Source organism: Paraburkholderia sp. RAU6.4a (assembly GCF_050435625.1).
GTDB lineage: Bacteria > Pseudomonadota > Gammaproteobacteria > Burkholderiales > Burkholderiaceae > Paraburkholderia > Paraburkholderia tuberum.
The window spans coordinates 1382803-1497373 of record NZ_JBNDKQ010000002.1 but is presented as its reverse complement, the minus strand read 5'-3'; the positions used below and the strand labels follow the sequence as shown (position 1 = coordinate 1497373).

Below are 114571 nucleotides of genomic sequence, written 5' to 3'. Positions count from 1 at the left end.
CTGCAGGGCAGCATCGCGATATCGCAGCAGCAGGCGCAACGGCTGCAGACCGATCTCGACGTCGCCCGCACGCAGCAGGCGAAGGTCGACGACCGGCAGCGGCAGACGCGCGACGAGGCGCTCGCGCTGCGCGCGGAGCGCGACAACGCGCAGGCGCAATTGCGTCAGCTTCAGAGCGCGGTCACGCGCTTGCAGCAGCAGACGGAAGCGGGTTTGCCTGCGTCGAAGTAACGGCGGCGCTCATTGCGCGAATTGTTCCGGGATTTCGGTGACGCGACGCTGCGATATGTGGTTCATCCACTCGGTGCTATTTGCCGGCAGATTGTTCGACACGGTGGAGCGCGGCAGCGGCGCGACGTCGCGCAAAGACATCATGGCGAACGTCGTTACATCAGCGTATCCGTCTTCGCCGAACCGGGTACGAACGCGCGCTTCATGCGATGGGTCATTCGCGGCATGGCGATTTACCGGAAGCGGATGCGTTTGCACGCGAAGCGCACGACGTGGAGGCGACGAGCGAATCGCGTCACGCGGGGTGGGCGCATGTCGCGTGGCGGTGCGCTGAGGCAAAGCCACGATGCGCGCGGGTGCGGCGGCGGCCACGTCGACAGGTAATGGCGGAAGCACAGGCGCCGGTGTGACGGCCTCCGCAATCACCGGTGCCTCGGGACTCGCAACCAGATGCTGCGCACGACGCTTTTCTACCGGCGCCGGCGCATCACGACGGGGCATCAGAGCTTGCGCCGATTTCAGCATGTCGGAGGCCATATGCCGCGGCGCCAGAGGCTGATCGACGATCCACCACGCCAGCACCGCGACGCAGCCGATTACGCCGGCACTCGCCGCGACCGTTCGCCGACGCCGCACAGTGCGCCGCTGCGCGATTCGCGGCGAGCGGGCCTTGAGCGCGATTCGCATTGGACCCTGAGGCACCTTCCGTTGCATAGCGGGATGCGCCGCCGTCGCGGTATTCGACGGTTCCCCGGCAGGCTGCGTGGCGTTCGCGACGGGCGTCTCTGCCGGCCGCTTCATGTCAGTTAGCACGCCGGTCAGCACGCCGTCGATCGACACCCACTGCCCATACGACAGCAACTGCTGATCTCTGACGCACACGGTGCGCAGCAGCGCGGCATACAGCGAATCGAGCCCGGTTCGCCAGGACAGCAACGCCCAGTCGCGGCCGAACGGTTCGGGCAGGTGGTCGAGCGTACGGAAAGGGGGAAGCGCGAATGCGCCTTCAATCAGGATGAGCGGCGTGCTGGTCATCGGTTTCTTCCGGTGTCTCGGACAGTCACACCGGTGCGGCAGTGACGGAATCTGTAGGGGGCCGATGAAGCCATCGGCAACAGAAAATCATGCCTCGAAACTACGTCGTCCACCGTTCAGATGACTCCGAAAACAGGAACACCGCCGGCGCGCGCCGTCCCCGCGACGCCATGCGCTTCACTACACACTCAACCGCGGCGTTCAAGCCTTCAACCGGTACACGTAGCGCAACGCGGTGATATCCACGCCGCCCATCTGATCGGGCTCCGCGCCGACCAACTGCCAGCCGTGTCGCTCGTAAAAGCCGATCGCCGCCGTATTGCCCTCGAGCACGTACAGATACAGCTGTGCCTCGCCTTGCGCGCGCGTCCAGTCTACGGCTGCGTGCATCAGTGTTTTGCCGACGCCGATGCCCTGATAACCGGGCAGCGCATGCAGGTTGTCGAGCAGCACGCCCCACGCGGACTCGGGCTGGCGCTCGACACACACGAAGCCGGCCGGCTCGCCGGCCAACTCGGCGATCAGCACGATGCGGCGCTCGCCGCCCGGCGCGCCGAGACGTGCTTCCCAATAGGCGGCGCGTTCGCGCGTGACTTCGCCGTCGAGGAACGCGTCGGGCAACAGACCGCGATAGGTCGCCTGCCAACTGGCGCTGTGGATCGACGCAATCAGCGCGGCGTCCTCGAGCGTGGCGGGGCGCAGGGAAAGAGCAGGGGTGGTTCGCATCGGCGTAATCGACTGAATGGCCTCGCGCGGACAGTCTGCGGCCGCCCGCGGGTGTCGCGCGTAAGCAAACTGTATGCGTTTCGCGTCGACCCTATCAGCAGTAACATTACGTGGCATCAGCCCGGCATCGAGCTCAGCGTTTACCCTGATATCGAATGAACGCCGTGAGCAGCAGAATGCGACGCCCCCGGGCGCGCTTGCTTATACGTGTGTGTCCGCCTGCGGCATCCGCTTGCCAAACGCAGTGGATCGTTCCAACTGCCCGCTCGTCACCGTCCGCGTCGATCCGTCCGACAGGGCGACGGGCTTATCCGAGAGTGTCATGTCTACAGCGACCCACGCCGCTTCCACCACCCAAGAATCCAAGGTCAAGACAGTGTTCCGCGTTGTCAGCGGCAACTTTCTTGAAATGTACGACTTCATGGTCTATGGCTACTACGCTTCCGCGATCGCCAAGACCTACTTTCCTGGCGGCAGCGATTTCGCATCGCTGATGCTGTCGCTGTCCGTGTTCGGCGCGGGCTTCCTGATGCGTCCGCTCGGCGCGATCGTGCTCGGCGCCTACATCGACCATCACGGCCGTCGCAAAGGCCTGATCCTCACACTGAGCCTGATGGCGCTCGGCACGCTGACGGTCGCGACGATACCGGGCTACGCGACCATCGGGCTCGTGGCGCCCGTGCTGGTGCTGCTCGGCCGGCTGCTGCAAGGCTTCTCCGCCGGCGCTGAGCTCGGCGGCGTGTCGGTGTATCTGTCGGAGATCGCGACGAAGGGCAACAAGGGCTTCTATTGCTCGTGGCAGTCGGGCAGCCAGCAGGTCGCGGTGGTATTCGCCGCGCTGATCGGCGTGGGGCTCAACAAGATTCTGCCCGCCGACCAGATGTTCGCGTGGGGCTGGCGCGTGCCGTTCCTGATCGGCTGTCTGATCGTGCCGTTCCTGTTCATCATCCGCCGCTCGCTGCAGGAAACCGAGGAGTTCACGGCGCGCAAGCATCGTCCGAGCGTGGGCGAGATCCTGAAGTCGATGCTCGCGAACTACCCGATCGTGCTGGGCGGCATGGGCATGGTCGTCATGACGACCGTGTCGTTCTACATGATCACCGCTTACACGCCGACCTTCGGCAGGGAAGTGCTGAAGCTGTCGGCGATCGACGCGCTCGTCGTCACCGTCTGCGTCGGTATCTCGAATCTGATCTGGCTGCCGTTGTCCGGCGCGTTGTCGGACCGCGTCGGCCGCCGTCCGGTGCTGCTCGCGTTCACGATCCTGACGATCCTCACCGCGTATCCGGCGCTGCAATGGCTCGTCGCCGAACCGTCGTTCGCGCGTCTGCTCGCCGTGCAGCTATGGTTGTCGTTCCTGTACGGCTGCTACAACGGCGCGATGGTCGTCGCGCTGACCGAAGTGATGCCGGTCGAAGTGCGTACCGCTGGCTTCTCGCTCGCGTACAGTCTCGCGACGACGATCGGCGGCTTCACGCCGGCCATCGCCACGCTGCTGATCCACGTGACCAGCAACAAGGCGGCGCCGGGCCTGGTCCTCGGCGTGGCGGCAATCTGCGGTCTGCTCGCGACGCTGTTCCTGTATCGCACGCCGGAGTCACGCAATCAGTATCGGGCGGCCTGACGGTTCACTTCGTGTTCTGAAAACAAAAGACCCCGCGCTAGCGGGGTCTTTTGTTTGCGGCGCGTGGTCTGTGGCTACCCGTGCCGCAATTCGTTAGCGACCACCTCGACGACTTCATCCCACGCGCCCGGCCGCGGCTGACGCACGAGCGTCGCGCCGGGATACCACGGGCTGGGCGTGTCGCCGTCGAACCAGCGCCAGTCGGCGGCGCACGGCAGCATCAGCCACAGCGGCTTGCGCAGCGCGCCCGCGAGGTGCGCGATCGACGTGTCGATCGACACCACCGCGTCGAGCCGCTCGACGATCGCCGCGGTATCCGCGAAGTCGCCGATGCGGTGGTCGAAGCGATGGATCGCGGCCGCGCGCGGATGCGCGTCGAGCGCCGCGCGGTCGTCCTCGGACAGATCGGGCTGCAACACGATCCAGTCGATGCCATCCAGTGCAAACAGCGGCTCCAGCGCGGCGAGCGGCATCGTGCGGGTTTCGTTGCGCTGGATGCGCCCCGACCATGCGAGCCCGATCTTGCGCTTCGCCTGACCGCCGAGCGAGCCGCGCCATTTGCGGCCATAGGCCGGCGGCACGCTCAGATAGGGCGTGCGCGCGTCAATCGTGTCGTAGCGCGTGCCGAGCGCTAGCGGCAGGCTCAAGAGCGGAATCTGCAGATCGGCGGCGGGGCGCGGCTGGCCCTGCGCGATCAGCGAGACGCGCCACGTCTTCGCGACGGGCGCGAAGAGCGGCACCAACTGCGGCTGCACTTCGAGCACGACGCGCGCGGCGCGTTGCGCTGCGAGCGGTACGAAGCGCACGAACTGCAGCGTGTCGCCGAAACCCTGTTCGGCATGGATCAGCAGCGTGTATTTTTCGATCGACTCGCCGTGCCAGCGCGGCAACGTCTGGATCACCGGTTGCGCGACGGTTTGCAAGCGCCATTCGTATTCGGGCAGCCCGCGCTCGAAGTCGCGCATCGCGAGCCACGCGAGCGCACGGTTCATATGCGCGGACGCGAGATCCGGGCGCAGCCGCAACGCCTGATCGAGCGCGCGCACCGCGGCCGCGTGCGCGCCGAGCGCCTGGTGCGCGGTGCCGAGCGCAAGCCACGCGAGCGCGAATTGCGGATCGAGCCCGACCGCGCGCTCCAGATACGGCAGCGCCTGTTCGGCACGGCCGAGCGCCGCGAGCGCGTTGCCCATGCCATAGATCGCGGGCGGCAGGTTCGGCTGCAGACGCAGCGCCGCTTCAAATGACGCGACTGCCCGCGCATGGCGGCCGGTCGCATCGAACGTATTCGCGAGATTGAAGTGCGCAGCGACGAAGCGCGGCTCGGCGGCGAGCGCGGCCTCGAAGCAGGGCACCGCCTCGTTCGGTCGATCGAGCGCGTTCAGCGACATGCCCATGTTGTTCAGCGCGCCCGCGTGACCGGGGCGCAGCTCGAGCGCGCGCCGGAACGACGCGATCGCGTCCGCGTGACGGCCGAGCGCGTGCAGCGCATTGCCGAGATTGTTGTGCGACGACGCGTCGTTCGGCTGCAGGCGCAGCGAACGTTCGAACGCATCGGCGGCGTCTTCGTGACGGCCTTGCGACGCGTACGCGTTGCCGAGGTTGTAGTGCGCCATCGGGAAGGTCGGCGCGAGCGTCAGCGCGTTGCGGAACTGCTCGATCGCGGCGTCGATCTGGCCGAGCGCCTTCAGCGCATTGCCGAGGTTCAGCTGCAGCGCCGCGTCTTCGGGGCGCAGATCGACCGCGCGCCGCACCAGCGCCGCGGCTTCGGCGTGCTGGCCCTGCTGGTGGCGCAGCACGCCGAGCAGATGCAGCGCGTCGACGTGGCTGGGGTCGTGGTCGAGCGTGGCGCGGTAGCCGCGTTCGGCGTCGTCGAGGCGGCCGTCACGATGCGCCGCGAACGCGCGGTCAAATACAGGTTGCATGACGGGGAGGGCATTTGGATCAATCAGACTGAGGGCGCATTTTCCCATACTTGCGCAAGCGGCCTGGATTTGCGCGGAGCGTGAGTTCATGGGCAACGACGGATGGACCCCCCGCGCGACCCGTCTTGCCGACGCGCGATTGATGCAGCGCACCCGTGTGCGCAAGAGCGGCGGCGTACACTAGAACGCATTGTTGCCTCCGGAGTTCCGCATGGACGCTGCCGCCTACGACGCGTCGCCGGTGCTGATCGTCGGGGCCGGTCCCACCGGACTTGCCGCAGCGATGAGTCTCGCGCGCGCCCACGTCCCCGTGCGCCTGATCGACAAGGCGCCGCAGCCGAACCCTTACTCGCGCGCGATCGGCATTCAGGCACGTACGCTCGAACTGCTCGAGCAGCATCGGCTGGTCGAACCGTTTCTCGAGCTCGGCCATCGCGCGCGCGTGGCGAATCTGTTTTCGAACGGCATGCGGCTTGCGCAGCTCGATTTCGACCCGTTGCACACGCGCTATCCCTATCTGCTGTTTCTCGACCAGTCGGTGACCGAGCGGCTCCTGACCGAGCATCTGGCGACGCTCGGCGTGAAGGTCGAGCGCGGCGTCGAGCTCGTGGCGTTCATGCAAGGCTCCGCGAGCGTTCAGGCGACCTTGCGCCGCGCGGACGGCCGCACGGAAGCCATGCGCCCGTCATATCTGATCGCGGCCGATGGCGCGCACAGTTCGATTCGCCATCGCCTCGACCTGAACTTCGAGGGCAAGACCTTCGACCAGACCTTTCTGCTTGCCGACCTGCATGCCGAAACCGACTGGCCCGACGACGAGTTCCATATCTTCGCGTCGGGCGACGGTCTCGTCGCCCTGTTTCCGATGGGCCACGGCCGCCATCGTCTGATCGCCGATCATGCGGTCGAGCCGTCGGACAGCGCCGCGCCGCCGGCCCCCGCGGTGCTCGGCGAGCCGCCGCTGGAGCGGGCGCCGGCGCCGTCGCTCGAACAATGCAAGGCGCTGATCGCGCGACGCGTGCGCGAGCGCGTCGACGTGTCGGATCTGGCGTGGTCGGCGTACTTCCACGTGAACAGCCGGATGGTCGATCGGCTGCGCGTGGGCCGCATCTTCCTCGCCGGCGATGCCGCGCACGTACACAGCCCCGCGGCCGCGCAAGGCATGAACACCGGCATCCAGGAAGCGCTCAATCTCGGCTGGAAGCTCGCGCGCGTGATCGGCGGCGCGGCGCCGGATCGTCTGCTCGACACGTATCACGCCGAGCGACATCCGATCGAGCGCGAGGTGCTGCGGCAGACCGGTTTCATCACGCAGATGGCCGAGGCCGATCACGGACCGATGAAGCTGCTGCGCGAGCGCGTGATGCCGGTGCTGGCCACGCTCGGTCCGCTGCGCGATGCCGCACGCGCGACGATCAGCGAGCTGTCGATCCAGTACCGGCGCAGTCCGCTGACGCTCGAACGCGTGCTCGACGGCGGCCCGCGCGCGGGCGAGCGCGCACCCGATGCGCTCGTGCACGTCGTCGACGGTCCGCTGGGACGCGCGCCGGGCGTCGGCTGCATTTTCGATCTGCACGATCCGGCGTTCTTCTCGCTGTTTCTGCTGTTGCCGCCGCTGCCCGTCGATGGCACGCCGCTCGATCCCGCCGCGAAACATGCACCGCCGCCGGACCCCGAAGTAGAAAAGCTCGCCGCCGAGGTCGAGCGGCTGCTGCCGAACGCGGTGCGGATCTGGCGCGTCACCGATACGAGCGGCGACGGCGGCCCGGCGTTGTCCGAATCGTATGGGCGCACGCGGCCGTCGTTTTATCTGGTGCGGCCCGACGGCTACATCAGCGCGCGCGGACGCACCGGCTCGGACCTGCACGGTCTCGTACGGCACTGCGAAGCGTGGTTTACGGTTGGGGGAGAGATATCGGAACAGGCGACGTTGTGATTGGCGCCGCCCGTTGCGTGGCATGGGCACGCACGCGGCAGCGGATCGCGCCACCGCGCCTGGTTGATTGGGGAAACCGCCCGAGCCTAAGCCGCCGGCGCCTGGGCCGGCGCCGGCGTCAACTTCTCGCGATACCTGACGATCGCCTCGCGCGTGAAGTCCGATAGCGCGATGTCATACGTGTCCGGCGCTTCGTCGAGCGTCGCGAGCAGCGCGCGCCGCATGCGCGGCTCCCAGAAGCGGCGGATGTGTTCGGCGACGCCGGTCAGCGCTTCCTCGTGGTCGGGCATCGACTCGAAGAAGTCGCCGATCCGGTTCGCCATGTCGATCAGATTCCGATTGTCCATGGCTCGCCTCACTTGCCCGCGGTGACGGCCGCGGCCGCATTGGCCAGCTCGCGCTGCTTCAGCAGTTCGAGCTGTTCGCTATTGAAGCGCGAATAGTCCTTCTGCCATTGCGACGGCTGCTCGACCGGCATCACCTGCACCGCGGTCACCTTGTATTCGGGGCAGTTGGTCGCCCAGTCGGAGCTGTCGGTCGTGATCACGTTCGCGCCCGATTCGGGGAAGTGGAACGTGGTATAGACGACGCCCGGCTGCATCCGCTCCGTCACCTTCGCGCGCAACACGGTCTGCCCCGCGCGCGATTCGATGCCGACCCAGTCGCCGGTTTTGATGCCGCGTTCCTCGGCATCGTGCGGATGCAGTTCGAGCCGGTCTTCGTCATGCCAGCGCGAGTTCTCGGTGCGGCGCGTCTGCGCGCCGACGTTGTACTGCGACAGAATGCGCCCGGTCGTCAGCAGCAACGGATATTTGCGCGTGACCTTCTCCGGCGATGCGATGAACTTCGTGATCACGAACCTGCCCTTGCCGCGCACGAAGGTGTCGACGTGCATCGTCGGCGTGCCGTCGGGCGCGTCCTCGTTGCATGGCCACTGGATGCTGCCCATTTCGTCGATCTTCTGGTACGACACGCCGTGGAAGGTCGGTGTGAGCCGCGCGATTTCGTCCATGATCTCGGACGGATGCGTGTAGTCCATCTCGTAGCCGAGCGCGCGCGACAGCAGCAGCGTGACTTCCCAGTCCGCGTAGCCGGCGAGCGGCGGCATCACCTTGCGCACGCGCGAGATGCGGCGCTCGGCATTGGTGAACGTGCCGTCCTTTTCGAGGAACGACGAGCCGGGCAGCAGCACGTGTGCATACTTGGCGGTCTCGTTCAGGAAGATGTCCTGCACGACGATGCATTCCATCGACGACAGCGCCGCCGCCACATGATGCGTGTTCGGGTCCGACTGCACGATGTCCTCGCCCTGGCAGTACAGACCCTTGAAACTGCCGTGCAGCGCGGCGTCGAACATGTTCGGAATGCGCAGGCCAGGTTCCGGTTGCAGTGTGACGGCCCAGGCGTTTTCGAACTGCGTGCGCACGAGCGGATCGCCGATGTGACGATAGCCGGGCAGCTCGTGCGGGAACGAGCCCATGTCGCACGAACCCTGCACGTTGTTCTGGCCGCGCAGCGGATTCACGCCGACACCTTCGCGGCCGATGTTGCCGGTCGCCATCGCCAGGTTCGCGATGCCGATCACCATCGTCGAGCCTTGCGCGTGTTCGGTGACGCCGAGGCCGTAGTAGATCGCGGCGTTGCCGGCGCTCGCGTAGATGCGCGCGGCTTCGCGTACCTGTTGCGCGGGCACGCCGGTCGCCGCTTCGGTCGCTTCCGGCGAGTTCTCCGGCAGCGCGACGAAATCGCGCCACTGTTCGAACGCGCGGGTTTCGCAGCGCTCGGCGACGAACGCTTCGTCGAGCAGGCCTTCGGTGACGATCACATGCGCGAGCGCGTTGACGATCGCGACGTTGGTGCCGGGCCGCAATTGCAGGTGATGCGACGCCTTCACGTGCGGCGTATCGACGATATCGATCCGGCGCGGATCGACGACGATCAGCTTCGCACCCTCGCGCACGCGCCGCTTCAGACGCGAGGCGAACACCGGGTGGCCATCGGTCGGATTCGCGCCGATCACCATGATGACGTCGGCCTTATCGACCGATGCGAACGTCTGCGTGCCAGCCGATTCGCCGAGCGTCGTCTTCAGACCATAGCCGGTCGGCGAGTGGCACACGCGCGCGCAGGTGTCGACGTTGTTGTTGCCGAACGCGGCGCGCACGAGCTTCTGCACGAGGTAGGTTTCCTCGTTCGTACAGCGCGACGACGTGATGCCGCCGATCGAATCGCGCCCATGCTTCGCCTGGATGCGACGGAATTCGGATGCCGCGTATGAGATCGCTTCGTCCCAGCTGACTTCGCGCCACGGGTCGGTGATCTTCGCGCGGATCATCGGCTTTTTGATGCGGTCCTTGTGCGTCGCGTAGCCCCACGCGAAGCGGCCCTTCACGCATGCATGGCCTTCGTTGGCCTGGCCGTTCTTGTGCGGCACCATCCGCACGACCTGGTTGCCCTTCATCTCTGCCTTGAACGAGCAGCCGACGCCGCAATAGGCACAGGTGGTGACGACCGAGTGCTCGGGCTGGCCGAGCATCACGACGGACTTTTCCTGCAAGGTCGCGGTCGGGCACGCGGCCACGCAGGCGCCGCACGACACGCACTCCGATTCCATGAACGGCTGGCTCTCGCTGGCCGCCACGCGAGATTCGAAGCCGCGTCCGGTGATCGTCAGCGCGAACGTGCCCTGGGTTTCCTCGCACGCGCGCACGCAGCGATTGCAGACGATGCACTTCGCCGGGTCGTACGTGAAGTACGGATTCGATTCGTCCTTCTGGTCCTTCAGATGATTCGCGCCGTCGAAGCCGTAGCGCACTTCGCGCAGGCCGGTCACGCCCGCCATGTCCTGCAGTTCGCAGTCGCCGTTGGCGGGGCAGGTCAGGCAATCGAGCGGATGGTCGGAGATGTACAGCTCCATCACGTTGCGACGCAGCGACTGCAGACGGTCGGTCTGCGTGCGCACCTTCATGCCGGCTTCGACCGGTGTCGTGCACGAGGCCGGATAGCCGCGCCGTCCTTCGATTTCGACGAGACACAGGCGGCATGAGCCGAACGGTTCGAGCGAATCGGTCGCGCACAGCTTCGGCACGTTGACGCCAGCTTCAGCCGCCGCGCGCATCACCGACGTGCCCGCCGGTACGGTCACCGCCTGGCCGTCGATTTCGAGCGTCACGTCGACGTCCGAGTGGCGGGCGGGGGTGCCGTAGTCGGTGTCGTCGGCGAACGCGTCGGCGAACGCGTTGGCGGCGCGTGCCTGGGCTTGCGACTTGCACGCGCAGTTGCCTGAGCCGCAGCCGCCCCCCAGGGGGACTTCCTTCGGGGCGCCGGCAGGGGAGTTGAACTGGTCGGACATGGTGAACTCCTGGAGTCAGGCCGCGGCCGCTTTGGTGTGCGTGGTCGGCAGTGGGATCGGCGGCGAGACCGAAGTCTTCAGGGAAATGATCGAGCGCGGACAGCACCGGATACGGCGTCATGCCGCCCATCGCGCACAGCGAGCCGGCTACCATCGTGTCGCACAGATCGCGCAGCAATTGCACCTGACGCGTCGACGTGTCGCCGTTGCGAATCCGCGCGATCACCTCGACGCCGCGCGTCGAGCCGATCCGGCACGGTGTGCATTTGCCGCACGATTCGAGCGCGCAGAAGTGCATCGCGTATTGCGCGAGCTCGGCAAGATTCGAGGTGTCGTCATGCACGACGAGACCGCCGTGGCCGATCACCGCGCCGACTGCCGCATACGCCTCGTAGTCCATCGGAATGTCCCACTGGCTTGGCGGCAGATAGGTGCCGAGCGGACCGCCGACCTGCACCGCGCGCGCCGGCCGGCCGCTCGCGGTGCCGCCGCCGAAGTCGTCGAGCAGTTCGCGCAAGGTCACGCCGAACGCGAGTTCCACGAGGCCGCCTCGCTTGATGTTGCCGGCCAGTTGGAACGGCAGCGTGCCACGCGAGCGGCCCATGCCGAAGTCTTTATAGAACGCGGCGCCGCGCGCGAAGATGATCGGCACGGTGGCGAGCGTGATCGCGTTGTTGATCACGGTGGGCTGGCCATAGAGACCCACGAGTGCGGGCACCGGCGGCTTTGCGCGGACGATGCCGCGCTTGCCTTCGAGCGATTCCAGCATCGCGGTTTCCTCGCCGCACACATACGAGCCCGCGCCTTTCGCGACGAACAGCTCGAAACGCTGCCCGCTCGAGAGCACGCTGTCGCCGAGCCAGCCGGCTGTGCGCGCACGGGCGATGGCAGCTTCGAGCGTCGCGATCGAGTGCGGGTATTCGCTGCGCACATAGATGTAGCCGACGGTCGCGCCGGTCACGACGCCGGCGATGATCATGCCTTCGATGAGCACGTACGGATCGCTTTCCATCACGAGACGATCGGAGAAGGTGCCGGAATCGCCTTCGTCGGCATTGCAGACGACGTACTTCTGCGCGGCTTTCGCGCCGCGCACCGTGCGCCACTTGATGCCGGCCGGGAAGGCTGCGCCGCCGCGGCCGCGCAGACCGGATTCGATCAGCGCTTCGCAGGCGGCATCGCCGTCGGTTTGCAGGGCGTTGCGTAGGCCTTCGAGGCCGCCGTGCGCGACGTAATCGTCGATGGACAGCGGGTCGGTGATGCCGATCCGCGCGAAGGTCAGGCGCTGCTGCTTCTTCAGATACGGAATCTCGTCGACCACGCCGACGCGCCGCGCATGCTCGCCGCCGTCGACGAAGCCCGCGGCGAACAACGCGGCGACGTCTTCCACGTCGACATTCGCATAGCCGATGCGGCCTTCGGGCGTCGCAACTTCGACGAGCGGTTCGAGCCACAGCAACCCGCGCGAACCGTTGCGGATCAGTTCGATCGCAATGCCGCGGCGCGCGGCTTCGCTGGCGATGGCTTCGGCCAGCGCATCGGCGCCGAGCGCGAGCGCCGACGAATCTCGCGGAACATAGATGCGCGTCATGCCGGCACCTCCACGCATTTGCGGGCAGCGGCGAACAGCGCGTCGAATTTTTGCGGCGACACGCGCGCGTGCAGCGTGCCGTTGAGCATCATCGCCGGCGACAGCGCGCATTGGCCGAGGCAGTACACCGATTCGAGTTCCACCGTTGCGCCGTCATGGTGACCGGCGTCGAAGCGGCAACCGGTGTGCGCCTCGATGTGCTGGGCCAGCGCCTCGGTGCCCATGCTGCGGCACGCTTCGGCGCGGCACAGCTGCACCGTGACGGGCGCGGCCGGCGAGGTGCGAAAGTGATGGTAGTAAGTGATGACGCCGTGCACTTCCGCTCGCGACAGGTTCAGCGCGCGGGCGAGCGGTCCGACCGCCGCGGGTGGCACAAAGCCGAGTTCGTCCTGGATCGCGTGCAGGATCGTGATGAGTGTGCGGCCCGGCTGCGCGTGACGTTGCACGAGCTGATCCGGCGCCGTGGCGAGAGAATCGTCCAAAGGGGGCTCCTCCAAAGCGATATATGCACTTGTTATTCATAATACGCGCACGTATGCTTCGCTTATTCGACATGGTATAGCCGAAAGATAGGCGGGCCGACCGGCGCGCGCAATAGGAAACGGTCAAACATATATGGTCAGGATCGAATGTCAGGTCGAGCTGGTGGTGAAGGGCGCGGACGGCCGCGAGGCCAGCCTGTCTGACGTGGTGCCGCTGCTCGCGCTCGTCGATGAATCTGGCAGCATTGCGCAGGCCGCGGCGCTTAAGGGTTTGTCCTATCGGCACGCATGGGGCTTGCTGCGCAGTATCGAGGAGCGGTTTGGTGGTCCTCTGATCGCGAAAGAGCGTGGGCGCGGCTCGGTGTTGTCCGAGCTCGGTCACGCGGTGCTGCGCGGGCAGCGGCTCTGCGGCGAGCGGCTCGACGGCAATTTGCAGGCGCTCGCGAGCGAAGTGGCGAGCGATCTGAACCGCTGGCTTGCGCCCCCCGCCGATGACGTGCGCATCCACGCGTCGCACGGTTACGCGGTGGCCGCGCTTGTTACGGCGCTGGTCGCCAACGATCTGCCGGTCGAGATCAAGTACCGCGACAGCGCCGAGGCGGTCAGTGCGCTCGCGCGCGGCGAGTGCGATCTGGCGGGCTTTCATCTGCCGCTCGGCGAGTTCCGCGCGGTGTGCGCCGATACCTACCGGCGCTGGCTCGATCCGCAACGCCATGTGCTCGTGCATCTGACCCGACGCAAGCAGGGTCTGTTCATCGGCAAGGGCAATCCGAAGCGGATCGGCGGGCTCGGCGATCTGGCGCGCGACGACATCCGTTTCGTCAACCGCCAGCCGGGCTCGGGTACGCGGATGGTGCTCGATCTCGCGCTGCGACAGGTCGGTGTGGACCCGGACCGCGTCAACGGCTATGCGTCGACCGAGCTGACGCACTCGGCGATCGCGGCGTTCGTCGCGAGCGGCATGGTGGACATAGGCTTCGGCGTCGAACCGGCCGCGCATCATTTCGGGCTCGACTTCATTCCGATCGTCGACGAGGACTATTACTTCGCGTGCGATCGCGCGCACCTCTGTCGCGCGCCGCTCGCGACGGTGATCAACCTGTTGCGCGGCAGCGCGTTTCACCAACGCGTCGAGCAGCTCGCCGGCTACGATCCGTGCGACTGCGGCAGGCTCGTCGATCTGGACGAGGGGCTCGGCGGCGCGCTCGCGTAACGGCCGGAGTAAGAGCCTGTAACCAGAAAAGCGGTGGCGCTCGGCGTGCGCGGCTGCGCAGCGCGCCGGTTTCGGCTACTCTCTTGGCTTCGTATCCGCCTTTACCGCGCGCCAAGCCGCGCTGAACCGACATGAAAGCTCTTCTCCATGCATGTGCCGCCGCTGCCGCGGCTGGTGTGCTCTGTGCCACCGTCTCCGTCGCTTACGCGCAAAATTCGCCTGGCGTGCCGGGTGGCATCCTGACCGACGAATTCCGCATTAACGAGCATCCGCAGATGCCATTCGCTGCGTCCGCCCCGTCGGACAAGTATCAGCACGGCCGACGTTCGCAAGCGCGCAAGCGCGGCGACATGGGAGACCCGAATGGCTGCAATCTGCAGTGCCCGAAAGACGAATAAGAATTGGCTCGGGCTTCGCTCGAGCTTCGAGGTTTGACGTAACGCCGGCCCTTGGGTCGGCGTTGTGCTTTGTGGCGGGGGCGATGGCGGCCCAGTTGCCGGCCGGAGTGGCTTCTTATGGCCTGGCGATGTGCCAGATTTCCTTGAAACCGTCCCCCTTTGCATCGCCCGCCTGCTTGTCGGCCGCATAGTGATACAGCGGATGGTCCTTGTACGTCCATTGTTGCTTACCGTCTGCGCTCGGGATCAGCGTCCAGTCGCCAGACGGCTTGTCGGTCGGCGCCGCCGTGGCCGCCGGCCAGTTGCTCATGCAGCCGCCGGTGCAGGCGCTGACGCCGGGCGTGGTGTCCTTGTCGAACGTGTAGAGCGTCATGCCGTCAGCGGTGACGAAGCGGCCGTCGGATAGTTTGGGCGGATCGGCGAAGGCACCGGCGTGTAGCACGGCGAGTGCGAGCGGGGCCAGCAGAGCGATGGTCTTGCGCATGACGCAGGCTCCTGTTTTGGCGACGTGGTTGACGAGTGACGACTCGCTTCGAGCTACGAGTATAGGCAGCGGCCGCGGATTTACCGGGGCGTGTTGTGCGTCCCCGCTGAGTGAAGGGGAGACGTGTGGCCAGCCCGCAAAGCGTCGCGGACGGTGCCGAAAGTAAACAAACCCCGACAGCGTTACGCTACCGGGGTTTTTTGGGGCCGTTCATCGCGAACGTTCCAGGTATTTGGTGGAGGCGGCGGGAATCGAACCCGCGTCCAGAAGTCCTCTACGACCAGTTCTACATGTTTAGTTCTGTCTTTTGATTTAACCGCAGCGACGCGGACGAACACGCTGCGCTACGGCGATTCACTAAATTTTCGACCCGGACGTCGTGACGCCGCCAAGGCTTAACTGACGTATATGACCTCTGTCGGTATTGCTACCGGTCTTGCGACACTAGCCCGTCAGTGAACTAGGCAGAGGACGGCGGCCCTTAGGCTGCCAGTGCGAACGTATCGTCGTTTGCAGTTACGTTTTTCCCATTGATTAACGAGGTGACGGGTCCTCGACATGCCCTAGCCGCTTCGCAACCCCTGTCGAAACCAGGTCGCCCCCGCGGTTCGTTGCTCACATATGTGAGCCAAAGGAGATTTTACAATAGATCGAGGGCCGCGTCGTGCGTCTTTGGTGGCCGCTGAATGGTGCAACATGGCTAACAAGAGTGCGGGACGGGACCTTCAGCCGATCTGTCTGACTTTGTCAGCCGATGTCGCGCAGCAGGGTTTGCAACTCGGCCGTCGATTCTACGACGTGTTGCGCGTGCCACCGTGTCGGCGGAATGTCGTTGCCGCAATAGCCGTACGCCGCGGCGACGGTCTTCATGCCGGCGGCAAAACCGGCCTGCACGTCGCGCAGATCGTCGCCGATATAGACGACGCGCTCCGGCGCGATGTCCAGTTCACGCGCCGCGTGCAGCAACGGCGCGGGGTGCGGCTTCGAATGCGGGGTCGTGTCGCCGCTCACCACGCAGCCGGCGCGCTCCTCGAGCCCGAGTTGCGCGACGAGCGGCTCGGTGAGCCGCGCGACCTTGTTCGTGACGATGCCCCAGCGCACGCCGCGCGCGTCGAGTTCGTCGAGCACTTCCGCGATACCCGGAAAGAGCGTCGTCTCGATGCACAGATCTGCTTCGTAGTTGGCGAGAAACTCCTCGCGCATCGATGCGAATTCGTGATGATCCGGCCCGATGCCGAACGCCCCGCAGATCAGTCCGCGCGCTCCGGCTGATGCCAGCGGGCGCAGCTTCTCGAGCGGCACCATCTTGAGCCCCCGGTCGTGGCGCATCTTGTTGACGGCGGCCGCGAGGTCGGGCGCCGTGTCGGCAAGCGTGCCGTCGAGGTCGAAAAGCACGGCGAGGCAAAAGCCGAGCGTGTCGTCGTTGTCTTCGCGTTGCGGCAGGGGAGTCGGGTCGCTCATTGTTCGTTTCGGATACGGCGGATCGGGGCGGTTCGGGCAATTCAGGCGTCGCGGCGACAGGCGAGCATATAGTTGACGCTCGTGTCGGACGACAGCGCGAAAAGCTTGCTGAGCGGGTTGTACACGATGCCCTTGATGTCCGCCGTGCGCAGCTCGGCGGCGCGCACGAAGCCGGCGAGCTCCGACGGGCGGATGAAGCGCGCGTAGTCGTGCGTGCCCATCGGCAGCATTCGCGCGATGTATTCGGCGCCGATCACCGCGAACAGATACGACTTGACATTGCGGTTCAGCGTGGAAAAAAACACCCAGCCGCCCGGCTTCACGAGATTCTTGCAGGCCTCGACGATTGCGGCCGGCCTGGGCACGTGCTCGAGCATTTCCATGCAGGTGACCACGTCATAGGTGCCCGCGTTCGCGTGCGGCCAGCGCCTCAGCCGCGATTTCTTCGTAATCGACGGTTACACCGCTTTCAAGACTGTGAAGATCCGCGACACCGAGTGCCTGCGTCGACAGATCGATGCCCTTCACATGAGCGCCCAAACCTGCCATCGATTCCGACAGGATGCCGCCGCCGCAGCCGATATCGAGCACCTTTTTGCCGGCGAGATGGGCGTGGGCGTCGATCCAGCCTAGACGAATCGGATTCAGTTCGTGCAGCGGCTTGAATTCGGCGTTCGGGTCCCACCAACGATGCGCGAGGTCGCTGAATTTCTGTAGTTCGTGAGGATCGGCGTTGGTCATGGTGAAGGCTGCCTCGATGAAAGCAGTGAGCGGACGCTCGAGGATAAACCCTGAGTATATAGGGCGAGAGAAAGAGCGGCAAAAGCGCATCGGGTAGCGGGCGCTGATGCAAGCTGCGAGCCGCTGGTAGCTGAGCGGGACCCTCCTGCGTCGCGCATCACGCCAGGCCGCGGTACCCGCGCATAAAAAAAGCCCCGCCGAAGCGGGGCTTTCGATACTGCGGTAATTTTCCAGCTTACTGCTTCGGCGTACCGACAACTTCGACTTCCACGCGGCGGTCCGGTGCGAGGCAGGCGATGAGTTGCTTGCGGTTCTTCTGGTTGCACCCGGTGGTAACCGGGTTGCGCGGACCCTTGCCTTCCGTGTAGATACGGTTGGCTTCGACGCCCTTGCTGACCAGGAAGGCCTTCACAGCTTGAGCACGACGCAGCGACAGACGGTCGTTGTAGGCGACGGAACCGATACGGTCGGTGTGGCCCGTAGCGACGACGACTTCGAGGTTGATGCCCTGGATCTTCGATGCCAGTTCGCTCAGACGTTCCTTGCCGGCTGGCTTCAGGATTGCCTTGTCGAAGTCGAACAGCGCATCAGCTTGATACGTAATCTTTTCGCTGGAGATAGCCGGAGGCGGAGGGACCGGTGCCGGCGGGGTCGGAGCCTGAGCAACCAGAGCGCCGTCGCACTTGGCGTTAGCCGTTGCGGGCGTCCAGAATGCATCGCGCCAGCAAAGCTCGTTCGTGCCGTTCATCCACACGTATTCGCCAGTACCATTCACCCAGTTGTCGTTGGTAGCTTGTCGCGACGCCGGCACCGACTGCGCCATGGCGGATGCAGCCATAACTGCGGTAGCTGCAATGAACGCGAGCTTTGAAAGTTTATTCATATTTCTCCTCTCGAAATTGAGATTACCGCAGGTTTACTGCGAGCCTGTTGACGAAGACCAGTCATACATTGCTCGAAGTATAACATTGGTGCGGAACAAAAACCGTTTGTGTAGACTTCGAGCAGTGTCTGACTCTTTGTGCGTTGGCATTTTGCCATATCGTTCCCTTCCGACGAAAAAAAAATCCGCCCCCGATCAAATCCCCCTCCAATTGTGGTGCATGCGCAACAAATGTTTTCGTCTGAGCGGTCCGCCGGCTCTGGCTGAGCGGCGAATTGGTCCCATGCAGGAATCGAGCCTGACGAGACTGAAATTGTGCGATCGGCGAGGTGTTGGCGGGTGCCCCTCTAATATGTATACGTACCTTCGTCGGGCGTGGATTCGTGGCATGTTAGAATCGCGTGATGCGTTGCGCCTGCAATGCTTACGCGAAGAAGCGGCGAAACCCCGCCTTCGCACGTAAAAGATACGGATAATGGATCAATTCGCCAAAGAGACTCTGCCAATCTCCCTTGAGGAGGAAATGCGCCGTTCGTATCTCGATTACGCGATGAGCGTGATCGTAGGGCGAGCGCTTCCCGATGTCCGCGATGGCCTGAAGCCGGTGCACCGGCGCGTGCTGTTCGCGATGCATGAGCTGAACAACGACTGGAACCGCGCCTACAAGAAGTCGGCGCGTATCGTCGGCGACGTCATCGGTAAATACCATCCGCACGGCGACACCGCTGTCTACGACACGATCGTACGGATGGCGCAGGACTTCTCGCTGCGCTACATGCTCGTCGACGGCCAGGGGAACTTCGGTTCCGTCGACGGCGACAATGCCGCGGCGATGCGTTACACCGAAATCCGCATGGCGAAGATCGGCCACGAACTGCTGGCCGACATCGACAAGGAAACGGTCGACTTCGCGCCGAACTACGACGGCAGCGAGAACGAGCCGGCCATCCTGCCCGCGCGCATCCCTAATCTGCTGATCAATGGTTCGTCCGGCATCGCGGTCGGCATGGCGACCAATATCCCGCCGCACAACCTCAATGAAGTCGTCGACGCGTGTCAGCATCTGCTGAAAAACCCGGAAGTGACGATCGACGAGCTGATCGAGATCATCCCCGCGCCCGACTTCCCGACCGCCGGCATCATCTACGGCGTGGCCGGCGTGCGCGACGGCTATCGCACCGGCCGCGGCCGCGTCGTGATGCGCGCGCTGACGCACTTCGAGGAAATCGACCGTGGCCAGCGCATGGCGATCATTGTCGACGAGCTGCCCTATCAGGTGAACAAGCGCTCGCTGCTCGAGCGCATCGCCGAGCTCGTCAACGAGAAGAAGCTCGAAGGCATTTCCGACATCCGCGACGAATCCGACAAGAGCGGGATGCGCGTCGTGATCGAGCTGAAGCGCGGCGAAGTGCCCGAGGTCGTGCTGAACAATCTGTACAAGGCGACCCAGCTTCAGGACACGTTCGGTATGAACATGGTCGCGCTCGTCGACGGCCAGCCGAAGCTCCTGAATCTGAAGGAAATGCTGACGTGCTTCCTGTCGCATCGCCGGGAAGTGCTGACGCGGCGCACCGTCTACGAACTGCGCAAGGCGCGCGAACGTGGTCACGTGCTCGAAGGTCTCGCGGTTGCGCTCGCGAACATCGACGAATTCATCGCGCTCATCAAGGCCGCGCCGACACCGCCTATCGCCAAGCAGGAGCTGATGTCGCGCGCGTGGGATTCGTCGCTCGTGCGCGAAATGCTGTCACGCGCCGAGTCGGAAAACGCGTCGGCGGGCGGTCGCGAAGCTTATCGTCCGGAAGGACTGAACCCGTCGTTCGGCATGCAGACCGACGGCCTTTACCGTCTGTCCGATACGCAGGCGCAGGAAATCCTGCAGATGCGCCTGCAGCGACTGACCGGTCTCGAGCAAGACAAGATCATCGGCGAATACCGCGACGTGATGGCGCAGATCGCTGACCTGCTGGACATTCTGGCTCGCCCGGAACGCATTTCGGCGATCATCGTCGACGAACTCACGTCCATCAAGGCCGAATTCGGCGATGCGCGTCGCTCGAAGATCGAGTTGAACGCGACCGAGCTGAACACCGAAGACCTGATCACGCCGCAGGAAATGGTCGTGACGATGTCGCACGCGGGCTACGTGAAATCGCAACCGTTGTCCGAATATCGAGCCCAGAAGCGCGGTGGTCGTGGCAAGCAGGCCACTTCCATGAAGGAAGACGACTGGATCGACACGCTGTTCATTGCCAATACGCACGACCACATCCTGTGCTTCTCGAACCGCGGCCGTGTGTACTGGGTCAAGGTCTACGAAGTGCCGCAGGGTTCGCGCAATTCGCGCGGCCGGCCGATCGTCAATATGTTCCCGCTGCAAGAAGGCGAAAAGATCACGGTCGTGCTGCCGGTCAAGGAGTTCTCGGCCGACAAGTTCGTGTTCATGGCGACCGCGTTGGGAACGGTAAAAAAGACGCCGCTGGAAGCATTTAGCCGGCCGCTGCGCAAGGGTATTATTGCGGTCGGTCTCGATGAGGGCGATTACCTGATCGGCGCCGCGATCACCGACGGCCAGCACGACGTGATGCTGTTCTCGGATTCGGGCAAGGCAGTGCGCTTCGACGAAAACGACGTGCGTCCGATGGGCCGCGAGGCGCGCGGCGTGCGCGGCATGCAGCTCGAGGACGGCCAGAACGTGATCGCGTTGCTGGTGGCCGACGACGAGCAGCAGTCGGTGCTCACCGCAACCGAGAACGGCTACGGCAAGCGCACCCCAATCACCGAGTACACGCGTCACGGCCGCGGCACGAAGGGCATGATCGCAATCCAGACGTCGGAGCGTAACGGCAAGGTCGTTGCTGCGACGCTGGTGGACCCGGAAGCGCAGATCATGCTGATTACCACGACGGGCGTGCTGATTCGCACGCGCGTGTCGGAAATTCGCGAAATGGGACGCGCAACGCAAGGTGTTACACTCATCAGCCTTGACGAAGGGACCAAGCTGTCCGGTCTGCAACAGGTAGCGGAGGCCGAGGGCGAGTCGGAAAGCGATTCCGACGGCTCCGCTGAAGGTGATAACGGCGGTGAGGGCGGCGGCGCGGCTTGATCCGTGCCAGCGGCTTTCAGTCTCAGTTAATACGTTGAAGCTACGCTGCGGGTCACCGCGTATCGGGCCGGTACGCTTTCCCGTGTGGCGTGCAGTTCAAGTTAATTTCTCTTAGGGAGTAGTGATGCAAAAACGATTCAAACAACTGATGTTGCTGGCTGCCATCGTGCCGACCTTCGCCATGGCTCAAGCGCTGCAGAACCAGGCGCCTGCGGCTCCGGCTGCCGCAGCAGCACCGGTTGATCCGGCCAAGCAAGCTGCCATCAAGGAGCTGCTCGACGCCATCGATGCGCAGAAGCTGGTTGGCGCAATCGGCAACAGCGCGCAGATGCAGGCCAAGCAGCTCGTTCCGGCAATCCTGTCGGACGCGCTGACCGAGAACAAGACGATGACGGACAAGCAGAAGCAGGCCGCCGTGCCGACGCTGCAAAAGAACGCGGTACCGAAGCTGGTGGACAGCGCGGGCCAGGTGTTCGCGACCGACTCTTTCCGTCAGGACGCGATGCAATCTCAGTACGACGCGTACGCGAAGTACTACAGCACGTCGGAAATCAAGGATCTGACCACGTTCTACAAGAGCCCGACCGGTCGCAAGTTCATCCAGGTGCAAGACCAGGTTGGCCGCGACGTCGTGAACGGTCTGATGCAGAAGTACATGCCGGAATCGATCAAGGCAACGCGTGACCAGGCCGACAAGGAAGTCGCATCGGTCAAGCCGGCTGCCAAGTAAATTCCGCTCGCAGGCTGCGCTGATCAGCCGGCCTGTCGTCGCGCCCGCTGGGCCAACCGGCGTGGCGGGTTGGCGGCGACAATGCGATAATGGTCGTTTGCGCACTGGCGCAGACGGCCATTTTCTTTTTCGGTGAGCCATTTCGCAGTTCTTTTCGCCGATTCCCGCGCGACTTCGTTATTTCGCGCCCGCTTCCAGGACCTCACATGCGCGTCTTTAATTTCTCCGCCGGCCCGGCGGCCATGCCCGAAGAAGTGCTGCGCCAGGCAGCCGACGAGATGCTGAATTGGCAAGGCAGTGGTATGAGCGTGATGGAAATGAGCCATCGCGGCAAGGAATTCATGTTGATCCACGAGGAAGCGCTGACCGATCTGCGCGAGTTGCTGCAGGTGCCGGCAAGCCACCGCATCCTGTTTCTGCAGGGCGGCGGACTCGGCGAAAACGCGATCGTGCCGATGAACCTGCTCGGCTCGAAACCGCGCGCGGATTTCGTCATCACCGGCTCGTGGTCGGAGAAATCGTTCAAGGAAGCGCAGAAATACGGCAGCGTGCATCTCGCCGCGACCGGCAAGACAGCCGAGGGCTTCACCCGCGCGCCGGCGCGCTCGGAATGGCAACTGTCGGACGATCCGGCTTACGTGCACTTGTGCACCAACGAGACCATTCACGGCGTCGAAACCTTCGAGATTCCCGACCTCGGCGATACTCCGCTCGTCGCGGACGCGTCGTCGCATATCCTGTCGCGCCCGATGGACATCGCCAAATACGGCGTGCTATTCGGCGGTGCGCAGAAGAACATCGGCATGGCCGGCGTGACGGTCGTGATCGTGCGTGAGGACATGCTCGATCGCGCGATGCCGATCTGCCCGTCGGCGTTCGAATGGAAGACCGTCGCCGAGAACAATTCGATGTACAACACTCCGCCCACCTACGCGATCTATATCGCCGGGCTCGTGTTCAAGTGGTTGAAGAAGCAGGGCGGCCTCCTGGCGATGGAGGCACGCAACCTCGAAAAATCGAAGCTGCTGTACGACACGATCGACTCGAGCAGCTTCTATCTGAACAAGGTCGAGCGTGGCTCGCGCTCCCGGATGAACGTACCGTTCTTCCTCGCCGACGAGTCGCGCAACGAAGATTTCCTGTCCGGCGCGAAGGCGCGGGGATTGGTGCAGCTAAAGGGCCACAAGTCCGTCGGCGGCATGCGGGCGTCGATTTATAACGCCGTCCCGCTCGAAGGCGTCAAAGCGCTTGTCGAATACATGAAGGAATTCGAACAGCGCAGTGCCTGAGCCACACTGACCGGCAGGCGTGCGCATCTTTTCCAGCAGTTACCCGGCAAAGCCGTTTTACGCATGGACGACGAACTCAATACACGACTCAAACCTCTGCGCGATCGCATCGACGCGCTCGACGCGCAGTTGATCGCGCTCCTGAACCAGCGCGCGTCGGTCGCGCTCGAAGTCGGGGAGGTCAAGAAGCATTTCAACGCACCGGTGTTCCGACCCGAGCGCGAGATGCAGGTGATCGCGCGCCTGCAGGAGATGAGCGCGGGGCCGCTTGCGGACGAACACATCAGCGCGATCTGGCGCGAGATCATGGCCGCAAGCCGCGCGCTCGAAAAGACCATCAAGGCCGCGTACCTCGGACCCGTCGGCACCTATAGCGAACAGGCGATGCATGAGTACTTCGGTCAGTCGATCGAAGGGCTGCCGTGCCCGTCGATCGATGAAGTGTTCCGCTCCGTCGAGGCGGGCGCCGCCGACTACGGCGTCGTGCCGGTCGAGAATTCGACCGAAGGCGCGGTGTCGCGCACGCTGGATCTGCTGCTGCAAACGCAGCTGACCATCGGCGGCGAACTCGCATTGCCGATTCATCACAACCTGCTCACGCAAAACGGGCTCGCCGGCGTCACGCGCGTGTGCGCGCACGCCCAGGCGCTCGCGCAGTGCCAGCGCTGGCTGTCGACCAACGCGCCGCATCTCGAGCGCCAGGCGGTGTCGAGCAACGCGGAAGCTGCACGGATGGCAGCCGAAGATCCGACCGTCGCGGCCATCGCCGGCGACCGCGCCGCGATCCACTACGGCCTGCAGGTCACCAACGCGCTGATCCAGGACGATCCGCACAACCGCACACGCTTCGTGATGATCGGCAAGCAGCCGACCGGTCCGAGCGGCTACGACCAGACCTCGCTGATTGTGTCGGTCGTGAACGAACCGGGTGCGATGGTCAAGCTGCTCGAGCCGCTGGCGCGCCACGGCGTGTCGATGACGCGTTTCGAATCGCGCCCGGCGCGCGTCGGCACGTGGGAGTACTACTTCTATATCGATGTCGAAGGCCATCGCGACGACCCGGCCGTGGCCGCCGCGCTCGCCGGGCTCGGCGAGAAGGCCGCGTTCCTGAAAATACTCGGCTCGTATCCGCGCGCCCGGTAAGGGCTGGCAGCGCAGTCCGGGCGGCGCCAAGTGCACTGCCCGAACGCATATTTCACTATCCATCGTCGTTCGGAGATTTTCATGACAGCGTCTTTCGGCCCTTCCTATGTGCGTGCGATCGCGCCGTACATCGCCGGCAAGCCGATTTCGGAAGTGGCCCGCGAGTTTGGTCTCGACGAGGCGAGCATCGTGAAGCTGGCATCGAACGAGAATCCGCTCGGCATGCCGGAATCCGCGCAGCGCGCGATGGCGCAGGCGATCGCCGACCTCGGCCGCTATCCGGACTCGAACGGTTTCGAACTGAAGGCGGCGCTCGCCGCGCGCTACGGCGTGCCGGCCGAGTGGATCACGCTCGGCAACGGCAGCAATGACATCCTCGAACTCGCCGCGCACGCGTTCGTCGAGAAGGGCCAGGCGGTAGTGTTCTCGGAGTATTCGTTCGCGGTCTATGCGCTCGCAACGCAAGGCGTCGGCGCGCGCGCGATCGTCGTGCCGGCCGTGCACTATGGTCACGACCTCGACGCGATGCTTGCCGCGATCGACGACGACACGCGTCTCGTGTTCGTCGCCAATCCGAACAATCCGACCGGTACGTTCGTCGACGGTCCGACGCTCGAGGCGTTTCTCGGCAAAGTGCCGCACCATGTGGTCGTCGTGCTCGACGAGGCGTACACCGAGTATCTGTCGGCGGACAAGCGCTATGACTCGATCGACTGGGTGCGCCGCTATCCGAACCTGCTGGTGTCGCGTACTTTCTCGAAGGCGTTCGGCCTGGCGGGCCTGCGTATCGGCTTCGCGATCGCGCAGCCCGGCTTGACCGATCTGCTGAATCGACTGCGTCAGCCGTTTAACGTCAATACGCTCGCGCAGGCCGCGGCGATTGCGGCACTGAACGACAGCGCATTTCTGGAAAAGAGCGCGGCGCTGAACGCGCAGGGCTATAAGCTTCTGACCGAGGCGTTCGACAAGCTCGGTCTCGAATACGTGCCATCCGAAGGTAACTTCGTGCTCGTGCGCGTCGGCGGTGACGACGAAGCCGGCGCCCGGGTGAATCTCGCGCTGCTGAAACAGGCTGTGATCGTGCGACCGGTCGGCAACTACGGTTTGCCGCAATGGCTACGCATCACGATCGGCCTGCCGGAGGAAAACGGAGCGTTCCTCGCGGCGCTCGAAAAGACGCTTGCCGAGCCTGCCGCTGCGTAAGCATTGCTCCTTGATCCCGCGCGTCGGCCGGCAGGAGCGGCGCGCTTATTGTCCGTATTGTGTGTGAGCGACGTGGCCGCGTTTTCTTTTAACAAGCTGGTGATTTTCGGTGTCGGCCTAATCGGCGGATCGCTCGCGCGCGCGTTGCGTGAACGCGGCGAGGCCGGCGGGGCACGCACGGTGGTTGGGGTGGGACGGACGTCCGCGTCGAGCGAGCGCGCCTTGGCGCTCGGGGTGATCGACGGCAGCGCGGCGCTCATCGACGACGCCGCGCTGCGGGACGCGCTAGCGGGCGCGGACTTCGTGCTGCTCGCGGCGCCGGTCGCGCAGACACAGCCGCTGCTCGAACGCATCGCGCTGCATCTCGACGCCAACACGATCGTCACCGATGCGGGCAGCACCAAGTCCGACGTGGTCGCCGCCGCGCGCGCGGCGCTCGGTGCACGGATCGGCCAGTTCGTGCCGGGCCATCCGATCGCCGGCCGCGAGTCGAGCGGCGTCGACGCCGCGTTGCCCGATCTGTACGTGAACCGCAACGTCGTGCTGTGCCCGCTGCCGGAGAACGCGCCGGAAGCGGTCGAGCGCGTCGCGGCGATGTGGCGCGCCACCGGCGCCTTGGTGCGAGACATGACGCCGCAGCAGCACGACCGCGTGTTCGCGTCGGTCAGTCATCTACCGCACGTGCTGTCGTTCGCGCTCGTCGAACAGATCCTCAGTTCGCCCGACGCCGCTTTGAAGTTTTCGTTCGCGGCGGGCGGATTCCGCGACTTCACGCGCATCGCCGCGTCGAGTCCGGAGATGTGGCGCGACGTCTGCGTCGCCAATCGCGCGGCGCTGCTCGACGAACTCGACGCGTATACCGCGGTGCTCGCGCGCCTGCGCACGGCGATCGAGGCCGGCGACGGCGCCGCGCTCGAAGCGGTGTTCGCGCGCTCGCGCGTCGCGCGCAGTCAGTGGCAGGAGCAGCGCGCGGCTGGCGTGGCCGCCAGCGACGCGTCCAAATAACCGGAAACTGGACACATCATGGAATTCCTCGATCTCGGACCTTTTTCCCGTGCGTCCGGCACGATTCGTCTGCCCGGCTCGAAGAGCATCTCGAACCGCGTGCTGCTGCTCGCCGCGCTCGCCGAAGGCGAGACGACGATCACGAACCTGCTCGATTCCGATGACACCCGCGTGATGCTCGCCGCGCTCGAAAAGCTTGGCGTACGTCTGAAGCGCGACGGTGACACCTGCGTCGTGACCGGCACGCGCGGCGCGTTCACCGCGCGAACGGCCGACCTGTTCCTCGGCAACGCGGGTACGGCGGTGCGTCCGCTGACCGCGGCCCTCTCCGTGAACGGCGGCGACTACCGGATCCACGGCGTGCCGCGCATGCACGAGCGGCCGATCGGCGATCTCGTCGACGGCCTGCGCCAGATCGGCGCGAAGATCGACTACGAACAGAACGAAGGCTATCCGCCGCTACGCATCCGTCCCGCCCAGATCACGGCCGACGCGCCGATCCGCGTGCGCGGCGATGTGTCGAGCCAGTTTCTGACCTCGCTGCTGATGACGCTGCCGCTCTTGCGCACCGCGAGCGGCGTCACCACCGTGCAGGTCGACGGCGAGCTGATCTCGAAGCCGTACATCGAGATCACGATCAAGCTGATGGCGCGCTTCGGCATCGACGTCGAGCGTCACGGCTGGCACCAGTTCGTGGTGCCGGCCGGGCAGCGTTATCAGTCGCCAGGCGCGATCATGGTGGAAGGGGATGCGTCGTCGGCGTCGTATTTCCTCGCCGCGGGAGCGCTCGGCGGCGGCCCGCTGAGAGTGGAAGGTGTGGGCCGCGCGAGCATCCAGGGCGACGTCGGCTTTGCCGATGCGCTGATCAAGATGGGCGCGAACCTGCAGATGGGCGAGGACTGGATCGAAGTGCGCGGCGTCGGCAACGACCATGGCAAGCTCGATCCGATCGACATGGACTTCAACCTGATCCCCGACGCGGCGATGACGATCGCGGTCGCCGCGCTGTTCGCGGACGGCACGACCACGCTGCGCAACATCGCAAGCTGGCGCGTCAAGGAAACCGACCGGATCGCCGCGATGGCGACCGAGCTGCGCAAGGTCGGCGCGAAGGTGCAGGAGGGCGAGGATTTCCTCGTCGTCACGCCGCCCGAAAAGCTCATCCCGAATGCCGCGATCGACACCTACGACGACCACCGTATGGCGATGTGCTTCTCGCTCGTGAGCTTGGGCGGTGTGCCGATCCGCATCAACGACCCGAGGTGCGTCGGCAAGACGTTCCCGGATTATTTCGAGCGCTTCACGGCGCTCGCGCAAGCCTGATGCAATCCAGATTCGCGTGCGAATCGCCCGATGTGCGACATTTTTAGATGAAACCGATCCGTCCCTTTCACCAGACGCCCGTCATTACGATCGACGGCCCCAGCGCCTCCGGCAAAGGCACTGTGGCCGCGATGGTGGCCGCCAACCTCGGCTTTCACCTGCTCGACAGCGGCGCGCTCTACCGGCTCGCGGCACTCGCGAGCCTGCGCTACGGCATCGCGGCGGACGACGTCGACGCACTTGTCAAACTGATCGACGACCTCCATATCACGTTTCGCGAGGGGCTCGCGCAGCTCGACGGCGTCGATGTATCGATCGAAATTCGTGCCGAGGAAGTGGGCAGCCGCGCCTCGGCGATCGCCGTTCACGCGCCGGTGCGAACCGCGCTGGTGGCGCGTCAGCGGGCGTTTCGCAAGGAGCCGGGGCTCGTCGCCGACGGGCGCGACATGGGCACCGTGATCTTTCAGGATGCCGTGCTGAAGGTGTTCATGACGGCGAGCGTCGAGGCCCGCGCGACGCGCCGGCATAAGCAATTGATCCAAAAAGGATTTTCTGCTAATATAGATGACTTGCTCCGGGATTTGCGTGAGCGCGACGAGCGTGACAGTCAGCGCGCGGCCGCGCCGCTCAAGCCCGCGGCGGATGCAAAACTGCTTGATACCTCCGCATTGTCGGTCGACCAGGCGGTCGAGCAGGTGGTGCAATGGTATGAAGCGCTGGTCCCGCATGCGTAACTGAAACGGTCATGCGGTAGTGGCCAGACAGCGGCAGTCCTGTTGTTGGTTGGTGCTTCGCGATGGTCGCGAAGCGTTGTTTTTTTAACCCTTTAACCCCGCGTGGCGTTCGCGTATTTGCCGCAGTTGCTGACCAGTCCGGTGAGCCAGGCGTTGCGAAGACCATGCAAACTCTGATTTTTATGTCCGACCTGCAAACCTCTACCCCGAATACCGAATCTTTTGCGGCTCTGTTCGAAGAGTCGCTGACCAAGCAGGACATGCGCGCTGGCGAAGTGATCTCCGCGGAAGTCGTGCGTGTCGACCACAACTTCGTGGTCGTGAATGCTGGTCTGAAGTCCGAAGCCTACATCCCGCTCGAAGAGTTCCTGAACGACGCGGGCGAGGTAGAAGTGCAGGCGGGCGACTTCGTTTCCGTCGCGATCGACGCGCTGGAAAACGGCTATGGCGACACCATCCTGTCGCGTGACAAGGCGAAGCGTCTGGCTTCGTGGCTGTCGCTGGAAAAGGCGCTGGACAACAACGAACTCGTAACCGGCACGATCACGGGCAAGGTCAAGGGCGGTATGACCGTGATGGTCAACGGCATCCGCGCGTTCCTGCCGGGTTCGCTAGTTGATACGCGTCCGGTCAAGGACACCACCCCGTACGAAGGCAAGACGCTCGAATTCCGCGTCATCAAGCTCGACCGCAAGCGTAACAACGTCGTGCTGTCGCGCCGCGCTGTCATCGAGGCAACGCAAGGCGAAGAGCGCGCGAAGCTGCTCGAAACGCTGAAGGAAGGCGCGATCGTCGAAGGCGTGGTCAAGAACATCACCGACTACGGCGCGTTCGTGGACCTCGGCGGTATCGACGGCCTGCTGCACATCACGGACATCGCATGGCGTCGTGTGCGTCACCCGAGCGAAGTTCTGTCGGTTGGCCAGGAAGTCACCGCGAAGATCCTCAAGTTCGACCAGGAAAAGAACCGCGTTTCGCTCGGTATCAAGCAACTGGGCGACGATCCGTGGGAAGGCATCTCGCGCCGTTACCCGTCGGGCACGCGTCTGTTCGGTAAGGTCACCAACATCACCGACTACGGCGCATTCGTCGAAGTGGAATCGGGCATCGAAGGCCTCGTCCACGTGTCGGAAATGGACTGGACCAACAAGAACGTTGCTCCGTCGAAGGTTGTCCAATTGGGCGACGAAGTCGAAGTCATGGTTCTCGAAATCGACGAAGACCGCCGTCGTATCAGCCTCGGCATGAAGCAGTGCAAGCCGAACCCGTGGGACGACTTCAGCCGCAACTTCAAGAAGGGCGACAAGATCAGCGGCGCCATCAAGTCGATCACCGACTTCGGCGTGTTCATCGGTCTGCCGGGCGGCATCGACGGTCTGGTTCACCTGTCGGATCTGTCGTGGAGCGAAACCGGCGAGGAAGCCGTTCGCAAGTACAAGAAGGGCGACGAAGTGGAAGCGATCGTTCTCGGCATCGACGTCGAGAAGGAACGTATTTCGCTGGGTATCAAGCAGCTCGAAGGCGACCCGTTCAGCAACTACGTTGCAATGAACGACAAGGGTTCGGTCGTCGACGGTACTGTCAAGTCGGTGGACGCGAAGGGTGCTGTGGTCCAGCTGTCGGGTGAAGTCGAAGGCTACCTGCGTGCTTCGGAAATCGCCCAGGACCGCGTGGAAGATGCTCGCAACGTGCTGAAGGAAGGCGACAAGGTCAACGCGATGATCATCAACATCGATCGCAAGTCGCGTGGCATCAACCTGTCGATCAAGGCGAAGGATTCGGCTGAGCAGCAGGAAGCCATCCGCGGTCTCGCTGCTTCGGATTCGAGCGCAGCCGCTACCGGCACGACGAACCTCGGCGCGCTGCTGAAGGCCAAGCTCGACGGCCAGAACCAGTAAGCCTGAGAGGTCTGCTGCAGTATGACCAAATCGGAATTGGTCGCCCAGCTGGCTACGCGGTTTCCGCAACTTGTTCTCAAGGATGCGGATTTCGCGGTGAAGACGATGCTCGATGCGATGTCGGAGGCACTTGCCAAAGGTCATCGCATCGAAATTCGAGGCTTCGGCAGTTTCGGGCTCAACCGCCGTCCCTCCCGCGTTGGACGCAATCCGAAGTCGGGCGAGAAGGTGCTGGTACCTGAGAAGTACGTACCGCACTTCAAGCCAGGCAAGGAATTGCGCGAGCGGGTGGATCGTCGCGCGGGCGAGCCGCTGAAGGCCGAAGAGCCGGATGACGACCTTTAATGACTCCGCTGTGCGTCTTGCAGCGTGGCATAGCTAGCGTCAGCGGCCAAAGCCAGTCGGCAAAAGACCAGGAAAAGCGCCTTCGGGCGCTTTTTTTTCGTCCATCGTTTGAGAAGAGGGCGCTTCCCGGTGCGGCCTTTGCATTTCGCGAATCACCCGTCAGTGCGCCATCCCGCCACTTGCTGTCCGGCCCCGAGGTCATCCATTACAATACGGGTCACTTCGGCGCGGGCAACACCTTGGCGCGACGCGTCATCGAGCCGGCGTCACCCCGCAACTGCCGTCAAGAGATCTATTCATGAAATTTATCGTCTGGCTGATCCGTGTGCTGGTGTTCGTGCTGCTGCTGGTGCTGGCGCTCTCCAACACGCAACCCGCTACGCTGAATTTCCTCGCCGGCTACGTCTGGTCGGCGCCTCTGATTCTGATCGGTCTCGCGTTTTTCGTGATCGGCTTGCTCGCGGGGCTCGTGTCGGCGGTGCCGGCCGTCGTACGTCTGCGCATGGAGAATGGCCGGCTCAGGCGCGAGTTGCGCGTGGCGCGCGAAACTCCAGCCGTCGTCGAGCAGCCGCCGATGCCGCCGCTGATCTGAACTCCGTTGCGCCGCGCGCTCTGAGCGCGGCTTTTCGTTTTCGCTTTCCCGCACATTTGCATTAATCGCATGGATCTAGACTTCTGGTGGCTGCTGGTCATACCCGTCGCATTCGCGTTCGGCTGGATGGCGGCGCGCTACGACCTCAAGACGCTGCTGTCCGAAAGCGCGAACCTGCCGCGGTCCTATTTTCGCGGCCTGAACTTCCTGCTCAACGAGCAGCCCGACCAGGCGATCGACGCATTCATCGAGGTCGTCAAGCTCGATCCTGAAACGGTCGAATTGCATTTCGCGCTCGGCAATCTGTTCCGCCGGCGCGGCGAAACGGATCGAGCGATCCGCGTGCATCAAAATCTGCTGAGCCGCGCGGACCTGCCTGTCAGTGAGCGCGATCACGCGCTGTACGAACTCGGCCAGGACTTCCTGAAAGCGGGTCTGCTCGACCGTGCCGAGGAAACCTTCCGCTCGCTGCAGGCGGGCGATTACGCACTCGGCGCTCAACGCGCGCTGTTGACGATCTACGAGATCGAGAAGGACTGGGTCAAGTCGATCGATACCGCGCGACATCTCGAAACGATGGGCGCACCGTCGCTCGAGAAGGAAATCGCGCAGTTCCATTGCGAACTTGCTCAGGAAGCGCTGCAGCAGAAGAAACCGGACGAAGCGCGTCATCAGCTCGGTCTCGCGCTGAAGGCGAACCCGACCAACGTGCGCGCGACAATCCTGTTCGGCGACGTCGACGCGGCCGGCGGCGCGTCCGAAGCGGCGATCGGTCAATGGCGCGGCGTCGAGGAGCAGAACCCCGCGTATCTGCCGCTCGTCGCCGAGAAAATCATGAAGGCGTATGAAGCGCTCGGCCGCGCGCAGGAGGGCGCCGATCTGCTGACCACGTGGGTCGACCATCATCCGAGCAACGATCTGCTCGACGTCGCGTATCAGCACGTCGCGTTGCTGCGCGGCGCCGATGCCGCGCATGCGCTCGCGCGCACGCAGATGCAGAAGTCGCCGAATCTGGCCGGCATGACGCGTCTGCTCGAAGCGCAGCAGGCCGTCGCCGAAGAGCCGCGGCGCAGCGAGCTCGAACTGATGCACACACTGATCCGCCAGCGCACCAAGAATCTGCCACGCTATACGTGCCAGAACTGTGGTTTCCGGGCGCGGCTTTTCTACTGGCAGTGCCCCGGATGCAGCGGTTGGGAAACCTATGCACCGCGCCGCGTCGAGCCGATTACCGCGCCGAGTTGACGCCGCACGGGCGGCTTTGGCCGCGTCGGCGTTCATTGCGACGCGACCGCTCCGCGAATTTCGCAACGAGTTTATCGCCGGCCTCATGAGCGGCATTCATTACCGGAACCTTCCACCGGAAAGCGTATGAAAATCACCATTATCGGCACCGGCTATGTGGGCCTTGTCACCGGCGCGTGTCTCGCCGAGATCGGCAATGACGTCTTCTGTCTCGACGTCGATCAGCGCAAGATCGACATCCTCAACAAAGGCGGCGTGCCGATTCACGAACCGGGCTTGCAGGAGATGATCGCCCGCACGCGCGCGGCTGGCCGCATCACGTTCTCGACCGATGTCGCCGCGAGCGTCGCGCACGGCGACGTGCAGTTCATCGCGGTCGGCACGCCGCCCGACGAAGACGGCTCCGCCGATCTGCAATATGTGCTCGAGGCCGCGCGCAACATCGGCCGCACGATGAATGGTTTCAAGGTGATCGTCGACAAATCGACGGTGCCGGTCGGCACCGCGCAGCGCGTGCGCGTGGTGATCAATGAAGAGCTCGCGAAACGCGGGCTCGCCGGCAGCGCGCAGCATCGCTTCTCGGTCGTGTCGAATCCCGAGTTCCTGAAAGAAGGTGCGGCCGTCGACGACTTCATGCGCCCCGACCGTATCGTGATCGGTATCGACGAAGACGAACCGGGCGTGCGGGCGCGCGAAATGATGAAGCGTCTGTACGCGCCGTTCAACCGCAATCACGAACGCACGCTGTACATGGACGTTCGCTCAGCCGAGTTCACCAAGTACGCGGCCAACGCGATGCTCGCGACGCGCATCTCGTTCATGAACGAGATGTCGAATCTCGCGGACAAGGTCGGCGCCGACATCGAAGCGGTGCGCCGCGGCATCGGTTCCGATCCGCGCATCGGCTATCACTTCCTGTATGCGGGCTGCGGCTATGGCGGCTCGTGCTTCCCGAAGGACGTGCAGGCGTTGATTCGCACCGCGAGCGAGAGCGGCCACAACCTGCGGATTCTCGAGGCGGTCGAGGAAGTGAACTACCAGCAGAAGGACGTGCTCGTGAACAAGATCACCGCGAAGCTCGGCGAGGATTTGAGCGGCCGCGCGTTCGCGGTGTGGGGTCTCGCGTTCAAGCCGAATACCGACGACATGCGCGAGGCGCCGAGCCGTCGCGTGATCGGCGAGTTGCTTGCGCGCGGCGCGAACGTGCGTGCGTACGATCCGGTCGCCGTGACCGAGGCGCGTCGCGTATTCGCGATGGATCTGCACGCTGCGCCGGAGCAGCTGGCACGTCTCACGTTCACGAGCACTCAGGACGAAACGCTGATCGGCGCCGACGCGCTCGTGATCGTGACCGAATGGAAGGAGTTCAAGAGTCCTGATTTCGTGCATCTGAAATCGGTGCTGAAGACACCGCTGATTTTCGACGGCCGCAACCTGTACGAACCGGACGCGATGACCGAGCTCGGTATCGACTACCACGCCATTGGACGCCCCTATGCCCAACCCTCTGAACTTCGGGTCGATGCCTGAGGCCATGCCCGCGGCGCCCGCGTCCACGACGGCGCAGAAGCTCACGGTCGTGCCGCGCGCGCAGCTCAACGCGGCGCGCGTGCTGGTGGTCGGCGACGTGATGCTCGACCGATACTGGTTCGGCGACGTCAACCGCATTTCTCCGGAGGCGCCCGTGCCGGTCGTGCACGTGCAGCGCCAGGAAGATCGGCTGGGCGGCGCGGCGAACGTCGCGCGCAACGCGGTCGCGCTCAGCGCGCAGGCGGGTCTTTTGTGCGTGGTCGGTCATGACGAGCCCGGCGAGCGTATCGTGCAGCTGCTCGGCGAAAGCGGCGTCACGCCGCATCTGGAACGCGATCCGGCCTTGCTGACGACGATCAAGCTGCGCGTGCTGTCGCGTCAGCAACAGTTGCTGCGCGTCGATTTCGAAAACTCGCCGGCACACGAGGTGCTGCTCGCGGGCCTCGCGCGTTTCGACGAGCTGCTGCCATCGTACGACGTGATCCTGATGTCCGACTACGCGAAGGGCGGCCTCACGCACGTCACGCAAATGATCGCGAAGGCGCACGCGGCCGGCAAACCGGTGCTCGTCGATCCGAAGGGCGACGACTGGGAGCGCTATCGCGGGGCGACGCTGATCACGCCGAATCGCGCGGAATTGCGCGAGGTCGTCGGACAGTGGAAGTCCGAGGAAGATCTGATCGCGCGCGTCACGAAGCTGCGCGCCGAGCTCCAGTTCAAGGCGCTGCTGCTGACGCGCTCGGAGGAGGGCATGACGCTGTTCTCCGACGATGGCATCCTGCACGCGTCGGCCGTTGCGCGCGAAGTGTATGATGTGTCGGGCGCGGGCGACACCGTGATCGCGACACTCGCCGCGATGCTCGGCGCGGGTCTTTCGCTCGTCGACGCGGTCGGACTCGCGAATCGCGCGGCCGGCATCGTGGTCGGCAAACTGGGCACCGCCACCGTCGACTACGACGAACTCTTTTCCTGATGCAGCCCGCGGGGCGCCGTCCTCCGACGGACCAGCGGACCCCGCGCGGCGTTGACTGAACGAAGCTCACTACCGCAGGATCACCATGACCGTCATCGTCACCGGCGCGGCCGGTTTTATCGGCAGCAATCTCGTGAAGGCGCTCAACGAGCGCGGCGAACAGCGCGTCATCGCCGTCGATAACCTCACGCGTGCGGACAAGTTCAGGAATCTGGTCGACTGCGAAATCGACGACTATCTCGACAAAACCGAATTCGTCGAGCGCTTCAGGCGCGGCGACTTCGGCAAGGTGCGCGCGATATTCCACGAAGGCGCCTGCTCGGACACGATGGAAACCGACGGCCGCTACATGATGGACAACAACTACCGCTATAGCCGCGACGTGCTGGACATCTGCCTCGCGCAGAACGTCCAGTTCCTGTACGCGTCGTCGGCGGCGACGTATGGCGGCTCGAGCCGCTTCGTCGAGGAGCGCGAGGTCGAGCAGCCGCTGAACGTGTACGGCTATTCGAAGTTCCTGTTCGATCAGGTGATTCGCCGCGTGCTGCCCACCGCGAAGAGCCAGATCGTGGGCTTCCGTTATTTCAACGTCTACGGTCCGCGCGAAACGCACAAGGCGCGCATGGCGTCGGTCGCGTTTCACAACTTCAACCAGTTCCGCGCCGAGGGCAAGGTCAAGCTGTTCGGCGAGTACAACGGCTATGCGGCCGGCGAGCAGACGCGCGATTTCATCTCGGTCGAAGACGTCGTCAAGGTCAACCTGTTCTTCTTCGATCATCCGGAGAAGTCAGGCATTTTCAATCTCGGCACCGGCCGCGCGCAGCCGTTCAACGATATCGCGAGCACCGTGGTCAACACGCTGCGCGCGCTGAACAACGAGCCGGCGCTGTCGCTCGCGGATCAGGTGCAACGCGGGCTGATCGAATACATTCCGTTCCCCGACGCGCTGCGCGGCAAGTACCAGTGCTTCACGCAGGCCGATCAGTCGAAACTGCGCACGGCCGGCTACGACGAGCCGTTTCTGAGCGTGCAGGAAGGTGTCGATCGTTACGTGCGTTGGCTGTTCGGCCAGGTGTGATTCATACGTCATCCTCTTTAAACTGGAATCTCCTGGCCGGTGATGGTCGCCGGCCAGTGGCAACAGGGAGATTCCAATATGTTTCGAAAAGTACTGGTTACCGCGGCGATGCTCGCCGCTTTCGGCCACGCATATGCGGCGGTCGACGTCAACACGGCTAACGAAGACGCGCTGCGCGGCATCAAGGGCATCGGTCCGGCAAAAGCCAAAGCGATTGTCGAGGAACGTAATGCGCACGGCCCGTTCAAGGACGCGGCGGATTTCGGCAAGCGCGTCAAGGGCATGGGCGGGCACACCATCGAGCGCCTGCAGGCGGAGGGTCTCGCTGTCGGACCGGCTGGCGCGGCTGCTAGCACGCAGGTTGCGGCAGCTGCGGCGGGCAAGGAGCCGGCCGCTACGGCCGCGTCCGCCGCCACGCAGAAGGGCGCCGCCGCAGTGGCGGTGAAGAAGTAAGCGGCCGCGAGCCTTGCGCGTGCCATGCTGACGAGCGGCTTGCGGCGCGCAGGGTTCGCGAACGTTCCATTGCATCGATTGGTACACACGTGTTCCCGCGGCTCGCAGCCGCGGGCTTTTTTTTTGCGTAGCAACACCATGCATCCATGCGGGCAGAAGGGCTGCAGGGCAGCGGCCGGAGATCGTGGTTTAGAATCGATGGATTGAAGACACTCTTTCGCGCATCGATCGCTAGACCCCATATGGCATACCAAACGATTGAAGACACGGTCGGCAATACGCCGCTCGTACAACTCGTCCGGCTTCCCGACGACGAGATCCGTAGCCGCAACAATGTGATCCTCGCGAAGCTCGAGGGCAACAATCCTGCGGGGTCGGTGAAAGACCGGCCGGCGTTGTCCATGATCAAGAAGGCCGAAGCGCGCGGACGCATCAAGCCGGGCGACACGCTGATCGAATCGACGAGCGGCAACACCGGCATTGCGCTCGCGATGGCCGCCGCAGTCCGCGGCTACAAGATGGTGCTGATCATGCCGGAAGATCTGTCGGTCGAGCGCCGCCAGAGCATGGCCGCTTACGGCGCGGAAATCATCCTGACGCCTGTCAAAGGCGGCATGGAGTACGCGCGCGATCTCGCCGAGCAGATGCAGCGCGAAGGCAAGGGCATCATCCTCGATCAGTTCGCGAACCCGGACAATCCGGCCTCGCACATCGAAGGCACGGGCCCGGAAATCTGGCGCGACACGGAAGGGCGCATCACGCACTTCGTGTCGTCGATGGGCACGACCGGCACGATCATGGGCGTGTCGACGTATCTGAAAATGCAGAACCAGCAGATCGAAATCATCGGCGCGCAGCCGGAAGAGGGCTCGCGTATTCCGGGTATTCGCAAATGGCCGGAAGCGTATCTGCCGAAAATCTTCGACCGCAGCCGCGTCGACCGCGTGGAGAACGTCAGCCAATCCGCGGCCGAGGCGATGGCGCGCCGCCTGGCGTCGGTCGAAGGCATCTTCGCGGGCATTTCGTCGGGCGGCGCGTGCGAAGTCGCGCTACGCATCGCGCGTCAGGTCGAGAACGCGACGATCGTGTTCATCGTCTGCGATCGCGGCGACCGTTATCTGTCCACGGGGGTATTTCCAGCGTAAGCGGGTCGCTGGGCGCCTTCGCGGGCACACGAGCTAATGAAAAGCGCCGGTCGAGCCGGCGCTTTTTTTGCGTCTTTCAACGCGAGGCGCCCGCGGCGACTCGCGGCGTGACTCACTGCGAATCAGAGTTCGACTGATCCGCCTGGCCTTGCGACGCGCTGCCGTTGTTGGCCGCTTTTGCGGCATTCGCCGCGTCGATCGCTTGCATCTGCGCCTTGACCTTCTGACCCAGTTGATACACCGCGAGCGCATAGAAGAAGCTGCGGTTGTAGCGCGTGAGCACGTAGAAATTCTTCAGGCCGAGCACGAACTCGGTGCCGCGTCCCGGTGTCGGCAGATCGACCACCGTGACGGGGGTGCCCGCTTCGGAAGCAATGTCGACGTTCGGCTCGTTCAGCACGAGGCCGGCACGCAGCAACTGGTCGAGCGGCCAGTGCGGCTCCGGCTGCCCATTGGCCGCGGCCTGCGCGACACCGAGGCTGCCCGCGTCCGAGCCGATTCGCCATACCACCGGCCGCCCGCTTTCCCAGCCGTTCTGGCGCAGATAATTCGCGACGCTGCCGATCGCATCCGCATCGCTCGTGCGCAGATCGATGCGCTTGTCGCCTTCGTAGTCGACCGCGTATTGGACGATGCTGCTCGGCAGGAACTGCGGAATGCCGATCGCGCCGGTGTACGAGCCGAGCACCGTGTTCGGGTCGATCTGCGCGTCGCGCGTCCACACCAGGTAGTCTTCGAGATTCTTGCGGAAGGTCGCCTGGCGGTCCGCGCGATTCGCGGTGTTCGGATAATCGAAGCTCAGCGTGGTCAGCGCATCGAGCACGCGGAAATTACCCATGTAGCGACCGTAGATCGTCTCGACGCCGATGATGCCGACGATCATCTCCGGCGGCACGCCGAACTCCTGATACGCGCGCTGCAGCGTGGCCCGGTTCTCGCGCCAGAACTGCACGCCGGCATTGACGCGCACCGGGTCGAGGAAGCGCGCCTGATACGAGCGCCAGTTCTTGACCGACGGCGTCGGTGACGGGGTGACCAGCTTCACCGCGGTCGCCGAGTAGCTGACGCCGGTGAACAGCGCGTGCAGCGACGCTTCGTCGAAATCGTAGCGCGCGACCATCTCGTTGATGAACGCATCGACGTTCGCGTTGTGCGCATAGCGCTGCGGAATGATCTCTTCCTCGAACGTCTGTCCTTGCGGTACCGGCTGCTGCGGCTGGCTCTGCGCGAGTTGCACCGGTGCTTTCCTTGTGGCGTTTTGCGCGCTCGCGGGACTTGCTGCGATGAACATGCACGATGCGACGATCAGTGAGGCGGCGAGGGTGCCGAGGCGAAGACGGTTGCGTGGGGATCCTGCGGACAGAGCAAGCTTGACGGTCATGGTGAGCAGTGAGCGCGATGCGTGAAAGGCTGGAAGCAGTCGGAAAGCTGCAGGAACGAAACGGCGAATAACGGGTCGGGGAAGTATATCCGACGACTCCCGCAAAACCGTGCTGAATCGGCGACAGCGGCGTCGTGTGGTAACTTGACGGATGGAGGCGCGCGGGGGCGCGCGCCGCTCGACGGAGACACGCCGCGCGCGCAGTTCATGCGTCGCGCCGTAGAAGAGACGCACAACACGAACTATGGCAACAGGCTTCTATTCCCACCCCGACTGTCTGCTGCACGACATGGGGCAGTGGCACCCCGAGTGTCCCGCGCGCCTGCAGGCGATCGAGGATCAACTGATCGCAAGCCGCATCGACGCGCTGATCGAGCGCGAATCGCCGCCGCTCGTCGACGAGGCCGCGCTGCTGCGAGTGCACACGCAGGCGCACGTCGACTACATCCGCGGTCGCTCGCCCGTCGAGGGCGTCGCCGAGATCGATCCCGACACGACGATGAATCCGCACACGTGGCAGGCCGCGTTGCGCGCGGCGGGCGCGGCGGTCGCCGCCACCGACGCGGTGATCGAAGGCCGCTACGACAACGCGTTCTGCAGCGTGCGGCCGCCGGGCCATCACGCGGAGCCGGCGCGTGCGATGGGCTTCTGCTTTTTCAACAACATCGCGATCGCCGCGCGCCACGCGCTCGACGTGCATGGTCTCGCGCGCGTCGCCATCATCGACTTCGACGTGCATCACGGCAACGGCACAGAGGCCGCGTTCTCGGGCGACCCGCGCGTGCTGATGTGCAGTATCTTCCAGCATCCGTTCTATCCGTTCACGGGCGCCGACAACCAGGCGTCCAACATGTGCAACGTGCCGATGCCGGCGCGTTCGAACGGCATGGCCGTGCGCGAAGCGGTCGATATGCTGTGGTTGCCGCGCCTGCACGAATTCAGGCCGGAGATGCTGTTCATCTCGGCCGGCTTCGACGCGCATCGCGAGGACGACCTCGGCAACATGGGCCTCGTCGAAGACGATTACGCGTGGATCACCGACCAGATGCGCGAGATCGCGCGGCGTTATGCGCGTGGGCGCATCGTCAGTTGTCTCGAGGGCGGCTACAACCTGTCGGCGCTCGGGCGCAGCGTGGTCGCGCACGTGCGGTCGCTGGCGGAGATCTGAGGTTGCCCGACTGCACGCGGCGACAGTGGCTCGAAAGCCAGTGAGCGAAAATCGACATTCACGTACCGAGGAGCGAGCCATGAACGCCAGTCCCGCCAGCACCGGCGACGCGTCGCTGGTCACGATCGAACACGACGCATATCGCGTAGCGGGCGTCGTGCGCGTGACGATGAACCGGCCCGATGCGTTCAACGCGCTGTCCGAAGCGTTGCTCGACGGACTGCAGCAGACGCTGACCGGGATCGCGAAGACCGATGCCCGCGTGGTCGTGATCGCCGGCGCTGGCCGCGCGTTCTGCGCGGGGCACGACCTGAAGGAAATGCGCGCGGCGCCATCGCTTGTTTATTACCAGCAACTGTTCGCGCGCTGCACGAAGCTGATGCTGACGATCCAGCGCATGCCGCAGCCGGTGATCGCGCGCGTGCATGGCATCGCGACCGCCGCCGGCTGCCAGCTGGTCGCAATGTGCGATCTCGCGGTCGCCGCCGATACCGCGCGCTTCGCCGTATCGGGCGTGAACCTCGGATTGTTCTGCGCGACACCGTCGGTGCCGCTGTCGCGCAACCTGTCGCGCAAGGCCGCGCTCGAAATGCTGCTGACCGGCGATTTCATCGACGCCGCCGAAGCGCGCAAGCAGGGGCTCGTGAACCGCGTCGCCCCAGCCGATGCGCTCGACGACGAAGTCGCGCGGCTCGCCGCGAGCATCTGCGCGAAGCCGGTCGAAGCTGTCAGCGCGGGCAAGGGCCTGTTCTACCGGCAGCTCGAAATGGGTATCGAAGCCGCGTACCAGCTCGCGGGGCAGACGATGGCCTGCAACATGATGGACGACTCGGCGCTCGAAGGCGTGCAGGCTTTCATCGACAAACGCGCGCCGGAGTGGAAGCGCTAGTCGACGGCCAGCAAGCGCCGCGTCTTGTCAACTCGGTCCCACCGCCCGCCTTTCGATCCACTCGACCAACGCCTCGATCACCCGATCGCGATCGAGGTCGTTCATCGTCTCGTGGTAGCTACCCTCGTGCAGCGTGAGCGTCTTGTCCGGCGAGCCCGCGTGCTCGCCGAATGCGCGGCTGCCGTCGGGCTCGGTCACTTTGTCGTCGGTGCCATGAAACACGAGCAGCGGCATGCGCAGCCTCGCGCGTCCGCGTTCGATGCGCGCCATCGCGAGCAGCAGCTCGGCGCCCGTGCGCGCCGGAATCGCGTCGTGATGCACGAGCGGATCGTTGAGGTTGGCTTTGACCACCGGCTGAAGGCGCGAGAGCAGCGCAGGGTCGATCTTCATCGCCGGGAAGGTTGGGTAGACGCGGCTGATCACCTGGCTTAGCGCGAGCATCCACTTCGGCACGTCGCGGCCCGGCGCGAGCGCGGGGCTCGACAGGATCAGGCCGGCGAGGCGCCGCCCGCTCGCGTCGAGGCGCTCTATCGCATACAGCGCCGCCACCGCGCCACCCATGCTGTGACCCATCAGGAATAACGGCGCACAGCTTTGCGCGGCGGCGTCGAGCAGCGCCTGCGCATCGAGCAGGTAGTCGTCGAAGCGTTTCACATAGGCGCGCTTGCCGGGCGCGTGGCCGTGGCCGCGCAGATCGATCGCGACGAGCTCGATGCCCGCCGCGTTGAGCCGGCCCGCAACGGCGGCGTAACGGCCGGCGTGTTCGGCGAGGCCGTGCAGCAGCGCGACCGTCGCGCGTATGGGACCGTTCGGCCGCCAGCGATACAGCGGCAACTCGATGCCATCGCCGGTCGTCACCGACCCGCGCTGCGGCACATCTTTATTGAGACTGCCGGCGCTCGCGCGCACGGTGTGGCTCGGAGAAGTCTGCATGGCGGCGGCCTGTGCTGAGGAAGGGTGGCTCGATCATAGTCGTCGCGGCGCGAAGCGCGTGAGCTTCGTGCATAAGGTGCGGCTCTAATGCCCGCAGGTTATGAAAAGATCGAAATTGATTATTAAAGGGCATGTCGTCGCTGCGGTAGAATGACGACCTCAAATCCCAATAAAAGAAACGGCGGCCGCTTGTCGGGAGCACCATGCTCGCCGGCAGCCTCCGCCGTTTTCGTTTGTCCATGATCGAAATACGCAATGTTTCCCAGCGGTTTGCCGGGCCCCGGGGGTGGGTCGAGGCGCTGCACAACGTCAATCTGACGATTCCGGCGGGCGAGGTGTTCGGCATCATCGGCCGCAGCGGCGCGGGCAAGAGCACGCTCGTGCGCACGATCAACCTGCTGACGCGCCCATCCGAGGGCAACATCCTCGTCAACGGCCGCGATCTGACGACGCTGCCCGCCGCGCAACTGCGCGACGCGCGTCGCGAGATCGGCATGATCTTCCAGCACTTCAATCTGTTGTCGTCGCGCACCGTGTACGAGAACGTCGCGCTGCCGCTCGAACTGGCCGGCCTGAAGCGCGACGAGATCGAGGCGAACGTGCTGCCGCTGCTCGAGCTCGTCGGTCTGTCGGCGCAGAAGGACCGCTATCCGGCGCAGATCAGCGGCGGGCAGAAGCAGCGCGTGGGCATCGCGCGCGCGCTCGCGAGCAAGCCGAAGGTGCTGCTGTCGGACGAGGCGACCTCCGCGCTCGACCCCGAAACCACCCGCGCGATCCTCGATCTGCTCAAGCGCATCAACCGCGAACTGAACCTGACGATCGTGCTGATCACTCACCAGATGGACGTGATCAAGCAGGTCTGCGATCGCGTCGCGGTGCTCGACGCGGGCCGCGTCGTCGAAGAGGGCAAGGTGATCGACGTGTTCCTGCAGCCGCACCACGAAGTCACGCGCGCGCTGATCGGCGACGTGATCGCGCAGGAGCTGCCGCCCGCCATGAAGGCGCGCGTCGCGCAGCGGTTGAAGACCGGCAGCGGCCATCTGCTGCGCCTCGCGTTCACCGGTTCGGGCGTCGATCAGCCGATCCTGTCGGAGACGATTCGCCGCTACGAGCTCGACTTCAACATCCTGCACGGCCAGATCGACGAAATCCAGGGGCAGGCATTCGGCTCGCTCGCGGTACTCGCGGGCGGCGATCCGGCCAAGGTCGCGCAGGCGATCACGTTTCTGCGCGAGCAGGGTGTCGTTGTGGAGGAGCTCTCGCATGTTGAGTGAAATGTTCGATATGTTCGTCCAGTCGTTCTGGGAGACGCTCATCATGGTGGGCATCTCCGGACTGATTGGCGCTGTGGTCGGCGTGCCGCTCGGCGTGCTGCTGTATTTGACCAACCGCCAGGGCGTGCTCGAAAACGTCGCGTTGAATCGCGTGATGGGCGTGATCGTCAACGCGGTGCGCTCGACGCCGTTCATCATCCTGCTGGTCGCGGTGATTCCGTTTACGCGACTGGTCGTCGGTTCGTCAATCGGCACCGCGGCCGCGATCGTGCCGCTGACGATCGCTGCGGCGCCGTTCATCGCGCGTCTGGTCGAAACGGCGCTGCGCGAGGTCGATCGCGGGCTCATCGAGGCGGCCCAGGCGATGGGCGCGACCACCAGCCAGATCGTCTTCAAGGTGCTGTTGCCGGAATCGCTGCCGGGAGTGGTCGCCGGGTTGACGATCACGTTCGTGTCGCTGGTCGGCTATTCGGCGATGGCCGGCGCGATCGGCGGCGGCGGTCTTGGCGACCTCGGCATCCGCTACGGCTATCAGCGCTTCCTGCCAGAAGTGATGCTCGCGGTCGTGCTGATACTGATCGTGTTCGTGCAACTGGTGCAGTCGTTTGGGGATTGGCTCGTGCGTCGTCTGAGCCACAAATAAACAAGGGCGTTCGGAAGCCCGCTAATAAAGATTCGGAAAAGGTCGATCATGCAACGTCGCTTCATTCTCAAGCTGGCCGCCGCATTCGGCGCGGCAACGCTCTTCGCCACCACCGCGGCGCATGCCGAAGACACGATCAAGGTTGGTGTCACCGGCGGCCCGCACGCGCAGATCATGGACGTCGTGAAGATGGTCGCGGCGAAGAACGGCCTGAACATCAGGATCGTCGAATTCTCCGACTACGTGCAGCCGAACGCGGCGCTCGCGGGCGGCGATCTGGACGCGAACAGCTACCAGCACGACCCGTACCTGCAGGCGCAGGTGAAGGATCGCGGCTACAAGCTGATCCGTATCGCCGATACGGTCACGTACCCGATGGGTATCTACTCGAAGAAGGTGAAGTCGCTCGCCGAACTGCAGCCGGGCGCGAAGATCGCCGTGCCGAACGACCCGACCAACGGCGGCCGCGCGCTGCTGTTGCTGCAGAAGCAGGGCTTGCTGAAGCTGCGCGCCGAGGCGGGCCTGAAGGCGACGCCGCTCGACATCGTCGACAATCCGAAGAAACTAAAGATCGTCGAGCTTGACGCGGCGCAGATTCCGCGTTCGCTGGGCGATGTCGATGCCGCCGCGATCAACACCAACTTCGCGATGGAAGCGGGCCTCAAGCCAACGCAGGACGCTATCGCGATCGAGGACCGGAAAGGTCCCTACGTGAACGTGATCGCGATTCGCGAAGCGGACAAGAACAAGCCGTGGGTCGCGAAGCTCGTCGCGGCGTACCACTCGCCGGAAGTGAAGCAGTTCGTCGACAGCAAATTCGGCGGCTCGGTAATCACCTCCTGGTGATGCAACGCCCGCGGACCTCGCAGAACACGACGGCAATGCGAAATTAGAGGTCTGAGTCGGAACCCGGGGTTGTCTCCCGGGTTTTTTGGAGATTAAAATAGAACGATCGTTCGATATTGCCGTTACGCCGCTGAGGAGCGATATCCTCCCGCAAAGCGCCCGCGACACGGCTGTCATGAGGGCAGTCGCTATAATGTTCATCGGGTTGACGTATTCGTAACTTTGGAGCGTGTGCATGAAAATTCTGGTGCCAGTGAAAAGAGTGGTCGACTACAACGTGAAGGTCCGCGTGAAATCGGACGGTACGGGCGTCGATATCGCGAACGTGAAAATGTCGATGAACCCGTTCGACGAAATCGCGGTTGAAGAAGCGGTGCGTCTGAAGGAAGCGGGCGTCGCGACCGAAGTGATCGCCGTGTCGGCCGGTGTTGCGCAGGCGCAGGAAACGCTGCGCACCGCGCTCGCCATCGGCGCGGATCGCGCGATCCTGATCGAATCGAACGAAGACCTGCAGCCGCTCGCCGTCGCGAAGCTGCTCAAGGCGCTCGTCGACAGGGAGCAGCCGCAACTGGTGATCCTCGGCAAGCAGGCCATCGACGACGACTCCAACCAGACCGGCCAGATGCTCGCCGCGCTCGCGAATCTGCCGCAGGCGACGTTCGCGTCGAAGCTTGTCGTGGCGGACGGCAAGGCGACGGTGTCGCGTGAAGTGGACGGCGGCGCGGAAACACTGTCGCTGACGCTGCCGGCCGTGGTCACGACCGATCTGCGCCTGAACGAGCCGCGTTACGTAACGCTGCCGAACATCATGAAGGCGAAGAAAAAGCCGCTGGAAACGCTCAAGCCCGAAGACCTCGGCGTCGATGTCACGCCGCGTCTGAAGACGCTGAAAGTCGCCGAGCCGCCGAAGCGTTCCGCCGGTGTGAAGGTGCCGGACGTGAAGACGCTGGTCGAGAAGCTGAAGACCGAAGCGAAGGTGCTGTGAGGAGACCCGAGAAATGACGAACCTGGTAATTGCAGAACACGACAATGCGTCGATCAAGGCCGCGACGCTGAACACGATCGCAGCGGCACAGAAGATCGGCGGTGATATTCACGTGCTGGTCGCGGGACATAACGCGCAGGGCGCGGCCGATGCGGCCGCGAAGATCGCTGGTGTCAGCAAGGTGCTGCTCGCCGATGCGCCGCAACTGGCCGCAGGCCTCGCGGAAAACGTCGAAGCGACGGTGCTGACGCTTGTGCAAGATGCGGCGAAGCACTACACGCACATCCTCGCGCCGGCTACCGCCTACGGCAAGAACATCGCGCCGCGTATCGCCGCGAAGCTCGACGTCGCGCAGATCAGCGACATCACGGCAGTGGATAGCGCCGACACGTTCGAGCGTCCTATCTACGCGGGCAACGCAATCGCGATCGTGCAATCGGCTGATCCGATCAAGGTCATCACCGTGCGCTCAACCGGTTTTGATGCCGTCGCGGCCGAAGGCGGCAGCGCAGCGGTCGAGAGGATCGAAGCGGCAGCCGACGCAGGCCTCTCGCAGTTCGTGAGCCGCGAAGTGACGAAGCTCGATCGTCCGGAACTGACGAGCGCGAAGATCATCGTGTCGGGTGGCCGTGGTCTGGGCAATGGCGAGAACTACATGAAGGTGCTGGAACCGCTGGCCGACAAGCTCGGCGCGGCACTGGGCGCATCGCGTGCGGCGGTCGACGCGGGGTTCGTGCCGAACGATTATCAGGTCGGTCAGACCGGCAAGATCGTCGCGCCGCAACTGTACGTCGCGGTCGGCATCTCGGGGGCGATCCAGCACCTCGCCGGCATGAAGGACTCGAAAGTCATCGTCGCGATCAACAAGGACGAAGAAGCGCCGATTTTCAGCGTGGCCGATTACGGCCTGGTTGGCGATCTGTTCACCCTCGTGCCGGAACTCGTGAGCGAACTCGGCTAAGCGCCGCGGCGCCTGAAAGAGGCCGCCGAAAGCAAGCGAAGGGCGCAGGACCGACCAAGTCCCGCGCCCTTTTTTCATATCAAGGGAGGAGAACCGAAATGAGCTATACGGCGCCCATCAAGGACATGCTGTTCGTGATGAAAGAACTGGCCGGACTCGAAGACATCGCGAAGCTGCCCGGCTTCGAGGACGCGAACCTCGACACCGCGCGGGCCGTGCTCGACGAGTCGGCGAAACTATGCGGTGAAGTGCTCGCGCCGCTGAACGTCGACGGCGATCGCAATCCGAGCAGCTGGAAGGATGGAGTCGTCACTGCGACGCCGGGTTTCAGGGAAGCCTTCCGCCAGTTTGCCGAAGGCGGTTGGCAGGGCGTGCAACATCCGCTCGACTACGAAGGCCAGGGCCTGCCGAAGCTGATCGCGACGCCTTGCATCGAAATGCTCAACGCGTCGAACCTCTCTTTTGCACTGTGTCCGTTGCTGACCGACGGCGCCATCGAAGCGCTGCTAACCGCTGGCAGCGAAGCGCAAAAACAGACCTATGTGCCCAAGCTGATTTCCGGCGAATGGACCGGTACGATGAACCTGACCGAACCGCAGGCCGGCTCCGATCTCGCGCTCGTACGCACGGGCGCCGAGCCGCAGGGCGACGGTTCGTTCAAGCTGTTCGGCACGAAGATTTTCATCACGTGGGGCGAGCACGACATGGCGAAGAACATCGTGCATCTGGTGCTCGCACGTACGCCGAACGCGCCCGATGGCGTGAAAGGCATTTCGCTGTTTCTTGTGCCGAAGTTTCTCGTCAACGAAGACGGTTCGCTCGGTGAGCGCAACGACGTGCATTGCGTGTCGATCGAGCACAAGCTCGGCATCAAGGCGAGCCCGACCGCGGTGCTGCAGTTCGGCGATCACGGCGGCGCGCTCGGTCAGCTGATCGGCGAAGAGAATCGTGGCCTCGAATACATGTTCATCATGATGAACGCCGCCCGTTTCGCGGTCGGCATGCAAGGTGTCGCGATCTCGGATCGCGCATATCAGAAGGCGGTCGCGTATGCGAAAGAGCGCGTGCAGAGCCGTCCCGTGGACGGCTCCGCGAAGCAGTCGGTCGCGATCATCCAGCACCCGGACGTGCGCCGCATGCTGTCGACGATGCGCAGCCTCACCGAGGCGTCGCGCGCGCTCGCCTACGTCGCGGCCTCGCACTGCGATATCGCGCATCGTCATCCGGACGATGCGACGCGCGCGAAGCATCAGGCGATCTACGAATACCTCGTGCCGATCGTGAAGGGCTGGAGCACGGAGCTGTCGATCGACGTGACGAGCCTCGGCGTGCAGGTGCATGGCGGCATGGGCTTCATCGAGGAAACCGGCGCTGCCCAGTACTACCGCGACGCGCGCATTCTACCGATTTACGAAGGCACGACCGCGATCCAGGCCAACGACCTGATCGGTCGCAAGACGCTGCGCGACGGCGGCAAGGTCGCGAAGGAACTGCTCGCTGGCGTCGCCGAAACGGTTGAAGCGCTTGGTGCGCAGCAGGGCGCGGCGTTCGCATCGATGCGCACACAGCTCGCGCAGGGCCAGCGCGCGCTGGGCGCAGTCGTCGATTTCGTCGTCGCCAATGCGAAGGGCGATCCGAATGCGGTGTTCGCGGGCAGCGTGCCGTATCTGAAGCTCGCGGGCATCGTGCTGGGCGGCTGGCAGATGGCGCGTGCGCAGCTTGCCGCGGCGACGAAGCGCGACGAGGACCGAGCGTTTCATGACGCGAAGATCGCGACCGCGCGGTTCTACGCCGAGCATATGCTGCCGCAGGCGGCGGCGCTCGAAGTGGCGATCGTCAGCGCGAAGGGGGGCGAGGGCGTGCTGGCTTTGTCGGAAGACCAGTTCTGAGCATGCCTCGATGCCGGCCGCGATCGCGGCAGCACATTGAAATGCAAACGGCGCCCCGCGAGGCGCCGTTTGTTTGTCCGGCTGCTGTTTGTTGCGGCCTGCGCCGCCGCCAGGGCCGCGTCAGCGCACGCACTCAAACTCACGCATACGCCGGCCGATGCTCGCCCGCGGTCTCGCCGAGATAGCGATGCACCGACAGATCGTCCGCGCGAATCGCGGGCTGCTTGCCCGACATCAAGTCTGCGAGCAGTTGGCCCGAGCCGCACGACATCGTCCAGCCAAGCGTGCCGTGGCCGGTGTTCAGGAACAGGTTCGGAACCGGCGTGCGGCCGACGATCGGCGTGCCGTCCGGCGTCATCGGCCGCAGACCGCTCCAGAACGTCGCCTTCGACGTGTCGCCGCCGCCCGGGAACAGGTCATTCACAGAAAGCTCGAGCGTCTCGCGGCGCGCCTGGCGCAGCGATTTGTCGAAGCCGACGATCTCGGCCATCCCGCCGACGCGAATCCGGTCATCGAAGCGCGTGATCGCGATCTTGTAGGTCTCATCGAGCACGGTCGACACCGGCGCGGCAGCCGCGTCGACGATCGGCGCAGTGATCGAATAGCCCTTCAGCGGATAGACCGGAAGCTTCACTATGCCATCGAGGAAGCGCGTCGAATACGAGCCCAGCGCGACCACGAACGAATCCGCGCGCACGAGTTCGCTGCCGCACTGCACGCCGGCGATGCGGCCGCCCGCCATCGCGAGCGCGTCGATCGACGTGTTGTAGCGGAACTTGACGCCCAGTTCCTCGGCGAGCGCCGCGAGGCGCGTCGTGAACATCTGGCAGTCGCCGGTTTCGTCGCCGGGCAGGCGCAGGCCGCCGGCGAGCTTGTGCGACACCGCGGCGAGGGCTGGTTCGGCCTTGGCGAGTTCGTCGGCCGTCAGCAGCTCGTATGGCACGTTGGCTTCCTGCAGCACGGCGATGTCTTTCGCGGCGCCGTCGAACTGCTGTTGCGTGCGAAATACCTGCAGCGTGCCGCCGGTGCGGCCTTCGTACTCGATGCCGGTGTCGGCGCGCAACGCCTGCAGGCAGTCGCGGCTGTATTCGGCCAGCCGCACCATACGGCCCTTGTTCACCGCATAGCGCGGCGCCGTGCAGTTCTGCAGCATCTGCCACATCCATTGCAGTTGGAACGCGGTGCCGTCGACGCGAATCGCTAGCGGCGCGTGCTTCTGGAACATCCACTTGACGGCCTTCAGCGGCACGCCCGGGGCGGCCCACGGCGAAGCGTAGCCCGGCGAGATCTGGCCCGCGTTGGCGAAACTGGTTTCGAGCGCAGGGCCGGCTTCGCGATCGATAACGGTCACTTCGTGACCGGCGCGCGCGAGGTAATACGCGCTCGTCACGCCGACGACGCCACTGCCCAAAACGACGACTCGCATAGCTGCTCCAGATATCCAAAAATTGAGTGAGGGCAAGGCGCTCGTCGGAGGTTCGATCTGATTCGATTCGGCGAGCTGCAATGTGAGGTGAAATGCCGTTTGCCCAGTGTTAACCGCTATACTATTAACAGTGAGACAGGTTTTGTTATCGTATTTTCATCATTTTTAGAAAAAACACCATGCGTACCCAGCGCCAGCCCGTGCGGGCTCTCGACAAGCTCGATCACAAGATCCTGCGGCTCCTGCAGCAGGACGGTCGTATGGCGATGAAGGACCTGGCGGAGCAGGTCGGTCTGTCGGTGACGCCGTGCATCGAGCGCGTCAAGCGGATGGAGCGCGACGGCGTGATCACCGGCTACTACGCCCGCGTGAACCCGGCCGAGCTGGGCGCGGCGCTGCTCGTGTTCGTCGAGATCACGCTCGATCACAAGAGTGGCAACATGTTCGATCTGTTCCGGCGCGAGGTGCAGAAGATCCCCGAGGTGCTCGAGTGCCACCTCGTGTCGGGCGATTTCGACTATCTGATCAAGGCGCGCATCGGCGAAATGGCCGATTACCGGAAGTTGCTCGGCGATATCCTGCTGCAACTGCCGGGCGCGGTGCAGTCGAAGAGCTATGTGGTGATGGAGGAAATCAAGGAGACGCTGACGATCGCGGTGGGCGAGTAGGTGCCGGTTCACTGACGGGGTTGGACGCGCATCAAGCGACCAACGAAGTGCTCGACAAACGGCGTAAATACTGTATATTTATACAGGTGTTTTGCGCCGCTTTCCTTTGGCGCTTCCTGTTTGCGTTTGCTTTGCGTGGCCCGCCGTGGATGACCCCGACACCCCTGACATTCCCGAATTTCCGATCGCGCCGCCGGCGCCTCGCAAGGGGCGCGGCGCGGTCACGAACCTGCAAGGCCGCTACGAAGTCGACCGGCGCGAAGCCGTCCACGACGGCTGGCAGACGGCCGACGAAGACGGGGAGCCGAAGGTCCTGCGCACGCAGGTGTTCGAGGAGCGCGCAAAAACCATCCTCACACGCAATGCGTCGCCGGACATTCCGTTCAATGTGTCGCTGAATCCTTACCGGGGCTGCGAACACGGCTGCATCTATTGCTTCGCGCGGCCCACGCACAGCTACCTGGGCTTGTCGCCCGGGCTCGATTTCGAAAGCCGCATCTACGCGAAGATCAACGCGCCCGAACTGCTCGAGCGGGAACTGTCGAAGAAATCCTATGTACCCGAGCCGATCGCGCTCGGCGTCGCCACCGATGCATGGCAGCCGGCCGAACGTGACTTGCGTCTTACGCGTCGTGTGGTCGAGGTGCTCAACGAGCGCAACCACCCGTTCGCGGCGATCACCAAATCATCGCTGATCGAGCGCGACATCGACCTGCTTGCGCCGATGGCCGGGCGCGGGCAATTCATGGCGGCGATCACCATCACCACGCTGGACGCCGACATCGCGCGCACGCTCGAACCGCGCGCGGCCACGCCGTCGCGCCGGCTGCGCACGATCCGTACGCTCAGCGAGGCGGGCATTCCGGTCGGCGTCAGCATCGCGCCGGTGATCCCGTTCGTCACCGAACCGGATATGGAGCGCGTGCTCGAAGCATGCGCCGAAGCGGGCGCCAGCAATGCGAGCTATATCGTGCTGCGGCTGCCGTGGGAGGTCGCGCCGCTGTTCAAGGATTGGCTGGGCGCACATTTCCCGGATCGGGCCGAGCGCGTGATGAGCCGTGTGCGCGACATGCGAGGCGGCAAGGATTACGATTCTTCGTTCTCGACCCGCATGAAGGGAGAGGGCTTATGGGCGGATCTGCTCAGGCAGCGCTTTCACAAGGCCGTGCGCCGGTTAGGGTTGAACGGGCGCGACCGCGGCATTCTCGACATGTCGCATTTCCGCCGGATCGAGCCGCCGCGCGCCGAGCAGGTGAGCGCACCGGCGCGCGACAATCCGCAACTGAGGCTTTTCTAGCGCGCAGGAACGTCTGCGGGTCCCGCCACGGGGCATTACTGCGAAATCGCTTTGGCCGCTTCGACCTGACTTTCGAAGTAGGTCTGGAACGCGAGCGCGAGACCGGTCATCAGCAGAAACGCACCGATCAGCAGCGAAAAGATCACGACGAAAATGACCGTCCAGCCGGAGCGGCTTTTGCGTTGCGTGTGGGTGTTGAATTGCGCATCCCATTTCTGATCAGGACGCAGCCCGTAGACGAGCGCCGCCAGAAACGCGGCAAACAGCGAAACCGCGCCGAACGGCGCGAGCACCCAGCCCAGGATCGACGCGCGCTCGGTCGCGACCAGCAGCATCACGCCGGGAATGCCGATCAGCGTGCCGAGTAGATGCGCCCAGCCGTAGATGTCTCGGGTGCCGTACAGATAGAAGCGGTGGGCGCCGAGGCTGCCGAACAGGAACGCCAACGCGGCGGTGAGCGTCTTGGATCTGAAGCGCGGGGAAGTCGAGGCAGCGGTGGGCATGAACGCGTGGGCAGAGTGACGGGCGGTCGAAAGGAGCGGCGCGCCGCGGGGGCGCGGACCGACGCGCATTCTACGCCTGCAGCGCGCGGGTGGTCACGTGGAGGACGATCGCCCAGGCTGAAAGCGGGGCGGCGAGATGCGCCGGACCTGGCTCAGGGTGAGTTCAGCCGGGCATGCGTGCATCCGCGCGTTACGGCGCTGAATACGTGATGCGATAGATTGCGCCGGCGGTATCGTCGCTGATCAGTAGCGAACCGTCTGGCAGCGGCAACACGTCGGCGGGGCGGCCCCAGACCGATTCGCCGGGTTGCAGCCAGCCTTCGGCAAAGACCTGCTGGCGTGCGTGGCTGCCGTCAGGGTCGGTGATCACGCGCACGACGCGGTAGCCGACCTTCTTGCTGCGGTTCCACGAGCCGTGCTCGGCGATGAAGATATTGTTGCGGTAGTCGGCTGGAAACATCGGGCCGTCGTAGAAGCGCATGCCAAGCGCCGCCACGTGCGCGCCAAGCTTGACCACTGGCGGCGTGAATTCGCTGCACGGATGATCCTTACCGAACTCGGGGTCGGGCGTGTCGCCGCCGTGACAGTACGGAAAGCCGAAGTTCATGCCGACATGCGGCGCGCGGTTGAGCTTGTCGCTCGGAATATCGTCGCCGAGCAGGTCGCGACCGTTGTCGGTGAACCACAGTTCGTGGGTGACCGGATGCCACGCGAAGCCGACCGAATTGCGGATGCCGCGCGCGACGACCTCGTAGTGGCTGCCGTCCGGGTTCATGCGGCCAATCATCGCAAAGCGGTCCGGATCTCTCTGGCAAATGTTGCACGGCGCGCCTTGCGGCACGTACAGCTTGCCATCCGGGCCGAACGCGATGAATTTCCAGCCGTGATGCGTGTCCGTCGGCAGCTTGTCGGTGACAACGACCGGTTTCGGCGGATCGTTCAGGTGCGAGTCGATCGCATCAAAGCGCACGATTTTCGACACGGCCGACACATACAGCGCGCCGTCGCGCCACGCGACGCCGGCGGGCATCTGCAGCCCGGACGCGATCACGTGGTGACCCGTCACGCGGCCGTTCCGCAGCTCGAGCGCATACACATGGCCATCGTCGCTGCCCACGTAGAGAATGCCCTTGGGCGACAACGTCATCGCGCGCGCGCTCGGCACCTCGTCCGACAACACTTCGATGTGAAAGCCCGGCGGCAGCTTGATTTTCTCGATGGGCAGCGCGGCGATTGCCGTCAACGCCTGCGCGGCGATAACCGCGGCCGCTACCGCACGTAGAATCCGGCTGCACGAGGTGCGCGAAAGTCCAGCAAAGCGTACGAAAAAGGCACAAAAGGCGAACGGAAACGGGAGTTTCGGCTGGCGTTGCACAGGCGCTCCTTCAGGTAATTCGGGCGTTTGAGCGGGTTCTCGCACCTCTTGTAGAAGGTGGGTGCAGCCCGGTTCCGCAGTTTATCCCGGTAAGTGTTTGTTATGGCGTCGGTTTCCCGCTATAATCGCGTGTTTCAGTCGTTCCGAACCCCGGTTTTCAAGGATTCTAGTATGGTCATCATCCGCTTGGCTCGCGGCGGCTCCAAGAAGCGCCCGTTCTACAACATCGTCGCCACCGACTCGCGCAGCCGTCGTGACGGCCGCTTCATCGAGCGCGTCGGTTTCTACAACCCGGTCGCTACGAAGGGCGAGTCCCTGCGTATCGCTCAGGATCGCCTGACGTACTGGCAAGGTGTTGGCGCGCAACTGTCGCCGACCGTCGAACGTCTCGTGAAGGAAGCGCAAAAGGCGCAGCCGGCTGCTTGATATGGCGGCCCGCAGGCGTATCGTCGTCGGTTCGGCCGGCGGCTCGCGCAACTCGCGTGAGCAGTCCGATGCGCAATTTGTTTTACTGAAGCAGACGCCAAAGCAGGCTGCGAAGTTGTTGTCGAGGTTATTCGATGTCTGAGCGTGATTCCGGCAGTTCTGGTAGCGTCAAGGCAGCTTCGCGCGCAAAGGCGTCTGGTCAGGCGTCGTTCGGTGCATTCGTCCGCAAGCCGGTCGAACGAACCGACGGCAAGGCGAAAGAGGCGCAAGCCAATGCCGCGAACGCCGATTTCGAAGCTGCAGAAATGCGCATCGAAACGGCGGCAAGCTGGCCGGCCGATGCGGTCGAACTCGGCGCAATCGTCGACGCCTATGGTCTCAAAGGCTGGGTCAAGGTAGCCGCGCATGCGGATGGCGGGCAAGGCGGCGACGTCTTGCTGAGCGCGGAGCGCTGGTGGCTGCTGAAAGGCCAGGAGCGCAAATCGGCGCCGTCCTTGCAGGCCAAAACACATGGCGACAGCGTGGTCGCCCGTCTGGGTGGCGTCGCTGACCGCGATACGGCGTTGGCTTTGCGCGGTTCCCGCGTATACATCGGCCGTAGCGAATTTCCGGCGCTCGAAGCCGACGAATTCTACTGGGTCGATCTGATCGGCCTGGACGTGGTGAATCTCGCCGGGCTCAACCTCGGCAAAGTCGCCAGCATGATCGACAACGGCGCGCAGTCGGTGCTGCGCATCGAATATCCGGCTACCGACAAAAACGGCAAGCCGGTCGCAGGCGAGCGTTTGATCCCGTTCGTCGGCGTCTTTGTCAAAACGGTGGACCAGGCGGCAAAGCATATCGTCGTCGACTGGGAAGCTGACTATTGAAATCTATCGTTGAGCGGGGAGAGCGATGCAGTTCGATGTCGTGACGCTCTTTCCAGATATGTTCCGCGCGCTGACTGACTGGGGTATCACCAGCCGGGCCGCGAAGCAGCAGCGCTATGGGTTGCGTACGTGGAATCCGCGCGATTTCACGACCGACAACTACCGCACGATCGACGATCGCCCATACGGCGGCGGCCCCGGCATGGTTATGCTGGCCCGGCCGCTCGAAGACGCGATCAGTGCCGCGAAGGCGGCGCAGTCGGAGCAGGGCATCGGCGCGGCGCGCGTCGTGATGATGTCGCCGCAAGGCGCCACACTGAATCACGAGCGCGTGATGAAGTTCGCGGCCGAACCCGGTCTGATCCTGTTGTGCGGGCGCTACGAAGCGATCGACCAGCGTCTGCTGGACCGTGTAGTCGACGAAGAAGTAAGCCTTGGCGACTTCGTGCTGTCGGGCGGCGAGTTGCCCGCGATGGCGTTGATGGATGCGGTCGTGCGTCAGTTGCCTGGCGTGCTGAACGACTCACAGTCGGCGGTGCAGGATAGCTTCGTCGATGTGCTGCTCGATTGTCCGCACTACACGCGTCCCGAGGAATACGAGGGCGTGCGGGTGCCTGATGTGCTGCTCGGCGGCCATCATGCGGAAATCGAAGCGTGGCGGCGGCGCGAAGCATTGCGCAACACGTTGAACAAGCGGCCCGATCTGATCGTGAAGGCCAGAAAGAACAGAATGCTGAGCCGTGCCGACGAGGCGTGGCTCGCGAGTCTCGCGAAGGAAGAGCCGAAGGCCTGAGGCCCCGGTCTTTCGAGCGGACACAAGGCGGTGTCGTGCATGCGTGTGCGGTGCCAGATGTGAACCCATCCTCTATCGGGGCCGTAGCCCAACGCAGTAAGCGCGTGAGGCAGGTACGAACGCCGACAAGATGGATCTAGGAGTCAGTGATGAATCTGATTGCAAAACTCGAGCAGGAAGAAATCGCGCGCGTTCTCGGCGAAAAGACCATTCCGGATTTTGGTCCGGGCGATACGGTCATCGTCAGCGTGAACGTGGTTGAAGGCACGCGTAAGCGTGTGCAGGCTTACGAAGGCGTCGTGATCGCCAAGCGTAACCGTGGTCTGAATTCGTCGTTCATCGTCCGTAAGATTTCGTCGGGCGAAGGCGTCGAGCGTACGTTCCAGACGTATTCGCCGCTGCTGGCTAGCATCGTCGTCAAGCGTCGCGGCGATGTGCGTCGTGCGAAGCTGTACTATCTGCGCGAGCGTTCGGGCAAGTCGGCTCGAATCAAGGAAAAGCTGGTCTCGAAAGACCGCGCTGCTTCCCAAGCGTAAATGCTGTAAGAAAAAGCACCCCTCGCGGGTGCTTTTTTGTTGGCCAGGTCAAAATAGCGGCATGTCCACGCTCATCAGAGAGACCCGTTGATCCGCCCCGTCTTTGAGCCCGAAACTCTGCCTGTCATCGCGACAGGCGCCGATCTGCCACCGGTCGCGCGCGAGCGTCTGACGCCCGATGCACTGCGGGCGCGCTTTGATCGGCAGCTTGCCTGGACACCCGAGAAAATTGCCGATGCGCCGTGGCGCAATACCGACCTCGATCCGCGCGTGGCCGCGGTGCTGGTGCCGCTCGTCGTGCGCGCGCATGGTCTTACCGTGTTGCTCACGCAGCGCGCGGACCATCTGAACGATCACGCCGGTCAGGTGAGTTTTCCCGGCGGCCGCCAGGAACCGTTCGACGCTGATGCGACTGCTACGGCTCTGCGCGAAGCGCGCGAAGAGGTGGGCCTCGACGCGTCGCGCGTCGAAGTTCTCGGCGCGTTGCCCGACTATCTCACTGGCACCGGCTTTCGCGTGTCGCCGGTCGTCGCTCTTGTGCACCCGCCGTTCTCGCTGGAGATCGATACGCTCGAAGTGGCCGAGGTCTTCGAAGTGCCGCTCGCGTTCCTGATGGACCCGTCCAACCACGAAGAGCGCCTGTTCCGCTACGAGGGCGGAGAGCGCCGCTTCTTCGCGATGCCGTATCCGCGCGGCGAATTGACGGCGGCTCCGGAGGCCGCCGAGCAGCGCGGCGCGCACCACGCGCAGACGGTCACGCCAGCAGCGGTGCAAGGCGGCCATCATTTCATCTGGGGCGCGACGGCGGCGATGCTGCGCAACCTGTATCGGTTCCTCGCCGCATAAATTACGTGACTCGCATCGCCGCGTCGACGTTGCACAGTTGCGCGAACGACGCACTTGTCGGCGCTTTGTCAGCATCCGCGTTCAGACTCATCCGACCCTGTGCTATCGTTATAAAACAATCGTAAAAAACTTAAAAAGCACGGCGCATCGCATGACTTTTTTCTCCGTATTGCTGGCTCTGATCATTGAACAGGTACGCGCGCTGTCGCCGAACAATCCGTTGTCCGCGTTGCTTCAATACCATGCGGAGTCGGCGGCGCACGGATTCGATGCTGGCAAGCAACGTCACGGTCTGCTCGCGTGGCTCGTCGTGGTGGTGCCCTGGACGCTCGCGGTCGCGCTCGTCTACTACGTGCTGTATCACATTCACTTCATGCTCGCGTTCCTGTGGAACGTCGTGGTGCTGTACTTCACGCTCGGCTTCCGGCAGTTCAGCCATTACTTCACCGACATCCATCTCGCGTTGAACAACGACGACGTGCCACGCGCGCGCGAAATTCTCAACGAATGGACGGGGCTCGAGACCGTCGACATGCCGGTCAGCGAGATCGTGCGTCACACGCTGATCCACGCGGTGGTCGCGTCGCATCGTCACGTGTTCGGCGTGTTCTTCTGGTTCCTGATTCCGGTCGGTCCCGCTGGCGCGGTGCTGTACCGTTGCGCGGAATATCTCGCGCGCGCATGGGCGCGGCCGGCCGACGACCGCACCGTCGCGTTTTCGAGCTTCGCGCAGCGCGCGTTCTTCGTGATCGACTGGGTGCCGGCGCGGCTGACGTCGCTGGGCTTTGCGATCGTCGGCAATTTCGAGGATGCGATTTACGCGTGGCGCAACCATGCGCGGCAGTGGCCCGATACGAACGACGGCGTGCTGCTCGCCGCGGGCAGCGGGGCGCTCGGCGCGCGCCTGGCCGGGCCACTCGCGGAGCCGTCGAGCCTCGACGCGCTCGCCACCGGCGACGGCGGTCCGATGCAGGTCGGCGACGACTGCACGCCGCGCACGCTGCAATCGGCAGTGGGGCTGGTGTGGCGTGCAGTCGTACTGTGGATGATCCTGCTGTTGATGCTGACCATCGCGGTGTGGCTCGCCTGAAGCGGCGAGACCACGCGCGCAGCACAAGAAGAAGCCGGGCAATGCCCGGCTTCTTCAATTCCCGACTCCGCTTCACCCCTTCAACGGATCGCGCACGGTCCCGCATTGCCAGCACACGGTGAACTGCGCCTCGAGCACCTCGCCGCACTGCTGACATTGCCATGGAGGCGCGCCCGGTGCCGGTCCTCGCGAGGCCGCTTCGATCAGCCGCCGCGCGATCGCCTCATCGCGTTCATCGACGAGCCACAACTCCGGCGCGCACTGGTCGGCCGGAATCTCGCCGAGCGCACCGTTCAGATAGCGGTTGTGCAGCTCGCAAGCGATGCCCGCGGTCTCCAGCACGTTGACCCAATGCTGTCCGATGATCAGGTTCGGCGCGCGCATCAGTTTCATGTCAGCGGACAATCTGGCTCGCCTCGTGCACGAGCTGCGCATAAAGCGCATGCCGTTCGCGGCGGATACGCCCGTCGGCGACGGCTTCGAGGATCGCGCAGCCAGGCTCGTGCAAATGATGGCAGTTATAGAAACGGCAGTTTGGCAGCAGCGGCCGGAACTCGGGGAACGCGCGTTCGAGCCGGCCTTCGCTCAGGTGATGCAGGCCGAATTCCTGAAAGCCCGGCGAGTCGATCAGCGCGCCGGCCGCGCCGTTGACGCCATTCACGCCGGTCGTGCCCTCCGACTGCGGCAGCGGATAAAGACGCGTGAACGTCGTGGTATGGCGCCCGCTGTTCAACGCGGTCGAGATCTCGCGCGTCGCGACTTCGGCATCGGGAATCAGCAGGTTCACGAGTGTCGATTTGCCCATGCCGGACTGGCCGAGCAGCAGCGTCGCGTGACCCTGCAGATGTTCGGTCAGCGTGGCGCGTGCCGCCTCGGGCTGCATGCGGATCGACGCTTCGAGCACCGGATAGCCGAGCGCGCGATACGGCTCGAGCCGCTTGCGCGCGCCGTCCAGAGCATCGGTGACGTCGATCTTGTTCAGCACGATCAGCGGCTTCAATTCGTTCGCCTCGGCGGCGACGAGCGCGCGGCCGAGCAGATCCTCGCTGAAATGCGGCTCGGTGGCGAGCACGATCAGCAACTGGTCGAGGTTCGCGGCGAACAGCTTCGACTTGTACTGATCCGAGCGATACAGCAGATTGCGCCGCTCGCCGATCTCGACGATCACGCCTTGATCCGCCGAGGTCGGCTCATAGATCACGCGATCGCCGACCGCGACCTCGCTGCGCTTGCCGCGTGGGAAACATTGCAGCAACGCGCCGCCGTCTTCAGGAGCGACCAGATAGTGGCGGCCGTGCGCGGCCACCACGAGGCCGCCCGTGCGCATGCCGTACATGCCGGATGCGGTGGCCGACGCGCCGCGCGACGCCTTCTTCGGAGCGCGGCCGCTCATGCGTGCTGCAGCAGTCGGTCGATCCGCTGCGAGGCCGGCGGATGCGAATAGTAGAACGCGGTGTAGATCGGATCGGGCGTCAGCGTCGACGCGTTGTCCTCGTACAGCTTGACGAGCGCGTTGACGAGATCGTGCGCGTCGGTTTGCGTCGCCGCGAACGCGTCGGCTTCGAACTCGTGCTTGCGCGAGCTGAGACTGCCAAGCGGCGTGACGAAGAACATGAACACGGGCAGCGCGAGGAAGAACAGCACGAGCGCGAGTCCGCTATTGCCGCCGACGAGCGACGGCCGCACGCCGAGCCCTTCGTAGAACCACACACATTGCGTCAGCCAGCCGAGCAGCGCGAGCATCGCGAGGCTGATCGCGAACGTCACCAGCATGCGCTTCATCACGTGACGACGCTTGAAGTGGCCGAGCTCGTGCGCGAGCACCGCTTCGATCTCGCGGCCCGACAGGCGCGCGAGCAGCGTGTCGAAAAACACGATGCGCTTGCTCGCGCCGAAGCCGGTGAAGTACGCGTTGCCGTGTGCCGAACGGCGGCTGCCGTCCATCACGAACAGGCCCTTCGCGGCAAAGCCGCAGCGCTTCATCAGCGCCTCGATGCGGGTCACGAGCGCTTCATCCTTCAGTGGCTCGAACTTGTTGAAGAGCGGCGCGATGAAGGTCGGGAAAATCAGCAGGCCGAACATCTGGAACGCGACCCACACGACCCATGCCCACAGCCACCACAGGTTGCCCGCGCGGTTCATCAGCCACAGCACGACGAACAACAACGGCAGGCCGAACGCGATGCCGAGCAGCGCGCCCTTCAGACGGTCGAAAAAGAACAGGCTTTTGCTCATGCGATTGAAGCCGAAGCGTTGCTCGACGACGAACTGCCGGTAGTAATCGAACGGCAGGTCGATCGCGCTCGTGATCGCGATCACAGCGGCAACCAGCGCGATCTGACCGACGTAGCCGCGGCCGAGCCAGTCGGAGATCGCGAGATCGAGCATCTGCACGCCGCCGAGCAGCGTGAGCCAGATCAGCACGGCCGCGCCGACGACGATCTCGACCATCGCGAGCCGCGTGCGCTCGACCGTGTAGTCGGCCGCGCGCTGATGCGCGGTGAGCGCGATGGTGTTCGCGAACTGGCTCGGCACCTGTTCGCGATGCGCGACGACGAAGCGGATCTGCCGCGACGCGAGCCAGAGTTTGGTGCCGACCATCGCGACGACGGCGACGACGAACAGGGCGGTGAAGTACAGGGTAGGCATCCGGGGATTCCGTGGTATCTATGCGAGAATTATATGTTTCTTCCCGCCTCGCGGCGGAGATACGGTTTAAAGCGACGGTTCAACGCACGAGCTCCGGGTAGCAGTTCAGGGCGGCGCTTTGGCGCGGCCGGCCCGGCTCGAACCGCGCCAATCGATTTCAAACGAACACATGCCGCGCCGCGCGGGTTTCCAGCGAAGCCCGCCGCGCGGCCCTCAGGGTTGCCTTCATGACTGACATCCTCGCATCCACCGAACAGCCGCCGCTCGTGCGCAGCGACATGAATCTCGTCTGGCTGGACATGGAAATGACCGGGCTCGAGCCCGACACCGACCGCATCATCGAGATCGCGGTGGTGGTGACGAATTCGACGCTCGACAGGATGGTCGAAGGTCCGGTGCTCGCGATTCATCAGAGCGATGAAACGCTCGCGAAGATGGACGCGTGGAACCAGAACACGCATGGCCGCTCGGGGCTGATCGATCGCGTGAAGGCGTCGACGGTCAGCGAGGCCGACGCGACCGCACAGATCCGCGAGTTCCTCGGCCAGTACGTGCCGCCGGGCAAGTCGCCGATGTGCGGCAACTCGATCTGCCAGGACCGCCGCTTCATGGCGCGCTGGATGCCGGATCTGGAGAGCTTCTTCCACTACCGCAACCTCGACGTGAGTACGCTGAAGGAGCTGTGCCGGCGCTGGCAGCCGGTCATCTACAAGGGCTTCCAGAAGCGCGCGATGCACACGGCGCTGGCCGATATCCACGAGTCGATCGACGAGCTGAAGTACTACCGCGAGCATTTCCTCGTGCCGTCGGCGCCGGACGCCGCCGCGAGCGCTCAGTAAAGCGCGGGCCTGCACGGGCAGGCCCCGAACCTCGAACCTCAGTCTTGCCGCGGCGCGCGTTGCGCGCTTTTCGGCCGGAACGCCTTGACCACGTCGACGTTCGTTTCTACGTAAGGGCCGCCGATCAGGTCGATGCAGTACGGCACCGCCGCGAAAATCCCTGGCACCTTGACCATGCCGTCATCGCGCAGGCCTTCCAGCGTTTCCCTGATGGATTTCGGCTGGCCGGGCAGGTTGATGATCAGCGCGGCGTGTCGTTCGGTTTCGCGGATCACCGCGACCTGGCGCGACAGGATCGCGGTCGGCACGAAATTCAGGCTGATCTGCCGCATCTGCTCGCCGAAGCCGGGCATCTCCCTGGTCGCGACAGCGAGCGTCGCCTCGGGCGTCACGTCGCGGCGCGACGGTCCGGTGCCCCCGGTCGTCAGCACCAGATCGCAGCCCACTTCGTCGACCAGCTCGATCAGCGTCGCCGAGATGGTCGGCGCGTCGTCGGCGATCAGCCGCGTGACCACCTGCCATGGCGAGCTCAAGGCCGCGCCGAGCCACTCCTGCAACGCCGGAATGCCCTTGTCCTCGTACACGCCCGTCGACGCGCGGTCGCTGATCGACACGAGGCCGATCACGATTTCGTCGGGGTGCTGACGTTGCTTACGTCGATCAGGCGTCGCGGTCGTCATCGTCGTCTTCCGCGGCGAGGTTGGGGTTCGTGCGCTTCTTGCGCTTCGTCGTCGGTGCCGGCCGCGCTCTTGATCCACTGGAACAACTCGCGGAAGTAGCGCGGCGGCTTGCTCTGCTCCGCTTCCTTGCGCGCGTTGCGGATCAGCGTGCGGCCCTGCTGCGGGTCGGCGCTCGGGTGCTGGCGGATGAACTCGGTCAGCGCGGCGTCGTCGGCCAGCAGCTTTTCGCGGGTGCGCTCGATCCAATGGAGCTTCGCCGTCTCCGACTTGTTGATGCCCTTGTAGGTGTCGAGCGCGGTGCGCAGCGCGGCGGTTTCGGTGTCGAGCAGCGAGCGCATCACGCGGCCGACGTACTGGATCTGGCGGCGCTTGCCTTCGTGGTCGGTGATGCGGCGCGCTTCGCGCACGGCTTCGTCGAGCTTTTCGGGCATCGGCATGCGCTTGAGCGCGTCTTTCGGCAGCGCGACGAGTTCCAAGCCCAGATCCTGCAACGCCTGCATTTCGCGTTTGACCTGGGACTTGCTCGGACGATCGTAGCCGTTTTCGTCGACTTCCGTGACGACGGATTCGATCGGTTGAATGCGGGTTTTGCGTGTCATGCCGGTATTGTAACTTGCCGCGCCGGCCCGACCCGCGGCGGCGCGTACCTTGCTATGATCGCGGGATGCATTTATCCCGCACCCGCGCGCCTGCCCCGAATACGGTGTGCATACCCAGGGCCGCGCGGCCCCATCAGGACGGCAACCACAATGGCAGCAGACATGGACGTCAAGCAGCGCTTTTTTCCGCATACCCAGGATGAGCTGAAGGAAATCGCCTCGGACATCCTTCGTCACGCGAAGGCGCTCGGCGGCACCGACGCCGCGACCGAAATCTCCGAAGGCGACGGCCTGTCCGTCTCGGTACGGCGCGGCGAAGTCGAGACGATCGAGCACAACCGCGACAAGATGGTCGGCGTGACGGTGTTTATCGGCAACAAACGCGGTAACGCGAGCACCTCGGACTTCTCGCCGCAGGCATTGAAGGACACGGTCGCGGCCGCCTACAACATCGCGCGCTTCACCGCCGAAGACAATTGCGCGGGCCTCGCCGAAGCCGAGCTGCTCGAAACCGCGCCGCGCGACCTCGATCTGTACCACCCGTGGAATCTGTCCGCCGACGAAGCGGTCGAAATCGCGCGCCGCGCCGAAGACGCCGCGTTCGCGACCGATCCGCAGATCAAGAACTCGGAAGGCGCGAGCGTGTCGGCACAGCACTCGCAGTTCGTGCTGGCGACCTCGCGCGGCTTCCTCGCCGGCTATCCGTATTCGCGCCACTACGTCGCGTGCGCGCCGATCGCCGGCAGCGGCCGCAACATGCAGCGCGACGACTGGTACACGTCGACGCGCAGCGCCGACGAACTCGCCGATCCCGAAGCGGTCGGTCGTTACGCGGCGCAGCGCGCGCTCGCGCGCATCGGCGCGCGCGGCCTCGACACGCGCAAGGTGCCGGTGCTGTTCGAGGCGCCGCTCGCGGCGGGCCTGCTCGGCGCATTCGTGCAGGCGACGAGCGGCGGCGCGCTGTATCGCAAGACTTCGTTTCTGGTCGACAGCCTCGGCAAGCCGGTGTTCGCGCCGCACGTGCAGGTGGTCGAAGACCCGCACGTCGCGCGCGCGATGGGCAGCGCGCCGTTCGACGAGGAAGGCGTGCGCACGCGCCAGCGCTCGGTCGTGAAGGACGGCGTCGTCGAGGGCTACTTCCTGTCCACCTACTCGGCGCGCAAGCTCGGCATGAAGACCACCGGCAACGCGGGCGGCTCGCACAACCTGTCGCTGCTCAGTTCGAACACGCGCCCCGAGGACGACTTCGAGGCGATGCTGAAGAAGCTCGGCACGGGTCTGCTGCTGACCGAGCTGATGGGGCAGGGCGTCAATTACGTGACCGGCGACTACTCGCGCGGCGCGTCGGGTTTCTGGGTCGAGAACGGCAAGATCCAGTATCCGGTCGAGGAAATCACGGTCGCGAGCACGCTGCAGGAGATGTTCCGCCATATCGTCGCGATCGGCGCGGATACGATCACGCGCGGCACCAAGCAGACCGGCTCGGTGCTGATCGAGCGGATGACCATCGCGGGGCAGTAAGCCGCACGGCGCGTTCCAACGCAGCCCCGTATCAAACGAAAACGCCACGCAACTGAACGTTGCGTGGCGTTTTTTATCGCTTGCGCGGCGCGCGCCCTCAGACGTCCTTGCGCTGATAAGTGACGAATGCGTAATCGAAGTCGTTGGGCGCATTCGAGTGATGCGCTTCGCGCGCGATTTCTTCCCACACTTGCGGGTCGATCGCGGGGAGGGTCGCGTCGCCGTCGAAGTCGGCGGCGATTTCGGTGACGATCAGCTTGTCCGCATGGCGCAGCCCTTCGTCGTAGAGCTCTGCGCCGCCGATCAGAAACGCCTGCGGCGCCTGGTCCTGCGCGGCGAGCGCGAGCGCTTCGTCGAGATTGGTCGCGGTGTCGCAGCCCTGAAAGCGTCGCGAGGCATCGCGCGTGACGACGATGTTGCGGCGTCCCGGCAGTGGCCGGCCGATCGATTCATGCGTTTTGCGGCCCATGATGATGGGCGCGCCCATCGTCGTGCGCTTGAAGAATTTGAGGTCTTCGGGCAGTCGCCAGGGCAACTGGTTGTCGCGGCCGATCACGCCGTTGCTGGCGCGAGCGACGATCAGGGTGAGCGTCGTCATCGAATGGAAAGAGGAGGGTAACCGGGCGATTCTACCCGAGCCGTCGATCCACACCGACGCGTACCCGCCGCTCACGCCCGCGCCGGCCCGTCCGCGGGGAGCGCTCCCTTGTCGTCGGCGCTGCCCGGTTCGCGCAAGCCGTGCACGCCCATCAGCCGATACAGCGTCACGCGGGAGATGTTCAGATCCACCGCCGCCTCGTTCAACCGGTGCCGATGGCGCAGCAGCGCGGCCTCGATCGCGCGCTTCTCGGCAGCCTCGCGCGCCTGCGTGAGCGTCATGCTTTCCTGCTCGGTGTAGCCCGCGAGGTCGAGGTCGTCGGCCGAGATCAGCTTGTTCTCGGCCATCACGATCGCGCGGCGCACGCGGTTGATCAGCTCGCGCACGTTGCCGGGCCAGTTGTAGTTGTAGAGCGCCTCGATCGCCGACGGCGTGAAGCCGCGAATCTTGCGCGCGTTGTCGGTCTTGAACTTGTGCAGCATGTGGTACGCGAGAATCTCGATGTCCCGCCCCCGCGCGCGCAGCGGCGGCTCATCGACGCGCAGCACGCACAGGCGATGAAACAGATCCGCACGGAACTGGCCCTCGCGCATCGCGCCGTCGAGATCGACGTGGGTCGCCGAGATGATGCGCACGTCGACCGGAATCGATTCGCGTCCGCCGAGCCGCTCGATCTTGCCTTCCTGCAGAAAGCGCAGCAGGCTCGCCTGGCTTTCGAGCGGCAGATCGCCGATCTCGTCGAGAAACAGCGTGCCGCCGTCTGCCGCCTCGACGCGGCCGATCTTGCGCTGATTCGCGCCGGTAAAGGCGCCGCGCTCGTAGCCGAACAGTTCGGATTGAAGAAGATGAGGCGGGATCGCGCCGCAGTTGATCGGCGTGAAAGGCGCCTTGCGGCGCGGCGAGCGCTCGTGGATCGCGAGCGCGGTCAGCTCCTTGCCAGTGCCCGATTCGCCCGCGATGAACACGCTCGCGTCGGTGTTCGCGACCTTGCGGATCGTGCGAAAAAGCTGATGCATCGCCTCGCAGGTGCCGACCATTTCCTCGTCGCCCGCTTCGCTGACGGGCGGCGGGAGTTCCGGGTCGCACAGCGCGACCATGCCGAACGCGTGGCCGGCCAGATAGTCGATCGTGGCGTGCGCGACGGGCAGCTTCACGAAGTCGAAGCAGTAGTGGCGCACGAGGCGTCGCACGAGCGGATCGTCGAGCCGCTCGTTGGTCGCCAGCGCGATCCAGCCGATCTGCTGCTGACGCAGGCTCGCCTCGAGCCCGCCGATGTCGCGCGGCGCGAAGCTCGCCAGATCGACGATCCCCGCGCATGCGATGTCAGGTTTCACGAGCCGCCCGAGTTCGTGCGCCGAGCGCGCCGCCGCGACCTGCCAGCCGCGGCTTTTCAGATGCGCGATCAGCGTTTCGTCGGGCGTGCGCGCGACGTACAGCAGCTGTCGCGCGACGGCGGCGCGCTGCTTCGGCACCGCGAGCGACAGATGCGATCCCGCTGCCGCGACGGAAGCCACACTGGTCAGATGAGGTGATTCACGCACGTTCGACCTCGTATCGTTGGCACGTCAGAAGGTGTACGGAAAGCGCATGCCGACCACGAAGTTCGGCGCGTCGGGTGTGAGTCCGATCGATACCGAGCCGTTGATGGTCAGATGCTTGTTCACGACGTGGTTCAGGCCAAAATTCATCGCCGCGGCCGTGGTTTCGCTGCCCGGCACCTTCTGATAGCTGCCGCCCGGCGACTTGGTCTGCGACGCGGGTTCGAGCGCCATCGTGAACGACACGCTGGCCGAATCCTTGTCGGAGAACGCGAGCGCGACGCCTCCGCCGAACTGCACGATGTCGCCGAGCTTGACCGTCGCCGGTTCGGTTTGTCCCTGCACCGACGAGATGTCCGCGAACGAACGCGCAAGGTTGTAGGTATAGGAAACGCTGCCGAACAGCACGACCGGGTCGTAGGTCTTCAGCACCGACAGACCCGCCGTGATGTTCCAGAAGCCGGTGCCGGTCGGCAGTCTGGTCGGCGCGACGAGGTTGGTGTTGTCCGCGTCGACCTGCACGACTTTTTCGCCGAACGGCGAGCTGCCGGTCGGCGCCTTCACGCGCAGACTGCCGACCACGTCCGGCAAGGCATTGGTTTCCCTGACGAACTGGTAGTAGATGCCGAAGTTCACGTCGCCGATGTCGTGACTCGACACCGTCGCGTCCGACAGCGTGCTCGCCGCGCCGCCCGCGCCGCCGACGATGAAGGTGCTGCGCCGATACACGTACGGCACGTCGACGTCGACATTGATGCGGTCGGACACGCCGTAGCGCGTGTCTAGGTCCGCCATCACCTGGTGCGACTTGGTCTGGCCGAGGTTGATGTTGCCGAGGAAAATCGCGTCGAGCGCGAGGAAGCCCGACAACTGCAACTGGCGACGGTCGTAGTAGGTGTCGCTGATGCCGAAGTCCATCGTCAGCTTGTGGTCGAAGAGCGGCGCATGCTCGCGTTGCACGACCGCCTGCTCGGCCTGCGTGCGCACCGGTTCGTTCGCGCGCTGGGTCCGGCCGACCGCGCCGCTGCCGTCGGTGGCGGCGGGCAGGCCGCCGGCGCTGGCGTTGCCTGCATTGCTGCCGTCCGGCGTCGGCGGATTGACCGGCACGCCGGTCGCGGTGCCGGTGGTGCCCGCCGGCGCGGGCGCGCCGGGCGCGATCTGCGCGAGCGGCGGCAGCGGCACCGGCAGGCCGTCGGCGCCGGGCTGCTCGGCCACCGTGTCGCTGCCCGCGGGGGCGCCGGCGCCCGGCACGCCGCGTCCGCGCTGCGCCATCTCGAGTTCGGTGACCTGCCGTTCGAGCGAATGGATCTGCCGCTGCTGCTCGTCGACGACGCGCATCAGCGTGTTCAGACGGTCCTCCACGGATTGACCGGCGAGCGCCTGCGCGCTCGCCGACTGAGAAAGAGCCCACAGCATGACGGCGGCCGGAATGGCCGCGAGAGCCATGCGCGGTGCCCTGGTCGATGACACTTTTTTCATTTTTGCTCCCCCGGTGGTCCGGCCGCGCGGTGCCGACTGCGCGGCCGTTTCTTTACTGCTTTTGCTGCAACTGGCGGGCGGCGGCCCGCTTCGTCATCTCCTGTTTTGCAGTGCCTGCAGTACGCCTAACTGACGAAGCATCGAAGCCGACATCTGCTGGGTTTGCAGATGCAGTTGCAGGGTGTTGGCGACTTGCTGGTTATTGCCTGCAATCTGCAGCAACTGGGCGATCTGCCCGTTGCTCGGTGCGATGGTCTGGGTGGCGAGCCCAGCGGGTGTCTGCAGCGCCACGTTCACGCCGTTGCTGCCGAACGAAATGCCGGCTTTCACGGAGCCGGTCGAATTGCTGGCCGATGCCGACGGCGCGTTGGCGGAGCCCGTCAGCGTCACGGCGCTGTTGTTGAAGTCGATTAGCGCGGTGTTGGTGCCGCTGTTTCGATCGCCCGCGACCTGGGTGACCTGCGACACGCCATTGACGCCGACGCTCTGGCCGCCGCGCGCCTGGGCATTCGGGTTGGCGCCCGAATCGCCTGGTTGGCCGTGCGCGCCGCCGCTCACGCTGGCGAACGTGCTGACGGAGCTCGTGAGCTGGCCGCCGCCGTTCTGCACCGCGCTCAGCGATCCCTGGGCGAGCGCGCTCGCGCCGTTGGGCAACTGCCATTGCGAAATGACGTTCAGCACGAAGCCGGAGATCATCGTCGCGCCGGCGTATTTGCCGGTCTGGGTCGCGAGCACGTCGTCGCCGACGAGTTGCACCCGCAGGGGCGCGGCGCCTGGCTCTGGCGGTATCGAAAGTTCGGGAGCCGGTGGCGAGGCGGCGCCCTCCGAAGCGTGGGCAAGGCCGCCTGCGCCGCAGGCGATGGTGCAGAGCACGAACCCAAGCTGTGTGAAGTGTGACTTCATGGCGGGATCAGAACATGTCTGCCTTGTTCAAGCCGTACTCGAAAAAGGGAGTCGCGGCGGTGCCGGCTGCCAGCGCAGCGGCGCGCAGCTTCAGCGCGAGCGACTCGTTGTCCTGCAACAGTGGTGAATCCTCCCTGAAGGGTTTGCCGAGGACCGCGAACACGAGACCGTTCCAGGTCTTCGCGAAGTCCTCTTCGAGCACGATGCGATTGCCGAGCGCCGGGTCCGCGATGAACACGCGGCCGTCCTGCGCATGCTTGACGATCACGAAATGCTCGTAGCCGTCGATGTTCATCAGGACCATCACGGGGATCTGAAGATGGTGGAGCGCTTCGACGTTGACGCGAAAGCCGCGGCCGCGCAGTCCGATGGTCTCGACGAAGTGCTTCATGTCGAGCATCGAGAAGCCGTTCTTGACGACGACTTCGGGGGTTGAAAAGACCATCATCCGGCGAATCAGTTCGGTTTCCGGAATATCGATGCCGTAGCCGTACTTGAGGAGGGTGGCGAGCGCCGCGGCGCCGCAGCTGTAATCGAATTGCTGATTGACGATGTGGTTGTAGCGCAGGTCCTTCATCGAACGGACCGTCTTCGTCAATGGCACGCCGACGAACGTGGACGTGTCGATGCTCGACTGTGCGGCGGCGTGATCCGCGCACAGCACGCACCCTGCCAGCGCTACGGCGAACGGTAGCGCCGGGAACCCCTTGAACCCGGTCATGCTGGTCTCCTGCCCGATCCGCGCCGGCAGCTTCGATGGCTGCCGGCGCGCCCCTCCGACTGCTTTGTGCTTCTTCTGCTTGCCCGCGCTCGCCGCGTCGTCGGCTTACTTGCCGCTGTTCAGCGCCGCGATGGCGAGGCCGTTGTGCTGCAAGTTGCCCGCGCCGCCGGCGATGTTCACGCCGATGTTTCCGGAGGCGCCTTTCAGCGTATCGGCACCCAGACTCGCGGTGCCCTGGAATTGCCCGTGGACGGTCATCGTCGCGGATTGCGAGTTGTCGTCCGTCGCATCCATCGCGGTGGTCAGCGCCTTGCCCGGCGAGGTCGTCGTCACGGCGCCGGCAAGCGCGTTGTCCTGCGCGTTGCCGATACCGGAAGCGATGTTCACGCCGACGTTGCCCGTCACACCCGACAGCGACCCGTTGCCGACCGACGCGTTCAGATTGAAGTTGTGGATCGTTGCGCTGCCGCCCGAGGACTGCACGTTGAAGGCCTGCGCGTTGCCGAACACGTTGCCGACGTCGACCGAGGCGAGCGACACGTCGTTGCTCTGCGCGTTGTCGATGCCTTCCGCGATGTTGATGCCGAGGTTGCCCGACACGTTGCTGGCTGCGTTGGTGCCGGTGGTTGCATTCAGCGTGGCGGCAGCTTCGTTGTTGATGTGCTGCGTGATCGAGCCGCGCGTCGTCACGTCGGTCGTCGACATGCCTGCGTCGATGCCCCAGGCGGCGCCATACGAGTCGCTCGACGACGAGCGGCTGCGCGAGTAGCCCGACGATTGCTCGCCGACCATCGCATAGCCGGAGCCTTCGCTCGCCCTGAAGCCCCATGAACGGCTTTGCCCGGACGCTTCGCTCGCTTCGAAGCCGCCGGCGACGCCCGACGAGTTCGCGTAGCTCGATTCGCGATAACCGGCCTGCAGGCCGCCGCGGGCGCTGAACGAGCCGCTGCCGTGCGAGAACGTGTTGTGGTCCTGATAGCTGTAGCTGCCGCCGATCGAGCCGCCGGCCGACAGATGGCCGCCCGAGTTCTGACTTGTGTGCGAGAAGCTGCCCGCAATGCCGGCTGCCTGCTGGCTGGTTTCATAGCCGCCGCTCGTCACGCTCGCGCTCTGGCTGCCGTACGCATAGCCGCCGGAGGCTTCGAAGCCCTGCGAGCCCGAGCTCGACGACGTATGGTTTTGCGTCGTGAACGCGAATGCCGAGCCGCCGCCCCTGACCGACGTTGTGCTGTTGTTCAGGGTCGTGGTCACGTTGCCGCTGGTGTAGGTCTGCGCCTGCGGATCGAGCGTCGCATTCACGTTGACGGTCTGATTGTTGTTGATCACCGCGTTAGCCGTGCTGGAGACATGCACGCAGCCAAACAGTCCGACCAGACCTTCGACGCCGACCATCTCGCCGACGACCGTCGTATTGAACAGGTAGGCCTTCTGCGGCGCGGCAAGCACGCTGCCGGACGCGGCAACGAGAACGGCCGTGGCAATAAGAGTGCGCTTCATGATTCGCTCCGATACTTAAGTGTGGTCAGTTAAAAAAAGTGCCCGCCGGGGGACGGAGCACAAAACTGTTTGCCGTGGCATTACCGGCGCCGGCTGCCTGGTTGACCTGCACGATTCCGTTCGCGTTGCGCAAGGCATCGCTGGAAATGCTTGCCTCGCGCACGCCGTGAATCGCGTTCGACTGCCCCGGACTGCCGTTTTTCGGGGCCGTCGCGGATAGCTCCCCATCCGAGACGGTCTCGACTCCGAGCGCCGCAGTCCCGATCTGGGTGCTGTTGCGCTGCAGATTCCCTGCTCCGGCCGACTGGTTCACCAGCACCGCGCCGGATGTGTTCGAAAACGCATTGGCTTCGATCGACGCCTGCGCGCGCGGCACGTTCGCGGCCACCGACGCGCTTTGCACGCTCGCGTTCGCGTTGCCGACCGCGGCGCCGTTCGTCACCGTGATCTGGTTGGCCTGCGCGTTGTCGAGGCCAGCCGTTTCGTTGACCGTGAGCGCGCCCGTCGCGCCCATGCCCGCGCCGGTGCCGATCGTCGCGATGGCGCCGACGATGGGCACCGCTTGCGCCTGCGCGTGAGCCGCGCCGGCGACGAACGCAGCGACGCCCATGCACAGGCACGCGCAGACGCGCAGGGCCGGGCGTGCCGCAGCGATTTGCCGCGAGCGCAGCGAGGGGCGCAGGCGTGTGCTCATTTCAGACCTCCGAGCGCGCCGCCGAGGACGTTCGATAGCGGCGCGAGCGCGCCCGTCACCGACGAGCTGATCGTGCCGCCGACGCCCGTCGCCGGTCCGCCGATGCCGCCCGAGTTCAGCGGGATCGTGTTGCCGGTCGCCTTGCCGGAGAGGATCTGCGTGACGGCCTGCATGCCGGTGCCGCCGAGTACGCCGCCGGCGGCGACGCCGTTCGAGCCGTGCGCGTTCGTCAGATCGGTGTCGCCGACGAGCGTCGCGATCGTCGGATCGAACGAGTTGGCCGGGAACGTGGTGGCGCGCACGGCGACCGGGTCCTGGTCGCGCGGCACGGGGACGAACGCGTCGCGCGGCGTGACGCTGCGCTCGACGACGAGGTCGCCCGGATTGGCAACCTGCTCGGCATAGGCATGGCTCGTGAAGCAGACGGTGACGAGGACGCTGGCGAGAAGGGCGGTGCCGGCCGAGGCGGCGCGCGGCAAGACGGGAGCGTTGCTGAACGACGCCGCCGGCAGCCCGAGGGCGTGCGGCGTCTGTTGGTTCGTACTCATGTCCCGGTCCCTTCTCTCTTGTTGCCTGTGTCCCGCCGTCGTGGGGCGCGTCACTGCTCGCGCGGCCACCGGTCCTGCATTGCCTGGTTATTTGCCGTCTGTTCGTGGCTTCGTCCTGCTTACTTGCGCTGGTATGTCGCGACGTTGCCCTGGGCGGCGCGCGCGGCATCGACGGGCACCGGCAGCGGCGAGGGTGGCGCGATCTCGTCCCACAACGTCACCTGGTTGCCGCCGCTTTGCATCAACCGGGGCGTCGCGGCGACCATCAACATGCCGACCGCGCCGCCGCGTTGCCGCGACAGCATCTGGTCGTCGAGCGAAATATCGTTCATGGATGCAGCATCGGCAGCCGGGGTCGACGGGTTGGCGGCAACCTGGCTGTCGTCCTCCGCGGCAACCGGCGTGGTGGCTTGCAGGCTGGCGGAGGCGGGGTCGGCGGCATCGCTGGAATCCGTCAGCGTGGCGAATCGCGCCGGGGCGGCTTGCGCTGTCGGCGTGCCGGCACTCGCCGGCAGGGCGCTGAACGCGAGAGCTGCGCAGATCGCGAAATATGGTGCGCGGCGGCTTATCAGATCGATGCGCAATGCGAGTCGCATGATGTGTCTCCCTGGTGCACGCCAATTAGCGAAACGTGTGCCATCGCTCGCAATCCATTGATACGTCTGGCGCCAACCAGCGCAAACATGACTAATGCGTTCCAAATCGGGAAAAAACGTTGCAACCCTGAAACGGATCAGCAGAAAATACCTATAATTCGTTAATCCGCGAGGTACGAAATACTGTCGCGAGAACGCCACGAAAAGCGCTTCCACTAATGTTTGATTTGTCGGCTGAATAAATCGCGATCGGCCGCTAAGCCTTGATGGGCAACGGATCAATCGATTAAATTCGCATAATTGTTTTCGAAGCGGCGCGCGTATAGTAAGCTCTCGAAAACAGCTTCAGATTTAAAAAAGGCCCATATCGGGCCGTCTCGAACACACACGCCGCTTTCTTGGGGATCAGCTGTCCGCACGGAATGGAATGGCCGTTCGGGTTTTGCGATTCGCGAATCCTGGACGAGTCAGCGTGTCTGAACCGCAATTTCAGGTGCATGCGTCGTCCTTAACGTTCGTTGGCGAGAGGATCTGAATAATGGAACCCGCAACGCGGCAACTGATTTACGTTTCGCGTGACCCGAGCGCGGAACTGAATACGCGTTTTATGCAGCGTGGCTGGCATGTCGAAGTCGTGGGATCGGCGCGCGACGCGCGCCGGGCAGTGCGCACCGGCACGGCTGCTGGCGGCCTGCTCGATCTGTCCAGTGATTTCCAGCCGCACGAAATCGCCGCTTTTGAATCCTGTTTGACCATGCCGAACGTCGGCTGGGTCGCTGCCACTACGCCTGGCCAACTCCAGGACGCCGCGTTGCGCCGGCTCGTGCGCGACTACTGTTTCGATTACGTGACTGTGCCGTCTTCTGGCGACCGTATTGTCGACTCGGTCGGTCATGCGTACGGCATGATCTCGCTGAGCGAAACGGCGTCGCACGACGGCTCGCAAGGCGCCGAGGGCGAGATGGTCGGCTCGTGCGACGCGATGCTCGCGCTGTTCCGCTCGATCCGCAAGGTCGCGATGACCGACGCGCCGGTGTTCATCTCCGGCGAATCGGGTACCGGCAAGGAGCTGACGGCAGTCGCCATTCATGAACGCTCGGCGCGGCGCAACGCGCCGTTCGTGCCGATCAATTGCGGTGCGATCCCGCCGCATCTTCTGCAATCGGAGCTGTTCGGCTACGAGCGCGGTGCGTTCACCGGCGCGAACCAGCGCAAGATCGGCCGGGTCGAGGCGGCCAACGGCGGCACGCTGTTTCTCGACGAAATCGGTGATCTGCCGCTCGAAAGCCAGGCGAGCCTATTGCGCTTCCTGCAGGAGCGCAAGGTCGAGCGGCTCGGCGGCCATAGCGCGATCGACGTCGACGTGCGCATCATTTCGGCCACGCACGTGGACATGACCGCAGCGATGATCGAAGGGCGCTTCCGTTCCGACCTCTATCACCGCCTCTGCGTGCTGCAGATCGACGAGCCGCCGCTGCGCGCGCGCGGCAAGGACATCGAACTGCTCGCGCGGCACATGCTCGAACGTTTCAAGAAGGATGCGAGCCGCCGCCTGCGTGGCTTCGCGCCCGACGCGATCGCCGCGCTGCATAACTACGGCTGGCCCGGCAACGTGCGCGAACTGATCAATCGGGTGCGGCGCGCGATCGTGATGTCGGAGGGACGCGCGATCACCGCGCGCGACCTCGAACTTGCCGAATACGTCGAGATCGTGCCGGTGTCGCTCGCGCAGGCGCGCGAAGCGGCCGAGCGTCAGGCGATCGAGCTTGCGTTGCTGCGGCATCGCGGGCGGCTCGGAGACGCGGCGCAGGAACTTGGCATCTCGCGAGTAACGCTGTACCGGCTGCTGTGCTCGCACGGCATGCGTCATATGGAAGGTGAGCCGATGGCGCCGCCGCACGGCGATTTGCCGGCGTCGGTGCAGCATCTGTAGGCGGCGCGGGCGAGCGGCGAGACGGGCGACGTGGCATGTGAAGGTCTGGCGCGTCGCCGGGGGTCTCGGGCTGTGCCGGTTCGGACGGATTGACTGTGCCTTCCGGGCGCAGCGACGCCGCCAGCAAGCGTCGCGTCGAAGCACTTTTGCATGCACGTATTTGCTGCCCGTATATCGCGTACCGCGGTGTTTTCCTTTCCGTCTGATATTTCCCTCGATATTCCCCATGCGGCGCGCCATGCCCCGGCGGCGTGCGGTCGCGCTTGCTAGAATCGGGTTTTGCTCAATTCCGTGTGCGCGCCTGATCGGGTTCGCGCCGCGCCGAAGGAAACTGCATGAAACAATACCTGGACCTCGTCCGTACGATTCTCGACACCGGCACGTGGCAGGAAAACCGCACCGGCATCCGCACCATCAGCATGCCCGGCGCGATGCTGCGCTTCGATCTGCAACAAGGCTTTCCAGCGGTCACGACTAAGAAGCTCGCGTTCAAGTCGGCGATCGGCGAGCTGGTCGGGTTTCTGCGTGCTTCGCGCAGCGCCGCGGATTTCCGCGAGCTCGGCTGCAAGGTGTGGGACGGGAACGCGAATCAGAACGCGCAGTGGCTCGCCAATCCGTATCGCGAGGGCCCGGATGATCTCGGTGATGTCTACGGCGTGCAATGGCGCAAGTGGCCGGCCTACAAGGTGCTCGACGCCAGCGCAAGTGCGCAACTCGCTGACGCGCAGGCGCGCGGTTTTCGCGTGATCACGCAGTTCGACGAAGAAGGCCGCTCGAAGGTGCTGCTTTACAAGGCGATCGACCAGCTGCGCCAGTGTCTCGACACGATCATGCAGAACCCCGCCGATCGACGCATTCTGTTCCATGCCTGGAACCCGGCCGTGCTCGACCAGATCGCTCTACCGGCTTGCCATCTGCTGTACCAGTTTCTGCCGAACGTTACGCGCCGCGAAATTTCGCTATGCCTGTATATCCGCAGCAACGACGTCGGGCTTGGCACGCCCTTCAATCTGACCGAGGGCGCGGCGCTGCTGCATCTGGTCGGACGGCTGACGGGCTATACGCCGCGCTGGTTCAGCTATTTCATCGGCGATGCGCATATCTACGAGAATCAGCTCGATATGCTGCACCAGCAGCTCGAGCGCGAGCCGTACGAGAGTCCGCGGCTCGCGATTTCCGATCGCGTGCCCGACTACGCGAAGACCGGCGTGTACGAGCCGGAATGGCTCGAGACGATCGAGCCTGCGGATTTCTCTCTGGTCGGCTATCGGCATCACGAGCCGTTGACGGCGCCGATGGCGATCTGATGTCGGTGGGAGCGGGGCGGTAGCGCTCGCCCTTGTCGTCGTCGAATAACAGAAGCCCCGCGATGGTTTGCATCGCGGGGCTTTATTGTTGCCGGGACGGCAGGCGTGCTGCTTAGCTCTTGTGATGCTCGTCGCGATTGCCGCCGCCCTGGTGCTGCTCGGCATGTTGCGGTTGCGGCTGGGGTTGCGGACGTGGCTGCTGCACCTGCTGGGGCCGCGGTTCGGGGCGTGGCTGCTGCATCTGCGGACGCGGCTCGGGCCGGGCTTGCGGCATCGGCTGCGGACGCGGTTCGAAATGCGGCTGCTGCGCCTGCCGGAACTGCGGTTCGGGGCGAGGGGCTTGCGGCATCGGCTGCGGACGCGGTTCGACACGCCGCTGTTGCGCCTGCTGCATTTGTGGTTCGGGACGCGGTTGCTGCGGCGGGAGGGCGTGCGGCGCCTGTTGCGTCACAGGCGGATGCGAGTTTGGCACACGCGCCTGTTGCTGCGCAGCCGGGTTGTCCGGCGGATGGGGCACACCGGCCTGTTGCGCGAAGCTCGGCTGTTGCGGGCCGCCCGGTTGCGCCATGCGCGGTGCCTGCTGCGCCATCGGGGTATGCGGCTGCGTCCATGCCGGCTGAGACCTGCCGACCGCGCCCCATTCCTGCGGCGCGCCGCGCTGCGGTGCGTACGCCGCCGCGTTGGCTGAATTCCCACCGGCTGCTTGCGGCGGCCGCGGCACACCATTCGACGGATGGCCCATATTGCCCGCGAGCCCGCTCTCGCCAGACTGCGGCGGACGCGGCTTGCCGACCGTCTGCGGCGGCATGCCCTGACGCGCTTGCGGCGCTTCGCCATGCGGCCCCACGACGCCGGCTTCGCTGGGCCGCTGGCCAGCCTGCTCGACGCCATGCGGGCCGTTACCGCCCATTGCGCCAGGCGCGCCAGGCGCACCCGCGGCCATCCCCGGCGGACGTCCCGGCACATGCGATTGCACGACCCGCACGTTCGCCACCGGCAGCGCGCTCGGTGCGCCGGTCATATGCGCCGGCACCGCGGTGCGCACGACCGGCTGGCCGCCGCCGGGCACCCGACCGCCGCTTTGCGCGAAGCGCTGCGCGAGCTCGTCGTGATAAGCGGCCGGCATGACGGGATTGCGAGTCGCGACGACCGGCCGGCCGACGACGCTCGCCGGTGGCCGGTAGTTCGCGCGCCGCAGATCCGACCCGAAGCTTTCGCGCACCGGCGCGATCCCCGGTGCGCCCGGGTTGATCCGCGCGTTGCGCCACTGCGCCGGATCGACCTTCTGCGAAAAGCGTCGGACTGGCTGACCGTGCACGAACGCTGTCGCCGGCACGGCTGTCACACCGCCCGGCACGCGATAGTTCACGTATGTGTTGCGGATGTTCACGTTGCGGCGGTAGTCGTTGACGATCGTCGTGCGGTTCACGCGGTCGTAGTACCCAGCGCTCCAGCGGTCGTGACCGCCCCAATGCGGATGCCACCGCTCGCCCGGCCCGAGCGGAAACCACGCGACGCCCGCCGCGATGACCCCGCCGACCGCCAGGTTCACACCCCAGTCGACACCGCCGTCGTCGTCGCCGACGAATGCGACCAGCGCCGGCGCATAGACCGGCGTCGCGTCCGCTTCGAGCGGACCTGGCACCCAGGCCCACGTGCCGTCGACCTCGGCCCAGCGGCCGTAGTGGTACGGCGCGAAGCCCCAAGGTTGGTCGTCGACCCAGGTCCAGCCCCACGGCGCCTGCCAGACCCAGTGGCCGTCGTGATACGGCGCCCAGCCGGCCGGCGTCGCATTCGGCACCCACACTTCGCCGTACTGCGGCGTCTCGCGCCATGTGCCGTTGGCATCGAGGTCCTCGTAGCCGGGGATGTCGCGCGACACGTAGCGCGCCGACAGCGAGCGGTCTTCGTCGGCGTCGCGGCTGGCGGCCCACTGGTCGAGTTCGTCGAGAGCAGGGGCGCGGTTGTCGGCGAGCTGCTGCAGGCTGGTGCCGGCAAAGCGGATCTGCTGACCCGCCGCGACCGGCACCTGGCCGCCGTCGCCGTACGCGATCGCGCTGCCGCTGCGCACGGTGACGGTCGTACTGCTGCCGTCCGGCGCGACGTCGACCCGGTAGTCGCCGGGACCATTTACGCCGAGCGCAAGGTTCGGCGTGTCGATTTCATACGACGAGCCCGGCGCGAGCTCGCGCACGCGCGTCGATAGCGTGCCTTGCGCGACTTTCAGTTGCGCGGTCGTGTCGTCGAGATTGAGCACGTCGAGGCTCGTGTTCTGGCCGAGGCGCACCGCGGTCGAGCCGATGTGCAGCTCGGAGCGTGCGTTCTGGTCGTTCCATAGCTGGTCGCCGGTCGTCAGCGGCCGGTTGATCTGCGCGTACGACCAGTCGGTCGCGCCGGCGGGCTCGGTAGTCACGGCGCCGGCCGTGTAGTTCAGCCGCGCGACGCGCCCCGGCGGATCGCCGCCCGACGGAGCGCCGCCCGACGGATCGCCGCCCGGCCCGACGGCCGCCGCGGCTTGTGGCGTGGGTGTCGCTTGCTGCGCCAGGGCGCTCTGCGCCGCGAGCGCGACGGCGGCCGCGATCAGCGTATAGCCGCTCATCCGGCGTCGGATCCCGGCATGCTGCACGGGCTGCTTGGCGTGTGTCATGACTGATCTCCGACGGACGCGGCAATGGGCCGGGTCCGTTCACTCACTGTACCCGCCGCCTATGTTTCAAGACTCGCTCATTTGTAAGGTGGATTCGCTGGCGTGTAACAAAAGGTCTCGCCACGTCGGGCCGCCGGCAGGTGAACGGTCTATCCGGCCAGAAACGCATCGAACTGTTGATGGCCGGCCGGCGTGACGCGCAGCACGCGCGGCCGCTCGGTCCGCTCGACCCAGCCATGCGCCGACCACGCATCGAGCAACGCCGCGCCGAGCGCGCCGCCCAGATGCGGCCGGCGCATGCTCCAGTCGAGGCAGGTGCAAGCGAAGCGCCGCCGTCGGGTCTTCTGCGCGGCCATATCGATGCCCCAGTCGGCGAAGCGGGCGACGCCCTGCGCGGTCGCTTCGAGCGATGCGCCGTCTTGCGTCAGCAGTCCGCGCTCGAGCATGCGCTCGAACATGCGCACCGACAGCTCGCCTGCCATGTGGTCGTAACAGGTGCGCGCATAGCGCATTTCTAGCGGCACGGTGCGTGCCGGACGCGGCACGGAGCGCTGTGGCGCGCTGACCTGCGCGACGTTGGCGAGTGCTTCGATCGATGCGGCGATGTCCGCCGACGCGATACGGAAATAGCGATGCCGGCCGCGCACTTCGAGCGCGAGCAGCCCGCCGTCGGTGAGCCGTCCGAGATGGGCGCTCGCCGCCGATGGCGACAGCCCCGCGATCATCGTCAGTTCGCCGGCTGGGCGGGCGCTGCCGTCCATTAGCGCCCACAGCATCGCGGCGCGGCCGGGATCGGCGAGTAGCGCGCCGATGCGGCTCAGGCCGGGGAAGTGGTTCTGGTCGTCTAAGAGGGGGGCGGTCATGGCGCGTCTCCTGAATGGGCGGCACAGGGCAGCGCGGTCCAATCGCAAAGCCCGCCGCCACGATTCCTACTCTACGCGCATCGGGTATTCGATGTTTCAGCTTCGCGTGAACAATCGATGCGACGGACGTGTCCGGCTCGGTCCGCGTTTGCGCGTCGTCGCGAGCCGCCAGGCTAGAATCGAAGCCTGTCCTTGCAGGAAATCGATGTGATGAAAACTCTTCTCGCCGTCGCCGCGGCGGTTCTGCTGTCCAGCGCCTGCGCGGGGGGCGGAGCCGGCTCGGGGTCGGCCGGCAGCGGCAGCATCAACATGTACGGCACCGTCGACACAGGGATCAGCGTCCACAACTAGGCCCATCCTCGGCCCATCGGCGCGCTTCGCGCCGCGTCCCCAATCGACGCCGCGCCGCGCGCAATATTGCGCTCGTATAATCGCCTCCTTTCAATGCATCCGATTGACCGGAGTCAAGATGAGCACTGTTCCCACCGCACCGCTGGACCGTTCGGAAACCACCTTCCGCTTTCTCGCCGAGCCGACCTCGGTCAACTTCGGCGGCAAGGTGCATGGCGGCGCGCTGATGAAGTGGATCGACGAAACCGCCTACGCATGCGCGGCGGTATGGTCTGGGCGCTATTGCGTGACGGTCAGCGTCGGCAATATCCGTTTCCGTCGGCCGATCCTCGTCGGCAATCTGGTCGAGCTGCGCGCGCGCGTCGTCGCGACGGGCCGCACCAGCATGCACATCCACGTGTCGGTGCACGCGGGCGACCCGAAGGGCGGCGAGCTGCTGCAGACCACCGACTGTCTCGTCGTCATGGTCGCCGTCAACGAGAACGGCCATCCGGTGCCGGTGCCCGCCTTCCTGCCAGAGACCGACGAACAGAAACGCCTCGCCAGGTACGCGATGGACGTGAAGGAAGCGCTCGACGCGATCGTCGAGCTGAAGCCGGAAGAAGTCGCGCAGGGAAAGATCTAAGCGCGCATCATCATGCGGTGCGTCCGACCATATCCTTCGGTCGCACCCACTCGTCGAACTGCTGCTCGGTGACATAGCCGAGCGCCAGCGCCGACGCCTTCAGCGTCGTGCCTTCCTTGTGCGCCTTCTTCGCGATCTGCGCGGCCTTGTCGTAGCCGATGTGCGGATTGAGCGCCGTCACCAGCATCAGCGATTCGTTGAGCAAGGTATCGATGCGCTCGTGATTCGGCTCGATGCCGGCCGCGCAGTTGTCGTTGAAGCTGTGCGCGCCGTCGGCGAGCAGGCGCACCGACTGCAGCACGTTGTGCGCGATCATCGGACGGAACACATTGAGCTCGAAGTTGCCGCTCGCGCCGCCGATGTTCACGGCGACGTCGTTGCCGAACACCTGCGCGCACAGCATCGTCAACGCTTCGGACTGGGTCGGATTGACCTTGCCCGGCATGATCGAGCTGCCCGGCTCGTTTTCGGGGATCGACAGCTCGCCGAGACCGCAGCGTGGGCCGCTCGCGAGCCAGCGGATGTCGTTGGCGATCTTGTTCAGGCTCGCGGCCACCGTTTTGAGCGCGCCGTGCGCGAATACCAGCGCGTCGGCGGCTGCCATCACCTCGAACTTGTTCGGCGCCGACACGAACGGCAGACCGGTCAGCTTGCCGATCGCGGCGGCGACGCCGTCGGCGAACTTCGGGTGCGCGTTCAGTCCCGTGCCGACCGCGGTGCCGCCCTGCGCAAGCTCGTACAGATGCGGCAACGCCGACTCGACGTGCCGGATGCCGTGCTCGAGCTGCGCGACATAGCCCGAGAATTCCTGGCCGAGCGTGAGCGGCGTCGCGTCCTGCAGGTGCGTGCGGCCGATCTTGACGACGTCGGTGAACGCTTTCGCCTTGCCGTCGAGCGTGTCGCGCAACGTCTTCAGCGCGGGCAGCAGATGCTTGACGATGGCATCCGCGGCAGCCACGTGCATCGCGGTCGGAAACACGTCGTTCGACGACTGCCCGCGATTCACGTCATCGTTCGGATGCACCTTGCGCGCTTCGCCGCGCTCGCCGCCGAGCAGCTCGCTCGCGCGGTTCGCGATCACCTCGTTCAGGTTCATGTTGGTCTGCGTGCCCGAGCCGGTCTGCCAGACCGCCAGCGGAAATTCGTCCGGATGCTTGCCGTCGATGATCTCGTCGGCCGCCTGCATGATCGCGCGGGCCTTCTGCTCGTCGAGCACACCGAGGCCGAGGTTGACCTCGGCGGCCGCGCGCTTGGTCACCGCGAGCGCGGTGACCAGCTCGGGCGACTGCTTTTCCGTCGAAATCTTGAAGTTCTGCAGCGAGCGCTGCGTCTGCGCGCCCCACAGGCGGGCGTTCGGCACCGCGATTTCGCCGAACGTGTCGCGCTCCATCCGTACGTCTTCAGTCATGGTTGACTCCGCTTCTCAAAGTTCCGAGTTGACAGGCAATAACGAGAATAGACCCGTTAGCGCATTCCGGTAAAAACCGGCCTGCGGATCGAAAATGTAGGTGCGTGTCTGGCCGTTCTCGACGTCGGTCCAGACGAGCGGCGACAGGGGCGCGCCGATCGAGCGCAGATAGGCGAGCTGGGCCGCGTCGGCGAGCGTCACGTGGTAGCTGTGATCGGGCTGGATGGCACGCTCGAAGATGCCGGCGACCTGATTCGCGAGTTCGGGGCTGTGGATCACGAGTGCGAGCTCGGTGTTCAGATTGGCCGAGCGCGGGTCGAGGTTCATCGAGCCGATGACGAGAATCTGGTGGTCGATCACATAAGTCTTCGCATGCAAACTCGCGCGCGAACGCGAGCCGACCAGCCCCACGTTCGGCGTGTCCTGGTATGACCTGAATTCGTACAGTTCGACGCCTGCCTTTAGCAGCGGCACCCGGAACGGGCTGTAGCCGGCCTGCACGGCGACCGCGTCGGTAGCCGCGAGCGAGTTGGTCAGCACTGCGATGCGGATGCCGCGGCGCGTGAGCTCGCCGGCCGCCTGCACGCCCGACGCGTGCGGCACGAAGTAGGGCGACACGATCAGGAAGTCGTGCTGCGCGTCGCGCATCAGTTCGCGCAGCCGCGCGAGCGGCGGGCTCACGTAGTCCGGCGACGGATGCGCGATCTTCTCCGGCAGGTCCGCTCTGAATTCCGCACCCGCCCACGTGAGGCCGAGCTGCTCGCTCGTAATCTGCGCGGCGAGCGGCGTCGCGTTCAGCGGTTTCGCGTTGTACGGATCGGCATTGGTGCGCCAGTGGTGGCGCAGGTCGTCGCGCGTCTGGTCGAGTTCTTTCTGGTCGAATTTCTGCTTGTTCAGCGCACGCAGCGGATAGGCGAGGTCGCTGTTCCAGTAGTCGTCGAAACTCGCTGAGACGTCGGCGACGATCGGGCCCGCCGCGAGCACGTCCATGTCGCGGAACTGCAGCGTTTCGCTGGCGCTGAAGTACTCGTCGCCAAGATTGCGCCCGCCGACGATCGCGAGCTGGTTGTCCGCGATCATCGCCTTGTTGTGCATGCGGCGCGTGAAGTGGCCGATCTGCGTGAATACGTTCGTGGTGCGCTCGAACATGCCCTGCTGGGCGCTGCCGAACGGATTGAAGACGCGAATCTCGATGTTGTCGTGCGAGTTCAGCCCCGCCATGATGCGGTCGATGTCCTTGAAGTTCAGATCGTCGACCAGCATGCGCACGCGCACGCCGTGATCGGCCGCATACAGCGCGGCGCCGAGCAGCAGCTTGCCGGTGGTGTCCTCGTTGGCAATGTAGTACTGCATGTCAAGGGTTCTGGTCGCCGCGCGCGCGAGCGCGATGCGCATCTGCAGCGCGTCGGTGCCGTTCGCCAGCACGCGAAAGCCCGACTGCTCCGGATGCTTCGCCTCGAACGGCGCGAGCGCTTCGCGCAGCGGCGTATCCGCGGTGGCGGGGAGTGCGTGCGTGAGCTGGCGGTTGAACGCGGTGGCGGGCGGCTTCGTCGCGCAGGCGGTCACCAATGCCGCCGCGCAACAGAGCAGGAAAAATTGCCTCGTCGTGCTGACTATCGAGTGGCGGCGCGCGGCCCGCCGAGGTTGTTCGAATTGGCCCTGCACGCTGTTTTCCCCTTGTTTTGCAAGCTTTTCGCGTGGCGACAGCGAAGGCCTGCGCACGCTGTCGAGAAAACCATTCTAAGGGAATTGGGGCGCGTGTTCGTCGTTCGTCCGCAAACGCAGCAGCGTGCCGCGCGTCGGTCGGGAGCGCGCCGCGGTTCGGTGATCCATCACCTGATGCGAACCGCGGCGCGCCGACGCTCTATCAGACCCGCCCGGCGCGCAGCGCGCGCTCGCCATCGGGATGGGTCGAGCCTTTCGCCGGGCGACCCGCCCACACTCCCGCGAGCAGCGAGCCCGACAGGTTGTGCCAGACCGAGAACAGCGCGCCCGGCAGCGCGGCGAGCGGCGTGAAGTAGAGCTTGCCGAGCGTCGCGGCGAGACCGGAGTTCTGCATGCCCACTTCGATCGCGAGCGTACGGCAGACGGCTTCGTCGAAACCGAGCAGACGGCCGCCCCAGTAGCCGCCGAGCAGGCCGATGCCGTTGTGCAGGATGACGCCGACCATCACGACGAGGCCCACCGACGCGATGCTCTTCTGCGTGCCGCCCACCACCGCGCCGATGATCAGCACGATCGCGACCATCGACACGAGCGGCAGGATCGGTTCGATCTTGCGCACGAGCTTGCCGAACAGATGATTGACGACGAGACCGACGACGATCGGCAGCGCGACTATCTGCAGGATGCTCATCAGCATGCCGTGCACGTCGACGACGATCGACGCGTCGACGTAAAGGCGCGTGAGCAGCGGGGTCGCGAACACGCCGACGAGCGTCGACAGCGCGCTGATCGTCACCGACAGCGCGACGTCGCCGCGCGCGAGATAAATCATCACGTTCGACGCGGTGCCGCTGGCGACGCTGCCGACCAGCACCATGCCGGCGGTCAGCTCGGGCGGCATGCGCAGCGCCCGGGCGATGACCCACGCGGCGAGCGGCATCACGAGGTAGTGCAGCACGATGCCGGCGATCACCGGCGCGGGCCGCGAAAACACGCGCAGGAAGTCGCCGGCCGACAGCGTGACGCCCATCGCCAGCATGATGATCGTGAGGAGCGTGGTGACGTGCGGCGCAACGCCGGAAAACGAGGCCGGCGAGAAGTACGCGGCGACCGAGACGAGCACGGCCCAGAGCGGGAACAGGCGGGTGACACGGGCAAGCATGGCGGGTGGTCCTTGGTTATGTTGTATCGCGGGAAAGTGGGGCTGCGGCGCGGCCGGGTGTCGGCTGGCGGCTGGCGTTGCGGCGTTTGCCGCGCCAAAGCGGGTGAAGCGGCTACGGCAAGCGCCGTGGCGAAAGCGCGGCAAAAACGGGCGGCCCATTGAAGCCGCACGCGAAGCGGGCAATGGTGAGCGCGCGAGCGGCGCCAGTCCGGCGCCTGCCTTCGTGAGGCGCGCCGTCGTGCGGTTCGTGGCGCGTGAGCGTGGGTTAGCGCTCGCGTGCCGCGGCGGCCATTTTACCTTTTACAGGGAGTGCTTCAGGAGTGGAGCGTACGGCTACTTCGCTCGAACCGAGCGCGCGGGCGGCGTGGCCGATGCCGCCGTCGGCGCCTGCCGCCGGCTCAGCCTGTGAAAACGCAGCGTCATCAGCAGCGCGACGCTCGCAAGACCTGCGGCGAGCCCCCACCACAAGCCGCGCGCGCCGAGGCCGGCGTGAAACGCGAGCAGATAGCCGGTCGGAAAACCGATCACCCAGTAGCCGAACGCGGCGGCGATCATCGGCACGCGCGTGTCCTTCAGGCCGCGCAGACAACCGGAGCCCACCGCCTGCATCCCGTCGACGATCTGGAAAATCGCCGCCACGCCGAGCAGCGAACTGGCGAGCGCGATGGTCGGGGCGTTGGCCGGGTCGTCCAGATGCAGATACAGACCGACGATCCAGTGCGGCGCGGTGATCAGCACGAGGCCCGACATCGACATGAAGCCGACGCCGAGTGCGAGCGCGACGAAGCCCGCGTGGCGCGCGGCGAGCGGCTGACCGGCGCCGGCCCAGTAGCCGACCCGCACGTTGGCCGCCTGGCCGATCGACAGCGGCACCATGAACGCGACCGACGCGACGTTCAGCGCGATCTGATGCGCGGCCAGTTGCGATTCGCCGAGCAGGCCGACCATCAGGCCAGTGGCGAGGAACAGCGTCGACTCGACGCCGTAGGTGATCGCGACCGGCCAGCCGATGCCGAACAATTCGCCCATCAACGGCAGCTTCGGCCGCGTCGCGACGACGAAATGGCGGAAGCGCGGCCGCAGATGCAGCAGCGCCATCAGCACGAGCGCGGTCAGCCACACGGTGATCGTGGTCGCGGCCGCCGAGCCGAGAAAACCCAGCCGCGGCAGCCCGTACGCGCCGTGGATGAGCCCGTAGTTCAGGAAGCCGTTCACGCCGACGCTCGCGATCGACACCCACAACAGGCGCCGTGCCGCGCCGATCGCCGGCAGAAACGAGCGCATCAGGCCGACGCCGATCAGGCTCGCGGGTGCGCCCCAGCGCAACACCGCCGCGTATCGGCCGACGTTGTGCGCGAGCAGGCCCGGCTCGCCGACCGCGAGCAGGATCCTCGACGCGAACGACAGCAGGATGAACGCCGGCACCGACAGCAGCACCGACAGCACGAAACCGGTCCAGTAAATATGCGGTACCCGGCCGTCGTCCCGCGCGCCGCGCGCGTGCGCGACGCTGACGCTGACCGAGGTCAGCACGCCCTGCAGCAGCGTGACGACGACGAAAAAGAGGTTCGCGCCGAGGCCGCCGGCGGCGAGCGCATCGGGGCCGAGCGAGCCGAGCAGGATCGTGTCGGTGACGCTCATCGCCATTTGCGACAGTTGCGCGATCGCGAGCGGCGCGGCGAGCCGCGCGGTGTCGGCCGCGTGGCGGGATAGGGTCGGCGGCCGGCTGGCCACGCGAGCGAAGCTGGGTTGAGTCATCGAATGCCTGACGGCGAAAAGTGGCAGCGGTGGCAACAGCGGTGGCAACAGCGAAAGGCGGGCGCAAGCGGCGCCGCATTGCATCTCGCCGCGCGCGCCGACGGGCGTTGGAGCGGCCGGGGAGCGGGCGGGAAAAAACCGCGACACGGCGCCGAGCCGGTCAGCCGACTCCTCGCCCGTGGCGCGGTCCGTCGTGTACCTGTCGAAACCGACAGCTTATTGCCTCCCCCGGCCGCTGTCGATGGACGACGCACAATTCTGGTGCGTGCCGTCCTGCGATTTTCCGGACTGCCGTCAGCCTTCGTGGACCGCGATCCGCGTATCGCCGAGCAGCACGACCTGGCCCGCGCGGATCTTGCAGGTCTTACGCGTCTCGACCCGGCCATCGACCATCACGGCGCCGTCGGCAACCATCATTTTCGCGGAGCCGCCACTATCCGCGAGGCCCGTGATCTTCAGCAGATTGTGGAGTTCGACGTATTCGCCGGTCAGCGTGAAATTGAGGTTGGGCATGGCGTTTGCACCTTTGGGCACGGGGTCGCGTTGGGGTTCGCATCATAAAGCAAGCGCACCCGGAGCGGCGGCGCGGCCATCCGGCGAGCCCTTCGCGCAAGCAAATGAAAGTAGATGTTATTCAGTTGTCGGAAAGTGAAACGTTCCGTAACGCTGGTCGCACCGGATGGATTTCACTCCTAGAGTGCAGTTCAGCAGCAAAGCCCGCTGGCTTCCGGGATCGCTCCCCGGCCGCCCATCCAGCGACGCACAGACCGGACGAGGCGCGCGCGACGTTCCGTCATCACGACGCCAGAGAGTCCGCCCGTGTCACAACAACTCCAGAGAGGATAACCATGACCCAGATTCGTTCGCTCCTGATCGGTACCGCCCTCACTGCCTTTGCCGCGACGGCGGCCGTTGCGCAGACCGCGCAGCCGGCAGCAGGCATCGGCGCTCAGGCGCAGATCCAGAGCCAGGGCGCCGCCGACATGGCGCCGCCGTCCGCGGCTGGCGCCCAGCGCATGCAGGTGCCGCCTTCGACGCAGGGCATGCAGCAAGTCCCGGGCGCACCCGCCGCGCAAGGCGTCGAGGCGCCGCCGCCGGCCCGGTTGACGGCTTCGGGCTCCACCGACCCGCTCGTGCAGAAGCGCGACGCCGACGCGAAGGCCAACGCCGAGTATCGCGCGGCCAGGAAGTCCTCGAAAGCGGAATTGAAGGCGGAGCAGAAGGCCGCGAAGGACCAGTACAAGGAGCAGGTGCGCGGCGCGAAGCTGAACCAGAAGGCGGACAAACAGACCGCCAATAACGAAATGAAGATGAACATGGAAGGGCAGGCTGCCGCGCAGGGCGACGGCGCGGACGTCAAGCACTAAGCCCTGCTGGATGCCGCGGCGCGCGGGTCTGCGAGGCTCGCGCGCCGCGGGCGTCAGGCGAAGGCCGACAAGAAAGCCGCGCTCGCCCAGGCGAAAGCGGACAAGACCACGCCGACGCGCAGGCCGACGCCGACAAGGCCAGCGCTGCTGCCAACCTGAAGGACGCGAAGAAACAGTAGTGCGCGGCGTAGACCGGCGGGTCGGCGCCCGAAAAAAGGGGCGCTTGTCGCATAAGGTTGTATGGATATACAGTGTGCGTCGCATCCTGAAAATCCATCCAACCCGCGAAACCGATCAGTGTCCACCGTCGCCGAATCCGCTCCGTCGTTCGATACCGCCGCCTGGCTAGCGAAGCTCAACGACGCCCAACGCGAAGCCGTCGAATACGGGACCGACACGCCAGACGCGCTGCCCGGCGCGCTGCTCGTGATCGCGGGCGCCGGCTCCGGCAAGACCAACACGCTCGCGCACCGCGTCGCCAATCTGGTGGTGAAGGGTGCCGATCCGCAGCGCATCCTGCTGTTGACCTTCTCGCGCCGCGCGGCGCTCGAAATGATCCGCCGCGTGACCCGCATCGCGGGCGCTGCGGCCACTACCGTCGGCCCACGCGCCGCGCTCGCGCAAGGGCTCACGTGGGCGGGTACCTTCCATAGTGTCGGCGCGCGGCTGTTGCGCGAATACGCGGATCTGATCGGCCTCGCGCCCGCGTTCACGATCAACGACCGCGAAGACTCCGCCGACCTGATGAACCTCGTGCGCCACGAGCTTGGACTGTCCGCGAAGGAGCGGCGCTTTCCGGCGAAGGGCACCTGCTTCGCGATCTACTCGCGTGTCGTCAACACCGGCGCATCGCTCGGCCAGGTATTGGACCGCGCGTTTCCGTGGTGTCGCGAGTGGGAGGGCGATCTGCGCCGGCTGTTCGCCGCATACGTCGACGCCAAACAGAAGCAGAGCGTGCTCGACTACGACGATCTGCTGCTCTACTGGTCGCACATGGCCGCCGAGCCCAGCATCGCGGCCGATCTGTCGGCGCGTTTCGATCATGTTCTGGTCGACGAATACCAGGACACCAACCGCCTGCAGGCGTCGATCCTGCTCGCAATGAAGCCGGACGGCCGTGGCCTGACCGTGGTCGGCGACGACGCGCAGTCGATCTATTCGTTTCGCGGCGCGACGGTGCGCAATATCCTCGACTTTCCCACGCAGTTCGAGCCGCCCGCCAGGCAGGTCACGCTCGAGCGCAACTATCGCTCGACCGAGCCGATTCTCGCCGCGTCGAACGCGGTGATCGAACTCGCGAGCGAGCGCTACACCAAGAATCTGTGGACCGACAAGGCGTCGGCGCAGCGCCCGCGCCTCGTCACGGTCGCCGACGATGCCGCGCAAGCTCGCTACGTCGTCGAGCAGGTGCTCGAGGCGCGCGAGCAGGGCGTGAAGCTGAAGTCGCAGGCGGTTTTGTTTCGCGCCGCGCATCACAGCGCCGCGCTCGAGATCGAGCTCACGCGCCGCAACATTCCATTCGTCAAGTTCGGCGGGCTCAAATTTCTCGACTCGGTGCATGTGAAGGACGTGCTCGCGGTGCTGCGCTGGGCCGAGAATCCGCGCGATCGCGTCGCCGGCTTTCGCGTCGTGCAGCTGCTGCCGGGCGTCGGCCCGGCCACTGCGGCGAAGGTGCTCGACGACATCGTCGCGCGCGCGGACGGCGGCGATCCGGTCGCGACTGCGGGCGGTGTGCTGGCCGCGTTTGCGGCGCCCGCGCGCACGCAGGAAGACTGGCATCCGTTCGTCAAGCTGATGTCGAGCGTGTACGGCCGGCAAACGCCGTGGCCCGCCGAGTTCGAGATGGTGCGGCGCTGGTACGAGCCGCATCTGGAGCGTAATCACGAGGACGCCGCGATCCGTCACGCGGACCTGCTGCAGATGGAAAGCATCGCGGGTACGTATCCGTCGCGTGAACGCTTCCTGACCGAATTGACGCTCGATCCGCCCGACGCGACCAGCGACGAATCCGGCGTGCCGCTGATCGACGAGGACTACCTGATCCTGTCGACGATCCATTCGGCGAAGGGTCAGGAGTGGCGCAACGTGTTCGTGCTGAACGGCGTCGACGGCTGTATTCCGTCCGATCTCGGCACCGGCAGCGACGAGGAAATCGACGAGGAGCGGCGCCTGCTTTACGTGGCGATGACGCGCGCGAAGGAAGACCTGCACATCGTCGTGCCGCAGCGCTTTTACGTGCACAACCAGACGCATCTGGGCGACCGCCATGTGTGGGCGTCGCGCACGCGCTTCATCGCCACGCCGATGCTGCCGCTGTTCGACGCCTATGCGTGGCCGCGCATTGCGGTGGCGAGCGCGCCGAGCGCGGCGGGGCTCGCCGCGGCCGCGCAGGCGAAGATCGAGATCGCGGCGAAGCTCAGGAAGATGTGGGATTGAGCGGCTAGCACCGCGCGTTGGGATCGACGCGCGGGCAGGGGGCGCGTTGATCCGACGAAGGGACGCGCGCCGCGCGGGTCAGTGGAAGCTCAGCGCGACTGCCGCTGCTGTTGCTGCGCGACCGGAGGCGGCGGCGGCACGAAGAAATTGCGCAGCCATGCCGCGAGCCGCGAGAACACGTCGTACGGCTCCTCGACGAAAATCTCCGGCTTCAAGAGCCGCAGATACTCCATGATCTGCTGCGCTTCCTGCTTCTGGAACGTGCCGTGCGAAATGCCTAGCCGCAACAGCCCACGCAGTTCGCCGAGCTTCTCGCGCGCGGTGCTGCCCACGCTCATCTCGCACGCGACCTTCGCCTCGTAGACGCGCTGGCGCAGCGATTCGACGAGCCGCCATGCCGGCGTCTGCATCACTTCCTCGAGCGCCTGAATGTCCTGCACGGTGCTCTTGATCTGCGAGGCGAGGGGGTCGACCAGCGTCGCGTCGCCTTCCGCTTCCTTGACGATTGCGGCGGCCCAGTCGCGGCATTGCTTGGTGAGTTCCTCGGGCGTCCATTCCGAGCGCGCCGCGAAACCGAAGCCGAACTCGCCCGCCTGCCGCATCAGGATCGACACGACGTCCGGGAATTCCTTGTCGAGCGTGCGTTTGGCCCACGCGTACTGGCCGCCTTGCAGCATCCGCTGTACCGCGTGCTCGGTGAGCGGCACCATGTTGTCGAGCAGCTTGGCGCGTAAGAAATCCTCGAACGACGGCGTCGCGAACTGCGGATCGAGCTTCAGCGAGACCCGTAAAAAGGCCTCGAAGTCCTTGCGCAGCGACGCGACGGTCTCGTCCTTGAGCTTCAGGGTGATTTGACCCATGTGTTATCCCGTTTAATGCGGCCGCGCGCGGCGCGCCGTCGCAAGATCGCCCGGCCGCTCGCGGACCGAGGCGATGCGACGCCGGTTGCCGACGCGCTTGATTCCAGCCTGTTGCCGCGTAACCAGCGGGACGACTCCCGATGAGCGGACCTCGACTGCATATCGGCGGGGTGGCGGGAAACTTGAGAGCGGCCCGGCGACGCGCGGGCGCTTTGGAGGGAAGCTTCGGGCAATGGCCCGCTTGGGAGTCGCTTGAACGGGAGTGCGCGGCCCGCGACGCGGCGAGGTGTCGACGGGACCGCTGATGAGTCGATGAGCGTAGAGACAGGGCGCGCTTACTTCAGCACCACGCACTGCCAGACGAAGAACACGCCTAGACCGACTGCGATCGTCAGCAGCGGCCGGCGCGTCAGCGCGCTAACGACGATCGCGGCGAGCGCGCCGACCAGCTGCGGATTGCGCCAGCTCAGCTCGGCGTTGTTGCCGTGCGGCGACACGGCCATCGGGACGATGATCGCGGTCAGCACGGTGACCGGCACGAAGCTAAGCGCGGCGCGCAGAAGCGGCGGGAACACGAGCCGGTCGCCGAGCACGAACACGGCCGCGCGGATCAACCACGTAATCGCGGCCATGCCGACGATCAGAACGACGTAGTTCATCGCGTGGCCTCCACGGGACGGCGCGCGCCACGCAGGTTCAGACGCGACATCGACAGCAGCACGCCAACCGCGACTCCCGCGAACACCGCGCCGAGCAGGCCGAGCTTATACGGCCACGCCTGCCAGAAAAACGCCAGCGCGCCGGCGGTGACGGCCGCCGCGATATAGCGCAGCGCGACCAGTTGCGGCACGACGATCGCAATGAACGTCGCGACCATCGCAAAGTCGAGACCGAGCGACTGCAGGCCGGGGAAGGCCGCGCCGAACAGCAGGCCGGCGACGGTCCATAGCTGCCAGTTCAGATACATCGCGACGCCGGCGCCGAAGAAGTAGTACGGGCCGACCGTGCCCGGCTCGCGATGCCGGTAGTGCTCCCACGCGACCGCGAAGACTTCGTCGGTGAGCAGCGCGCCGAGCGCCCAACGCCAGCGCTTCGGCAGATGCGCGACGTGCGGTGCGAGCGTCGCGCTATACAGCACGTGACGCAGATTGACGACGAGCGTGGTCGCCCAGATCACGGCGAAGCTCACATGCCCGGCGATCAGGCCGAGCGCGATGAACTGCGCGGAGCCCGCGAAAACGACGAGCGACATCAACTGGCCGTGCCACAGATGCAGCGGGCTGGAGGTCACGAGCGTGCCGAAAATGACGCCGAACGGCGCGGCGCCGACCATCATCGGGATGATGTCGCGCGCGCCGGCGGCGAATTCTTTGAGATGGCCGCCCCGGGTGGGCTGGCCTTGGGTGGAATCGGTCAATCTAAGCCTCCTTGATGTCGGAAGCATAGCGGCTGACCGGCGTTCGGACTTGTACGTTCTTGCGGCGGGTTGCGGATGGGGTGCTACGGTGTAGCGGGGGGATGGCTGATGACGGGCTGACGGATTGCGGCGGCACGCTCACGGCGCGCGGTGCAGGCGCCGGCGGTGCCGCAGCGCGTTACGAACCGCGCTGCGTTCCTTGCCATTGGCCCGGCGGCACGCCGAACATGCGCCGGAAATGCCGCGTGAAATGGCTCTGATCCGTGAAGCCGCTCGCGGCGGCGACGTCGGTCACCGGGACGCCGGCGCGCAACGGCGCGAGCGCGCGCTGCAGGCGCACCTGATTGCGCCACGCGTGGGGCGGCAGGCCGGTCGATTGGGTGAATAGCCGCGCCGCGTGGAACGGCGACAGACCCGCTGCCTTCGCGACCTCGGCGAGCGTCACCGGTTCGACGAGGTCGCCGGTCAGACGCTCCTGCATCAGTGCGACGCGAGTGTCGTCGGTGGCGACGCGAGCGGTGGCGGGGCGCGTCCGCGCATAGCGGACCAGCAACGTGGACAGCGCGTCGAGCATCGCGGTTTCGGCGGCGAGCGCGTCGTCGCCGGCTTCGAGCAGACGGTGGGCGTGCGCGAGCCGCGTCGCGAGATCGGAATCGCGGATCACGCCGGGCGCGAACCACGGTAAGGCCTGCGGCTTGCCGGCGACTTCGTCGGCCAGCGCGCAGAGGAACCCGATCGGCGCATACATCACGCGATAACGCCAGCCCGCCTCGACCGCCTTCGACCCCGTGTGCAACTCGCCCGGGTTGATGACCGGCACGCTGCCCGCTTCGGCGACATGGTGCTCGCCGTTATACCGATAGCATTCCGCACCCGCGACGATCACCGGGATCGTGTAGGCGTCGTGCCAATGCGGCGCGAACTCGTGATCGTGATATTCGGCGGTGAGCAGATCCGCGCCGGGCAGTAGCGGCGTGCGCCAGTAGCGGGCGGAATCGCGGAAACGAGGGGTGGCGGTCATGACGAAAGTCTGGCTGGACCGGTCAGTTTAACGCGTCGTTGTCGGGGACGGCGGCGGGTGTGCAGCGCCGCGCCGCGTGCCGCGGGTGCCGTCAATTGCCGGTACTTGTCCTGACTTGCCTTACTTGACCGGAATCGTCGTGCCAGTGGGCATCGGCACGGCGCTCACGCTGTTTTTCGCGCTGCCGCTGACGACGCGGTCGCTGTAGGTCAGATAGACCAGGGCGTTGCGCTTCGTGTCGACCACGCGCACCACGTGCAGCGACTTGAAGATCAGCGACATGCTGACCGAGAACACGTCGTCCTTCCGCTTGACGGGGCCGGTGAAATGCAACTCCCCGACCTGGCGGCACGCGATCGACGCCTCGGTCGGATCTTCGGCGATGCCGAGCGTGCCTTTGACGCCGCCCGTCCGCGCCCGCGACACGTAGCAGGTGACGCCTTGCACGATGGGATCGTCATAGGCCTCCACGACCACGCGGTCGGAGCCGGTAACGTGAAAATTCGTATTGACGCTGGCGATTTCTTCGCCGCGCGCCGAAGAAAGCAGCAGGGCGCCGGCGGCCGCGAGCGCGATGCGTAGCGAGGTGGATTTCATGAGCGTGCCGGTTGAGTGTCTGGAGTGGGCCGGCGCCAGAGCGGGGCGAAACGTGCGCCGTGAAGGCGCCATCGTATAACGGCGCGCGGCGCGCGTGAGGCTGTCCGTCGTGGCACAAAAACAAAAAGGCCCGCATGGATGCGGGCCTTTCAAAATTTTTGGCTCCTCGACCTGGGCTCGAACCAGGGACCTACGGATTAACAGTCCGGCGCTCTACCGACTGAGCTATCGAGGAACAGCAGTACAACTTGATCTACATAAAAAAACCCGTCTGATTAACGGGCTTTTGCAATTCTTGGCTCCTCGACCTGGGCTCGAACCAGGGACCTACGGATTAACAGTCCGGCGCTCTACCGACTGAGCTATCGAGGAACAGAACAACAACAGCAGAGAAACGAAATTTTAGAGGCAGCTGAAACGTCTGTCAATACCTCGGCGTTCATCCTGATACTGAATCTGAACGGCCAAGGCAGGTGACAGGCGGCCGCGCTCAGCGCGCGAGCAGCGCGAGCTTTTCCTTCACATCCTTGAATTCCTCGGCTTCCGGCAGCGGTGCCTTGGTCTTCGTGATGCTCGGCCACGCTTTCGCCAGGTCGGCGTTCAGCGCGATGAAGTCCTGCTGGTCTCCCGGCACGTCTTCTTCGGCATAGATGGCGTTCACCGGGCACTCGGCCACGCACACGGCGCAGTCGATGCATTCATCGGGGTCGATCGCGAGGAAGTTGGGACCTTCGCGAAAGCAGTCCACCGGGCACACATCGACGCAGTCGGTATAGCGGCACTTGATGCAGCTTTCGGTCACAACGTGAGTCATTCAGGCAGCTCCTGCATGCGGAATCGGGGAGGGCGCGGACGCCAAAAGCACTATTGTAACGTAACGTCAACAGGCGCATAAAGCATCGGGCCGTGCGTCTTATATGTTTTTGTGATTAGTTTATGGGGTGCCGCGAGCGGCCGCGCGATGGCGGCGAAGGCCCGGTGGCACGCTGGATGCGGACGCATTCGGGTAACATGCATCAGGTTGGCGCGCCGCTCGGCTCAGCGCGTCCGTTGCAAGGGTGCAGTGAGCCCTTTTCGTTTTTTCAGCGGTCCAGTTCGTACCATCATGATTATTACTTCGCTGCTCGATACCGATCTGTATAAGTTCACGATGATGCAGGTGGTGTTGCATCACTTCCCCGCCGCCAACGTGGAGTACCGCTTCCGCTGCCGCACGCCGAACGTCGATCTGGTGCCGTACGTCGACGAGATTCGCGACGAAGTGCGCAAGCTCTGCGAACTGCGTTTCGCCGACGACGAACTCGACTACCTGCGCCGCATGCGCTTCATCAAGGGCGACTTCATCGAGTTCCTCGCGTTGTTCCATCTGAACGAGAAGTACATTTCGATCACGCCGTCGCCGAAGGGCAATGGCGAAATCGACATCGACATCAAGGGGCCGTGGCTGCATACGATCCTCTTCGAAATTCCGGTGCTCGCGATCGTCAACGAAGTCTATTTCCGCAACACCCAGCAAACGCCCGACTATCACGTAGGCCGTGGCCGTCTGCTCGACAAGATTCAACTGCTCGGCGCTCGTCCGGAGTTCGCCGACTGCAAGATCGCCGATTACGGCACGCGCCGCCGCTTCTCGAAGCAGTGGCACGAGGAAGTGATCCTCACGCTCAAGGACGGTCTCGGCGAGCAGTTCGCCGGCACGAGCAACGTCTTCTACGCGATGAAGCACAGCCTGACACCGCTCGGCACGATGGCGCACGAGTACCTGCAGGCTTGCCAGGCGCTCGGTCCGCGGCTGCGCGACTCGCAGATCTTCGGCTTCGAGATGTGGGCGAAGGAATATCGCGGCGACCTCGGGATCGCGCTCTCCGACGTGTACGGCATGCAGGCGTTCCTGCGCGACTTCGACATGTACTTCTGCAAGCTGTTCGACGGTGCTCGCCACGATTCCGGCGACCCATTCGACTGGGGCGAGCGCCTGCTCAAACACTACGAGGCGAATCGTTGCGACCCGCGCACCAAGGTCCTCGTGTTCTCCGACGCGCTCGACATCCCGAAGGTGCTGCAGCTATACGAGCGCTTCCGCGGCCGCTGCAAGCTCGCGTTCGGCGTGGGCACCAATCTGACCAACGACCTCGGCTACAACCCGCTGCAGATCGTGATCAAGATGGTTCGTTGCAACGGTCAGCCGGTCGCGAAATTGTCGGACTCGCCGGGCAAGAACATGTGCGAGGACAAGGCGTATCTCGCGTATCTGCGCCAGGTGTTCGGCATCGCGCAGCCGGAAGAAGAGGCGGCCAGGTAGCGCGCTTTGCGGACTGCTTTTCGGTTCATCGCCTGACCATGATCTGCTCGCGTTCGGGGGCACGGCGAACAGTGTCGCCGCGCTGTCGACTGGCGGCAATATGCCGTTCGGCCAGGGTGTTCGCGCGGAGCGCGGCCGGTATAATCCTCGCCATATCGCACGGCCGTCGACACGAGGATTTCGCCCATGGACACATCGATTGCCCGCCGCAACATCCTGGCGCGCATCCGCGCCGCGCAAGGGCGCGAGCCCGAACCGAGCGCCGCCGAGCGCGAAGCCGCGGCGGACTATCTCGCGCGTCATCCGGCCGGCCCGCGTCCGGACATGCCCACCGATCTGCGCGCGCGCTTCATCGAGGAAGCGCAGAAAATGGCGAGTACTGTCGACACCGTTCAAACCTTCGCCGATGTACCCGCCGCCGCGCATCGCTATCTGACGCAACACGGTTTGCCGTTGCAGGCCATTGCGTGGCAAACGCTGCGCGATCTGCCGTGGGCCGCAGCCGGCCTCGCCGTCGAATTTCGCAAACCGCAAGACAATGACGTGGTCGGTCTCACCGGCTGTTTCTGCGCGACCGCGGAGACCGGCACGCTCGTGTTGCTGTCCGGTCCCGAGACGTATGCGTCGGCCGGGCTGCTGCCGGAGACGCACATCGCGATCGTGCCGGGCTCGCGGATCGTCGCGGGTCATGAAGAGGCGTTCGACCTGATCCGCAAGGAACGCGGCGAGCTGCCGCGCGCGGTCAATTTCGTGTCGGGACCATCGCGCACCGGCGACATCGAGCAGACCATCGTGCTGGGCGCGCACGGCCCCTACCGGGTGCATGCGATCGTCGTGCAGGATGCTTGAACGCGTCGCGCGGCGGCGTGCCAGCGCATACGCGACACACGCGTTATCTGTCGTGCGTGCGGTTGCAAGCCGTCGCGCGGCCTGTATCGGCATGAATTCGCAGGCCGGCCGCGCGGGCTGGTGGCTCGCCGTTGCGTCGATGCTTGCGCTGTGCTCGCCGTCCGTGCAGGCTGAGACGCTCCTCGACGGTGCGCGCTTGTCGGCGTTGTGGGGCTTGCCCTTCGCGGGTGTGCTGCTGTCGATCGCGATCCTTCCGCTGATCGCGCCAGCCCTCTGGCATCACCACTTCGGCAAGATCGCCGCGGCGTGGGCGCTCGCGTTCATCGTGCCGCTTGCCGTGAGCTTCGGCGCGAGCGCGGCGCTCGGCGCGCTCGCGCATGCCATGCTCGACGAGTACATCCCGTTCATCATCCTGCTGACCGCGCTCTATACCGTCGCGGGCGGCATCTGCGTGCGCGGCAACCTGCATGGCACACCGCGTCTGAACACCGCGATTCTCGCGCTCGGCACCTTGCTCGCGAGCGTGATGGGTACGACCGGCGCGGCGATGCTGCTGATCCGCCCGTTGCTGCGCGCAAACGACAATCGCCGCCACGTGACCCACGTGGTCGTGTTCTTCATCTTCCTCGTCGCGAACGTCGGTGGCGCGCTGTCGCCGCTCGGCGACCCGCCGCTGTTCCTCGGTTTTCTCGAAGGCGTGAGCTTTTTCTGGACCACTACGCATCTCGCGCCCCCGATGCTGTTCGTGAGCGGCCTGCTGCTTGCCGTTTTCTATGCACTCGACTCGTACTACTTTCACCAGCGCGAGGAGGTGCGTTCAGCTTTCCTCGATCCGACGCCCGACGGCGCGCCGCTCGGCATCGACGGCAAGATCAATTTCGTGCTGCTCGCCGCGCTGATCGCGTTCGTGCTGATGAGCGGACTGTGGCGCCCGCAAATCACATTCGACGTGCTCGGCACGCACGTCGCGTTGCAAAACATCGTGCGCGACGCCGCGCTGATCGTGGTCACGCTGCTATCGCTCGCGTGGACACCGCGCGCGGCCCGCGCGGGCAACGACTTCAAGTGGGCGCCGATCGAGGAAGTCGCCAAACTGTTCGCCGGCATCTTCGTGACGATCGTGCCGGTCATCATGATCCTGCGCGCGGGAGAAGCCGGCGCGTTCGCGGGGATCGTCCATCTGGTCAATGATCCGTCAGGCGAGCCGCGCGACATCATGTACTTCTGGGCGACCGGCCTGCTATCTTCGTTTCTCGACAACGCGCCGACCTACCTCGTGTTCTTCAACCTGGCCGGCGGCGATGCGCAGACCTTGATGACCACCGGCGCGACCACGCTCGGGGCGATTTCGGCCGGCGCCGTGTTCATGGGCGCGAACACCTACATCGGCAACGCGCCGAACTTCATGGTGAAGGCGATCGCGCAATCGCGCGGCGTGCGCATGCCGAGCTTTTTTGCGTATCTGGGCTGGTCCGGCGCGGTGCTGCTGCCGTTGTTCGCGCTGACCGGCTGGCTCTTTTTTGAACGCTGACTCTGCAACGCCGAGACAATCCCTCGACGTGCCATACGGAGACTTGCATTGCAGAAAATCCTCGTTGCCCGTTCGATCTTTCCCGACGTGATCGACCGGCTCAAGCAGTACTTCGACGTCGACTGGAACGAGGGCGACGTGTTGCCCGCCGACGAACTGAAGCGCCGTCTCGCGGACAAGGACGGCGCGCTGACGGCCGGCGAGATGATCGACGCGGGCGTGCTCGCCGCGGCGCCGCGTCTGCGCGTCGTGTCGAACATGGCGGTCGGCTACAACAACTTCGACATGGCCGCGTTCAACGCGGCGAACGTACTCGGCACCAACACGCCGGACGTGCTGAACGAATCGACCGCCGATTTCGGCTGGGCGCTGATGATGGCCGCCGCGCGCCGCATCGCCGAATCGGAGCACTGGCTGCGCGCCGGACATTGGCAGAAGTGGAGCTACGACGGCTTCCTCGGCAGCGACCTATACGGTTCGACGCTCGGCGTGATCGGCATGGGCCGCATCGGCCAGGCGCTCGCGCGGCGCGCGCAGGGCTTCAACATGCGGGTCATCTATCACAATCGCTCGCGCGTCGCGCCGCAAATCGAGGCCGAGCTGAACGCGGAGTACGTGTCGAAAGAGGATCTGCTGCGGCGCGCCGACCACGTCGTGCTGGTGCTGCCGTACAACAAAGGCAACCACCACACGATCGGCGCGGCCGAACTGGCGCTGATGAAGCCGAGCGCGACGCTCACCAACATCGCGCGCGGCGGCATCGTCGACGATGCGGCGTTGGCCGATGCGCTGCGTGACAGGCGCATCGCGGCGGCCGGTCTGGACGTGTTCGAAGGCGAGCCGCAACTGCACCCGGCGCTGCTGAACGTGCCGAACGTCGTGCTGACGCCGCACATCGCGAGCGCGACCGAAACCACGCGCCGCGCCATGGCGAATCTCGCCGCGGACAACCTGATCGCCGGCCTCGGCGCAGGACCGCGCGCCGGTCAGCCGCCGAATCCGATCAACCCCGACGTGATCGGCAAGGCGCGTTCATGACAATGATTCTGGTGGCGGCCGTCGCGGTGCTGGCGGTTGCCCTCGTGATCGCACTCGCCTTGCTGCTACGCGGTCACGACCGCCCGGAGCAGCGCGAACAGTTCGAGATGCTGAACGAACGCGTCGATGCCGTCGTCGACGCGCAGGCGCATACCGCCGAGCGGCTCGAGCGGCAACTGCGCAACGACATCGCCGAGACCGCGCGCGTGTCGCGCACCGAGCAAAGCAGCGGCTTCGCGCATTTTCAGCAGACGCTCGCCGCGCAGTTCAGCAGCATGACGACGGTGCAGGGCGGCAAGATCGACGGCTTCGCGCAACAGCTCGACGCCGTGCGTCACAGCCTGCAGGCACAGGCGCAGCAGGCGCGCGACGAGCAGGGCCGCTCGCTGAAGCAGTTCGGCGACACGCTGAGCCTGCAACTCGGGCAACTAACCGAGGCGAACGACCGGCGCTTCGCCGAAGTGCGCGCGACGATCGAGCAGCGTCTGAAGGACATCGAGGCGAACAACGCGACGCGGCTCGAGGAAATGCGCCGCACCGTGGACGAAAAACTGCACGCAACGCTTGAGCAGCGTCTCGGCGAGTCGTTCAAGCTCGTGTCCGACCGGCTCGAACAGGTGCATCGCGGCCTCGGTGAAATGCAGACGCTGGCGGCCGGCGTCGGCGATCTGAAGCGCGTGCTGACCAACGTGAAGACGCGCGGCACGTGGGGCGAAGTGCAGCTCGAAGCCTTGCTCGAACAAGTGCTGACCGTCGATCAATACGCGAAGAACGTCGCGACGGTGCCGAAGAGCGCCGATCGCGTGGAGTTCGCGATTCGTCTGCCGGGGCGGCCGGAGCCCGGCGGCGCGAATACGCCGGTATGGCTGCCGATCGACGCCAAATTCCCGCGCGAGGACTACGAGCGGCTGATCGAAGCGCAGGAGCGCGCCGATCCGGTCGCGGTCGAGGAAGCATCGCGCGCGCTCGAAGTGCGAATTCGCGCGGAGGCGCGCACGATCGCGGAGAAGTACGTGGCGCCGCCGCATACGACCGACTTCGCGCTGCTGTTCCTGCCGACCGAAGGCCTGTACGCGGAAGTGCTGCGCCGACCGGGGCTCACGGATCTGCTGCAGCGGGACTATCGCGTGACGATTGCGGGGCCGACCACGCTGACCGCGTTGCTCAATAGTCTGCAGATGGGTTTCCGCACGCTCGCGATCGAAAAGCGTTCGAGCGAGGTGTGGCAGGTACTCGGCGCGGTGAAGACGGAGTTCGGCAAATTCGGCGACGTGCTCGCGAAGACCAAGGCGCAGCTCGAAACCGTCACGCGTTCGATCGAGGCCGCGGAAACGCGCACGCGCATGATGAACCGCAAGCTGCGCGACGTCGAGGCGTTACCGGGCGACGAGGCGAGCGGGTTGCTCGGCGATGCGCTGTCGAATGTGGAGCCTGATGAGCAATGAGGGGCGAGGCGCTGGAATTCACGCCCTTGCAGCCAGACGCGCCAGCGCATCGCCTGTCACGCGCACGACGCGCCAGTCCGGCAACACCGCCGCCCCCATCTTCTGATAGAAGCTGATCGCCGGCTGATTCCAGTCGAGCACGGTCCACTCGAAGCGCGCGCATTGCCGCTCCACCGCCAGCGCCGCGACGTGTCGCAGAAGCGCGGTGCCGAGCCCGCTGCCCCGCTGCGCGGGCTGCACGTAGACGTCTTCGAGATAGAGCCCGCGGCGGCCCGCGAAGCTCGCGCCGGTATCCGCGGGCTTGGCGGCGCGGATCGTCGCGGGCATTACGCTTCTTCCGGCGCGTCGGCCAGATGGATTTCGATACCACCGAAGCGCGACGCGACCCAGTTGTAGGCGTGGCACGCGATCCACAACAGCACGAAGCCGAGGATCGCGTTCAGCAGCAGCGCGCTGAACACCGTGCTCAGCTCGACCGAGCCATATCGCACGAACGCGACCACCACGCCGAGCAGCACGATCGGCACCGAGAACGTCAGATACACGAGGATCAGCGCTTTGGCCGTCTGTCCCGGTGCGATGAACGAGATCTGTTTTTTCATGTAAGTCAAACCCGTGTGTCGTAGTAGTGATAGTGGGTGGCGTGTCGATGAAGTGCTGCTGTGGTGCCGATGTCGTGCGATCGATGCGCTGCCTGGAACGTCAGATGAGACCGTCGAACAGCATGATCGACACGCGATCGCCGACGTCGATGTCGCCCTCGTCGTGGCCGAGCACGATGAAGCAGTTCGCTTCGCTCATCGAGCTCAGCACGCCTGAGCTTTGCGACCCGGTCGGGCTCACGTGCCAGTATCCGTGCGCGTCCTGTTCGGCGATGCCGCGCTGGAATTCGGTGCGGCCCGCGCGCTTGCCCACCGCCACGCGGCTCGTCGCGTGAATCACCGGCGGCGGCCGCGGCGTCGCGCCGGCCATCAGCAGCAGCGCTTCGCGCACGATCTGATAGAACGTCACCATCACGGCGACCGGGTTGCCGGGCAGGCCGAAGAATAGCGCAGGTTTGCCGAGCCCGGGCTTTTCGCCGGACCACAGGCGGCCGAACGCGAGCGGCCGGCCGGGACGCATCGCGAGACTCCAGAAGGCGACGTCGCCGAAGGTCTGTAGCAACTGCTTCGTGAAGTCCGCTTCGCCCACCGACACGCCGCCCGAAGTCAGCACCACGTCGGCGTTGGCCGCGGCACTGCGCAGCGCGGCTTCGAGCGCGGCCGGCTCGTCACGCACGACGCCGAGATCGAGCGCGTCGATGTTCAGGTGCCGCAGCATCGCAAACAGCGTGTAGCGGTTGCTGTCGTAGACCGAGCCCGCGTCGAGCGGCTCGCCGAGCGAGCGCAGTTCGTCGCCGGTCGAAAAGAACGCGACGCGCAAACGCCGCCGCACGCTGACTTCGCCAATGCCGAGCGACGCGAGCAGGCCGAGGTCCGACGCGCGCACGATGCGGCCGGCATGCAGCGCGACGTGGCCGCGCGCGAGATCTTCGCCGGCGCGGCGGCGGTTCGCGCCCGCCGCCGCCGCGCTGGCGGCGAAGCGGATCGAGGTGGAATCCGCACCGTCGCGCTCCACCTGTTCCTGCGGCACGACGGTGTCGCAACCGGCAGGCATGCAGGCGCCCGTCATCACGCGCACGCACTGGTTCGCCGCGACGCGGCCCGCGAACGGATGACCGGCGAGCGCCTTGCCGGCGACCGTCAGCTCGACGCTGTCCGCGCCGCCTCGCATAGCGGCCGCGAGCGCCGCGTGATTGAACGCGTAGCCGTCCATCGCGGAGTTGTCGTGCGCGGGCACGTCGATCGGCGACACGATGTCGGCGGCTAGCACGCGGTCGAGTGCATCGCGCAACGCCAGGCGCTCGACGGCCGCGACCGGCGTCGCCCACTGCCGGACGATCGCCTGAGCGGCCGGGACGGGTAGCGCATGAGGATCGTACTGCGCGACGCAGCGGGAAAAGTCGTTGAGCGTGGTCATGAATGGCTGGGCGTCGCGACCGGTGATGGGCGCGGCTGTTGCCGTGCGGCCGGAGCGGATGTCAGCCGGGGCCCCGATTGCGTTCGAGGTCGGCGAGTTCTTGTAACGAGTTGGCATTGTAGAACGCGCGCTCGTCGGCAAAGACGACTTCGACCGTCTTGTGGCGCGCGTACCACGCGCGGACCTTGCGCTCGCCGGAGGCCAGAAACGCGGCCAGGTCGTCCGCGACGGCGGTGCGCATCAGCGCGAATACCGGGTGCAGGGAGGTTTCTCCACCGGTGTCGACGGTGGCGACCGTTGCGATGTCGGCGTGGTTCGCGTCGAGCGCATCCGCGAGGCGCGCGGCGAGGTTGGCCGGTAGCCACGGCGAATCGCAGGGCGCGCTCAGCAGGTACGCCGTGCCGGCGGCGCGCAGTCCGGCGAGCATGCCGGCGAGCGGGCCGGGAAAGTCGGGGAGGGTGTCGGCGACGAGCGTTGCGCGATATGGCGCGCCGAGCGCCGCATAGGTGTCGGGATGGCGGTTCGCGCTGATCATCAGAGGGCCGGTCTGCGGCGCGAGGCGCCGCAGCACGTGAGCGGCGAGCGGTTCGCCGTGCAGCGGCTGCAACCCCTTGTCGACGCCGCCCATGCGCGTGCCGCGCCCGCCCGCGAGCACGAGGCCAGTGATCTGTTCGCGAGGGATGGACATGCGTCGGCCGCTCAGCCGCCGATGTAGGACATTTCCACGCGACGCTTGGCCGGCTCGCCCTGATCGGCCGGCTGGCTGCCGCGCAGCTGCGAGTAGCGGTCGCCGCGGCCTTGCCAGATTTCGGCGATGGCGGTGGCGATCCCGGCATCGCTCGCACCGCCGCGCAACAGCGCGCGCAGGTCATGTCCGGTCGATGCGAACAGGCACAGGTATAGCTTGCCCTCGGTCGACAAACGCGCGCGCGTGCAATTGCCGCAGAACGCGCGGGTGACGCTCGAAATGACGCCGATCTCGCCGCCGCCGTCGACATAACCCCAGCGTTGCGCAGTTTCGGCGGCGCTGTGCGCTTCGAGCGGCACCAGCGGGAGATGCTCGGCAATGCGCGTGACGACCTCGGCGGAAGGCAGCACTTCGGTCATGTTCCAGCCGTTCGAGGTGCCGACGTCCATGTACTCGATGAAGCGCAGCACTGCGCCCGTGCCTTTGAAATGACGCGCCATGGGGACGATTTCGCCGTCGTTGGTACCGCGTTTGACGACCATGTTTACTTTGACCGGCGCGAGCCCGGCCGCTTGCGCGGCGGCGATGCCATCGAGCACGTCGGCGACCGCGAAGTCGGCGTCGTTCATGCGGCGGAACAGCGCGTCGTCGAGCGCGTCGAGGCTGACGGTCACGCGCGTGAGGCCGGCGTCCTTCAGGCTGCGCGCCTTGCGCGCGAGCAGCGAGCCGTTGGTGGTCAGCGTGAGATCGAGCGGACGGCCCGCAGGCGTGGTCAACCGGGCGAGCCGGTCGACCAGGAATTCGAGGTTTTTGCGCAGTAGCGGCTCGCCGCCGGTCAGGCGAATTTTCTCGACGCCATGCGCGACGAACAACTGCGCGAGCCGCTCGATCTCCTCGAAACTCAACAACGCGCTGTGCGGCAGGAAAGCGTAGTCCTTGTCGAACACTGCGCGCGGCATGCAATACACGCAGCGGAAGTTGCAGCGGTCCGTCACCGAGATGCGCAGATCGTGCAGCGGACGCGCGAGCGCATCGTGCAGCACGCCGCTAGGTGTCTGCACTGGGCCGGTGATGACCGGCGCCGCGCTGAGATCGGCAACAGGGATGATGCGTCGTGACATGAAATGCTTCGTCAGGTGCTTTAACGGACGGGGATGATTTGATTCTATCGGAAATGCCGGTGGCGGCAGATGCGCGACGGACGTTGTCGGGGTATACGGGGAGCGGCGCGGCTCGCGGCGACAAATGATCGCCTAAAGAAAAAGCCCGCCGGAAAGGGCGGGCTTTTTCACGAACAACGACGCGGCTTACTGCGGATGCTTGATCGTTTCGACCTGTTGCATCGGCGCGTGGTCGTCTGGCGGCAGCGCCTTGCGCTCACGGATCACGCGCGGCGGCTTGACCGTCTGCGCCGCCGCTTCCTGCGCGGCACGCAGCTTGTCGGCGTCGGTGTTCACCCAGATCAGGCCAGCCTGCTCGAGGATCGGCTGCAAGGCGTCGGCCGATGCGGCGGCGGGGGCTGCGCTGCGGACGGGGGCCGGCTGCGGGGCCGCGGCGACGGGCGCCGGTTCGACCACGGCCGGTTCGGTTGCGACGACCGGTTGCGGCTCGACGATTTCGGCCTGCGGTGCCGGCACGGCTGCCGGTGCCTCGACGATCGTGGCCGGAGCCGCGGTGTCGAGCGCAGCCGGGACGGCTCGCGGTTCGGTCGGGACGGTCGGCTGCACTTCCAGGGCCGGTTCGACTGCCGGGGATTCGGCATGCGCGGCGGATTCGACCGAAGCGCCCGGCGTAACCGGTTCGCTCGCAGCCGACGCGGCTTGCTCTGCCTGCACTGGCGCTTCGATAGCCGGCTCCGCCGCCACGGGTTCGATCGACGCCGCCGGGGCCTCTTCCACCGGCACGACCTTTTCGGTCTTCGCGGCATTTTCCGCGGCGAGAGCCGGCGTTTCGGCTGCCGCATGCAGTTCGGCCACGACGGCGCTTTCCGTTGCGACAGCGGCGACCACCACTTCGACCGGGGTCACTTCCTTCGCTTCGCTGGCTGCAGGCGTGTGCTCGACCGGCTGCTGGGTGCGCACCGGCGCTTCGTCGCTGGCGGCAACGTTGTCGCCTTCTGCTTCCGCGACATCCGCCGCGAGATTGCCATTCACGTCCTCTTCACGCTCGCGACGACCACCACGACGGCCGCGGCGACGACGACGACGCTCTTCGCCGTCACGTGCGATTGTTTCCTGATCGACCGGCACGCCGTTTTCACCCGCTGCGGCGCGGTTGCGCGCCAGTTCGTCGGCAGCTTGCGTGTCGGTTTGCGTCAGCGCCGAGGCGGCTTCCGCCTGCGGCTTGCGACGCTCGCCACGCTCGACGCGTTCAGCGCGCTCGCCACGCTCGCGACGCTCACCGCGTGCTGTGCCTTCGACGGCTTCCGCGCGCTCGGCGCCGCGGGTGTCGCGTTCGCGAGCCTCGCGCGGCTCACGCGGTTCACGCGGCTCGCGAGCCTCACGCAGTTCACGGCCTTCACGGGCCTCACGCGGTTCGCGTTGCCCACGCGGCGCGCGCGGTTCGCGGCCCTCGCGTGCCTCGCGGCCTTCGCGTTCCTCGCGGCCTTCGCGTTCCTCGCGACGCGGCGACGGCTGCTGACCTTGCGCCTGACGGCCGCCGGTCACGCCTTCGCCACGCGCTGCCGCGTCGCGACCGCCTGCGCCGCCACGGCGATTGCGGTTGCGATCGCCGCCGCGCTCGCCCGTGCGCTCACCGCGCTCGGTGCGCTCGCCGCGTTGCGGACGGGCCTGCTTGTCGGTGGTGGCCGGCGCGGCGGGCGCCGGAGCAGCCGGCTGCATGCCGAACAGATTCTTCAGCCAGCCGATGAAGCCGCCACTGGCCGGCGTCACCGCGACCGGAGCGGGGATAGCCGCCGGGCGGGCCGGCGCGCTCGGAGCCGGCTTCTCGGGCGTGATGCCCTTGACCGCCGCTTCCTGCTTCGGCTTCACTTCCTCAGCGCGCTTGCTGTAGCCGGTTTCCGATTCGAGTTCGCGGGCCGCTTCTTCGGCCATCTTCCACGATGCGCGCGGCTCGTCGAGGCGCGCGTCGTCGTGACGCAGACGCTCGAGCTTGTAGTGCGGCGTGTCGAGGTGCTTGTTCGGGATCAGCACGACGTTGACCTTGAAACGCGACTCGATCTTGTTGATTTCGGCGCGCTTCTCGTTCAACAGGAAGGCGGTCACTTCGACCGGCACCTGGCAGTGGATCGCCGCGGTGTTTTCCTTCATCGCTTCTTCCTGAATGATCCGCAGCACTTGCAGCGCGGACGATTCGGTATCGCGAATGTGGCCCGTGCCGTTACAACGCGGACACGTGACGTGGCTGCCTTCCGACAGCGCCGGACGCAGCCGCTGACGCGACAGCTCCATGAGGCCGAAGCGCGAGATCTTGCCCATCTGGACGCGGGCGCGGTCGTGCTTGAGCGCGTCTTTCAGGCGCTGTTCGACTTCGCGCTGGCTCTTGGCCGATTCCATGTCGATGAAGTCGATCACGATCAGGCCGCCCAGGTCGCGCAGACGCAGCTGGCGAGCGACTTCGTCGGCGGCTTCGAGGTTCGTGCGCGCGGCCGTTTCCTCGATGTCCGCGCCCTTGGTGGCGCGCGCCGAGTTCACGTCGATCGCGACGAGCGCTTCGGTGTGATCGATGACGATCGCGCCGCCCGACGGCAGCGGCACGGTGCGCGAGTACGCGGTTTCGATCTGGTGCTCGATCTGGAAGCGCGAGAAGAGCGGCACGTCGTCGTGGTAGCGCTTTACCTTGCCGACGTTGTCCGGCATCACGATGTCCATGAAGGCGCGGGCCTGGTCATGGATTTCGGTCGTGTCGATCAGGATTTCGCCGATATCGGGCTGGAAGTAGTCGCGAATCGCGCGGATCACGAGGCTCGATTCGAGATAGATCAGCATCGGCTGGCCGGCCGTGCCACTTTGCGACGCGGCTTCGATTGCGCGCCACAGCTGCATCAGGTAGTTCAGGTCCCACTGCAGCTCTTCGGCGCTGCGGCCGATGCCGGCCGTGCGCGCGATGATGCTCATGCCTTCCGGCAGCTGCAGCTGCGCCATGGTTTCGCGCAGTTCCTGACGGTCGTCGCCTTCGATCCGGCGCGACACGCCGCCGCCGCGCGGGTTGTTCGGCATCAGCACCAGATAGCGGCCGGCGAGCGAGATGAACGTGGTCAGGGCTGCGCCCTTGTTGCCGCGTTCTTCCTTTTCGACCTGGACGATCAGTTCCTGACCTTCCTTCAGTGCGTCCTGGATGCGTGCGGAACGCATGTCGACGCCATCGCGGAAGTACTGGCGGGCGACTTCCTTGAACGGCAGGAAGCCGTGACGGTCTTCGCCGTAGTTGACGAAGCAGGCCTCGAGCGACGGCTCGATGCGCGTGATGATGCCCTTGTAAATATTGCCTTTGCGCTGTTCGCGACCGGCGGTTTCGATATCGATATCGATGAGTTTTTGCCCATCGACGATGGCGACGCGCAGCTCTTCCTGCTGCGTCGCGTTGAACAACATTCGTTTCATTGAACGGCTCCAGAGCGGCCTCGCCGGCCCAGCTGCGCGGTTGTCAGTCGCGAGAGCGGGGGGAGTAGGCGTGCCGCGTCTTATTGTGTTTTCACAAACACGCTGGAGCGGGAAAGATGGCGGGAGAATTGCCTGAGAGGGCCCAGCCCGATAAAAAAGGGCACGGTGCCGCAGGGCACATGCGAACACGGCTTCAAATCATGGCCTGACACGCCGCGTTTAGCCAGCAGACCTTCATAAGTCTTCGCCCTCTGATGCCGGCGCGCCAAATGGGCGCGCGAGCGAAGGGCCGAAGTCCGCGGTCATGCCGCAACGGGAAGTTCGCGCAGGCGGCGCGTCTTTTCCTGCTGGGGGTGTCTCGCCTTCTTTTGACGTCGCCATGTCTTGTACTTTCTACAAGACGCCTTGGGCGCACGCCGTATTTTCGCGACTTGCAGCTTCGTCCAGCTGGGCGTCATACCACCCGGATCACGAAGCTGAAAGCTAAATTCTTTTTTACCAAAATTCCGTTACCGTCGAAGCCGACCTTGACCGAACGCGCCTGCGGGCGCCGTCCCTGCCGGGTGCTGACTTCGTGCGTGCAACTTGTTGCATCTCATTTTCAGGGCGAGCAACCAGACCCCGGCGCAAGTAAAATAACGGTTTATCGCTTGCGCTCGCGCAATCCGCCGCATTCCGGACACTGCGCCGGCCGTCGCGGACTGCTGGGCAAATTATATTCAGAATGAAAGAGTTAGGCAAAACATCCCAGAGATCGGTTGCAGGCGCGGTCGAAGACTCGGTTTCAAGCGACCAGGTTTCGCTGATCGAAATCGACGACCGCTCGGCTGGTCAGCGCATCGACAATTTCCTGCTGCGCGTCTGCAAGGGCGTGCCGAAAAGCCATATTTATCGCATCCTGCGCAGCGGTGAAGTGCGCGTGAACAAGGGCCGGATCGACGCGCAGTACCGGCTCGAACTGGGCGATCGGGTGCGTGTGCCGCCGATCCGCGTCGCGCAGCCGAATCAGGCCGCAGCCCGCGTGCCCGTGCCCGCGCCGCGCTTTCACATCCTGTTCGAAGACGAGCATCTGCTCGTGATCGACAAGCCGGCCGGCGTTGCGGTCCACGGGGGCAGCGGTGTCGCGTTCGGTGTGATCGAGCAGATGCGCGAGGCGCGGCCGCAGGCGAAATTCCTGGAACTCGTGCATCGACTGGATCGAGAGACCTCGGGCATCCTGATGCTCGCGAAGAAGCGCGCGGCGCTCGTCAATCTGCACGAGCAGATTCGCGATAACCGGATGGACAAGCGCTACTACGCGTGCGTGCACGGCGAATGGGCGAGCGACTGGGGTCGCCGCCGCGCGGTAAAGGAGCCACTTCACAAGTACCTGACCGCCGACGGCGAGCGCCGCGTGCGCGTGCAGGCCGATGGCCTCGCTTCGCACACGATCTTCAATCTGGTCGAGCGCTGGCCTGAATATGCGCTGCTGGAGGCGGAACTGAAGACGGGGCGTACGCACCAGATTCGCGTGCATCTGCAGCATCTGGCACTACCGATCGTCGGTGACGCCAAATATGGCGATTTCGCGCTGAACAAGGCGCTTGCGCGCGCCAACGCGAAGCCCGGCATCAAGCGGATGTTTCTGCACGCTTACCGGCTCAAGCTCACGCATCCGGCGACGGGCGCGCCGCTGCAGCTGGAGGCACCGCTGCCTGCCGACTGCCGCGGCTTTATAGAACAACTCAACGAACTACGCACTGGGTTCAACCCGGAGACGACCTTGCATGGCTAGAGAGCAATTCGATCTGATCGTGTTTGACTGGGATGGCACGCTGATGGATTCCACCGCGCATATCACGCGCAGCATCCAGGCGGCGTGCCGCGATCTCCGTCTGCCGGTTCCCGCGGACGAAGCCGCGAGTTACGTCATCGGCCTCGGCCTGCGTGACGCGCTGCAGATTGCCGCGCCGACGCTCGATCCGGCCGACTACCCGCGGCTTTCTGAGCGTTACCGCTTTCATTTTCTTGTAAAAGACCAGACTACCGAGCTGTTCCCCGGCGTGCGCGAGATGCTCCAGGAGTTGCGCGAGGTCGGCTATCTGCTCGCGGTCGCGACCGGCAAGAGCCGCGTCGGGCTCAATCGCGCGCTTGACCAGGCGCGCCTGACGAGCCTGTTCGACGGCACGCGCTGCGCTGACGAAACCTTCTCGAAACCGCATCCGGCCATGCTGCACGAGCTCACCCGCGAATTGGGGCAGGATACGGCGCGCACGGTCATGATCGGCGATACGACACACGATCTGCAGATGGCGCTCAACGCCGGCGTGGCGGGCATTGGCGTGACTTATGGCGCGCATCCGGCGAATTCGCTAAATGCGATGTCACCGAAGTTCGTGGCGTCGAGCATCAGCGATCTGTCCGGTTGGCTGCGGGAGAACGCATGAGCGCCGACGGCGTGGATACTGCTACTGCCGCGGCTGCGCAGGCAGTGCGCATTTGCGCGGCCGACGAGCTGGTCGACGGTGGCGACGGCATCCGGCGCGACGCGCGGCTCGGCGGGCAGGATGCCGTGGTGTTTTTCGTCCGCTATGATGGCTGCGCCTACGGCTATTTGAACCGTTGCGCTCATGTGCCGATGGAGCTCGACTGGCAGGAAGGGCAGTTCTTCGAATCGTCCGGCTTATACTTGATGTGCGCGACACATGGCGCGATTTACGCGCCGGATACTGGCAAATGCGTCGGTGGTCCGTGTCGCGGGGGCAGATTGCGTCCCGTGCGGGTCGAGGAACGCGATACGCTCGAGGGCCGTGCGGTATTCTGGCTGCCTGACGGCGATTTGCTGCCGGTTACGCGCTGATTTCCTCTTCCAATTTTCCACTGTCCGCATGTCCGACAACTTGACCCCCGAAAAGGACCCTGCCTCGGGAGGCGGCTCCCGTGCACCCGCCGACCAGCCCGGCTGGGAAAGGGCCGCGCTCGAGCGCATCGCGCTGGCCGCGATCAACGAGCAACGCGCCTCGCGACGTTGGCGGATTTTCTTCCGCTTCCTGTTCCTCGCAGTGCTCGCACTGGCGGTATGGGGTGCGCTGAACTTCTCGGGCGAGCGGGTCGCCACGACTGGGCGTCATACGGCAATGGTTTCGCTTGATGGCGAGATCGCGACGGATGCGAGTGCGAACGCCCAAGATATCAACACTGCACTCGATTCCGCGTTTGAGGATTCCGATACAGCCGGCGTGATTCTTTATTGCAACAGCCCGGGCGGCAGTCCAGTGCAAGCGGGCATTATCAACAGCGAAGTTCGGCGATTGCGTGGCAAATATCCGTCTATTCCGCTGTATGTCGTGGTCGGCGACATGTGCGCGTCCGGCGGCTACTACGCGGCCGCGGCGGCGGAGAAGATCTATGTCGACAAGGCGAGTATCGTCGGTTCGATCGGCGTGCTGATGGACGGCTTTGGTTTCACCGGCCTGATGGACAAGTTGGGGATTCAGCGCCGACTGCACACATCGGGTGAGAACAAAGGCTTTTTTGATCCGTTTTCGCCCGAAACGCCGAAGATGGACGAACATGCGCAGGTTATGCTCGATCAGATCCACGCGCAGTTCATCGACGCGGTGCGTCAAGGGCGCGGCAAGCGTCTGCATGAGACATCGGACATGTTCTCGGGTCTATTCTGGACGGGGCAGAAGAGCGTCGAACTTGGACTCGCGGACGGTTTTGGCGATGCAGATTACGTCGCGCGTGAGATCTTCAAGGCGCCGGATATCGTCGATTACACGGTGAAAGAGAGCATTACGGATCGCGTTGCCCGCAAATTCGGCGCGGCCATCGGCGCCGGCGCGGTTCGGGCGATGGCGCTCGGCGCGAAAATGAATCTGCGTTGAATCCACAGTTTTAAAAAGGACGCCCGCGCGGTCGGTTTTGGCCGATCGCGCGGACTTTGCGTTTTGAGTTTCAGGCCCTGGTCGCCCTCAGTTGCCTGGCCGGTGTCTACGTTCAGGCCGCCAGAATCAGAAAAATCGCCGGCCGCTTATGCAGGTCGATCTCCGCCTTCTTTTTCCAGTCGGCGACGCTCCGGCTTGCGATCACTTCGCTCGGCAGCGTCAGATCGACCGCCACGCAGACCAGCGTCGACGGCGCGCAGGTCGCGAGCAAGGTATCGAGCAGTGCGCGATTCCGGTACGGCGTTTCGATGAAGATCTGCGTTTGCTTGCTCTTGCGCGACTGCTGCTCGAGATCGCGCAGACGTTTGGCGCGCTCGGTGAAGTCGACGGGCAGGTACCCGTGAAACGCGAAGCTTTGGCCGTTCAGCCCCGATGCCATCAGCGCGAGCAGAATCGAACTCGGCCCGACCAGCGGCACAACCTTTACGCCGCGCTCGTGCGCGCGTCGCACCAGCAGCGCGCCCGGGTCCGCGACTGCCGGGCAGCCAGCCTCGGAGACGAGGCCCGCATCGGTGCCCGACAGCAGCGGCGCGAGCAGCTTGTCGATTTCGCCGGCCGGCGTATTGACGTTCAGTTCGCGAATCTCGATTTCTTGAATCGGCCGATCGGGGCCGACTTTCTTCAGGAACGCGCGCGTGGTTTTGGCGTTTTCGCCAATGTAATAGTGCAGCAACGCCGCGCGGGCGCGTACGGGCGCGGGCAGTACCAGATCGAGCGCGCTTGCGTCGCCTTCGCCGAGCGTGTTGGGAATGAGATAGAGCGTACCGGTCATCGGGCCCCCAAAAGCGGGTAGTTGGCCGCGAGCAGCATGTGCGACAGCGCGATAAGCGGCAGGCCGACGAGCGCGGTCGGGTCGTCGGAGTGGATGGCCTCCAGCAGCGCGATGCCAAGCCCTTCGGATTTGGCGCTGCCGGCCACGTCGTACGGCGTTTCAGCGTGCAGGTAGGCGTCGAGCGTCGCGTCCGGCAGATCGCGAAAGCGCACGCGGGTGATCACGTCGATCGTTTGCGCGCTGTCCGTCGCGCTGTCGAACAGACACAGCGCGCTGTGGAACAACACGTCGCGGCCGCGCATCGCCTGCAATTGCGCGAGCGCCCTGCCGTGCGTGCCGGGTTTGCCGATCTGCAGGCCGTCGTAGGTGGCGACCTGATCGGAGCCGATCACGAGCGCGTGTGCGTCGGCGGCGAGGCCTTGGGCGACCGCACGCGCTTTGGCTTCGGCGAGGCGCAGCGCAGTGGCTTCGGGCGTTTCGGCGGCGAG

Annotated in this window: 103 protein-coding genes, 2 tRNA genes, 1 other RNA gene and 3 pseudogenes (2 of these 109 running past the window's edge); 55 read left to right on the top strand and 54 right to left on the bottom strand. The window is 65.3% G+C overall.

Going from position 1 to position 114571, the window contains the following annotated elements; translation table 11 throughout:
- Positions 1-231: the end of a DUF2968 domain-containing protein gene (locus OKW40_RS11590; RefSeq protein WP_429404815.1), read on the top strand. The gene continues 483 nt to the left of window position 1, outside the view; only the last 231 of its 714 coding nucleotides appear in the window; its start codon lies beyond the left edge, outside the window; its stop codon occupies positions 229-231.
- 9 nt (positions 232-240) lie between these two features.
- Here the strand turns inward: OKW40_RS11590 and OKW40_RS11585 are convergent, their stop codons facing one another.
- Both OKW40_RS11585 and OKW40_RS11580 read right to left on the bottom strand, forming a co-directional pair.
- Positions 241-1266, bottom strand: coding sequence for a hypothetical protein (locus tag OKW40_RS11585; RefSeq protein WP_429489777.1), 1026 nt, complete (start codon positions 1264-1266; stop codon positions 241-243).
- A 201-nt stretch (positions 1267-1467) separates the two neighbouring features.
- Positions 1468-1992 (bottom strand): GNAT family N-acetyltransferase, encoded by a 525-nt coding sequence (locus OKW40_RS11580; protein WP_018421404.1) that lies wholly within the window; start codon positions 1990-1992, stop codon positions 1468-1470.
- 322 nt (positions 1993-2314) lie between these two features.
- Between OKW40_RS11580 and OKW40_RS11575 the strand changes: the two genes are divergently transcribed.
- Entirely contained in the window at positions 2315-3616 is a 1302-nt protein-coding gene (locus OKW40_RS11575; RefSeq protein ID WP_184061321.1) for an MFS transporter, read from the top strand.
- Positions 3617-3690: 74 nt separating this feature from the next.
- On the opposite strand, the gene OKW40_RS11570 is transcribed toward OKW40_RS11575, so the two are convergent.
- Entirely contained in the window at positions 3691-5538 is a 1848-nt protein-coding gene (locus tag OKW40_RS11570) for a tetratricopeptide repeat protein (RefSeq protein ID WP_429489776.1), read from the bottom strand.
- A 211-nt stretch (positions 5539-5749) separates the two neighbouring features.
- Here OKW40_RS11570 and OKW40_RS11565 point away from each other — a divergent pair, with 211 nt between their 5' ends.
- Entirely contained in the window at positions 5750-7474 is a 1725-nt protein-coding gene (locus OKW40_RS11565) for an FAD-dependent monooxygenase (RefSeq protein WP_429489774.1), read from the top strand.
- Positions 7475-7560: 86 nt separating this feature from the next.
- On the opposite strand, the gene OKW40_RS11560 is transcribed toward OKW40_RS11565, so the two are convergent.
- From OKW40_RS11560 to OKW40_RS11545, 4 genes and pseudogenes are all read right to left on the bottom strand, one after another.
- Complete coding sequence (locus OKW40_RS11560) at positions 7561-7821, bottom strand: formate dehydrogenase subunit delta (protein ID WP_184027626.1); 261 nt, start codon at positions 7819-7821, stop codon at positions 7561-7563.
- An 8-nt stretch (positions 7822-7829) separates the two neighbouring features.
- The gene (fdhF, locus tag OKW40_RS11555) at positions 7830-10826 is read right to left on the bottom strand and encodes a formate dehydrogenase subunit alpha (RefSeq protein ID WP_429489772.1); all 2997 of its coding nucleotides are present in this window, start codon (positions 10824-10826) and stop codon (positions 7830-7832) included.
- 15 nt (positions 10827-10841) lie between these two features.
- A pseudogene (locus tag OKW40_RS11550) lies at positions 10842-12417 on the bottom strand (formate dehydrogenase beta subunit).
- Entirely contained in the window at positions 12414-12899 is a 486-nt protein-coding gene (locus tag OKW40_RS11545) for an NAD(P)H-dependent oxidoreductase subunit E (RefSeq protein ID WP_184011028.1), read from the bottom strand. The pseudogene OKW40_RS11550 and the gene OKW40_RS11545 overlap by 4 nt, the downstream one beginning before the upstream one ends.
- A gap of 133 nt (positions 12900-13032) precedes the next feature.
- Between OKW40_RS11545 and OKW40_RS11540 the strand changes: the two genes are divergently transcribed.
- Complete coding sequence (locus tag OKW40_RS11540) at positions 13033-14112, top strand: substrate-binding domain-containing protein (protein WP_429489770.1); 1080 nt, start codon at positions 13033-13035, stop codon at positions 14110-14112.
- 131 nt (positions 14113-14243) lie between these two features.
- Positions 14244-14510: a hypothetical protein gene (locus OKW40_RS11535; RefSeq protein ID WP_018421395.1), complete on the top strand. Its 267-nt coding sequence runs from the start codon at positions 14244-14246 to the stop codon at positions 14508-14510.
- Positions 14511-14625: 115 nt separating this feature from the next.
- Here the strand turns inward: OKW40_RS11535 and OKW40_RS11530 are convergent, their stop codons facing one another.
- The 5 genes and pseudogenes from OKW40_RS11530 to ompA form a co-directional block, all read right to left on the bottom strand.
- Positions 14626-14994, bottom strand: a complete 369-nt coding sequence (locus tag OKW40_RS11530; protein WP_429489768.1) for a COG4315 family predicted lipoprotein — start codon at positions 14992-14994, stop codon at positions 14626-14628.
- A 233-nt stretch (positions 14995-15227) separates the two neighbouring features.
- Positions 15228-15597, bottom strand: a transfer-messenger RNA (tmRNA) gene (gene ssrA, locus OKW40_RS11525).
- Positions 15598-15741: 144 nt separating this feature from the next.
- Positions 15742-16455 (bottom strand): phosphoglycolate phosphatase, encoded by a 714-nt coding sequence (gene gph / locus OKW40_RS11520; RefSeq protein WP_090801335.1) that lies wholly within the window; start codon positions 16453-16455, stop codon positions 15742-15744.
- Between the two features lie 41 nt (positions 16456-16496).
- Positions 16497-17196, bottom strand: a pseudogene (ubiG, locus tag OKW40_RS11515) (bifunctional 2-polyprenyl-6-hydroxyphenol methylase/3-demethylubiquinol 3-O-methyltransferase UbiG).
- A gap of 235 nt (positions 17197-17431) precedes the next feature.
- Positions 17432-18079 (bottom strand): outer membrane protein OmpA, encoded by a 648-nt coding sequence (gene ompA / locus OKW40_RS11510; protein ID WP_090801331.1) that lies wholly within the window; start codon positions 18077-18079, stop codon positions 17432-17434.
- Positions 18080-18554: 475 nt separating this feature from the next.
- Between ompA and gyrA the strand changes: the two genes are divergently transcribed.
- The 17 genes from gyrA to cysM all read left to right on the top strand — a co-directional run bounded on the left by gyrA (position 18555) and on the right by cysM (position 37871).
- The gene (gyrA, locus tag OKW40_RS11505; RefSeq protein WP_429489766.1) at positions 18555-21185 is read left to right on the top strand and encodes a DNA gyrase subunit A; all 2631 of its coding nucleotides are present in this window, start codon (positions 18555-18557) and stop codon (positions 21183-21185) included.
- Positions 21186-21309: 124 nt separating this feature from the next.
- Positions 21310-21915: a DUF2059 domain-containing protein gene (locus OKW40_RS11500; RefSeq protein WP_184027684.1), complete on the top strand. Its 606-nt coding sequence runs from the start codon at positions 21310-21312 to the stop codon at positions 21913-21915.
- Positions 21916-22121: 206 nt separating this feature from the next.
- On the top strand, positions 22122-23204 hold the full coding sequence (serC, locus tag OKW40_RS11495; RefSeq protein WP_184070725.1) for a 3-phosphoserine/phosphohydroxythreonine transaminase: 1083 nt from the start codon (positions 22122-22124) through the stop codon (positions 23202-23204).
- Positions 23205-23267: 63 nt separating this feature from the next.
- A complete protein-coding gene (gene pheA, locus OKW40_RS11490; RefSeq protein WP_018421374.1) occupies positions 23268-24347 on the top strand; it encodes a prephenate dehydratase in 1080 nt (359 codons plus the stop codon).
- A gap of 81 nt (positions 24348-24428) precedes the next feature.
- A complete protein-coding gene (gene hisC / locus OKW40_RS11485) occupies positions 24429-25550 on the top strand; it encodes a histidinol-phosphate transaminase (RefSeq protein WP_429489764.1) in 1122 nt (373 codons plus the stop codon).
- Between the two features lie 63 nt (positions 25551-25613).
- A complete protein-coding gene (locus tag OKW40_RS11480) occupies positions 25614-26555 on the top strand; it encodes a prephenate dehydrogenase (protein ID WP_429491957.1) in 942 nt (313 codons plus the stop codon).
- Between the two features lie 18 nt (positions 26556-26573).
- Positions 26574-27878: a 3-phosphoshikimate 1-carboxyvinyltransferase gene (aroA, locus tag OKW40_RS11475; protein ID WP_429489762.1), complete on the top strand. Its 1305-nt coding sequence runs from the start codon at positions 26574-26576 to the stop codon at positions 27876-27878.
- Positions 27879-27925: 47 nt separating this feature from the next.
- The gene (cmk, locus tag OKW40_RS11470; RefSeq protein ID WP_429489760.1) at positions 27926-28612 is read left to right on the top strand and encodes a (d)CMP kinase; all 687 of its coding nucleotides are present in this window, start codon (positions 27926-27928) and stop codon (positions 28610-28612) included.
- Positions 28613-28776: 164 nt separating this feature from the next.
- On the top strand, positions 28777-30510 hold the full coding sequence (gene rpsA / locus OKW40_RS11465; protein ID WP_008921410.1) for a 30S ribosomal protein S1: 1734 nt from the start codon (positions 28777-28779) through the stop codon (positions 30508-30510).
- Between the two features lie 21 nt (positions 30511-30531).
- The gene (locus OKW40_RS11460; protein WP_006050255.1) at positions 30532-30855 is read left to right on the top strand and encodes an integration host factor subunit beta; all 324 of its coding nucleotides are present in this window, start codon (positions 30532-30534) and stop codon (positions 30853-30855) included.
- A 298-nt stretch (positions 30856-31153) separates the two neighbouring features.
- The gene (locus tag OKW40_RS11455) at positions 31154-31447 is read left to right on the top strand and encodes a LapA family protein (protein ID WP_184027701.1); all 294 of its coding nucleotides are present in this window, start codon (positions 31154-31156) and stop codon (positions 31445-31447) included.
- 69 nt (positions 31448-31516) lie between these two features.
- A complete protein-coding gene (gene lapB / locus OKW40_RS11450) occupies positions 31517-32692 on the top strand; it encodes a lipopolysaccharide assembly protein LapB (protein WP_429489759.1) in 1176 nt (391 codons plus the stop codon).
- A 126-nt stretch (positions 32693-32818) separates the two neighbouring features.
- Entirely contained in the window at positions 32819-34222 is a 1404-nt protein-coding gene (locus OKW40_RS11445; RefSeq protein WP_429489757.1) for a UDP-glucose dehydrogenase family protein, read from the top strand.
- Complete coding sequence (gene rfaE1 / locus OKW40_RS11440) at positions 34188-35195, top strand: D-glycero-beta-D-manno-heptose-7-phosphate kinase (RefSeq protein ID WP_429489756.1); 1008 nt, start codon at positions 34188-34190, stop codon at positions 35193-35195. Before OKW40_RS11445 ends, rfaE1 begins: the two co-directional genes overlap by 35 nt.
- 85 nt (positions 35196-35280) lie before the next feature.
- Complete coding sequence (rfaD, locus tag OKW40_RS11435; RefSeq protein WP_429489754.1) at positions 35281-36273, top strand: ADP-glyceromanno-heptose 6-epimerase; 993 nt, start codon at positions 35281-35283, stop codon at positions 36271-36273.
- 78 nt (positions 36274-36351) lie between these two features.
- Complete coding sequence (locus OKW40_RS11430) at positions 36352-36726, top strand: ComEA family DNA-binding protein (protein WP_090805416.1); 375 nt, start codon at positions 36352-36354, stop codon at positions 36724-36726.
- 242 nt (positions 36727-36968) lie between these two features.
- Complete coding sequence (gene cysM / locus OKW40_RS11425; protein WP_429489752.1) at positions 36969-37871, top strand: cysteine synthase CysM; 903 nt, start codon at positions 36969-36971, stop codon at positions 37869-37871.
- Between the two features lie 112 nt (positions 37872-37983).
- On the opposite strand, the gene mltB is transcribed toward cysM, so the two are convergent.
- Positions 37984-39162, bottom strand: a complete 1179-nt coding sequence (gene mltB, locus OKW40_RS11420; protein ID WP_429489750.1) for a lytic murein transglycosylase B — start codon at positions 39160-39162, stop codon at positions 37984-37986.
- A 334-nt stretch (positions 39163-39496) separates the two neighbouring features.
- Here mltB and OKW40_RS11415 point away from each other — a divergent pair, with 334 nt between their 5' ends.
- Both OKW40_RS11415 and OKW40_RS11410 read left to right on the top strand, forming a co-directional pair.
- Positions 39497-40420, top strand: a complete 924-nt coding sequence (locus OKW40_RS11415) for a histone deacetylase family protein (RefSeq protein WP_090801305.1) — start codon at positions 39497-39499, stop codon at positions 40418-40420.
- A gap of 79 nt (positions 40421-40499) precedes the next feature.
- Positions 40500-41309, top strand: a complete 810-nt coding sequence (locus tag OKW40_RS11410) for an enoyl-CoA hydratase (RefSeq protein WP_429489748.1) — start codon at positions 40500-40502, stop codon at positions 41307-41309.
- 27 nt (positions 41310-41336) lie between these two features.
- On the opposite strand, the gene OKW40_RS11405 is transcribed toward OKW40_RS11410, so the two are convergent.
- Positions 41337-42242: an alpha/beta hydrolase gene (locus OKW40_RS11405; RefSeq protein WP_187617116.1), complete on the bottom strand. Its 906-nt coding sequence runs from the start codon at positions 42240-42242 to the stop codon at positions 41337-41339.
- Between the two features lie 239 nt (positions 42243-42481).
- Between OKW40_RS11405 and OKW40_RS11400 the strand changes: the two genes are divergently transcribed.
- The 6 genes from OKW40_RS11400 (at position 42482) to OKW40_RS11375 (ending at position 48840) form a co-directional block, all read left to right on the top strand.
- On the top strand, positions 42482-43516 hold the full coding sequence (locus OKW40_RS11400) for a methionine ABC transporter ATP-binding protein (RefSeq protein WP_090801299.1): 1035 nt from the start codon (positions 42482-42484) through the stop codon (positions 43514-43516).
- Positions 43506-44159 (top strand): methionine ABC transporter permease, encoded by a 654-nt coding sequence (locus OKW40_RS11395; RefSeq protein WP_184061353.1) that lies wholly within the window; start codon positions 43506-43508, stop codon positions 44157-44159. Before OKW40_RS11400 ends, OKW40_RS11395 begins: the two co-directional genes overlap by 11 nt.
- Positions 44160-44207: 48 nt before the next feature.
- Entirely contained in the window at positions 44208-45005 is a 798-nt protein-coding gene (locus OKW40_RS11390; protein WP_429404853.1) for a MetQ/NlpA family ABC transporter substrate-binding protein, read from the top strand.
- A 235-nt stretch (positions 45006-45240) separates the two neighbouring features.
- The gene (locus tag OKW40_RS11385) at positions 45241-45990 is read left to right on the top strand and encodes an electron transfer flavoprotein subunit beta/FixA family protein (RefSeq protein WP_184061355.1); all 750 of its coding nucleotides are present in this window, start codon (positions 45241-45243) and stop codon (positions 45988-45990) included.
- 13 nt (positions 45991-46003) lie between these two features.
- Entirely contained in the window at positions 46004-46951 is a 948-nt protein-coding gene (locus OKW40_RS11380) for an electron transfer flavoprotein subunit alpha/FixB family protein (RefSeq protein ID WP_429489747.1), read from the top strand.
- Between the two features lie 98 nt (positions 46952-47049).
- Positions 47050-48840 carry an acyl-CoA dehydrogenase gene (locus OKW40_RS11375; protein ID WP_429489745.1) on the top strand — a complete coding sequence of 597 codons (1791 nt, stop codon included), beginning with the start codon at positions 47050-47052 and terminating at the stop codon, positions 48838-48840.
- A 139-nt stretch (positions 48841-48979) separates the two neighbouring features.
- On the opposite strand, the gene OKW40_RS11370 is transcribed toward OKW40_RS11375, so the two are convergent.
- On the bottom strand, positions 48980-50266 hold the full coding sequence (locus OKW40_RS11370) for a D-amino acid dehydrogenase (RefSeq protein ID WP_429489743.1): 1287 nt from the start codon (positions 50264-50266) through the stop codon (positions 48980-48982).
- Between the two features lie 179 nt (positions 50267-50445).
- Here OKW40_RS11370 and OKW40_RS11365 point away from each other — a divergent pair, with 179 nt between their 5' ends.
- Together OKW40_RS11365 and OKW40_RS11360 are read left to right on the top strand one after the other, a co-directional pair.
- The gene (locus OKW40_RS11365) at positions 50446-50934 is read left to right on the top strand and encodes an Lrp/AsnC ligand binding domain-containing protein (protein ID WP_090801287.1); all 489 of its coding nucleotides are present in this window, start codon (positions 50446-50448) and stop codon (positions 50932-50934) included.
- A gap of 145 nt (positions 50935-51079) precedes the next feature.
- Positions 51080-52231, top strand: coding sequence for a PA0069 family radical SAM protein (locus OKW40_RS11360; protein WP_429489741.1), 1152 nt, complete (start codon positions 51080-51082; stop codon positions 52229-52231).
- A 35-nt stretch (positions 52232-52266) separates the two neighbouring features.
- On the opposite strand, the gene OKW40_RS11355 is transcribed toward OKW40_RS11360, so the two are convergent.
- Entirely contained in the window at positions 52267-52734 is a 468-nt protein-coding gene (locus OKW40_RS11355) for an NINE protein (RefSeq protein WP_187612412.1), read from the bottom strand.
- Between the two features lie 190 nt (positions 52735-52924).
- Positions 52925-54019 (bottom strand): PQQ-dependent sugar dehydrogenase, encoded by a 1095-nt coding sequence (locus OKW40_RS11350; protein WP_429357139.1) that lies wholly within the window; start codon positions 54017-54019, stop codon positions 52925-52927.
- A 261-nt stretch (positions 54020-54280) separates the two neighbouring features.
- Between OKW40_RS11350 and rpsP the strand changes: the two genes are divergently transcribed.
- The 6 genes from rpsP (at position 54281) to OKW40_RS11320 (ending at position 58669) form a co-directional block, all read left to right on the top strand.
- On the top strand, positions 54281-54535 hold the full coding sequence (gene rpsP / locus OKW40_RS11345; protein WP_013090118.1) for a 30S ribosomal protein S16: 255 nt from the start codon (positions 54281-54283) through the stop codon (positions 54533-54535).
- A gap of 134 nt (positions 54536-54669) precedes the next feature.
- On the top strand, positions 54670-55404 hold the full coding sequence (gene rimM / locus OKW40_RS11340; RefSeq protein ID WP_429489739.1) for a ribosome maturation factor RimM: 735 nt from the start codon (positions 54670-54672) through the stop codon (positions 55402-55404).
- Positions 55405-55429: 25 nt separating this feature from the next.
- Complete coding sequence (gene trmD / locus OKW40_RS11335) at positions 55430-56197, top strand: tRNA (guanosine(37)-N1)-methyltransferase TrmD (RefSeq protein ID WP_429489737.1); 768 nt, start codon at positions 55430-55432, stop codon at positions 56195-56197.
- Between the two features lie 149 nt (positions 56198-56346).
- Positions 56347-56733, top strand: coding sequence for a 50S ribosomal protein L19 (gene rplS / locus OKW40_RS11330; RefSeq protein ID WP_013090115.1), 387 nt, complete (start codon positions 56347-56349; stop codon positions 56731-56733).
- Positions 56734-56820: 87 nt separating this feature from the next.
- Positions 56821-57579 carry an NUDIX hydrolase gene (locus OKW40_RS11325; RefSeq protein WP_184061363.1) on the top strand — a complete coding sequence of 253 codons (759 nt, stop codon included), beginning with the start codon at positions 56821-56823 and terminating at the stop codon, positions 57577-57579.
- A 151-nt stretch (positions 57580-57730) separates the two neighbouring features.
- On the top strand, positions 57731-58669 hold the full coding sequence (locus tag OKW40_RS11320) for a CobD/CbiB family protein (RefSeq protein WP_090801273.1): 939 nt from the start codon (positions 57731-57733) through the stop codon (positions 58667-58669).
- A 72-nt stretch (positions 58670-58741) separates the two neighbouring features.
- On the opposite strand, the gene OKW40_RS11315 is transcribed toward OKW40_RS11320, so the two are convergent.
- The 3 genes from OKW40_RS11315 to OKW40_RS11305 are packed head-to-tail and all read right to left on the bottom strand — an operon-like array spanning position 58742 to position 61318.
- Positions 58742-59062, bottom strand: a complete 321-nt coding sequence (locus OKW40_RS11315) for a DUF2007 domain-containing protein (RefSeq protein WP_184006321.1) — start codon at positions 59060-59062, stop codon at positions 58742-58744.
- Position 59063: 1 nt separating this feature from the next.
- On the bottom strand, positions 59064-60062 hold the full coding sequence (rsgA, locus tag OKW40_RS11310; RefSeq protein ID WP_429489735.1) for a ribosome small subunit-dependent GTPase A: 999 nt from the start codon (positions 60060-60062) through the stop codon (positions 59064-59066).
- Positions 60059-61318, bottom strand: a complete 1260-nt coding sequence (locus OKW40_RS11305; RefSeq protein ID WP_090801268.1) for a M48 family metallopeptidase — start codon at positions 61316-61318, stop codon at positions 60059-60061. Before OKW40_RS11305 ends, rsgA begins: the two co-directional genes overlap by 4 nt.
- Positions 61319-61545: 227 nt before the next feature.
- On the opposite strand from OKW40_RS11305, the gene orn reads away from it, so the two are divergent.
- The gene (gene orn / locus OKW40_RS11300; RefSeq protein WP_090801266.1) at positions 61546-62157 is read left to right on the top strand and encodes an oligoribonuclease; all 612 of its coding nucleotides are present in this window, start codon (positions 61546-61548) and stop codon (positions 62155-62157) included.
- Positions 62158-62195: 38 nt separating this feature from the next.
- On the opposite strand, the gene mog is transcribed toward orn, so the two are convergent.
- Both mog and yjgA read right to left on the bottom strand, forming a co-directional pair.
- Entirely contained in the window at positions 62196-62837 is a 642-nt protein-coding gene (gene mog, locus OKW40_RS11295; RefSeq protein WP_090801264.1) for a molybdopterin adenylyltransferase, read from the bottom strand.
- Positions 62834-63436 carry a ribosome biogenesis factor YjgA gene (yjgA, locus tag OKW40_RS11290; RefSeq protein WP_429489732.1) on the bottom strand — a complete coding sequence of 201 codons (603 nt, stop codon included), beginning with the start codon at positions 63434-63436 and terminating at the stop codon, positions 62834-62836. Before yjgA ends, mog begins: the two co-directional genes overlap by 4 nt.
- 150 nt (positions 63437-63586) lie before the next feature.
- Between yjgA and pmbA the strand changes: the two genes are divergently transcribed.
- Positions 63587-64957 (top strand): metalloprotease PmbA, encoded by a 1371-nt coding sequence (pmbA, locus tag OKW40_RS11285; protein WP_026225964.1) that lies wholly within the window; start codon positions 63587-63589, stop codon positions 64955-64957.
- A gap of 97 nt (positions 64958-65054) precedes the next feature.
- Here the strand turns inward: pmbA and OKW40_RS11280 are convergent, their stop codons facing one another.
- The 9 genes from OKW40_RS11280 to OKW40_RS11240 all read right to left on the bottom strand — a co-directional run bounded on the left by OKW40_RS11280 (position 65055) and on the right by OKW40_RS11240 (position 73531).
- The gene (locus tag OKW40_RS11280; protein ID WP_184061487.1) at positions 65055-65555 is read right to left on the bottom strand and encodes a dihydrofolate reductase; all 501 of its coding nucleotides are present in this window, start codon (positions 65553-65555) and stop codon (positions 65055-65057) included.
- Positions 65556-65626: 71 nt separating this feature from the next.
- Positions 65627-67096 (bottom strand): sigma 54-interacting transcriptional regulator, encoded by a 1470-nt coding sequence (locus OKW40_RS11275; RefSeq protein ID WP_429489730.1) that lies wholly within the window; start codon positions 67094-67096, stop codon positions 65627-65629.
- 24 nt (positions 67097-67120) lie between these two features.
- On the bottom strand, positions 67121-68572 hold the full coding sequence (locus tag OKW40_RS11270) for a hypothetical protein (RefSeq protein WP_429489729.1): 1452 nt from the start codon (positions 68570-68572) through the stop codon (positions 67121-67123).
- 93 nt (positions 68573-68665) lie between these two features.
- Positions 68666-69475 (bottom strand): peptidase C39, encoded by an 810-nt coding sequence (locus tag OKW40_RS11265; protein ID WP_429489728.1) that lies wholly within the window; start codon positions 69473-69475, stop codon positions 68666-68668.
- Between the two features lie 7 nt (positions 69476-69482).
- Complete coding sequence (locus OKW40_RS11260) at positions 69483-70196, bottom strand: C39 family peptidase (protein ID WP_090801251.1); 714 nt, start codon at positions 70194-70196, stop codon at positions 69483-69485.
- A 105-nt stretch (positions 70197-70301) separates the two neighbouring features.
- Positions 70302-71693, bottom strand: coding sequence for a hypothetical protein (locus tag OKW40_RS11255; RefSeq protein ID WP_429489726.1), 1392 nt, complete (start codon positions 71691-71693; stop codon positions 70302-70304).
- Between the two features lie 25 nt (positions 71694-71718).
- Entirely contained in the window at positions 71719-72387 is a 669-nt protein-coding gene (locus tag OKW40_RS11250) for a hypothetical protein (RefSeq protein ID WP_429355936.1), read from the bottom strand.
- Positions 72384-72935 (bottom strand): hypothetical protein, encoded by a 552-nt coding sequence (locus OKW40_RS11245; RefSeq protein ID WP_184061375.1) that lies wholly within the window; start codon positions 72933-72935, stop codon positions 72384-72386. Before OKW40_RS11245 ends, OKW40_RS11250 begins: the two co-directional genes overlap by 4 nt.
- Before the next feature lie 119 nt (positions 72936-73054).
- Positions 73055-73531, bottom strand: coding sequence for a hypothetical protein (locus OKW40_RS11240; protein WP_429491956.1), 477 nt, complete (start codon positions 73529-73531; stop codon positions 73055-73057).
- 538 nt (positions 73532-74069) lie between these two features.
- Here OKW40_RS11240 and OKW40_RS11235 point away from each other — a divergent pair.
- Positions 74070-75464, top strand: a complete 1395-nt coding sequence (locus tag OKW40_RS11235; RefSeq protein ID WP_184061377.1) for a sigma-54 dependent transcriptional regulator — start codon at positions 74070-74072, stop codon at positions 75462-75464.
- Between the two features lie 335 nt (positions 75465-75799).
- Complete coding sequence (locus OKW40_RS11230) at positions 75800-76771, top strand: thymidylate synthase (protein ID WP_090801238.1); 972 nt, start codon at positions 75800-75802, stop codon at positions 76769-76771.
- A gap of 112 nt (positions 76772-76883) precedes the next feature.
- Here OKW40_RS11230 and OKW40_RS11225 read toward each other — a convergent pair whose 3' ends face one another.
- Both OKW40_RS11225 and OKW40_RS11220 read right to left on the bottom strand, forming a co-directional pair.
- The gene (locus OKW40_RS11225; protein ID WP_429489724.1) at positions 76884-79418 is read right to left on the bottom strand and encodes a DUF6600 domain-containing protein; all 2535 of its coding nucleotides are present in this window, start codon (positions 79416-79418) and stop codon (positions 76884-76886) included.
- 149 nt (positions 79419-79567) lie between these two features.
- A complete protein-coding gene (locus OKW40_RS11220) occupies positions 79568-80281 on the bottom strand; it encodes an ArsR/SmtB family transcription factor (RefSeq protein ID WP_184061380.1) in 714 nt (237 codons plus the stop codon).
- Between the two features lie 210 nt (positions 80282-80491).
- Between OKW40_RS11220 and OKW40_RS11215 the strand changes: the two genes are divergently transcribed.
- Positions 80492-80632 carry a hypothetical protein gene (locus OKW40_RS11215; protein WP_167368602.1) on the top strand — a complete coding sequence of 47 codons (141 nt, stop codon included), beginning with the start codon at positions 80492-80494 and terminating at the stop codon, positions 80630-80632.
- A gap of 118 nt (positions 80633-80750) precedes the next feature.
- Positions 80751-81257, top strand: a complete 507-nt coding sequence (locus OKW40_RS11210; RefSeq protein WP_090801232.1) for an acyl-CoA thioesterase — start codon at positions 80751-80753, stop codon at positions 81255-81257.
- A gap of 10 nt (positions 81258-81267) precedes the next feature.
- Here OKW40_RS11210 and fumC read toward each other — a convergent pair whose 3' ends face one another.
- The 5 genes from fumC to OKW40_RS11185 all read right to left on the bottom strand — a co-directional run bounded on the left by fumC (position 81268) and on the right by OKW40_RS11185 (position 87763).
- A complete protein-coding gene (gene fumC / locus OKW40_RS11205) occupies positions 81268-82665 on the bottom strand; it encodes a class II fumarate hydratase (RefSeq protein ID WP_429489723.1) in 1398 nt (465 codons plus the stop codon).
- A gap of 15 nt (positions 82666-82680) precedes the next feature.
- Positions 82681-84282, bottom strand: coding sequence for a phospholipase D family protein (locus OKW40_RS11200; RefSeq protein WP_429491954.1), 1602 nt, complete (start codon positions 84280-84282; stop codon positions 82681-82683).
- 250 nt (positions 84283-84532) lie between these two features.
- On the bottom strand, positions 84533-85492 hold the full coding sequence (gene panS, locus OKW40_RS11195) for a ketopantoate/pantoate/pantothenate transporter PanS (RefSeq protein WP_429335094.1): 960 nt from the start codon (positions 85490-85492) through the stop codon (positions 84533-84535).
- A gap of 333 nt (positions 85493-85825) precedes the next feature.
- Entirely contained in the window at positions 85826-87250 is a 1425-nt protein-coding gene (locus tag OKW40_RS11190) for an MATE family efflux transporter (protein WP_429489721.1), read from the bottom strand.
- Positions 87251-87544: 294 nt separating this feature from the next.
- Entirely contained in the window at positions 87545-87763 is a 219-nt protein-coding gene (locus OKW40_RS11185; protein ID WP_013090085.1) for an RNA-binding S4 domain-containing protein, read from the bottom strand.
- A gap of 335 nt (positions 87764-88098) precedes the next feature.
- Between OKW40_RS11185 and OKW40_RS11180 the strand changes: the two genes are divergently transcribed.
- Positions 88099-88617, top strand: a complete 519-nt coding sequence (locus OKW40_RS11180) for a hypothetical protein (RefSeq protein ID WP_429451083.1) — start codon at positions 88099-88101, stop codon at positions 88615-88617.
- Between the two features lie 240 nt (positions 88618-88857).
- Positions 88858-91053 carry an ATP-dependent helicase gene (locus OKW40_RS11175; RefSeq protein WP_429489719.1) on the top strand — a complete coding sequence of 732 codons (2196 nt, stop codon included), beginning with the start codon at positions 88858-88860 and terminating at the stop codon, positions 91051-91053.
- 89 nt (positions 91054-91142) lie between these two features.
- Here the strand turns inward: OKW40_RS11175 and OKW40_RS11170 are convergent, their stop codons facing one another.
- From OKW40_RS11170 to fdxA, 8 genes are all read right to left on the bottom strand, one after another.
- The gene (locus OKW40_RS11170) at positions 91143-91913 is read right to left on the bottom strand and encodes a DUF4088 family protein (RefSeq protein WP_429355928.1); all 771 of its coding nucleotides are present in this window, start codon (positions 91911-91913) and stop codon (positions 91143-91145) included.
- 335 nt (positions 91914-92248) lie between these two features.
- Complete coding sequence (locus OKW40_RS11165; RefSeq protein WP_184061387.1) at positions 92249-92572, bottom strand: AzlD domain-containing protein; 324 nt, start codon at positions 92570-92572, stop codon at positions 92249-92251.
- A complete protein-coding gene (locus tag OKW40_RS11160; RefSeq protein WP_429489717.1) occupies positions 92569-93330 on the bottom strand; it encodes an AzlC family ABC transporter permease in 762 nt (253 codons plus the stop codon). Before OKW40_RS11160 ends, OKW40_RS11165 begins: the two co-directional genes overlap by 4 nt.
- A gap of 178 nt (positions 93331-93508) precedes the next feature.
- A complete protein-coding gene (locus OKW40_RS11155; RefSeq protein WP_429489715.1) occupies positions 93509-94351 on the bottom strand; it encodes an AraC family transcriptional regulator in 843 nt (280 codons plus the stop codon).
- 120 nt (positions 94352-94471) lie between these two features.
- Positions 94472-94948: a CreA family protein gene (locus OKW40_RS11150; RefSeq protein WP_429489714.1), complete on the bottom strand. Its 477-nt coding sequence runs from the start codon at positions 94946-94948 to the stop codon at positions 94472-94474.
- A 159-nt stretch (positions 94949-95107) separates the two neighbouring features.
- Positions 95108-95183 (bottom strand) — tRNA-Asn (locus OKW40_RS11145).
- A 61-nt stretch (positions 95184-95244) separates the two neighbouring features.
- Positions 95245-95320: transfer RNA gene (locus OKW40_RS11140), tRNA-Asn, on the bottom strand.
- Between the two features lie 118 nt (positions 95321-95438).
- Positions 95439-95762, bottom strand: a complete 324-nt coding sequence (gene fdxA, locus OKW40_RS11135; RefSeq protein ID WP_090801209.1) for a ferredoxin FdxA — start codon at positions 95760-95762, stop codon at positions 95439-95441.
- 291 nt (positions 95763-96053) lie between these two features.
- Here fdxA and pncB point away from each other — a divergent pair, with 291 nt between their 5' ends.
- From pncB to OKW40_RS11110, 5 genes are all read left to right on the top strand, one after another.
- A complete protein-coding gene (pncB, locus tag OKW40_RS11130) occupies positions 96054-97250 on the top strand; it encodes a nicotinate phosphoribosyltransferase (protein ID WP_184061391.1) in 1197 nt (398 codons plus the stop codon).
- Between the two features lie 186 nt (positions 97251-97436).
- Positions 97437-98099, top strand: a complete 663-nt coding sequence (locus OKW40_RS11125; protein ID WP_018421304.1) for a LutC/YkgG family protein — start codon at positions 97437-97439, stop codon at positions 98097-98099.
- A 139-nt stretch (positions 98100-98238) separates the two neighbouring features.
- Complete coding sequence (locus OKW40_RS11120) at positions 98239-99630, top strand: sodium:proton antiporter (RefSeq protein ID WP_429491952.1); 1392 nt, start codon at positions 98239-98241, stop codon at positions 99628-99630.
- Between the two features lie 48 nt (positions 99631-99678).
- Entirely contained in the window at positions 99679-100668 is a 990-nt protein-coding gene (locus tag OKW40_RS11115) for a 2-hydroxyacid dehydrogenase (protein WP_090801203.1), read from the top strand.
- Positions 100665-102113, top strand: a complete 1449-nt coding sequence (locus OKW40_RS11110; RefSeq protein ID WP_187612382.1) for a DNA recombination protein RmuC — start codon at positions 100665-100667, stop codon at positions 102111-102113. The genes OKW40_RS11115 and OKW40_RS11110 overlap by 4 nt, the downstream gene beginning before the upstream one ends.
- Positions 102114-102131: 18 nt before the next feature.
- Here the strand turns inward: OKW40_RS11110 and OKW40_RS11105 are convergent.
- The 6 genes and pseudogenes from OKW40_RS11105 to OKW40_RS11080 form a co-directional block, all read right to left on the bottom strand.
- A pseudogene (locus OKW40_RS11105) lies at positions 102132-102398 on the bottom strand (N-acetyltransferase family protein); the annotation flags it as partial.
- 41 nt (positions 102399-102439) lie between these two features.
- On the bottom strand, positions 102440-102715 hold the full coding sequence (locus OKW40_RS11100) for a hypothetical protein (protein WP_008923126.1): 276 nt from the start codon (positions 102713-102715) through the stop codon (positions 102440-102442).
- Positions 102716-102815: 100 nt separating this feature from the next.
- Positions 102816-104132 (bottom strand): molybdopterin molybdotransferase MoeA, encoded by a 1317-nt coding sequence (moeA, locus tag OKW40_RS11095; protein WP_429489712.1) that lies wholly within the window; start codon positions 104130-104132, stop codon positions 102816-102818.
- A 61-nt stretch (positions 104133-104193) separates the two neighbouring features.
- Positions 104194-104820 carry a molybdenum cofactor guanylyltransferase MobA gene (gene mobA / locus OKW40_RS11090; RefSeq protein WP_429489710.1) on the bottom strand — a complete coding sequence of 209 codons (627 nt, stop codon included), beginning with the start codon at positions 104818-104820 and terminating at the stop codon, positions 104194-104196.
- Positions 104821-104831: 11 nt separating this feature from the next.
- Positions 104832-105941, bottom strand: coding sequence for a GTP 3',8-cyclase MoaA (moaA, locus tag OKW40_RS11085; protein WP_429489708.1), 1110 nt, complete (start codon positions 105939-105941; stop codon positions 104832-104834).
- Positions 105942-106127: 186 nt separating this feature from the next.
- Positions 106128-109382, bottom strand: coding sequence for an Rne/Rng family ribonuclease (locus tag OKW40_RS11080; RefSeq protein ID WP_429489707.1), 3255 nt, complete (start codon positions 109380-109382; stop codon positions 106128-106130).
- Between the two features lie 724 nt (positions 109383-110106).
- On the opposite strand from OKW40_RS11080, the gene OKW40_RS11075 reads away from it, so the two are divergent.
- The 4 genes from OKW40_RS11075 to OKW40_RS11060 are packed head-to-tail and all read left to right on the top strand — an operon-like array spanning position 110107 to position 113251.
- A complete protein-coding gene (locus tag OKW40_RS11075) occupies positions 110107-111156 on the top strand; it encodes an RluA family pseudouridine synthase (protein ID WP_429489705.1) in 1050 nt (349 codons plus the stop codon).
- Complete coding sequence (locus OKW40_RS11070; protein WP_184071591.1) at positions 111149-111808, top strand: HAD-IA family hydrolase; 660 nt, start codon at positions 111149-111151, stop codon at positions 111806-111808. Before OKW40_RS11075 ends, OKW40_RS11070 begins: the two co-directional genes overlap by 8 nt.
- Positions 111805-112221: a Rieske (2Fe-2S) protein gene (locus tag OKW40_RS11065; RefSeq protein ID WP_429489704.1), complete on the top strand. Its 417-nt coding sequence runs from the start codon at positions 111805-111807 to the stop codon at positions 112219-112221. Before OKW40_RS11070 ends, OKW40_RS11065 begins: the two co-directional genes overlap by 4 nt.
- A gap of 28 nt (positions 112222-112249) precedes the next feature.
- On the top strand, positions 112250-113251 hold the full coding sequence (locus OKW40_RS11060) for a S49 family peptidase (RefSeq protein WP_429491951.1): 1002 nt from the start codon (positions 112250-112252) through the stop codon (positions 113249-113251).
- 112 nt (positions 113252-113363) lie between these two features.
- Here OKW40_RS11060 and OKW40_RS11055 read toward each other — a convergent pair whose 3' ends face one another.
- Both OKW40_RS11055 and OKW40_RS11050 read right to left on the bottom strand, forming a co-directional pair.
- Positions 113364-114083, bottom strand: a complete 720-nt coding sequence (locus OKW40_RS11055) for an SAM-dependent methyltransferase (protein ID WP_184061402.1) — start codon at positions 114081-114083, stop codon at positions 113364-113366.
- Positions 114080-114571, bottom strand: partial view of a Maf-like protein gene (locus tag OKW40_RS11050; protein ID WP_429489702.1) — the 3' portion only. Its footprint extends 126 nt past the window's final position; 492 of the gene's 618 nt are visible here — the last part of the coding sequence; the start codon falls outside the window, past its right edge — the gene reads right to left on this strand; it ends in the stop codon at positions 114080-114082. The genes OKW40_RS11055 and OKW40_RS11050 overlap by 4 nt, the downstream gene beginning before the upstream one ends.

Excerpts from the sequence above, each read along its gene's own strand:
- OKW40_RS11585 (WP_429489777.1), bottom strand. The coding sequence starts at position 1,266 with ATGACCAGCACGCCGCTCATCCTGATTGAAGGCGCATTCGCGCTTCCC.
- OKW40_RS11580 (WP_018421404.1), bottom strand. The coding sequence starts at position 1,992 with ATGCGAACCACCCCTGCTCTTTCCCTGCGCCCCGCCACGCTCGAGGAC.
- OKW40_RS11575 (WP_184061321.1), top strand. The coding sequence starts at position 2,315 with ATGTCTACAGCGACCCACGCCGCTTCCACCACCCAAGAATCCAAGGTC.
- OKW40_RS11570 (WP_429489776.1), bottom strand. The coding sequence starts at position 5,538 with ATGCAACCTGTATTTGACCGCGCGTTCGCGGCGCATCGTGACGGCCGC.
- OKW40_RS11565 (WP_429489774.1), top strand. The coding sequence starts at position 5,750 with ATGGACGCTGCCGCCTACGACGCGTCGCCGGTGCTGATCGTCGGGGCC.
- OKW40_RS11560 (WP_184027626.1), bottom strand. The coding sequence starts at position 7,821 with ATGGACAATCGGAATCTGATCGACATGGCGAACCGGATCGGCGACTTC.
- fdhF (WP_429489772.1), bottom strand. The coding sequence starts at position 10,826 with ATGTCCGACCAGTTCAACTCCCCTGCCGGCGCCCCGAAGGAAGTCCCC.
- OKW40_RS11540 (WP_429489770.1), top strand. The coding sequence starts at position 13,033 with ATGGTCAGGATCGAATGTCAGGTCGAGCTGGTGGTGAAGGGCGCGGAC.
- OKW40_RS11535 (WP_018421395.1), top strand. The coding sequence starts at position 14,244 with ATGAAAGCTCTTCTCCATGCATGTGCCGCCGCTGCCGCGGCTGGTGTG.
- OKW40_RS11530 (WP_429489768.1), bottom strand. The coding sequence starts at position 14,994 with ATGCGCAAGACCATCGCTCTGCTGGCCCCGCTCGCACTCGCCGTGCTA.
- gph (WP_090801335.1), bottom strand. The coding sequence starts at position 16,455 with ATGAGCGACCCGACTCCCCTGCCGCAACGCGAAGACAACGACGACACG.
- ompA (WP_090801331.1), bottom strand. The coding sequence starts at position 18,079 with ATGAATAAACTTTCAAAGCTCGCGTTCATTGCAGCTACCGCAGTTATG.
- gyrA (WP_429489766.1), top strand. The coding sequence starts at position 18,555 with ATGGATCAATTCGCCAAAGAGACTCTGCCAATCTCCCTTGAGGAGGAA.
- OKW40_RS11500 (WP_184027684.1), top strand. The coding sequence starts at position 21,310 with ATGCAAAAACGATTCAAACAACTGATGTTGCTGGCTGCCATCGTGCCG.
- serC (WP_184070725.1), top strand. The coding sequence starts at position 22,122 with ATGCGCGTCTTTAATTTCTCCGCCGGCCCGGCGGCCATGCCCGAAGAA.
- pheA (WP_018421374.1), top strand. The coding sequence starts at position 23,268 with ATGGACGACGAACTCAATACACGACTCAAACCTCTGCGCGATCGCATC.
- hisC (WP_429489764.1), top strand. The coding sequence starts at position 24,429 with ATGACAGCGTCTTTCGGCCCTTCCTATGTGCGTGCGATCGCGCCGTAC.
- aroA (WP_429489762.1), top strand. The coding sequence starts at position 26,574 with ATGGAATTCCTCGATCTCGGACCTTTTTCCCGTGCGTCCGGCACGATT.
- cmk (WP_429489760.1), top strand. The coding sequence starts at position 27,926 with ATGAAACCGATCCGTCCCTTTCACCAGACGCCCGTCATTACGATCGAC.
- rpsA (WP_008921410.1), top strand. The coding sequence starts at position 28,777 with ATGCAAACTCTGATTTTTATGTCCGACCTGCAAACCTCTACCCCGAAT.
- OKW40_RS11460 (WP_006050255.1), top strand. The coding sequence starts at position 30,532 with ATGACCAAATCGGAATTGGTCGCCCAGCTGGCTACGCGGTTTCCGCAA.
- OKW40_RS11455 (WP_184027701.1), top strand. The coding sequence starts at position 31,154 with ATGAAATTTATCGTCTGGCTGATCCGTGTGCTGGTGTTCGTGCTGCTG.
- lapB (WP_429489759.1), top strand. The coding sequence starts at position 31,517 with ATGGATCTAGACTTCTGGTGGCTGCTGGTCATACCCGTCGCATTCGCG.
- OKW40_RS11445 (WP_429489757.1), top strand. The coding sequence starts at position 32,819 with ATGAAAATCACCATTATCGGCACCGGCTATGTGGGCCTTGTCACCGGC.
- rfaE1 (WP_429489756.1), top strand. The coding sequence starts at position 34,188 with ATGCCCAACCCTCTGAACTTCGGGTCGATGCCTGAGGCCATGCCCGCG.
- rfaD (WP_429489754.1), top strand. The coding sequence starts at position 35,281 with ATGACCGTCATCGTCACCGGCGCGGCCGGTTTTATCGGCAGCAATCTC.
- OKW40_RS11430 (WP_090805416.1), top strand. The coding sequence starts at position 36,352 with ATGTTTCGAAAAGTACTGGTTACCGCGGCGATGCTCGCCGCTTTCGGC.
- cysM (WP_429489752.1), top strand. The coding sequence starts at position 36,969 with ATGGCATACCAAACGATTGAAGACACGGTCGGCAATACGCCGCTCGTA.
- mltB (WP_429489750.1), bottom strand. The coding sequence starts at position 39,162 with ATGTTCATCGCAGCAAGTCCCGCGAGCGCGCAAAACGCCACAAGGAAA.
- OKW40_RS11415 (WP_090801305.1), top strand. The coding sequence starts at position 39,497 with ATGGCAACAGGCTTCTATTCCCACCCCGACTGTCTGCTGCACGACATG.
- OKW40_RS11410 (WP_429489748.1), top strand. The coding sequence starts at position 40,500 with ATGAACGCCAGTCCCGCCAGCACCGGCGACGCGTCGCTGGTCACGATC.
- OKW40_RS11405 (WP_187617116.1), bottom strand. The coding sequence starts at position 42,242 with ATGCAGACTTCTCCGAGCCACACCGTGCGCGCGAGCGCCGGCAGTCTC.
- OKW40_RS11400 (WP_090801299.1), top strand. The coding sequence starts at position 42,482 with ATGATCGAAATACGCAATGTTTCCCAGCGGTTTGCCGGGCCCCGGGGG.
- OKW40_RS11395 (WP_184061353.1), top strand. The coding sequence starts at position 43,506 with ATGTTGAGTGAAATGTTCGATATGTTCGTCCAGTCGTTCTGGGAGACG.
- OKW40_RS11390 (WP_429404853.1), top strand. The coding sequence starts at position 44,208 with ATGCAACGTCGCTTCATTCTCAAGCTGGCCGCCGCATTCGGCGCGGCA.
- OKW40_RS11385 (WP_184061355.1), top strand. The coding sequence starts at position 45,241 with ATGAAAATTCTGGTGCCAGTGAAAAGAGTGGTCGACTACAACGTGAAG.
- OKW40_RS11380 (WP_429489747.1), top strand. The coding sequence starts at position 46,004 with ATGACGAACCTGGTAATTGCAGAACACGACAATGCGTCGATCAAGGCC.
- OKW40_RS11375 (WP_429489745.1), top strand. The coding sequence starts at position 47,050 with ATGAGCTATACGGCGCCCATCAAGGACATGCTGTTCGTGATGAAAGAA.
- OKW40_RS11370 (WP_429489743.1), bottom strand. The coding sequence starts at position 50,266 with ATGCGAGTCGTCGTTTTGGGCAGTGGCGTCGTCGGCGTGACGAGCGCG.
- OKW40_RS11365 (WP_090801287.1), top strand. The coding sequence starts at position 50,446 with ATGCGTACCCAGCGCCAGCCCGTGCGGGCTCTCGACAAGCTCGATCAC.
- OKW40_RS11355 (WP_187612412.1), bottom strand. The coding sequence starts at position 52,734 with ATGCCCACCGCTGCCTCGACTTCCCCGCGCTTCAGATCCAAGACGCTC.
- rpsP (WP_013090118.1), top strand. The coding sequence starts at position 54,281 with ATGGTCATCATCCGCTTGGCTCGCGGCGGCTCCAAGAAGCGCCCGTTC.
- rimM (WP_429489739.1), top strand. The coding sequence starts at position 54,670 with ATGTCTGAGCGTGATTCCGGCAGTTCTGGTAGCGTCAAGGCAGCTTCG.
- trmD (WP_429489737.1), top strand. The coding sequence starts at position 55,430 with ATGCAGTTCGATGTCGTGACGCTCTTTCCAGATATGTTCCGCGCGCTG.
- rplS (WP_013090115.1), top strand. The coding sequence starts at position 56,347 with ATGAATCTGATTGCAAAACTCGAGCAGGAAGAAATCGCGCGCGTTCTC.
- OKW40_RS11320 (WP_090801273.1), top strand. The coding sequence starts at position 57,731 with ATGACTTTTTTCTCCGTATTGCTGGCTCTGATCATTGAACAGGTACGC.
- OKW40_RS11315 (WP_184006321.1), bottom strand. The coding sequence starts at position 59,062 with ATGAAACTGATGCGCGCGCCGAACCTGATCATCGGACAGCATTGGGTC.
- rsgA (WP_429489735.1), bottom strand. The coding sequence starts at position 60,062 with ATGAGCGGCCGCGCTCCGAAGAAGGCGTCGCGCGGCGCGTCGGCCACC.
- OKW40_RS11305 (WP_090801268.1), bottom strand. The coding sequence starts at position 61,318 with ATGCCTACCCTGTACTTCACCGCCCTGTTCGTCGTCGCCGTCGTCGCG.
- orn (WP_090801266.1), top strand. The coding sequence starts at position 61,546 with ATGACTGACATCCTCGCATCCACCGAACAGCCGCCGCTCGTGCGCAGC.
- mog (WP_090801264.1), bottom strand. The coding sequence starts at position 62,837 with ATGACGACCGCGACGCCTGATCGACGTAAGCAACGTCAGCACCCCGAC.
- yjgA (WP_429489732.1), bottom strand. The coding sequence starts at position 63,436 with ATGACACGCAAAACCCGCATTCAACCGATCGAATCCGTCGTCACGGAA.
- pmbA (WP_026225964.1), top strand. The coding sequence starts at position 63,587 with ATGGCAGCAGACATGGACGTCAAGCAGCGCTTTTTTCCGCATACCCAG.
- OKW40_RS11280 (WP_184061487.1), bottom strand. The coding sequence starts at position 65,555 with ATGACGACGCTCACCCTGATCGTCGCTCGCGCCAGCAACGGCGTGATC.
- OKW40_RS11270 (WP_429489729.1), bottom strand. The coding sequence starts at position 68,572 with ATGAAAAAAGTGTCATCGACCAGGGCACCGCGCATGGCTCTCGCGGCC.
- OKW40_RS11265 (WP_429489728.1), bottom strand. The coding sequence starts at position 69,475 with ATGAAGTCACACTTCACACAGCTTGGGTTCGTGCTCTGCACCATCGCC.
- OKW40_RS11260 (WP_090801251.1), bottom strand. The coding sequence starts at position 70,196 with ATGACCGGGTTCAAGGGGTTCCCGGCGCTACCGTTCGCCGTAGCGCTG.
- OKW40_RS11255 (WP_429489726.1), bottom strand. The coding sequence starts at position 71,693 with ATGAAGCGCACTCTTATTGCCACGGCCGTTCTCGTTGCCGCGTCCGGC.
- OKW40_RS11250 (WP_429355936.1), bottom strand. The coding sequence starts at position 72,387 with ATGAGCACACGCCTGCGCCCCTCGCTGCGCTCGCGGCAAATCGCTGCG.
- OKW40_RS11245 (WP_184061375.1), bottom strand. The coding sequence starts at position 72,935 with ATGAGTACGAACCAACAGACGCCGCACGCCCTCGGGCTGCCGGCGGCG.
- OKW40_RS11240 (WP_429491956.1), bottom strand. The coding sequence starts at position 73,531 with ATGCGACTCGCATTGCGCATCGATCTGATAAGCCGCCGCGCACCATAT.
- OKW40_RS11235 (WP_184061377.1), top strand. The coding sequence starts at position 74,070 with ATGGAACCCGCAACGCGGCAACTGATTTACGTTTCGCGTGACCCGAGC.
- OKW40_RS11230 (WP_090801238.1), top strand. The coding sequence starts at position 75,800 with ATGAAACAATACCTGGACCTCGTCCGTACGATTCTCGACACCGGCACG.
- OKW40_RS11225 (WP_429489724.1), bottom strand. The coding sequence starts at position 79,418 with ATGACACACGCCAAGCAGCCCGTGCAGCATGCCGGGATCCGACGCCGG.
- OKW40_RS11220 (WP_184061380.1), bottom strand. The coding sequence starts at position 80,281 with ATGACCGCCCCCCTCTTAGACGACCAGAACCACTTCCCCGGCCTGAGC.
- OKW40_RS11215 (WP_167368602.1), top strand. The coding sequence starts at position 80,492 with ATGAAAACTCTTCTCGCCGTCGCCGCGGCGGTTCTGCTGTCCAGCGCC.
- OKW40_RS11210 (WP_090801232.1), top strand. The coding sequence starts at position 80,751 with ATGAGCACTGTTCCCACCGCACCGCTGGACCGTTCGGAAACCACCTTC.
- fumC (WP_429489723.1), bottom strand. The coding sequence starts at position 82,665 with ATGACTGAAGACGTACGGATGGAGCGCGACACGTTCGGCGAAATCGCG.
- panS (WP_429335094.1), bottom strand. The coding sequence starts at position 85,492 with ATGCTTGCCCGTGTCACCCGCCTGTTCCCGCTCTGGGCCGTGCTCGTC.
- OKW40_RS11190 (WP_429489721.1), bottom strand. The coding sequence starts at position 87,250 with ATGACTCAACCCAGCTTCGCTCGCGTGGCCAGCCGGCCGCCGACCCTA.
- OKW40_RS11185 (WP_013090085.1), bottom strand. The coding sequence starts at position 87,763 with ATGCCCAACCTCAATTTCACGCTGACCGGCGAATACGTCGAACTCCAC.
- OKW40_RS11180 (WP_429451083.1), top strand. The coding sequence starts at position 88,099 with ATGACCCAGATTCGTTCGCTCCTGATCGGTACCGCCCTCACTGCCTTT.
- OKW40_RS11175 (WP_429489719.1), top strand. The coding sequence starts at position 88,858 with ATGGATATACAGTGTGCGTCGCATCCTGAAAATCCATCCAACCCGCGA.
- OKW40_RS11170 (WP_429355928.1), bottom strand. The coding sequence starts at position 91,913 with ATGGGTCAAATCACCCTGAAGCTCAAGGACGAGACCGTCGCGTCGCTG.
- OKW40_RS11165 (WP_184061387.1), bottom strand. The coding sequence starts at position 92,572 with ATGAACTACGTCGTTCTGATCGTCGGCATGGCCGCGATTACGTGGTTG.
- OKW40_RS11155 (WP_429489715.1), bottom strand. The coding sequence starts at position 94,351 with ATGACCGCCACCCCTCGTTTCCGCGATTCCGCCCGCTACTGGCGCACG.
- OKW40_RS11150 (WP_429489714.1), bottom strand. The coding sequence starts at position 94,948 with ATGAAATCCACCTCGCTACGCATCGCGCTCGCGGCCGCCGGCGCCCTG.
- fdxA (WP_090801209.1), bottom strand. The coding sequence starts at position 95,762 with ATGACTCACGTTGTGACCGAAAGCTGCATCAAGTGCCGCTATACCGAC.
- pncB (WP_184061391.1), top strand. The coding sequence starts at position 96,054 with ATGATTATTACTTCGCTGCTCGATACCGATCTGTATAAGTTCACGATG.
- OKW40_RS11125 (WP_018421304.1), top strand. The coding sequence starts at position 97,437 with ATGGACACATCGATTGCCCGCCGCAACATCCTGGCGCGCATCCGCGCC.
- OKW40_RS11120 (WP_429491952.1), top strand. The coding sequence starts at position 98,239 with ATGCTTGCGCTGTGCTCGCCGTCCGTGCAGGCTGAGACGCTCCTCGAC.
- OKW40_RS11110 (WP_187612382.1), top strand. The coding sequence starts at position 100,665 with ATGACAATGATTCTGGTGGCGGCCGTCGCGGTGCTGGCGGTTGCCCTC.
- OKW40_RS11100 (WP_008923126.1), bottom strand. The coding sequence starts at position 102,715 with ATGAAAAAACAGATCTCGTTCATCGCACCGGGACAGACGGCCAAAGCG.
- moeA (WP_429489712.1), bottom strand. The coding sequence starts at position 104,132 with ATGACCACGCTCAACGACTTTTCCCGCTGCGTCGCGCAGTACGATCCT.
- mobA (WP_429489710.1), bottom strand. The coding sequence starts at position 104,820 with ATGTCCATCCCTCGCGAACAGATCACTGGCCTCGTGCTCGCGGGCGGG.
- moaA (WP_429489708.1), bottom strand. The coding sequence starts at position 105,941 with ATGTCACGACGCATCATCCCTGTTGCCGATCTCAGCGCGGCGCCGGTC.
- OKW40_RS11080 (WP_429489707.1), bottom strand. The coding sequence starts at position 109,382 with ATGAAACGAATGTTGTTCAACGCGACGCAGCAGGAAGAGCTGCGCGTC.
- OKW40_RS11075 (WP_429489705.1), top strand. The coding sequence starts at position 110,107 with ATGAAAGAGTTAGGCAAAACATCCCAGAGATCGGTTGCAGGCGCGGTC.
- OKW40_RS11070 (WP_184071591.1), top strand. The coding sequence starts at position 111,149 with ATGGCTAGAGAGCAATTCGATCTGATCGTGTTTGACTGGGATGGCACG.
- OKW40_RS11065 (WP_429489704.1), top strand. The coding sequence starts at position 111,805 with ATGAGCGCCGACGGCGTGGATACTGCTACTGCCGCGGCTGCGCAGGCA.
- OKW40_RS11060 (WP_429491951.1), top strand. The coding sequence starts at position 112,250 with ATGTCCGACAACTTGACCCCCGAAAAGGACCCTGCCTCGGGAGGCGGC.
- OKW40_RS11055 (WP_184061402.1), bottom strand. The coding sequence starts at position 114,083 with ATGACCGGTACGCTCTATCTCATTCCCAACACGCTCGGCGAAGGCGAC.